Annotated in this window: 123 protein-coding genes (1 of these 123 only partly in view); 56 read left to right on the forward strand and 67 right to left on the reverse strand. The window is 64.0% G+C overall.

The genetic code is table 11. The annotated features are described in order from the left end of the window. Together B4394_RS16285 and B4394_RS16290 are read right to left on the reverse strand one after the other, a co-directional pair. On the reverse strand, positions 1-794 hold a 794-nt coding region (locus B4394_RS16285), incomplete at its 3' end, for a class I SAM-dependent RNA methyltransferase (RefSeq protein WP_078315697.1). Further along, positions 795-2,789 (reverse strand): APC family permease, encoded by a 1,995-nt coding sequence (locus B4394_RS16290; protein ID WP_286142097.1) that lies wholly within the window; start codon positions 2,787-2,789, stop codon positions 795-797. A 131-nt stretch (positions 2,790-2,920) separates the two neighbouring features. Between B4394_RS16290 and B4394_RS16295 the strand changes: the two genes are divergently transcribed. Both B4394_RS16295 and B4394_RS16300 read left to right on the forward strand, forming a co-directional pair. Next, the gene (locus tag B4394_RS16295) at positions 2,921-3,610 is read left to right on the forward strand and encodes a potassium channel family protein (RefSeq protein ID WP_139360249.1); all 690 of its coding nucleotides are present in this window, start codon (positions 2,921-2,923) and stop codon (positions 3,608-3,610) included. Further along, on the forward strand, positions 3,607-4,266 hold the full coding sequence (locus B4394_RS16300) for a potassium channel family protein (RefSeq protein ID WP_078310925.1): 660 nt from the start codon (positions 3,607-3,609) through the stop codon (positions 4,264-4,266). Before B4394_RS16295 ends, B4394_RS16300 begins: the two co-directional genes overlap by 4 nt. Positions 4,267-4,273: 7 nt before the next feature. Here the strand turns inward: B4394_RS16300 and B4394_RS16305 are convergent, their stop codons facing one another. Both B4394_RS16305 and B4394_RS16310 read right to left on the reverse strand, forming a co-directional pair. After that, a complete protein-coding gene (locus B4394_RS16305; protein WP_078310926.1) occupies positions 4,274-5,020 on the reverse strand; it encodes a DUF3159 domain-containing protein in 747 nt (248 codons plus the stop codon). Next, positions 5,021-5,392, reverse strand: a complete 372-nt coding sequence (locus B4394_RS16310) for an OB-fold nucleic acid binding domain-containing protein (RefSeq protein WP_005057265.1) — start codon at positions 5,390-5,392, stop codon at positions 5,021-5,023. Positions 5,393-5,618: 226 nt separating this feature from the next. On the opposite strand from B4394_RS16310, the gene B4394_RS16320 reads away from it, so the two are divergent. Further along, entirely contained in the window at positions 5,619-6,281 is a 663-nt protein-coding gene (locus B4394_RS16320) for an alpha/beta fold hydrolase (RefSeq protein WP_078315698.1), read from the forward strand. A 1-nt stretch (position 6,282) separates the two neighbouring features. Here the strand turns inward: B4394_RS16320 and sigI are convergent, their stop codons facing one another. Further along, complete coding sequence (gene sigI, locus B4394_RS16325) at positions 6,283-7,161, reverse strand: RNA polymerase sigma factor SigI (RefSeq protein WP_078315699.1); 879 nt, start codon at positions 7,159-7,161, stop codon at positions 6,283-6,285. A 130-nt stretch (positions 7,162-7,291) separates the two neighbouring features. Here sigI and B4394_RS16330 point away from each other — a divergent pair, with 130 nt between their 5' ends. Next, positions 7,292-8,152: an NAD(P)H-binding protein gene (locus B4394_RS16330; RefSeq protein ID WP_078310929.1), complete on the forward strand. Its 861-nt coding sequence runs from the start codon at positions 7,292-7,294 to the stop codon at positions 8,150-8,152. 38 nt (positions 8,153-8,190) lie between these two features. Then, on the forward strand, positions 8,191-8,595 hold the full coding sequence (locus B4394_RS16335) for a nitroreductase/quinone reductase family protein (protein WP_078311131.1): 405 nt from the start codon (positions 8,191-8,193) through the stop codon (positions 8,593-8,595). 28 nt (positions 8,596-8,623) lie between these two features. Here the strand turns inward: B4394_RS16335 and B4394_RS16340 are convergent, their stop codons facing one another. Together B4394_RS16340 and dut are read right to left on the reverse strand one after the other, a co-directional pair. Beyond that, positions 8,624-9,373, reverse strand: coding sequence for a DUF3710 domain-containing protein (locus B4394_RS16340; protein WP_078315700.1), 750 nt, complete (start codon positions 9,371-9,373; stop codon positions 8,624-8,626). Further along, on the reverse strand, positions 9,373-9,843 hold the full coding sequence (dut, locus tag B4394_RS16345; protein ID WP_170915004.1) for a dUTP diphosphatase: 471 nt from the start codon (positions 9,841-9,843) through the stop codon (positions 9,373-9,375). Before dut ends, B4394_RS16340 begins: the two co-directional genes overlap by 1 nt. Here dut and B4394_RS16350 point away from each other — a divergent pair. Next, positions 9,836-10,348, forward strand: coding sequence for a DUF3093 domain-containing protein (locus B4394_RS16350; protein WP_078315701.1), 513 nt, complete (start codon positions 9,836-9,838; stop codon positions 10,346-10,348). The two genes, dut and B4394_RS16350, sit on opposite strands and share 8 nt — an antisense overlap. 31 nt (positions 10,349-10,379) lie before the next feature. Here B4394_RS16350 and B4394_RS16355 read toward each other — a convergent pair whose 3' ends face one another. Continuing rightward, on the reverse strand, positions 10,380-10,682 hold the full coding sequence (locus B4394_RS16355; RefSeq protein WP_005057245.1) for a DUF4193 domain-containing protein: 303 nt from the start codon (positions 10,680-10,682) through the stop codon (positions 10,380-10,382). A gap of 202 nt (positions 10,683-10,884) precedes the next feature. Here B4394_RS16355 and cei point away from each other — a divergent pair, with 202 nt between their 5' ends. Continuing rightward, a complete protein-coding gene (gene cei, locus B4394_RS16360) occupies positions 10,885-11,532 on the forward strand; it encodes an envelope integrity protein Cei (protein ID WP_078315702.1) in 648 nt (215 codons plus the stop codon). On the opposite strand, the gene B4394_RS16365 is transcribed toward cei, so the two are convergent. Continuing rightward, a complete protein-coding gene (locus B4394_RS16365) occupies positions 11,529-12,353 on the reverse strand; it encodes an inositol monophosphatase family protein (RefSeq protein ID WP_078315781.1) in 825 nt (274 codons plus the stop codon). The two genes, cei and B4394_RS16365, sit on opposite strands and share 4 nt — an antisense overlap. Before the next feature lie 156 nt (positions 12,354-12,509). Between B4394_RS16365 and ppgK the strand changes: the two genes are divergently transcribed. The 9 genes from ppgK to B4394_RS16410 all read left to right on the forward strand — a co-directional run bounded on the left by ppgK (position 12,510) and on the right by B4394_RS16410 (position 20,537). Further along, entirely contained in the window at positions 12,510-13,313 is an 804-nt protein-coding gene (gene ppgK / locus B4394_RS16370) for a polyphosphate--glucose phosphotransferase (protein WP_078315703.1), read from the forward strand. A 162-nt stretch (positions 13,314-13,475) separates the two neighbouring features. Next, entirely contained in the window at positions 13,476-14,876 is a 1,401-nt protein-coding gene (locus B4394_RS16375; RefSeq protein WP_502688398.1) for an RNA polymerase sigma factor, read from the forward strand. 165 nt (positions 14,877-15,041) lie between these two features. Continuing rightward, positions 15,042-16,007, forward strand: coding sequence for a sulfite exporter TauE/SafE family protein (locus tag B4394_RS16380; protein WP_078315704.1), 966 nt, complete (start codon positions 15,042-15,044; stop codon positions 16,005-16,007). 132 nt (positions 16,008-16,139) lie between these two features. After that, complete coding sequence (locus tag B4394_RS16385; RefSeq protein WP_078315705.1) at positions 16,140-17,078, forward strand: hypothetical protein; 939 nt, start codon at positions 16,140-16,142, stop codon at positions 17,076-17,078. A gap of 20 nt (positions 17,079-17,098) precedes the next feature. After that, positions 17,099-17,308, forward strand: a complete 210-nt coding sequence (locus tag B4394_RS16390) for a hypothetical protein (RefSeq protein WP_078311134.1) — start codon at positions 17,099-17,101, stop codon at positions 17,306-17,308. Between the two features lie 48 nt (positions 17,309-17,356). Then, on the forward strand, positions 17,357-17,914 hold the full coding sequence (locus tag B4394_RS16395; RefSeq protein ID WP_078310937.1) for a methylated-DNA--[protein]-cysteine S-methyltransferase: 558 nt from the start codon (positions 17,357-17,359) through the stop codon (positions 17,912-17,914). Positions 17,915-17,981: 67 nt separating this feature from the next. Beyond that, on the forward strand, positions 17,982-18,464 hold the full coding sequence (locus B4394_RS16400) for a DUF4126 domain-containing protein (protein ID WP_078310938.1): 483 nt from the start codon (positions 17,982-17,984) through the stop codon (positions 18,462-18,464). After that, positions 18,461-19,837 carry an FAD-containing oxidoreductase gene (locus B4394_RS16405; RefSeq protein WP_078310939.1) on the forward strand — a complete coding sequence of 459 codons (1,377 nt, stop codon included), beginning with the start codon at positions 18,461-18,463 and terminating at the stop codon, positions 19,835-19,837. The genes B4394_RS16400 and B4394_RS16405 overlap by 4 nt, the downstream gene beginning before the upstream one ends. Before the next feature lie 34 nt (positions 19,838-19,871). Beyond that, positions 19,872-20,537 (forward strand): VOC family protein, encoded by a 666-nt coding sequence (locus B4394_RS16410; protein ID WP_078315706.1) that lies wholly within the window; start codon positions 19,872-19,874, stop codon positions 20,535-20,537. A gap of 10 nt (positions 20,538-20,547) precedes the next feature. On the opposite strand, the gene B4394_RS16415 is transcribed toward B4394_RS16410, so the two are convergent. After that, positions 20,548-21,378, reverse strand: a complete 831-nt coding sequence (locus B4394_RS16415) for an LLM class F420-dependent oxidoreductase (protein ID WP_078315707.1) — start codon at positions 21,376-21,378, stop codon at positions 20,548-20,550. A 56-nt stretch (positions 21,379-21,434) separates the two neighbouring features. On the opposite strand from B4394_RS16415, the gene B4394_RS16420 reads away from it, so the two are divergent. The 3 genes from B4394_RS16420 to B4394_RS16430 are packed head-to-tail and all read left to right on the forward strand — an operon-like array spanning position 21,435 to position 23,271. Next, positions 21,435-21,821: a RidA family protein gene (locus B4394_RS16420; RefSeq protein WP_078315708.1), complete on the forward strand. Its 387-nt coding sequence runs from the start codon at positions 21,435-21,437 to the stop codon at positions 21,819-21,821. A 50-nt stretch (positions 21,822-21,871) separates the two neighbouring features. Continuing rightward, positions 21,872-22,612 carry a FadR/GntR family transcriptional regulator gene (locus B4394_RS16425; RefSeq protein ID WP_078315709.1) on the forward strand — a complete coding sequence of 247 codons (741 nt, stop codon included), beginning with the start codon at positions 21,872-21,874 and terminating at the stop codon, positions 22,610-22,612. Beyond that, the gene (locus B4394_RS16430; protein ID WP_078310944.1) at positions 22,609-23,271 is read left to right on the forward strand and encodes a sterol desaturase family protein; all 663 of its coding nucleotides are present in this window, start codon (positions 22,609-22,611) and stop codon (positions 23,269-23,271) included. The genes B4394_RS16425 and B4394_RS16430 overlap by 4 nt, the downstream gene beginning before the upstream one ends. 163 nt (positions 23,272-23,434) lie before the next feature. On the opposite strand, the gene B4394_RS16435 is transcribed toward B4394_RS16430, so the two are convergent. The 3 genes from B4394_RS16435 to B4394_RS16445 all read right to left on the reverse strand — a co-directional run bounded on the left by B4394_RS16435 (position 23,435) and on the right by B4394_RS16445 (position 25,183). Continuing rightward, positions 23,435-23,863, reverse strand: a complete 429-nt coding sequence (locus B4394_RS16435) for an SCO6045 C-terminal-like domain-containing protein (RefSeq protein ID WP_078310945.1) — start codon at positions 23,861-23,863, stop codon at positions 23,435-23,437. Beyond that, entirely contained in the window at positions 23,856-24,752 is an 897-nt protein-coding gene (locus tag B4394_RS16440; RefSeq protein WP_078310946.1) for a multinuclear nonheme iron-dependent oxidase, read from the reverse strand. Before B4394_RS16440 ends, B4394_RS16435 begins: the two co-directional genes overlap by 8 nt. Positions 24,753-24,814: 62 nt before the next feature. Continuing rightward, positions 24,815-25,183: a DUF952 domain-containing protein gene (locus B4394_RS16445; RefSeq protein ID WP_502688533.1), complete on the reverse strand. Its 369-nt coding sequence runs from the start codon at positions 25,181-25,183 to the stop codon at positions 24,815-24,817. A gap of 169 nt (positions 25,184-25,352) precedes the next feature. Here B4394_RS16445 and B4394_RS16450 point away from each other — a divergent pair, with 169 nt between their 5' ends. Both B4394_RS16450 and B4394_RS16455 read left to right on the forward strand, forming a co-directional pair. Beyond that, complete coding sequence (locus B4394_RS16450) at positions 25,353-25,547, forward strand: DUF7455 domain-containing protein (protein ID WP_078310948.1); 195 nt, start codon at positions 25,353-25,355, stop codon at positions 25,545-25,547. A 62-nt stretch (positions 25,548-25,609) separates the two neighbouring features. Then, entirely contained in the window at positions 25,610-26,584 is a 975-nt protein-coding gene (locus B4394_RS16455; protein ID WP_078311135.1) for a YihY/virulence factor BrkB family protein, read from the forward strand. On the opposite strand, the gene B4394_RS16460 is transcribed toward B4394_RS16455, so the two are convergent. Next, positions 26,581-26,817: a DUF3039 domain-containing protein gene (locus B4394_RS16460; protein ID WP_078304143.1), complete on the reverse strand. Its 237-nt coding sequence runs from the start codon at positions 26,815-26,817 to the stop codon at positions 26,581-26,583. The genes B4394_RS16455 and B4394_RS16460 overlap by 4 nt on opposite strands. A 25-nt stretch (positions 26,818-26,842) precedes the next feature. Here B4394_RS16460 and B4394_RS16465 point away from each other — a divergent pair, with 25 nt between their 5' ends. The 3 genes from B4394_RS16465 to B4394_RS16475 all read left to right on the forward strand — a co-directional run bounded on the left by B4394_RS16465 (position 26,843) and on the right by B4394_RS16475 (position 29,142). Further along, positions 26,843-27,235 (forward strand): DUF3099 domain-containing protein, encoded by a 393-nt coding sequence (locus B4394_RS16465; RefSeq protein ID WP_078310949.1) that lies wholly within the window; start codon positions 26,843-26,845, stop codon positions 27,233-27,235. Between the two features lie 147 nt (positions 27,236-27,382). Beyond that, a complete protein-coding gene (locus B4394_RS16470) occupies positions 27,383-28,354 on the forward strand; it encodes a sigma-70 family RNA polymerase sigma factor (RefSeq protein WP_078310950.1) in 972 nt (323 codons plus the stop codon). A gap of 101 nt (positions 28,355-28,455) precedes the next feature. Continuing rightward, positions 28,456-29,142 (forward strand): iron-dependent transcriptional repressor DtxR, encoded by a 687-nt coding sequence (locus B4394_RS16475; protein WP_070923741.1) that lies wholly within the window; start codon positions 28,456-28,458, stop codon positions 29,140-29,142. A 14-nt stretch (positions 29,143-29,156) separates the two neighbouring features. Here B4394_RS16475 and B4394_RS16480 read toward each other — a convergent pair whose 3' ends face one another. Beyond that, a complete protein-coding gene (locus B4394_RS16480) occupies positions 29,157-30,197 on the reverse strand; it encodes a DUF4192 domain-containing protein (RefSeq protein WP_078315711.1) in 1,041 nt (346 codons plus the stop codon). Between the two features lie 303 nt (positions 30,198-30,500). On the opposite strand from B4394_RS16480, the gene B4394_RS16485 reads away from it, so the two are divergent. Together B4394_RS16485 and B4394_RS16490 are read left to right on the forward strand one after the other, a co-directional pair. Further along, on the forward strand, positions 30,501-31,688 hold the full coding sequence (locus B4394_RS16485) for an N-acetyltransferase DgcN family protein (RefSeq protein ID WP_139360255.1): 1,188 nt from the start codon (positions 30,501-30,503) through the stop codon (positions 31,686-31,688). Then, positions 31,685-32,818 carry an alanine/ornithine racemase family PLP-dependent enzyme gene (locus tag B4394_RS16490; protein WP_078310953.1) on the forward strand — a complete coding sequence of 378 codons (1,134 nt, stop codon included), beginning with the start codon at positions 31,685-31,687 and terminating at the stop codon, positions 32,816-32,818. The genes B4394_RS16485 and B4394_RS16490 overlap by 4 nt, the downstream gene beginning before the upstream one ends. Here the strand turns inward: B4394_RS16490 and B4394_RS16495 are convergent, their stop codons facing one another. Further along, the gene (locus B4394_RS16495) at positions 32,819-33,553 is read right to left on the reverse strand and encodes a hypothetical protein (RefSeq protein ID WP_078315712.1); all 735 of its coding nucleotides are present in this window, start codon (positions 33,551-33,553) and stop codon (positions 32,819-32,821) included. A 123-nt stretch (positions 33,554-33,676) separates the two neighbouring features. Here B4394_RS16495 and sthA point away from each other — a divergent pair, with 123 nt between their 5' ends. The 4 genes from sthA (at position 33,677) to B4394_RS16515 (ending at position 38,151) form a co-directional block, all read left to right on the forward strand. Further along, positions 33,677-35,125 (forward strand): Si-specific NAD(P)(+) transhydrogenase, encoded by a 1,449-nt coding sequence (sthA, locus tag B4394_RS16500; protein ID WP_078310955.1) that lies wholly within the window; start codon positions 33,677-33,679, stop codon positions 35,123-35,125. Positions 35,126-35,271: 146 nt separating this feature from the next. Continuing rightward, positions 35,272-36,255: a proteasome assembly chaperone family protein gene (locus B4394_RS16505; protein WP_078310956.1), complete on the forward strand. Its 984-nt coding sequence runs from the start codon at positions 35,272-35,274 to the stop codon at positions 36,253-36,255. 156 nt (positions 36,256-36,411) lie between these two features. Beyond that, positions 36,412-37,383, forward strand: coding sequence for an alpha/beta fold hydrolase (locus tag B4394_RS16510; protein ID WP_502688403.1), 972 nt, complete (start codon positions 36,412-36,414; stop codon positions 37,381-37,383). An 84-nt stretch (positions 37,384-37,467) separates the two neighbouring features. Continuing rightward, complete coding sequence (locus B4394_RS16515; RefSeq protein WP_078315713.1) at positions 37,468-38,151, forward strand: PhzF family phenazine biosynthesis protein; 684 nt, start codon at positions 37,468-37,470, stop codon at positions 38,149-38,151. Positions 38,152-38,174: 23 nt separating this feature from the next. Here B4394_RS16515 and nrdR read toward each other — a convergent pair whose 3' ends face one another. Both nrdR and B4394_RS16525 read right to left on the reverse strand, forming a co-directional pair. Then, on the reverse strand, positions 38,175-38,639 hold the full coding sequence (gene nrdR, locus B4394_RS16520; protein WP_078310959.1) for a transcriptional regulator NrdR: 465 nt from the start codon (positions 38,637-38,639) through the stop codon (positions 38,175-38,177). A 130-nt stretch (positions 38,640-38,769) separates the two neighbouring features. Then, positions 38,770-39,279, reverse strand: coding sequence for a LysM peptidoglycan-binding domain-containing protein (locus B4394_RS16525; RefSeq protein WP_078310960.1), 510 nt, complete (start codon positions 39,277-39,279; stop codon positions 38,770-38,772). A 229-nt stretch (positions 39,280-39,508) separates the two neighbouring features. Between B4394_RS16525 and lexA the strand changes: the two genes are divergently transcribed. Further along, a complete protein-coding gene (lexA, locus tag B4394_RS16530; protein ID WP_078310961.1) occupies positions 39,509-40,183 on the forward strand; it encodes a transcriptional repressor LexA in 675 nt (224 codons plus the stop codon). Here the strand turns inward: lexA and B4394_RS16535 are convergent. Beyond that, on the reverse strand, positions 40,180-40,725 hold the full coding sequence (locus B4394_RS16535) for a GNAT family N-acetyltransferase (RefSeq protein WP_078315714.1): 546 nt from the start codon (positions 40,723-40,725) through the stop codon (positions 40,180-40,182). The genes lexA and B4394_RS16535 overlap by 4 nt on opposite strands. A gap of 6 nt (positions 40,726-40,731) precedes the next feature. Then, a complete protein-coding gene (locus B4394_RS16540) occupies positions 40,732-41,886 on the reverse strand; it encodes an acyl-CoA dehydrogenase family protein (protein WP_078310963.1) in 1,155 nt (384 codons plus the stop codon). 110 nt (positions 41,887-41,996) lie between these two features. Here B4394_RS16540 and B4394_RS16545 point away from each other — a divergent pair, with 110 nt between their 5' ends. Further along, positions 41,997-44,288 carry a molybdopterin-dependent oxidoreductase gene (locus B4394_RS16545; RefSeq protein ID WP_078315715.1) on the forward strand — a complete coding sequence of 764 codons (2,292 nt, stop codon included), beginning with the start codon at positions 41,997-41,999 and terminating at the stop codon, positions 44,286-44,288. Here the strand turns inward: B4394_RS16545 and hflX are convergent. The 4 genes from hflX to B4394_RS16565 form a co-directional block, all read right to left on the reverse strand. Then, positions 44,285-45,682 carry a GTPase HflX gene (gene hflX, locus B4394_RS16550; protein WP_078315716.1) on the reverse strand — a complete coding sequence of 466 codons (1,398 nt, stop codon included), beginning with the start codon at positions 45,680-45,682 and terminating at the stop codon, positions 44,285-44,287. The two genes, B4394_RS16545 and hflX, sit on opposite strands and share 4 nt — an antisense overlap. A 79-nt stretch (positions 45,683-45,761) precedes the next feature. Continuing rightward, positions 45,762-46,658: a diaminopimelate epimerase gene (gene dapF, locus B4394_RS16555; protein WP_078315717.1), complete on the reverse strand. Its 897-nt coding sequence runs from the start codon at positions 46,656-46,658 to the stop codon at positions 45,762-45,764. Next, positions 46,655-47,584 carry a tRNA (adenosine(37)-N6)-dimethylallyltransferase MiaA gene (gene miaA / locus B4394_RS16560; RefSeq protein ID WP_078315718.1) on the reverse strand — a complete coding sequence of 310 codons (930 nt, stop codon included), beginning with the start codon at positions 47,582-47,584 and terminating at the stop codon, positions 46,655-46,657. Before miaA ends, dapF begins: the two co-directional genes overlap by 4 nt. Beyond that, on the reverse strand, positions 47,584-48,255 hold the full coding sequence (locus B4394_RS16565) for a class III extradiol ring-cleavage dioxygenase family protein (RefSeq protein ID WP_078315719.1): 672 nt from the start codon (positions 48,253-48,255) through the stop codon (positions 47,584-47,586). Before B4394_RS16565 ends, miaA begins: the two co-directional genes overlap by 1 nt. Before the next feature lie 333 nt (positions 48,256-48,588). Between B4394_RS16565 and B4394_RS16570 the strand changes: the two genes are divergently transcribed. After that, entirely contained in the window at positions 48,589-49,851 is a 1,263-nt protein-coding gene (locus B4394_RS16570) for a DUF349 domain-containing protein (protein WP_217697773.1), read from the forward strand. Here the strand turns inward: B4394_RS16570 and B4394_RS16575 are convergent, their stop codons facing one another. The 3 genes from B4394_RS16575 to B4394_RS16585 all read right to left on the reverse strand — a co-directional run bounded on the left by B4394_RS16575 (position 49,852) and on the right by B4394_RS16585 (position 52,527). Further along, positions 49,852-50,445, reverse strand: a complete 594-nt coding sequence (locus B4394_RS16575; protein ID WP_078310969.1) for an Rv2732c family membrane protein — start codon at positions 50,443-50,445, stop codon at positions 49,852-49,854. Next, positions 50,442-51,968 carry a tRNA (N6-isopentenyl adenosine(37)-C2)-methylthiotransferase MiaB gene (miaB, locus tag B4394_RS16580; RefSeq protein WP_078311137.1) on the reverse strand — a complete coding sequence of 509 codons (1,527 nt, stop codon included), beginning with the start codon at positions 51,966-51,968 and terminating at the stop codon, positions 50,442-50,444. The genes B4394_RS16575 and miaB overlap by 4 nt, the downstream gene beginning before the upstream one ends. Before the next feature lie 70 nt (positions 51,969-52,038). Beyond that, positions 52,039-52,527 (reverse strand): hypothetical protein, encoded by a 489-nt coding sequence (locus B4394_RS16585; protein WP_078315720.1) that lies wholly within the window; start codon positions 52,525-52,527, stop codon positions 52,039-52,041. A gap of 182 nt (positions 52,528-52,709) precedes the next feature. Here B4394_RS16585 and gluA point away from each other — a divergent pair, with 182 nt between their 5' ends. From gluA to B4394_RS16605, 4 genes are read left to right on the forward strand one after another with little or no spacing between them, the layout of a single operon-like run. Next, positions 52,710-53,438: a glutamate ABC transporter ATP-binding protein GluA gene (gene gluA / locus B4394_RS16590; protein WP_170915013.1), complete on the forward strand. Its 729-nt coding sequence runs from the start codon at positions 52,710-52,712 to the stop codon at positions 53,436-53,438. Beyond that, the gene (locus B4394_RS16595) at positions 53,438-54,457 is read left to right on the forward strand and encodes a glutamate ABC transporter substrate-binding protein (RefSeq protein ID WP_078315721.1); all 1,020 of its coding nucleotides are present in this window, start codon (positions 53,438-53,440) and stop codon (positions 54,455-54,457) included. The genes gluA and B4394_RS16595 overlap by 1 nt, the downstream gene beginning before the upstream one ends. Then, positions 54,454-55,137: an amino acid ABC transporter permease gene (locus tag B4394_RS16600; RefSeq protein WP_078310973.1), complete on the forward strand. Its 684-nt coding sequence runs from the start codon at positions 54,454-54,456 to the stop codon at positions 55,135-55,137. Before B4394_RS16595 ends, B4394_RS16600 begins: the two co-directional genes overlap by 4 nt. Next, positions 55,134-56,075 (forward strand): amino acid ABC transporter permease, encoded by a 942-nt coding sequence (locus B4394_RS16605; RefSeq protein WP_078315722.1) that lies wholly within the window; start codon positions 55,134-55,136, stop codon positions 56,073-56,075. Before B4394_RS16600 ends, B4394_RS16605 begins: the two co-directional genes overlap by 4 nt. Here B4394_RS16605 and B4394_RS16610 read toward each other — a convergent pair whose 3' ends face one another. The 3 genes from B4394_RS16610 to B4394_RS16620 are packed head-to-tail and all read right to left on the reverse strand — an operon-like array spanning position 56,076 to position 57,892. Continuing rightward, positions 56,076-56,528, reverse strand: coding sequence for a nuclear transport factor 2 family protein (locus B4394_RS16610; RefSeq protein ID WP_078315783.1), 453 nt, complete (start codon positions 56,526-56,528; stop codon positions 56,076-56,078). 13 nt (positions 56,529-56,541) lie between these two features. Next, the gene (locus B4394_RS16615; protein ID WP_078315723.1) at positions 56,542-57,429 is read right to left on the reverse strand and encodes a pyridoxamine 5'-phosphate oxidase family protein; all 888 of its coding nucleotides are present in this window, start codon (positions 57,427-57,429) and stop codon (positions 56,542-56,544) included. A 1-nt stretch (position 57,430) separates the two neighbouring features. Beyond that, a complete protein-coding gene (locus tag B4394_RS16620; RefSeq protein WP_078315724.1) occupies positions 57,431-57,892 on the reverse strand; it encodes a VOC family protein in 462 nt (153 codons plus the stop codon). 145 nt (positions 57,893-58,037) lie between these two features. On the opposite strand from B4394_RS16620, the gene B4394_RS16625 reads away from it, so the two are divergent. Both B4394_RS16625 and B4394_RS16630 read left to right on the forward strand, forming a co-directional pair. Continuing rightward, complete coding sequence (locus tag B4394_RS16625; protein ID WP_078315725.1) at positions 58,038-58,556, forward strand: CGNR zinc finger domain-containing protein; 519 nt, start codon at positions 58,038-58,040, stop codon at positions 58,554-58,556. A gap of 94 nt (positions 58,557-58,650) precedes the next feature. Next, positions 58,651-59,034 carry a hypothetical protein gene (locus B4394_RS16630; RefSeq protein ID WP_078310978.1) on the forward strand — a complete coding sequence of 128 codons (384 nt, stop codon included), beginning with the start codon at positions 58,651-58,653 and terminating at the stop codon, positions 59,032-59,034. A gap of 11 nt (positions 59,035-59,045) precedes the next feature. On the opposite strand, the gene recX is transcribed toward B4394_RS16630, so the two are convergent. The 4 genes from recX to B4394_RS16650 all read right to left on the reverse strand — a co-directional run bounded on the left by recX (position 59,046) and on the right by B4394_RS16650 (position 62,201). Beyond that, positions 59,046-59,648: a recombination regulator RecX gene (gene recX / locus B4394_RS16635; protein ID WP_078315726.1), complete on the reverse strand. Its 603-nt coding sequence runs from the start codon at positions 59,646-59,648 to the stop codon at positions 59,046-59,048. Continuing rightward, entirely contained in the window at positions 59,614-60,654 is a 1,041-nt protein-coding gene (gene recA / locus B4394_RS16640; protein WP_078311139.1) for a recombinase RecA, read from the reverse strand. Before recA ends, recX begins: the two co-directional genes overlap by 35 nt. A 190-nt stretch (positions 60,655-60,844) precedes the next feature. Beyond that, a complete protein-coding gene (locus B4394_RS16645) occupies positions 60,845-61,039 on the reverse strand; it encodes a DUF3046 domain-containing protein (protein WP_070940115.1) in 195 nt (64 codons plus the stop codon). A gap of 4 nt (positions 61,040-61,043) precedes the next feature. Beyond that, on the reverse strand, positions 61,044-62,201 hold the full coding sequence (locus B4394_RS16650; RefSeq protein ID WP_078315727.1) for a glycosyltransferase: 1,158 nt from the start codon (positions 62,199-62,201) through the stop codon (positions 61,044-61,046). Between the two features lie 41 nt (positions 62,202-62,242). On the opposite strand from B4394_RS16650, the gene B4394_RS16655 reads away from it, so the two are divergent. Both B4394_RS16655 and B4394_RS16660 read left to right on the forward strand, forming a co-directional pair. Continuing rightward, positions 62,243-62,686: a limonene-1,2-epoxide hydrolase family protein gene (locus B4394_RS16655; RefSeq protein ID WP_078310981.1), complete on the forward strand. Its 444-nt coding sequence runs from the start codon at positions 62,243-62,245 to the stop codon at positions 62,684-62,686. A 101-nt stretch (positions 62,687-62,787) separates the two neighbouring features. Then, on the forward strand, positions 62,788-63,222 hold the full coding sequence (locus B4394_RS16660; RefSeq protein WP_078315728.1) for a limonene-1,2-epoxide hydrolase family protein: 435 nt from the start codon (positions 62,788-62,790) through the stop codon (positions 63,220-63,222). Positions 63,223-63,226: 4 nt separating this feature from the next. On the opposite strand, the gene B4394_RS25255 is transcribed toward B4394_RS16660, so the two are convergent. From B4394_RS25255 to clgR, 4 genes are all read right to left on the reverse strand, one after another. After that, on the reverse strand, positions 63,227-63,454 hold the full coding sequence (locus B4394_RS25255) for a hypothetical protein (protein ID WP_212566652.1): 228 nt from the start codon (positions 63,452-63,454) through the stop codon (positions 63,227-63,229). A gap of 42 nt (positions 63,455-63,496) precedes the next feature. Further along, positions 63,497-64,324: a phage shock envelope stress response protein PspM gene (gene pspM, locus B4394_RS16665; RefSeq protein WP_139360258.1), complete on the reverse strand. Its 828-nt coding sequence runs from the start codon at positions 64,322-64,324 to the stop codon at positions 63,497-63,499. 110 nt (positions 64,325-64,434) lie between these two features. Next, on the reverse strand, positions 64,435-65,232 hold the full coding sequence (gene pspA / locus B4394_RS16670) for a phage shock protein PspA (RefSeq protein WP_078315730.1): 798 nt from the start codon (positions 65,230-65,232) through the stop codon (positions 64,435-64,437). Positions 65,233-65,355: 123 nt separating this feature from the next. After that, positions 65,356-65,706: a transcriptional regulator ClgR gene (gene clgR / locus B4394_RS16675; RefSeq protein ID WP_078311140.1), complete on the reverse strand. Its 351-nt coding sequence runs from the start codon at positions 65,704-65,706 to the stop codon at positions 65,356-65,358. 750 nt (positions 65,707-66,456) lie between these two features. On the opposite strand from clgR, the gene B4394_RS16680 reads away from it, so the two are divergent. Further along, the gene (locus tag B4394_RS16680) at positions 66,457-67,482 is read left to right on the forward strand and encodes an alcohol dehydrogenase catalytic domain-containing protein (RefSeq protein WP_078310985.1); all 1,026 of its coding nucleotides are present in this window, start codon (positions 66,457-66,459) and stop codon (positions 67,480-67,482) included. A 212-nt stretch (positions 67,483-67,694) separates the two neighbouring features. Continuing rightward, entirely contained in the window at positions 67,695-68,612 is a 918-nt protein-coding gene (locus tag B4394_RS16685; RefSeq protein WP_078310986.1) for an alpha/beta hydrolase family protein, read from the forward strand. Between the two features lie 124 nt (positions 68,613-68,736). Here B4394_RS16685 and B4394_RS16690 read toward each other — a convergent pair whose 3' ends face one another. From B4394_RS16690 to B4394_RS16730, 9 genes are all read right to left on the reverse strand, one after another. Next, positions 68,737-70,371 carry a cytochrome P450 gene (locus tag B4394_RS16690; protein WP_078310987.1) on the reverse strand — a complete coding sequence of 545 codons (1,635 nt, stop codon included), beginning with the start codon at positions 70,369-70,371 and terminating at the stop codon, positions 68,737-68,739. 128 nt (positions 70,372-70,499) lie between these two features. Further along, entirely contained in the window at positions 70,500-72,119 is a 1,620-nt protein-coding gene (locus tag B4394_RS16695) for a cytochrome P450 (protein WP_078315731.1), read from the reverse strand. A 94-nt stretch (positions 72,120-72,213) separates the two neighbouring features. Continuing rightward, positions 72,214-72,759, reverse strand: a complete 546-nt coding sequence (locus B4394_RS16700) for an acyl-CoA thioesterase (RefSeq protein WP_078310989.1) — start codon at positions 72,757-72,759, stop codon at positions 72,214-72,216. Then, entirely contained in the window at positions 72,756-77,492 is a 4,737-nt protein-coding gene (locus B4394_RS16705; RefSeq protein ID WP_078310990.1) for an SDR family NAD(P)-dependent oxidoreductase, read from the reverse strand. The genes B4394_RS16700 and B4394_RS16705 overlap by 4 nt, the downstream gene beginning before the upstream one ends. Then, positions 77,489-78,823 (reverse strand): acyltransferase domain-containing protein, encoded by a 1,335-nt coding sequence (locus B4394_RS16710; RefSeq protein ID WP_078310991.1) that lies wholly within the window; start codon positions 78,821-78,823, stop codon positions 77,489-77,491. Before B4394_RS16710 ends, B4394_RS16705 begins: the two co-directional genes overlap by 4 nt. A 320-nt stretch (positions 78,824-79,143) precedes the next feature. Further along, positions 79,144-79,944: a hypothetical protein gene (locus tag B4394_RS16715; RefSeq protein WP_286142101.1), complete on the reverse strand. Its 801-nt coding sequence runs from the start codon at positions 79,942-79,944 to the stop codon at positions 79,144-79,146. A 1,395-nt stretch (positions 79,945-81,339) separates the two neighbouring features. Beyond that, complete coding sequence (locus B4394_RS16720) at positions 81,340-82,038, reverse strand: class I SAM-dependent methyltransferase (RefSeq protein ID WP_170915007.1); 699 nt, start codon at positions 82,036-82,038, stop codon at positions 81,340-81,342. Between the two features lie 118 nt (positions 82,039-82,156). Continuing rightward, positions 82,157-82,420 carry a MoaD/ThiS family protein gene (locus tag B4394_RS16725; protein WP_170915008.1) on the reverse strand — a complete coding sequence of 88 codons (264 nt, stop codon included), beginning with the start codon at positions 82,418-82,420 and terminating at the stop codon, positions 82,157-82,159. A 114-nt stretch (positions 82,421-82,534) separates the two neighbouring features. Further along, positions 82,535-83,701, reverse strand: a complete 1,167-nt coding sequence (locus B4394_RS16730) for an acyl-CoA dehydrogenase family protein (protein WP_170915009.1) — start codon at positions 83,699-83,701, stop codon at positions 82,535-82,537. Positions 83,702-84,170: 469 nt separating this feature from the next. Here B4394_RS16730 and moeZ point away from each other — a divergent pair, with 469 nt between their 5' ends. Then, entirely contained in the window at positions 84,171-85,334 is a 1,164-nt protein-coding gene (gene moeZ, locus B4394_RS16735) for an adenylyltransferase/sulfurtransferase MoeZ (protein ID WP_078310996.1), read from the forward strand. A 188-nt stretch (positions 85,335-85,522) separates the two neighbouring features. Here moeZ and pgsA read toward each other — a convergent pair whose 3' ends face one another. Next, positions 85,523-86,122, reverse strand: coding sequence for a CDP-diacylglycerol--glycerol-3-phosphate 3-phosphatidyltransferase (pgsA, locus tag B4394_RS16740; protein WP_078311141.1), 600 nt, complete (start codon positions 86,120-86,122; stop codon positions 85,523-85,525). Positions 86,123-86,164: 42 nt separating this feature from the next. On the opposite strand from pgsA, the gene B4394_RS16745 reads away from it, so the two are divergent. Further along, entirely contained in the window at positions 86,165-86,710 is a 546-nt protein-coding gene (locus tag B4394_RS16745; protein ID WP_139360260.1) for an amino-acid N-acetyltransferase, read from the forward strand. 49 nt (positions 86,711-86,759) lie between these two features. Continuing rightward, on the forward strand, positions 86,760-87,434 hold the full coding sequence (locus tag B4394_RS16750) for a carboxymuconolactone decarboxylase family protein (RefSeq protein ID WP_078310997.1): 675 nt from the start codon (positions 86,760-86,762) through the stop codon (positions 87,432-87,434). Here the strand turns inward: B4394_RS16750 and B4394_RS16755 are convergent. Both B4394_RS16755 and B4394_RS16760 read right to left on the reverse strand, forming a co-directional pair. Further along, entirely contained in the window at positions 87,431-89,926 is a 2,496-nt protein-coding gene (locus B4394_RS16755; protein WP_078310998.1) for an FtsK/SpoIIIE family DNA translocase, read from the reverse strand. The genes B4394_RS16750 and B4394_RS16755 overlap by 4 nt on opposite strands. Before the next feature lie 127 nt (positions 89,927-90,053). Next, positions 90,054-90,596, reverse strand: a complete 543-nt coding sequence (locus B4394_RS16760) for a hypothetical protein (RefSeq protein WP_078310999.1) — start codon at positions 90,594-90,596, stop codon at positions 90,054-90,056. 147 nt (positions 90,597-90,743) lie between these two features. On the opposite strand from B4394_RS16760, the gene B4394_RS16765 reads away from it, so the two are divergent. After that, positions 90,744-92,102 carry an oxygenase MpaB family protein gene (locus B4394_RS16765; protein WP_078315732.1) on the forward strand — a complete coding sequence of 453 codons (1,359 nt, stop codon included), beginning with the start codon at positions 90,744-90,746 and terminating at the stop codon, positions 92,100-92,102. Between the two features lie 3 nt (positions 92,103-92,105). Here the strand turns inward: B4394_RS16765 and B4394_RS16770 are convergent, their stop codons facing one another. Beyond that, on the reverse strand, positions 92,106-92,615 hold the full coding sequence (locus B4394_RS16770; RefSeq protein WP_078315733.1) for a hypothetical protein: 510 nt from the start codon (positions 92,613-92,615) through the stop codon (positions 92,106-92,108). Between the two features lie 166 nt (positions 92,616-92,781). Between B4394_RS16770 and B4394_RS16775 the strand changes: the two genes are divergently transcribed. Then, positions 92,782-93,345 (forward strand): TetR/AcrR family transcriptional regulator, encoded by a 564-nt coding sequence (locus B4394_RS16775; RefSeq protein WP_078315784.1) that lies wholly within the window; start codon positions 92,782-92,784, stop codon positions 93,343-93,345. On the opposite strand, the gene B4394_RS16780 is transcribed toward B4394_RS16775, so the two are convergent. Then, entirely contained in the window at positions 93,308-93,886 is a 579-nt protein-coding gene (locus B4394_RS16780; protein WP_078315734.1) for a hypothetical protein, read from the reverse strand. The two genes, B4394_RS16775 and B4394_RS16780, sit on opposite strands and share 38 nt — an antisense overlap. 100 nt (positions 93,887-93,986) lie before the next feature. Between B4394_RS16780 and B4394_RS16785 the strand changes: the two genes are divergently transcribed. The 3 genes from B4394_RS16785 to B4394_RS16795 are packed head-to-tail and all read left to right on the forward strand — an operon-like array spanning position 93,987 to position 95,996. Next, positions 93,987-94,298 carry a putative quinol monooxygenase gene (locus B4394_RS16785; RefSeq protein WP_078311003.1) on the forward strand — a complete coding sequence of 104 codons (312 nt, stop codon included), beginning with the start codon at positions 93,987-93,989 and terminating at the stop codon, positions 94,296-94,298. Between the two features lies 1 nt (position 94,299). Next, entirely contained in the window at positions 94,300-95,118 is an 819-nt protein-coding gene (locus tag B4394_RS16790) for a mycofactocin-coupled SDR family oxidoreductase (protein WP_078315735.1), read from the forward strand. Positions 95,119-95,120: 2 nt separating this feature from the next. Continuing rightward, entirely contained in the window at positions 95,121-95,996 is an 876-nt protein-coding gene (locus B4394_RS16795) for an SAM-dependent methyltransferase (protein ID WP_078311005.1), read from the forward strand. Here the strand turns inward: B4394_RS16795 and B4394_RS16800 are convergent. From B4394_RS16800 to thyX, 3 genes are all read right to left on the reverse strand, one after another. Next, entirely contained in the window at positions 95,993-97,684 is a 1,692-nt protein-coding gene (locus B4394_RS16800; protein ID WP_078315736.1) for a ribonuclease J, read from the reverse strand. The genes B4394_RS16795 and B4394_RS16800 overlap by 4 nt on opposite strands. Next, positions 97,685-98,560, reverse strand: coding sequence for a 4-hydroxy-tetrahydrodipicolinate synthase (gene dapA, locus B4394_RS16805; protein ID WP_078311007.1), 876 nt, complete (start codon positions 98,558-98,560; stop codon positions 97,685-97,687). Positions 98,561-98,629: 69 nt separating this feature from the next. Next, the gene (thyX, locus tag B4394_RS16810; RefSeq protein ID WP_078311008.1) at positions 98,630-99,382 is read right to left on the reverse strand and encodes an FAD-dependent thymidylate synthase; all 753 of its coding nucleotides are present in this window, start codon (positions 99,380-99,382) and stop codon (positions 98,630-98,632) included. A gap of 100 nt (positions 99,383-99,482) precedes the next feature. Here thyX and B4394_RS16815 point away from each other — a divergent pair, with 100 nt between their 5' ends. Together B4394_RS16815 and B4394_RS16820 are read left to right on the forward strand one after the other, a co-directional pair. Next, positions 99,483-100,175, forward strand: coding sequence for a DUF6891 domain-containing protein (locus tag B4394_RS16815; RefSeq protein ID WP_078315737.1), 693 nt, complete (start codon positions 99,483-99,485; stop codon positions 100,173-100,175). Between the two features lie 22 nt (positions 100,176-100,197). Next, complete coding sequence (locus B4394_RS16820; RefSeq protein WP_078315738.1) at positions 100,198-100,740, forward strand: YceI family protein; 543 nt, start codon at positions 100,198-100,200, stop codon at positions 100,738-100,740. Here B4394_RS16820 and B4394_RS16825 read toward each other — a convergent pair. The 9 genes from B4394_RS16825 to dapB form a co-directional block, all read right to left on the reverse strand. After that, positions 100,703-101,926: a winged helix-turn-helix domain-containing protein gene (locus B4394_RS16825; RefSeq protein ID WP_078315739.1), complete on the reverse strand. Its 1,224-nt coding sequence runs from the start codon at positions 101,924-101,926 to the stop codon at positions 100,703-100,705. The genes B4394_RS16820 and B4394_RS16825 overlap by 38 nt on opposite strands. Then, positions 101,923-102,600: a DsbA family protein gene (locus B4394_RS16830; RefSeq protein WP_078315740.1), complete on the reverse strand. Its 678-nt coding sequence runs from the start codon at positions 102,598-102,600 to the stop codon at positions 101,923-101,925. Before B4394_RS16830 ends, B4394_RS16825 begins: the two co-directional genes overlap by 4 nt. Beyond that, entirely contained in the window at positions 102,597-103,088 is a 492-nt protein-coding gene (locus tag B4394_RS16835) for a dihydrofolate reductase (protein ID WP_078315741.1), read from the reverse strand. Before B4394_RS16835 ends, B4394_RS16830 begins: the two co-directional genes overlap by 4 nt. After that, positions 103,085-103,885 carry a thymidylate synthase gene (locus B4394_RS16840; RefSeq protein WP_078315742.1) on the reverse strand — a complete coding sequence of 267 codons (801 nt, stop codon included), beginning with the start codon at positions 103,883-103,885 and terminating at the stop codon, positions 103,085-103,087. Before B4394_RS16840 ends, B4394_RS16835 begins: the two co-directional genes overlap by 4 nt. 74 nt (positions 103,886-103,959) lie before the next feature. Continuing rightward, positions 103,960-105,255, reverse strand: coding sequence for a phthiocerol/phthiodiolone dimycocerosyl transferase family protein (locus B4394_RS16845; RefSeq protein WP_502688531.1), 1,296 nt, complete (start codon positions 105,253-105,255; stop codon positions 103,960-103,962). Between the two features lie 162 nt (positions 105,256-105,417). Next, positions 105,418-105,888: a hypothetical protein gene (locus tag B4394_RS16850; RefSeq protein WP_078311014.1), complete on the reverse strand. Its 471-nt coding sequence runs from the start codon at positions 105,886-105,888 to the stop codon at positions 105,418-105,420. Positions 105,889-105,898: 10 nt separating this feature from the next. Then, positions 105,899-106,351 (reverse strand): flavodoxin family protein, encoded by a 453-nt coding sequence (locus B4394_RS16855; RefSeq protein WP_078315743.1) that lies wholly within the window; start codon positions 106,349-106,351, stop codon positions 105,899-105,901. Then, positions 106,348-106,809, reverse strand: coding sequence for a hypothetical protein (locus tag B4394_RS16860; RefSeq protein WP_078311016.1), 462 nt, complete (start codon positions 106,807-106,809; stop codon positions 106,348-106,350). Before B4394_RS16860 ends, B4394_RS16855 begins: the two co-directional genes overlap by 4 nt. Further along, a complete protein-coding gene (gene dapB / locus B4394_RS16865; protein WP_176138329.1) occupies positions 106,809-107,537 on the reverse strand; it encodes a 4-hydroxy-tetrahydrodipicolinate reductase in 729 nt (242 codons plus the stop codon). Before dapB ends, B4394_RS16860 begins: the two co-directional genes overlap by 1 nt. Positions 107,538-108,012: 475 nt before the next feature. Here dapB and B4394_RS16870 point away from each other — a divergent pair, with 475 nt between their 5' ends. Then, entirely contained in the window at positions 108,013-108,288 is a 276-nt protein-coding gene (locus tag B4394_RS16870; protein WP_078311147.1) for a hypothetical protein, read from the forward strand. Positions 108,289-108,410: 122 nt separating this feature from the next. Next, positions 108,411-110,660, forward strand: coding sequence for a SulP family inorganic anion transporter (locus tag B4394_RS16875; protein WP_078311017.1), 2,250 nt, complete (start codon positions 108,411-108,413; stop codon positions 110,658-110,660). 9 nt (positions 110,661-110,669) lie between these two features. Here B4394_RS16875 and aldR read toward each other — a convergent pair whose 3' ends face one another. Further along, a complete protein-coding gene (gene aldR / locus B4394_RS16880) occupies positions 110,670-111,185 on the reverse strand; it encodes an HTH-type transcriptional regulator AldR (protein ID WP_078315787.1) in 516 nt (171 codons plus the stop codon). A gap of 97 nt (positions 111,186-111,282) precedes the next feature. Here aldR and ald point away from each other — a divergent pair, with 97 nt between their 5' ends. Beyond that, the gene (gene ald / locus B4394_RS16885; RefSeq protein WP_078311018.1) at positions 111,283-112,398 is read left to right on the forward strand and encodes an alanine dehydrogenase; all 1,116 of its coding nucleotides are present in this window, start codon (positions 111,283-111,285) and stop codon (positions 112,396-112,398) included. A gap of 73 nt (positions 112,399-112,471) precedes the next feature. On the opposite strand, the gene B4394_RS16890 is transcribed toward ald, so the two are convergent. Both B4394_RS16890 and B4394_RS16895 read right to left on the reverse strand, forming a co-directional pair. Further along, positions 112,472-113,497, reverse strand: coding sequence for a hypothetical protein (locus B4394_RS16890; RefSeq protein ID WP_078311019.1), 1,026 nt, complete (start codon positions 113,495-113,497; stop codon positions 112,472-112,474). Further along, positions 113,494-113,739, reverse strand: partial view of a flavin-containing monooxygenase gene (locus B4394_RS16895; RefSeq protein WP_078315744.1) — the 3' portion only. It continues 1,272 nt past the right edge of the window; only the last 246 of its 1,518 coding nucleotides appear in the window; its start codon lies off the right edge, out of view; its stop codon occupies positions 113,494-113,496. The genes B4394_RS16890 and B4394_RS16895 overlap by 4 nt, the downstream gene beginning before the upstream one ends.

The raw sequence follows: 113,739 nt of genomic DNA on the forward strand, positions 1-113,739 counted from the left end.
TCCCCCAGCACCGCCGCGAAAACCCCGACACCGCCGTACAAGTCCCAGGCAGTCATCCCCGGCTCCAGCTCCGCCCATTCGGAGACCAGCCGGCTGTACGTTTGCGCCGCGTCACGATGCGCTTGCCAGAAGGCCGTAACCGGCACCAACCAGTGCCGGTCCCCCACCTTCTGAACCGCGACGTCCTCGCCTTCGACAACCGAACGCCCGCGCAACACGTGCCGGCGCCCCTGATCATCCAGCACGGCGTGCAGCGGACCCTCGGAACCGAGATCGGGTTCGTCCAGCCCATCGAGCAATCCCGGCACCACCTGAGCGCAGCGCAGGTCGGTCACCAGCTCATCGCTGTGATATCGGTGAAAGCCCGGTTGGCCCAGAGCATTCACATCCAAACGCACCCGAGTCCGCCACCCCGTGGAATCTCCGGCTCCGACCTGTTCGGCCACACCCTGCCACTCGTACTTGCCAAGCCGCGCCAACTGCTGGCTCACCACATCACCCTTGAGTTCGCGCAGATACGTGGGGTCGGCGAAAGACAGGTCACAGCAACCAGATTCGCCGCTACCGTGCGCGATGGGACATATCGGATCAATGCGGTGCGGTGACGGGTCGAGGACCTCGATGGCGGCGCCGTGCCAGAAGCTGGCTTGCCGGTCGTCGGTGATCTGCACACGCACCCGCTCGCCCGGTAACGCGTATCTGACGAAAATGACGCGCCCGTCGTGCCGGGCCACCACGCTGCCCCCGTTGGCAGGCCCGCCGGTCTGGACCTCCAGGATTTCGCCGATTGCCATCTAGGAATCGAACCCCCGCCGTGAGTCTCCTGGCGCGGACTGTTCGTCGAGCTCCCGGCGACGTTCGGACGAGTCAAGCTGCCACGGAACGGATGTGACCATGACGTTGGGTACAAACAGCAGACGCCCCTTGAGGCGCAGCGCACTCTGGTTGTGCAGCACCTGTTCCCACCAATGTCCCACCACATACTCGGGAATGAAGATGCAGACGACCGTGCGCGGCGCTTCTTTACTGATGCGCTTGACGTAGTCGAGGATCGGCCGGGTGATTTCGCGATACGGGGAGGCGATCACCTTCAGTGGGGTGCTGAGATCGCTTGTCTCCCAGTCCCTGACGAGCTCCCGAGTGTCCCGATCGTCAACGCTGACGGTGATGGCCTCCAGGACATCGGGACGGGTGGCACGGGCATAGGCAAGGGCGCGCAGTGTGGGCTGATGCACCTTCGACACAAGGACGACGGCATGGGTACGGCTGGGCAGCACCACCTCTCCCTCGTGGTTGTCCAGCTCGCGGGCCACCGTGTTGTAGTGCTTGTGGATCATCTTCATGAGCACGAACAGCAGGCCCATTGCTAAGATCGCGATCCACGCTCCGGCAAGGAATTTGGTGACCAAGACGACGAGCAGCACCGCGCCGGTCATGATGAAGCCGATGGTGTTGATCACGCGAGAACGCATCATCTTGCCGCGCACTGCCGGATCGGTTTCGGTCTTGAGCAACCGAGTCCAGTGCCGCACCATGCCGATCTGGCTGAGCGTGAACGACACGAAGACACCGACGATGTATAGCTGGATAAGCGCGGTCACCTCGGCCTTGAACGCCACCACGAACAGGATCGCGACGGCCGACAAGAAGATGATGCCGTTGGAGAACGCCAGCCGATCGCCGCGCGTATGCAGCTGGCGCGGCAGATAACGGTCCTGCGCCAGAATCGATCCGAGCACCGGGAAACCGTTGAACGCGGTGTTCGCGGCCAGCACCAAGATGAGCGCCGTCACCACGGTGATGAACAGGAAGCCGATCCGGAAGTCACCGAACACCGCCTCGGCCAGCTGCGCGACCAGGGTCTTCTGGTGATAGTTGGCGGGAGCACCCACCAGTTGCGTGGCGGGGTCCTCGGCGATCTTGGCGCCGGTGCGCTCGGCCAGCAGGATGATCCCCATGAAGAGGGTGATGGCGATGCCGCCGAGGAGCAACAATGTAGTGGCCGCGTTGCGTGACTTGGGCTTCCGGAAGGCAGGCACGCCATTGCTGATGGCTTCCACCCCCGTCAACGCCGCGCACCCCGACGAGAAAGCCCGCGCGACAAGGAACACCAGCGCGAAGCCCAGGATGCCGTCGCCCTCACCATGCATCTCAAAGGAGGCCGACTCCGCCTTCAGCGGAGTACCGAGTACGTAGATCTGGAACAGCCCCCAGCCCAGCATGAGGTACATGCTGACCATGAACGCGTATGTGGGAATCGCGAACGCGGCGCCGGATTCGCGGACTCCGCGCAGATTCATCGACATCAGGATCACAATGGCGACCACCGCGAAGGTGACCTTGTGCTGCGCGACAAGCGGAATGGCCGAGCCGATGTTCGACATCGCCGAGGACATGGAAACGGCAACGGTCAACACGTAATCCACCAGCAGGGCACTGCCGACCGTCAGGCCCGCGGTAGGCCCGAGATTGGTGGTGACGACCTCATAGTCGCCGCCACCGGACGGATAGGCGTGCACGTTCTGCCGGTAACTCGCGACCACGACCATCATGACCGCGGCGACCGCAAGACCGATCCACGGCGTCAACGCATAGGCGGACATGCCCGCGACCGAGAGCACCAGGAAGATTTCCTCGGGCGCGTATGCCACCGAGGACAGGGCGTCCGAGGCGAAAACCGGTAGCGCGATGCGCTTCGGCAGCAGGGTATGGCCAAGGCTGTCACTGCGAAACGGGCGGCCGATTACCAGGCGCCGAGCCGCCGTCGACAGCTTGGAAAGCGTAGACACGAACGCCAACATTAGGCCACGCGAGCAATCGCGGTACGGTCTCACTTGACATCGCTGTGTCGGGTGCCGTGACGCGGCGTTCAGTATCGCGGTGAGTACTCAGACGAACGCCTATCCAGAAGGGTCTACCGGTGCGAGTAGTGGTGATGGGCTGCGGGCGCGTGGGGGCCGCACTGGCAGGAGGCCTGGCCAGGATTGGCCATGAGGTGGCGATCATCGACAAGGAGGCCTCCGCGTTCAACCGGCTCAGCCCCGAATTCACTGGCGAACGCATCGTCGGCATGGGTTTTGATCGCGACGTCCTATTACGGGCCGGGATCGAGCGGGCACAGGCATTCGCGGCGGTCTCCTCCGGTGACAACTCCAACATCATCTCGGCCCGGGCGGCCCGCGAGACCTTCGGTGTCGAGCGCGTCGTGGCCCGCATCTACGACGCCAAGCGTGCCGCCGTCTACGAGCGCCTCGGCATTCCGACCGTCGCCACCGTGCCGTGGACGACCGATCGTCTGCTGCATGCCCTCACCAGGGAAAGCGACACCACGAAGTGGCGTGATCCGTCCGGTTCGGTTGTCGTCACCGAACTCGCGCTGCACGAAGAGTGGATAGGCAAGCGCGTCACGGCGCTGGAGACAGCCACCGGTGCGCGGGCGGCCTTCATCATCCGATTCGGCACAGGTGTACTTCCCGACGCCAAGACGGTCATCCAGGACAGTGACGAGGTGTACGTGTCTGCGGTGTCTGGACGGGCCGCCGAGGCCATGGCGATCGCCGCGCAGCCGCCCGGCGAGGATGCCGACGACGACCACGGGGGTGCCCGATGAAGGTTGCCATCGGCGGCGCCGGCGCCGTCGGACGTTCCATCGCACGCGAGCTCATCGAAAGCCGGCACGAAGTCACCCTGCTAGAGCGCAATCCCGATCACATCGATCCAGAGGCCGTACCCGAGGCACATTGGCGGCTTGGGGACGCCTGCGAGATCAGCCTGTTGGAAGCCGAGGAACTGCACACCTTCGATGTGGTGATCGCGGCGACCGGTGATGACAAGGCCAATCTGGTGCTGAGCCTGCTCGCCAAGACCGAGTTCGCCGTGGCGCGTGTCGTGGCCCGGGTAAACGATCCGCGCAACGAGTGGCTGTTCGACGATGCCTGGGGCGTCGACGTCGCGGTGTCGACACCGCGCATGCTGGCATCCCTCGTCGAGGAGGCTGTCGCCGTAGGTGACGTGGTGCGACTCATGGAGTTCCGGCGCGGTCAGGCCAATCTGGTAGAGATCACACTTCCCGACGACACCCCCTGGGGCGGCAAGCCAGTACGGAAGCTCGATCTCCCCCGCGACGCGGTGCTGGTGGCGATTCTGCGCGGATCGCGGGTTATCCCGGTACAGCCCGATGAGCCTCTCGAGGGCGGCGACGAGCTGATCTTGGTGGCCACCGCCGATATCGAGGACGAGCTGCACCGCGCGGTGCTGCCGCAGTAGTCGCCGGCTAGCTGCTCGCCGGGGATTCCTCGGCCGCATTGTCGGTGTGGCGGCGCACGTAGCGAATCACCAGCAGGGTGACCAACGCGCCGACAGCGGTCAACGGCCAGCCCATCGCGATCTTCGTGCCACCCAGCCAGGCCGTGTTGCCTGCGACGTAGAGCCACTGCTGCACGACAAATCTGGTGGCGAACAACGCTATCCAGGCCACCGTCGCGATATCGAAGGCCGTGCGGATACGCCGGTCACCGCGCCACGACATGTCGCCGCCGGTGGCCCAGCTGTATGCGTAACCCACGATGGGTCGGCGGATGATCACCGATACCAAAAACACCGTGCCCCAGAAGAAGTTGGCCCAGATCCCAATGAGGAAGTAGCCCTTGGCCTCTCCCAACAGGTAGGCGATCAGCGCGCTGATGCCGACGCTGATGAACCCGGAGACTGCCGGTTGCAGCGATTCGCGGCGCACCAGGCGCCAGACCAACACGAGGGTCGCCGCCACCAGGGCAGCGACGATCGCCGGCATCAACGAGGAGATGCTGACCGCGACGACGAAAACGATCACCGGAATCGACGAATAGACGATTCCCTGCCATCCCCCGGCCTGATGCCACATCTCGTGCAGCGGAGAACTTCCCGGCTCCTCGGGCTTGGTGCCGGGCACGCTGAACTTCAGCTGCGGGCCCTCCGCGGTATCCGAGCCGACGTGCGCGCCGCCCGAGCCGTCCGGCTCGTGCGATGAGGTCTCTGGCACTTAGCGCTGAATCTCGTAGTACGGGTTGTGAATCACCTTGCCGCCGTTCTCAAGCTTGCCGAGTCGACCGCGCACCAGAAGAGTGCGGCCCGATTCGATACCGGGGATTCGGCGCTGGCCCAGCCAGACCAACATCACCGTGTCGGTGCCGTCGAACAGCTCGGCCTTCACGCCTGCCACGCAACCCTTGGAATTGGTCTCGACGGTGCGCAACGTTCCGCACATGGTGACCTCTTGGCCGCGCTGACAATCGATGACGCGCTGAGCACCGGTGGCGGCGGCGTCGTCACCGATCTTCTCGGCGTCTACTTGCTCCAGGTCCTCTGTCAGCCGACGAGTCAGTCGACGCAGATAACCGCCTGTGGTAGCCACTTCTCGTCCTGGCCTCTCAACATGCCCGATCGTGTGATCGCTCGTGGAGTCACTTGGCGCAAGCGGCTCATCGGTGCAACCGCCACGGTAGACCTTTGCACGCCCTGATGCCAGGCGGCCCCTGGGGGTGTTCCGCACACCGGGCAAGATCAGGTGCGTGACACCCATCAACGGTCGTGCCGCGAGCGGCCTATCCCCCGAACTTGATGGCCACACGGCTGTTCTCATGCCGGGCACCGGCTCCGATGACGACTACATTATGCGGGCCTTCGGCCCCGCTCTCAGCAGCGCGGGGGCCACCCTGGTCGCGGTGTGTCCAGAACCGAATGACCTGGTCAACGGCTACTTACGGGCACTCGACCGGGCCGCTCTAGGTGGCCCGATCGTCGTGGGCGGAATGTCCATCGGCACCGCCGTGGCCCTGACGTGGGCCCTGCGGAATCCCGGGGCGACGGTTGCGGTGCTGGCAGCGATGCCCGCGTGGACCGGAAAGCCGGAGAACTCACCGGCCTCGGTATCCGCGCGGATCACCGCGGAATCGCTGCGCGCCGACGGGTTGGCAGCGGTCACCGCTGCGATGCAGGCCAGCAGCCCCGCCTGGCTTGGAGCAGAGCTCACCCGCTCGTGGGCTGCCCAGTGGCCTGGTCTGCCCAGTGCCATGCAGGAGGTGTCGGCCTTCGTGAATCCGACGGCAGACGATATCCGCGGGCTGACCGTGCCCTTGGCGGTGGCGGCGGCCACCGATGATCCGATACATCCGCTCACAGTCGCCCAGGACTGGGCGTCCTGGGCGCCGCGCGCGGCACTGCGCACCTTCACCCTCGATCAGCTGGGCGCCGACCCGTCCTGCCTGGGCCGGGCATGTGTCGGTGCGCTGAGCGACATCTGAGTCACAGACGGCGGGCCGCGGGGTCGGCGGTGGCTTCGATCGTGAGCACCAGGCCATCGCGCACCGTCAGGGTGACCACCGCGAACAGCCTGCGCTGCGCGAAGGCCAGCAGAACCGGCTGCCCGAACGGCCCACCGACCAACGTGGCGCCGTGACCGAGATAGACGAGCAGGTTGGTCGCGACATCTGTGCGCCCACGATTGACCTGTGGCGGGGGCGCCGGGTCTCCGATGAGGGTGCCAACTCCCCAGACGCGGGGATCCAGAACCGCCATCAACCCGATGAGATCACCGTTGGCGCACGCGGTGACGAACTTTTCGATCAGCTGCCGGTGCTCGGCGCCGGTGACATCACCGGTGCGCGACGCGGACTGCTGGAATCTGGTGCGCGCACGTCGGGCAAGCTGCCGGCACGTGCCCACCGGACGGCCCACTGTCGACGCGATCTCCTCGAACGGGACTCCGAACACGTCATGCAAGACGAACGCGACCCGCTCGCCGGGACTCAAGGTGCGCAACACCTCGAGCAGGGCGCCACGCACCTCGTCGTCCAGAGTGACTCTCTCCGCGGGATCGGCACTCCCGGAAATATGCAGCGGTGCAGCGGATTCCACCGCCGATGCGACGCCGGTCTGCTCGCGGCGCGTCCGTGCCGAACGCAGCTGGTCCAGGCACAGCCTGCCGGTCACCACCGATAGCCAGGCACGCGGCTCGTCGATCTCCGTCTCATCGGCACGCGCCAGCCGCACGAACGCCTCCTGGGCGCAGTCCTCGGCATCCCCGATGTCGCCGAGCATTTGATACGCCAGATTGACCAGGTACGGATAGTGCTCACGCCAGGCCGCCGCCACCAGCGCGTCGTGCGTCGACGAGGAACTCATGTCACTACGACGATTCCGCGGCCCGGAAAGTTACCGCCCGCGCCGGTAACTTTTCGCGCCCGCGCCCCGTCGTACTCATGTGGCCAAAACATGCAAAGCCATCCGAACCTCCCGAATTGGAGTACCCGACATGACAATTCTCGTCACCGGCGCAACAGGCAATGTGGGGCGCCCGCTTGTGGACCTACTCATCGCCGCGGGCGCCGACGTACGCGCGGTCACCCGCCACCCTGAGCACGCGAATTTCTCGCCCCAGGTGAAGACCGTCGAGACGGCCCGAGCCGGTCTCAGCGGCGCCACCGCCGTCTTCCTGAATTCCCGGGCACTCGGCGAAGATCTCTCCGACTTTGTGGATCACGCTGTCCACGAAGGGGTTACCCGCCTGGTCGCACTCTCGGCGATCAACTGCGACGAAGACTTCTCCCGGCAACCATCGCGGTTCCGCGGTGATCGAAACAAGGAGGTCGAACGCTGCGCCGTCGATTCCGGGGTGGAATGGGTAAGCCTGCGTCCGACCGTCTTCGCGTCCAATTTTCTCGGGATGTGGGCGGGCCAACTCAAGGTCGGCGATGCGGTCCGCGGACCTCACGCGGCCGCCTCCGCCGCCCCGATCGCGGACCGCGACATCTCCGGGGTCGCGGCGCATGCCCTGCTCACGGACGACCTCGTCGGTCATCGCATCCCATTGACCGGTCCGCAGGCGTTCACCAACGCCGACCTGGTCGCGGTGCTCGGGGATGTTCTGCGTCGGCCGTTGCAATACCTGCAGGTCTCCGACGATCTCGTCCGTCAGCACTTCGCCGGTCTGGGGTTTGCGGCGGAATTCGCCGACGCGTACCTGGCCATGCAGGCGGCCACGGTGGCCACGCCCGCGGTTGTCACGCACGAGGTGGACCGGATACTCGGGCGTCCTGCGGAGACGTTCGCGGCCTGGGCTCACAGATTCCGGGCCGAATTCGCACGCGCCGAGTTCGCATCGCAGAAGGGATGACTGCCATGGCCAACACCCCACCGCGGTGGCTCACACCGATGAACAAGGTGGTGCGGGCATTTCACCGCCTCGGCATACCCACCGGTCCGGCGATGGTACTCACAGTCCCCGGCAGAAAGACCGGGCATCCCCGCCCCACGCCGATCACACCGTTCGAGATGGACGGTCAGCTCTATGCCGTGGGCGGCTACCCGGGCTCAGATTGGCCACGCAACGCCGCCGCGGCCGGTTTCGGAACTCTCACCCGGCGAAACCATGTCCAGCACGTCAAGATCATCAGCGTGCCGCCCGAGGCGGCGCGGCGGGCACTGCGGGAATTTGCGCTGAAGGTTCCGGTGGGCGTGCGGTTCGCAAAAAACGCCGGTTTGGTCCGTCACGGAACCCCAGATGAGTTCGAAGCCCTGGCCGGAACGCTGTCGGTGTTCCGGTTCGATCCCGACTAAACCCCAGGCCCGTGCTCGTCCGCCGGATCTAGCCGCCGGTGATCGTGGACCGCAGCTGCTGCATCGCTGACCCGGAGACACTGCGGCGGGCGACGGGCGTTGGGTCGTCCTGCGGGGCGGGTTCTTGAGCCACCGCCTCGGCTTCTGCCTGAGCCATCGCCTGCGCCTGAGCCGCCTGCAGCTGCTCCAGCATCGGTTCCGGCAGTGCGACCGGCAGCGGGGTACGCACCGGGTACGGGCTGTCATCGCGGCGAACGACCGTATCGGCCACCGCGTCGCGCGCCTCCTGCGCCAGTGCGTCGAAAGTCTCGGCGGGCCCCTGCAGCACGCACCGGATCATCCACCGGTAGCCGTCAACCCCGATGAAGCGCACTGAGCCCCCGTCGGCGACTCCCACCACCTCGCGGCCCCACGGACCGTCGGTGATGGAGACCTCCGCTGCTTCCTTGCGCAGCGATTCGGCCAGCTCACCCGCGATCTCGCGCCACAGTCCGGCAGATTTCGGCGCGGCGTAGGCAGCTACCGAGTAACGCCCGTTGGGTGTCAGCACGAAGACCGCACCGGGGGCACCCGAGGCGGTCAACTCGACCTGAATCTGTCCGGCCTCTGGCACCGGGATGAGTACCGAACCCAGGTCCAGGCGCCCGATTCCGGCATCTTCGGCACTGTCGAAGTCCTCGACTTCGTATGGGCCGTCGAATGTTTCGCCCGAGCCTGAAGCCGCCGCATCGTCAGCATCGTCCAGGTCGTTAAGACCGCCACTTCGGTGTAAAGCCATCACAAACTCGCATGTCCGCCGCTGGATCCGTGCCCGCCCACACCGCGGGTGGTCACGGCCAGACCGGCCTCGTCAAAGGAATCCACTTCAACCAGCTCAGGCAACTCAACCTGCTGAACCAACAACTGCGCGATCCGGTCACCACGGGCGATGACGATCGGGGTCTCCGGGTCCACATTGATGAGGCTGAGCTTCACCTCGCCACGATACCCGGCGTCGATCGTGCCAGGACTGTTGACGATCGAAAGGCCCACGCGCGCAGCCAGGCCCGAGCGCGGATGCACCAACCCAACCATCCCGGTGGGGATGGCCACGGCGATACCGGTACCCACCAAAGCCCGGCGCCCAGGCTCGATCACGACGTCCTCGGCACTGTAGAGATCGACCCCCGCATCGTCGGCATGTGCGCGCGACGGCAGGGGGAGCTCTCGATCGAGGCGAACGATCGCCAATCTCGTAGGTGTGGGCACGATCGCCCAGACTACCCTTGGCCGCGTGACGGCCTCCCCCAACAACACGACCGATATCCGCTACGCCGAGCGGCTGTGGGTTCCGTGGTGGTGGACCCTGCCCGGCTTGGGTGCGGCAACCCTGCTCGGGCTGGAAATCAATCAGAGCATGCGCCAGCTGCCCAGCTGGGTGCCGTACCCAATCCTGTTCGCGATTGTCGCGGGAGTCCTGTTGTGGTTCAGCAGGATCCGCGTAGAGGTTGTTGCCGGAGCGGACGGCGCCGCCGAACTGCGCGCGGGATCAGCGCATCTGCCGGTCAGTGTGATCGCTAAGTCTGCGGCCATTCCCGCCACCGCGAAGAGCTCGGCGCTCGGCCGTCAGCTCGATCCGGCAGCCTTCGTCGTGCACCGGGCATGGATCGGCCCGCTAGTCCTGGTGGTACTCGACGACCCGGAAGATCCGACGCCGTACTGGCTGGTGAGCAGCCGTCACCCCGATCGGGTGCTGGCTGCCCTACGGAGCTAGTACGCGGCTGTGCCGCGACTAGCTCCGACTCTCAGGCCGCGCAGTCGGTGCAGATCAGCTGGCCATTCTTCTCACTGGCCAGCCGGCTGCGGTGGTGCACCAGGAAGCAACTCGAACAGGTGAACTCGTCAGCCTGCTTCGGGATGACCCGGACCGAAAGTTCCTCGCCGGACAGGTCGGCACCTGGTAGCTCGAACGATTCGGCGGTTTCCGCCTCATCGACATCGACCACCGCCGACTGTGCTTCGTTACGACGAGCCTTGAGCTCCTCTAACGAGTCCTCTGACACATCGTCGGCGTCTGATCGCCTCGGAGCGTCGTAGTCGGTAGCCATGCGTCCATCCCCTTATCACCATCTCGTCTTCAAGCTTCTGCATTAGGCGCAGCAAGGCTTTGTACCAGGCTGAAACGGACACCACAAACTATTAGTGCCCGGATCCCGTCGGTTCTTTGTGTGATTTGCATCACAGGGCAGTGGACACCCCGTCTATTTCGCCGTCTGTCGCCTGGAAGTCAGCTGGCCTAGAGTGCCATCCGTGGTCGCAGACATCACCGAGGGCACCTCGGTAGACAAGTACGGGCGCCCGTTCCGCCGCAGGAACTATTTGCCAGCGCTATGCGTGGGGATAGCGCTCCTGATCGTCACGGTATTCGTCTGGGCGTCGGCGCTCACCCAGGAAGCACCGGTCAAGGAGGCGACGGCATGCAACCCGCCCGCTCAGCAGACCGAGCCCGGGTCCGGGACCATCGGTAAGCCGGTGTCACGCTCCTCGTTGTCGGGAACCACGCCGGCGACGCTCAACAACGTCAAGGCACGTGTCCTCAATGCCAACGGCCAGGCCGGTCAGGCCGGGGATGTATCCACCGCGCTGCGCGATCTGGGATTCCCCTCACCGACCGCCGATAACGACCCCTTCTACCCCAGCGGATCGCGGCTGAACTGCGTCGGACAGATTCGTTTCGGGGAATCCGGATACGCCAACGCCCTGACGCTCTCGCTGGTCGCGCCGTGTGTCGAGTTCGTCGAGGACAAGCGATCCGACGATTCGGTGGATCTGGCGCTGGGCAGCGAGTTCACCGAACTCGCTGCCGGTAACGCGGTGACCTCGGCGCTCAACAGCCTCAAATCCGGTAACCAGGCCAACTCTGATCTCATCCTCAAGGCGCGGCAGAGCACCTGTTAGCCGGGAATCGGCGCCATCGCGCCGATATCGGTCAAGAGCTGCCCGAATTCCTCGGCGATCCCGGGCGCCATGGCCGCGATGAGGGTGCCGGCGGCGCTCCGGGCGTCCGCGTCGGGCAGCACGAGCACCGCACCGGCCTCACGTGCGATGAGAACACCGGCGGCCCAGTCCCACGGCCCCAGTCCGTGCTCGTACTGGGCATCAACGCGCCCCTCCGCCACCGCACACAGATCCAGCGCCGCCGATCCGATCCGGCGCACGTCACGCACCCTGGGCAAGAGCTGCGCGATCAGTTGAGCCTGACGTTCTCGCCGCACCGTCGAATACGCGAAGCCCGTAGCCACCAGGGCCAGCCGCGCCTCCCGCACTGGATTGCACACCAAGGGCCACTGCAGGCCATTGGCCTCACGCACGGTCGCGCCAAGGCCTGAGGCCGCCGAGAAGACGCGGTCGGCCGCGACGTCGGCTACCGCCGCCGCCACCGATATCCCGTCCACCTGAGCGGCCACTGACACGGCATACGCGGGAATGCCGTAGACGAAGTTGACCGTGCCGTCGATCGGATCGATCACCCAGCGCACGTGCGATGAGCCGCTCGCGCCCCCTCCGGTGACTCCGTCCTCCTCGCCCAGGATCGCGTCCCCGGGGCGCAACGCCGACAGCCGACGGCGCAGCAGCCGTTCACATTCGGTATCGACGAGAGTCACCGGGTCTGTCTCGGAAGTCTTGGTCCGCACGGAGGCCGCCCAATCGACGGTCCCGCGACGATGCCGTACGAATTCGGCGGCCTCGGACGCCAGCCTTACCGCTACCGAACGCAACGCTCCCGGATCGATTCCCACGCGTCTATCGCAGCACAGCCATGAGCGTCACGCGCGGCGTCCCCCGGGGCATTAGGGTGTCACTCGCATTCAGTCTGTTCCGGCTGTGTTCGACCGTGTTCGGCAGCCATCTAGACCCAGGGCCAAGGAGCGCCGATGACCGCCACCGAATCCGGACCGTCCGCACCTGCGACGCAAGCAGGCGAGACCGCGCAGCAAGGGTTCGGCATCGATGTCGGCGGCAGCGGCATCAAGGGCGCGATCGTGGATCTGACTACCGGCGAGATGATCGGCGAACGGGTCAAGTACCCCACTCCCCAGCCCGCCACGCCGACGGCCGTCGCCGAGACCATCGCCACAGTCGTGCGTGATTTCTCCTGGACAGGGCCCGTTGGCGTGACCTACCCGGGCGTGATCGTGCATGGCGAGGCGCGTACCGCCGCGAACGTCGACAAATCGTGGTTGGGCGTCAACGTCCACGACATCATCAGCGCCGAATTGAACGGCCAAACCGTCACCGTGCTCAATGACGCCGATGCCGCCGGAATGGCCGAGGACCGGTACGGAGCGGGCAAGGATCAGTCCGGCCTGGTCGTCCTCCTGACGTTCGGAACCGGGATCGGTTCCGCCGTCCTTCATAACGGAATCCTGTTGCCCAACACCGAGTTCGGACATATCGAGGTCGACGGCATGGAGGCCGAGCATCGTGCGGCGTCGTCGGTGAAGGAAAAGAACGATTGGAGCTACAAGCAGTGGGCTCCCGAGGTCACCAAGGTATTGGAGGCGGTGGAGAACGCGCTGTGGCCCGATCTGTTCATCGTGGGCGGAGGCATCAGCCGCAAGGCCGACAAGTGGGTGCCGCTGCTGACGAATAGAACCCCGGTGGTGGCCGCTGCACTGCAGAACACAGCGGGAATCGTCGGCGCGGCGATGGCCGCACACGCTGGCGTTTCACCTTAGCTTTTTCACAGGTTCTGCGCTGTTGTCGTTACAATGGCAAGCAGATAGCCGCACGCAGGGCCACGCAGGTGCTCCCCGGCAGCGACGAACATCAAGCAGACAGCCAAATTCTCGATTTTGCATGCCCATGCGCGTCGAAGAAGTAGCCAGGAAAGGGCGTACGTGGCAGCCACGAAAGCAGCTCCGGTAACGCAGGCCGCCGACGAAGCATCTTCGAAGACGACCGCCGTCAAGGCAGCACCCGCGAAGGCGCCGGCCAAGAAGGCACCCGCGAAGGCCGCCGTCAAGGCAGCACCCGCGAAGAAGGCACCAGCCAAGAAGGCCGCGACCAAGGCCCCTGCCAAGAAGGCGGCCCCCGCCAAGAAGGCACCGGCCAAGAAGGCCGCCGGTAAGGCGATCGATCCCGCTCTCGAACCGCAGGGCAGCCCCGAGGACGCCGATATCGAGCCCGGTGAGGATCTCGAGCCCGACCTCGCCGAGGACCCGGACATCGAGGCAGACCTCGCCGAGGTTGCTGTTGAGCCCGAGGCGGAAGCCGAAAGCGACGAGCCCTCCGAGAAGGACAAGGCATCAGGCGATTTCGTCTGGGACGAAGAGGAATCTGAGGCGCTGCGACAGGCCCGCAAGGATGCCGAGCTCACCGCCTCCGCGGACTCGGTGCGCGCCTACCTCAAGCAGATCGGCAAGGTGGCCCTGCTCAACGCCGAAGAGGAAGTTGAGCTGGCCAAGCGGATCGAGGCCGGTCTGTACGCGACCCAGATCGTCACCGAGCTGACCGAAAAGGGCGAGAAGCTTCCGGCCGCCCAGCGCCGCGACATGTCGTGGATCTGCCGTGACGGCGATCGCGCCAAGAACCACCTGCTGGAGGCCAACCTGCGTCTGGTGGTGTCGCTGGCCAAGCGCTACACCGGTCGCGGCATGGCCTTCCTGGACCTCATCCAGGAAGGCAACCTGGGTCTGATCCGCGCGGTCGAGAAGTTCGACTACACAAAGGGTTACAAGTTCTCGACGTATGCCACCTGGTGGATCCGCCAGGCCATCACCCGCGCGATGGCCGACCAGGCCCGCACCATCCGCATCCCGGTGCACATGGTCGAGGTCATCAACAAGCTCGGCCGCATTCAGCGTGAGCTGCTCCAGGACCTGGGTCGCGAACCCACGCCCGAAGAGCTGGCCAAGGAAATGGACATCACGCCGGAGAAGGTGCTGGAGATCCAGCAGTACGCGCGTGAGCCCATCTCGCTGGACCAGACCATCGGTGACGAGGGCGATTCGCAGCTCGGCGACTTCATCGAGGATTCCGAGGCCGTGGTCGCCGTGGACGCGGTGTCGTTCACCCTGCTGCAGGATCAGCTGCAGTCGGTGCTGGAGACGCTCTCCGAGCGTGAGGCCGGCGTGGTGCGTCTGCGGTTCGGTCTGACCGACGGCCAGCCGCGCACCCTCGACGAGATCGGTCAGGTGTACGGAGTGACCCGTGAGCGCATCCGGCAGATCGAGTCCAAGACCATGTCGAAGCTGCGCCACCCGAGCCGTTCGCAGGTGCTGCGGGACTACCTCGACTAAAGCCCCTTCCGCGCTGGCGGGGATGGGCGTGCGGGTATTCACAGTGGGGTGACAGGCCAGTGACAGGTTTCGATCACGGCAAGAACAACTGGCGAATTCGGAACCTGTCACCTCTACTGTCGAAACTCCTGCTAGACGTACAAATACCCGCCAGGAGCCCCTCCCGTGACCAAACTTCTCATCTTTACCCTTGTGGGTCTTGGCGCCCAGATCGTCGACGGGACGCTCGGTATGGCGTTCGGGGTGACGGCGACGACGCTGCTGGTATTCACCGGTGTCGGTGCCGCCCACGCCAGTGCGGCCGTGCACTTCGCCGAGGTCGCCACCACGCTGGCCTCGGGTGTCTCCCACTGGCGGTTCGGCAATGTCGACAAGCGTGTCCTGCTGCGATTGGGCATACCCGGCGGCATCGGCGCGTTCCTCGGGGCGACCGTGCTGTCACGGCTGTCCACGGAGTCCGCGGCCCCGATCACGGCAGGGATCTTGCTGGCCATCGGCGTGTACCTCATCTACCGATTCAGCACCAACCCGCCGCGTGGGAACTACGCGCCGACGACCCCGTTCTCGGCGAGATTCCTGGCCCCGCTGGGCCTGTTCGGCGGATTCATCGACGCCTCCGGTGGTGGTGGTTGGGGACCCATCACGACCAGCACGTTACTTACGAGCGGAAAGGCCGCTCCCCGCACGGTGATCGGCTCGGTAAGCGCCTCGGAGTTCATCGTCGCCGTCTCGGCGAGCATCGGCTTCCTGTTCGGGCTCGGCTCTGAGTTCTTCAACAATCTGATCGTGATCGCCGGGCTGGCCCTGGGCGGCGTGATCGCCGCGCCGATCGCCGCCTGGCTTGTCTCGCGCGTCAACTCGGTGGTGCTCGGCACCGCAGTCGGCGGCGTACTGGTGCTGACCAACGCCCGCACACTGCTGCGCTACTTCGACACTCCCGACTCGGTGCGTACGCCTATCTACCTGGTGATCGTCATCGCCTGGGCGGCACTGGTCGCGTACACGTGGCGCAAGGCCAAGCTCACCCCGGCCGAAGCCGCGGGAGACCTCAGCGAGATCGCCGGGGGCGCGGAAACCTCACGGGCGCCGGCAGACACGCCCGGCGACGATATCGCCGCCACCCCGAAGTAACGGCCAATAGCCAGACCCGCGGTGATCCGCGCGGGAATGGAGTAGCCCGCTACGCATGTCGAGCGGGTGCGCACGCGCACAGCATGGTGCCAACCCGGTGACCGTCATCGGGCTGGAATCGAAGGACACACCATGACCGCAACACTCGACACCGAGGTCACCGCGCCTCCTCCCCTGGACGGTGAAGTAGCCGATCGACGCAGCAAGTTCCGCAAACTGACCACCGAGACTGCCAAGGATCCGTACGCAGAACGAGCCTTCCTCGCATCGAAGCTGGCTGTGCTGCAATCACATCCGAAGCTCTCAGCGGCCACCCGCCGCGAGGCTGAGGCAACGCTGGCCGAGGCCGCGGGGGTGGCGGACATCGCCGAACTCGCCGCCGGAATAACCCCGCCTCCAGGCGGAGTCGGCTACGGCATGTTCTACACGAACAGCTTTCGCACCCGCTTCGCGCGCGGCACCTCGTTCTACTACGAGATCGTCTGCCCACATCAGCCCGGCGGGAACGTGGCCGACTACCTGTACCTGACCGCCACCAACCGAGCACAAAAGGGTGTCGAGGCGTTCGTGTCGTACCACGCGCAGGACATCGCCCGATTCAAGGTCTTCGACTGGGCGCGCTCAGATCACTGGCAGACCGACATCCCGTTCGCGAATCTGACGTCGTACCTGCGCAGCACCTCGTCACACGGCTGGGGCCTGCAGACACTGCTCGTGTGGAATCAGTCCTTCGAAATCGCGCCGAACCGGTGGCGCAACGAAGTACTGCTCCACAACCGTGCGGCGAACCGTTGGGATCTCGTGTACCGCTTCGACTATCAGTCCACTACCGCCGAACAGACCTCCGGTTGGGTCGGCAGCTGGGGACCGATCGTCGAGACATTCCAGAACAGCTACACGAACACCCGCTGGCTTGGATTCCTCAACACCATGCTGGTCGGCCGCGATGCCGCCGGCACCTGGGGACAATGGGCGCTGCTGCGTGCGGCCGACTCGGCCATACGCAATGACGGACATGGTTTCTCACCACTGTTCCTGGACCCGAATTACTCTTTCGTGGTCAAGAGTTGACCGGTCAGGAGCAGCCGATCATGAGTGATAACGGATCGCCTCCCCCTCCCGGTACCGGCCCCATCGCCGATCGGCGCCAGGAGTTCGAAGAACTCAGCCGCCGGCACCGGGAAGGGGCGGATGACCGCGCGTTCATCGAGCACAAGATCGAGATCGTCGCCAGCGATCCCGATCTCACCGCAGAGGAGAAGGCCGCCGCGATCGCCGAACTGCGGCGTGCGCTGGAATGACGTTCGCGACACCCCACGGCCGGATCCACCGGCAGCAGCAACCTGTCGGTGGGTCCGGCCATACTGGGCAGTGTGAGCACTGTCGGCCACTGCTTCTTCGACACCGCCATCGGCACCTGCGCCATCGCGTGGAGTGACAACGGCATCGTCGCCTTGCAGCTGCCCGAGCACGATGATGCGGCCACCCTGGCCAGGATCCGACGTCCTGCGGGAAGCGAACAGGTACCGCCTCCCTTCGTCGCCGAAGCGATCGACGGCCTGACGCGCGTCCTTGCCGGCAAGGACGACGATCTGCGGTGGGTTCAACTGGATCTGGACGGCATCACCGATTTCGATCGCGAGGTGTACGCCGTAACCAGGGCCATCGGGCCCGGCACGACCCGCAGCTACGGTGAGGTGGCAGCAGCCGTCGGCGCGCCGGGCGCCGCGCAAGCCGTCGGACAGTCGTTGGGCCGCAATCCGATTCCACTGCTCGTCCCCTGCCACCGCGTGCTGGCCGCCGATCACAGCCTGCATGGCTTCTCCGCCTACGGTGGCGTCGTCACCAAGCGCGAACTGCTCAGGCTCGAACACACCCCCGGTTTCGACGACCCCACGCTGTTCTGACGCGAAAGACACAGCGCGGGTCTACGCTCTAGCGCATCAAGATTCGGCCACCGCATCGGGAGAACTCATGACCGGTTTGTATGTAGCTGCACTTCTCATCGGAATCGTCGCGGGTCTGCGCGCGATGACTCCGCTTGCCGTGTTGAGTTGGGCGGCCTTCGCCAAATGCCTTCTGGTGGAAGGTACCTGGGCATCATTTTTGGCCAGTCTGATCGTCGCCATCATCACCACGGTGCTGGCCGTGGGCGAGATCGTCAACGACAAACTGCCCAAGACACCGAGCCGTAAGGCGCCACCCGCGTTCGCGGCACGCGTGGTGCTCGGCGCCTTCTACGGGGCGGTGTTCGGCACTCTGGCCGGCGGGACCTCCCCCGGACTCATTATCGGCCTTCTACTCGGCGCGGTGGGTGCGGTGATCGGCACGCTCGGCGGGGCATGGGCGCGGGGCAAGCTGGCAGGGGCCTTCGGTAAGGATCTGCCCGCCGCGCTCACCGAGGACGTCGTCACCGTCGCGGCGGCCGTGGCGATCACCCTGGTGCTCGCCACGTGAGCACCAACTTTGATGCCGTCGTCGTGGGCGCCGGCCAGGCCGGTCCCTCCCTGGCCGCCCGATTGCGCGGTGCGGGGATGACGGTGGCCATCGTGGAGCGACATCTGTTCGGCGGCACCTGCGTCAACACCGGCTGTCGCCCCACCAAGGCGCTGGTCGCCAGCGCGCACGCCGCCCATATGGCACGCGATGCGGCCCGGTGGGGAGTCGTCCTCGACGGCTCGGTGAGCATGGATATGGCTCGCGTACGGGAACGCAAGGATTCGGTGATCCTCCCGTCGCGCAACGGTGGCCAGAAATGGCTCAAGGACCTTGGCTGCACGATCTACCACGAGCACGCACGCTTCATATCTCCCACGGAGCTCGCCGTGGGAGACGAGATCATCTCTGCCGAGAGAATCTTCCTGAACGTCGGTGGCCGGGCCGTGGTTCCCGATTGGCCCGGCGTCGACGACGTTCCGCTGCTCACCAATAGCTCACTCATCGAGTACGACGAGATCCCAGAACATCTCATCGTCATCGGCGGCAGTTATGTCGGACTGGAATTCGCCCAGATCTACCGCCGGTTCGGCAGCAAGGTAACGGTGGTTCATCGTGGACCACGGCTCGTCGAACGCGAGGACCCCGACGCCTCGGCGATCATTCAGGAAGTCCTGGAGCGTGAGGGAATCTCCTTCCGCCTCAACGCCTCCTGTATCAGCCTGTCCCGCGGACAGGACGGGGTCGGCGTTGGCGTCGACTGCACACACGGTGCGCCCGAGGTCACCGGCTCGCACGTACTCGTCGCCGTAGGGCGCCGTCCGAACACCGACGATTTAGGTCTGGAGCACGCCGGCGTGATCACCGACGACCGCGGGTACATCACGGTCGACGATCAGCTACGCACCAACGTGCCGGGCATCTGGGCCCTGGGCGACTGCAATGGTCGCGGAGCCTTCACCCACACCTCGTACAACGACTTCGAGATCGTCGCCGCGAACTTGCTCGATGACGATCCACGACGGGTTACCGACAGGCTGCCCTGCTACGCCCTGTACACCGATCCGCCGCTGGGCCGGGTCGGTATGACCGAGACGCAGGCGCGCGCTTCGGGACACTCCGTACTGGTCGGCCGCAAACCGATGAGCCAGGTTGGCCGCGCCATCGAAAAGGGCGAAACCGATGGCTACATGCAGGTTCTGGTCGATGCCGACACCGATCTCATTCTGGGAGCGACCATTCTCGGGGTGGGCGGCGACGAAGTCGTGCACTGCCTGCTCGACACGATGCAGTACGGCGTGCCCGCGCGACAACTTCAGCGCACCGTGCACATCCATCCCACCGTGGCGGAGTTCTTGCCCACCGTCTTGGGTGAGCTCCAGCCGCTCGTTTGACCTCAAGCGCACGTGAGCTTCTAGCATCCGGGCTATGAAGATTCACGACGTGCGGATCACTGCTACCGACGTGTCCGGCGCTGCTCGGTTCTATTCCGAAACTCTTGATCTACCAGTGCAACTGGATCACGACCGGGCGACGGTTCATATCGGGGACAGCACGCTCACGTTGGTCCCGGGCCCCGCGTATCACGGTGCGCATCACATCGCCTTCACCATTCCCACCGAAAGTCTCGCAGCGGCCAAGGAGTGGCTGTCGCAGCGCGTCACGCTGCAAACCGATGGTCAATGGCACGATGAGTTCGACTGCGCTCCCCATTGGCAGGCCCGCAGCATCTACTTCACCGGTCCCGACAACGCCGTCCTGGAGCTCATCGAACGCAACATCCTCGACAACCGCATCGATCACCGCTTCGGCATCGGCGACATCCGTTCTCTCAGCGAGGTCGGCTTCGGGGTATCCGACGTGCTGGAGACCCAAAGGCTCCTGCGCGACACGCTGGGCCTGCTGCCGTTCGGTGAGCCCGCGCCGGGGTTCGGTCCCGTGGGCGATCACGACGGACTATTCATCCTGGTGCCCTCGGACATCACATGGCGCCCGGAGAATCGGATCCCACCACCGGCCGCACCCACCGTGGTGACGGCCGATGTATCCACCGCGGTGAAGATCGGCGAGTACTACCTGATTCAGCCGCGATGATCCACGCGCGTTAGGAGCGCGAGTCCCGCCAGGCCAGCGGCGCGTCCAGCACCGACAGGTCGTAATCGTTGTCGGCATCAATCCCCACGGTGAACAACCTCGCGCCCACCTCGGTGTAGGCGTCCGCTTCGGCCGCCGTCAATCCCCGCTCGGGATCAAGCCCCCAACTGGTTGAGCGCTCGATTTCGTTGTGGTCGCGGCCGATTCGTTCGGTCTCGGCGATGAGGATGTCATTTTTGCGGCGGTAGGTGTCGACATCGGCGAACGCATGCCAGATGTGGGCGTGCCGGGCCACCAACGGAATGGTGCGCTTCTCTCCCCCACCACCGATCAGGATCGGTATCGGGCGCACGGGCGCCGGCAGCAACTGAGCCAACCGGTTCTCGATCCGAACCAGGCTGTCTTCGAATAGATCGAATCGCGAACCCGTCGTACCGAACTCGTATCCGTATGTGGTGTAGTCCCTTTCATACCACCCGGCACCCACGCCCAGGATCAGCCTGCCATCGCTGATGTGGTCGACGGTTCGGGCCATATCGGCCAGCAGATCGGGGTTCCGATAACCCACGCCCGTGACAAGCAGTCCGATCTCGGCCCGCGAAGTGACTTCAGCCCACGATCCCAGGGCGGTCCAGGCCTCGAAATTGTTGACATCGGGCTGCACCTCGTCGAGCACCACTCCCTCACTGCTCAGGGTGCCGGCCGGCCAATGGAAGTGGTCGTAGCCGAAGATGACGTCCACTCCCTTGTCCTCGGCGCGGAGCACGGCATCTCGCCACTGCTTGTAGTTCTGCGCCTTGGCGGGCCGCAGCTGGATTCCGATACGAATGCGTCCTGTCACATCGCAGTCCAATTAATCGATCGCCGCAGGTATTCCCCGCCGCCTACGCTGCCGCCATGGAACGCCTGAATATCTCGTCGGACGGCGAATGGGAAGCAGCGGTCGGCTACTCGCGCGCGGTGCGGGTCGGCGGTCACGTCGCCGTCGCCGGAACCACGGCAGCACGCCAGGGCCGATCACCTGTCGGCGACGACGACATCGCCGAACAGACCCGCGAGGCGCTGCGCCGGGTCGAGTCAGCACTTAGCCAGGCAGGGGCCTCGTTGCGTGATGTCATACGAACCCGCATCTTCGTCACGGATATCGGGCGGTGGCGCGAGGTCGGTTTTGCCCACGGCGAGTTTTTTGGCGACATCCGCCCGGCCGCCACCATGGTCGAGGTGTCCGCACTCATCGACCCCGCGCTGCTGGTGGAGATCGAGGCCGACGCCATCATAGAATAGATTGGTCAGACCACTAGACCTCCTACCAATCCCAGTGCTACCGTGACGGCATGGCACTGCAGCCGATCGCCCGTCAGTCGATACCCGACGAGATATTCAGTCAGCTCGCGGCGCAGGTCCTGACCGGTGACCGCACGCCCGGCGACACCCTGCCCAGTGAGCGAGCCCTCGCCGAAGCCCTCGGGGTGTCCCGCACGGCGGTCCGCGAAGCGTTGGGCCGCCTGGAGCGCTCGGGTCTGATTCACATCCGCCAGGGTGGGTCGACGGTGATCCGGGATTACCGCAGCGAGGCCGGTTTCGACGTGCTGCCACTACTGCTCGCCTATGGCGGAGACGTGGACCGCCGCACATTGGCCAGCGTCATCGAGGCCAGGGCCATCATCGGCCCACAGGTGGCCAGGCTCGCCGCACAGCGTGCCCACACAAGCCCTGGTGTCGCCGATCGGCTCCACATCATGGCCGGGGATCTCGAGTCCGAAGGTGATCCGCTGCAGAGGATGTGGCGTGCGCTCGGCTTCTGGGAGTTGGTTATCGACACTGCCGACTCGATTGCCTTCCGACTGGTGTTCAACACCATGCGCGACTCATATGTCCGGGCCCTGGATGTGCTCGTCAACGTCATGTCCGCTGAAGTCGGAGACATCGGCCACTACCGCGCCCTCGCCTACGCCATCGCCGCGCAAGATCCGGACGCCGCACAAGAGGCGGCTGCGGCCATGCTCGCCTTGGGCACCAAGGCCTTTGACAAACTCCTGCGGGAAATCACGGACGAATCGGAGAATCAGCAATGACCCGTGCCACACGTAAGTCGATGACCCTGCGCGATGCACTTGTCGAATTCGTCAAACACCCCACCCCGTGGATGCTTCTCGCATGGTCCGCGGTGCTCCTGGGTGCCCGAATCTCGGTGGGCGGCTGGACCATCGCCGATGCCATCACGCCCATAGCGCTCGTGGCCATCTCCCCTGTCGCCGAATGGCTGATCCATGTCGGGATCCTGCATTGGCGACCGCGCTCGGTGGGGCCGGTGAAAATCGACTCGCGGCTAGCCCGGGATCACCGCCTGCATCATCAGGATCCGCGGGATATCCCGCTGGTGTTCATCCCGTGGCCAAGTCTGGTCGTGGTAATCATCGGATTGACCCTGGCCGCGTTGTTCGCATTCCCGCGCACCGGACTTGGGCTCACCTTCGCGGTCACGGTGGCATTGTTCCTGGTGTTCTACGAGTGGACGCACTACCTCGTCCACACCGATTACAAACCGCGTCATGCGATCTATCGGGCGGTCTGGCGAAACCACCGGTTCCACCATTTCAAGAATGAGAACTACTGGTTCACTGTGACCAGTTCGGGGACCGCTGACCGTCTCCTAGGAACCTATCCGGATCCACAACAGGTGCCGTCGTCACCTACGGTCCGAAATCTGCACGCGCCCAGCATAACTGGCTAGTCTGGGCCGCCAAGCCCACAGCTGGCGCCCGAATAGCCATCCTGTTGATGATCCGGCGCACCATCCTGATTACGCGGTCTGCTGCCCGAATTGGTTGCCACAAAAAAGCCCAACCCAACAACAAGCAGGACAGTCACCGTCGCTATGACGATGACTGCGGTCATCACGCCTCAGCCCGCTCCGGCCGTAATGCGAAGTAGCGGAGCTTCTTCCCGAATGCGATCTGAAGCTCACGACGACCGCCGCGGCGGACCAGAGCGATGCGGCGAAGCCCCTCGGCCACCTCGCGATCCATCATCCAGTCGCGCAAACGAGGCAGCTCATAGGCGTACTGGCGGAATTCCTTGGCGTCGCACTGCACGCAGCACCGCATGGAGTGCAACAGCGCGTACTGCTCAAACTCATACTCCCAGTTGGGCGTTTCCCCGAGCCACGGCACCGCCTTGGCCATATCGAAACGCCGCTTGACCCGCAGTTGCGCACCCGCGGCCAGTGCCGTGTACTCGTCGAATCCCGACGGGGCATTACCGGCAAGCAGGTCCGAGAGCACCGACAACTGGCGGCGCCGCAGAACCTCGCGGTTGTCAAGCATGCACAACACCCGCCTTGATCGCCTGTCGGACCACGGAAAGGTCGGCGCTCACACTGGCCTCGTCGATCGATCCGTCACGCTCGATCAGCACGCCCAGAGCGCGCCCGGAGGTGAGCACCACGAGCTCGGTCAGCAGATCAGCCACCGGATCGATGATGGTGTCGGAGTGGGTGTCCCAGTACAGGTCGCCCTCGAACCGGCCACCCGCGATGTGCACGTACGCGACGCGCTCGACGGGGAAACGGCGTAGTAGCGCGAGGGGGTCGGTGCGCGAAGCCACCGCCGTCGCGTACAGGTTGGCGACATCGAGCACCAGCCAGCAGCCGGTGCGCCGAGAGAGCTCACGCAGATAGTCGGGCTCGCTGAGTTCATTTTCGGGCCACTGCAGGGTGGTGGCCACGTTCTCCAGCGCCAAGGGCACCCCGAGGTCATCCTGAACCCGGGACACGTTGTCCACCAGGACATCCAAAGCCAACGTGGTGCGCGGCGGAGCCACCAGGTGACCCGCCTCGAGCACGCCACTGTGCCGCCCGTTCTCAAAGCCGGCCCGCACAAACGCCACGTGCTCGCTGACCATCGGCGCGTTGAGCTCCGCGGCCAGAGCGGCCAGGTGCTTGACGCGCTTGGCGTCGGGCAGATCGGCCCCGGCGAGACCCAGAGAAACACCATGCGGCACGACTACGGTGCCCGCCTCACGAAGGCGCATCAGTTCGACGGGCAGTTCTCCAGGGCGGAAGTTCTCGGCGACGATCTCAGTGAAGGCAACGCTGAGGGCGTCGTCGGTGACGGCACCCTGATTGAACATGGCAGCAAGCTCGGGACGCCATGAGGCACCGACCGCGGGCTCGTCGGCCAGCACGGTCGTAAGCGGGTGATTTGAAGAGGCCACCGCGGTTACCCCCTTATCTCAAGACCGACGAGTTAAGCCAGTCTAGCTACCACGTTGATAGCTTAGGAAGTGCTAGGTGCCAGCGGGTTAAAAAAGCCATCCGGTCCCGGCCGGAAACTCGCCACAGAAGTAACTGCGGCGATCGGCAGCGGTCCGTACAAGTGAGGGAACAGCATCGATTCAGGGTCGCTGGGCACGCCTGGTTCCCAACGTACCGGAGAGTCAAGCAGATTCGGGGCAACAGACAATACGACCAGATCACACCTTCCGCGATACAAGCGGTTGGCCGGAAGGTGAACCTGGTGCGGCGCGGAAAGATGAATGAATCCCGTTTCGGCCAGTGACGTGGGCCGATGCTCGCCCTGTTCACGTGCTAACGCCCACTCCTCGACCGAACAGATGTGAACAAGTTCGGCTTCGTTCGGTGCCATCGACTGCATCACACCAGCCTGCCTCACCCTGTAACAGCCCGGACGTGAGGCGCGACACACCGGACACACATGGGGAACAACCGAAACCCCCCAAACGTCTGACAAAGTACATACATAGGCGCCGAGCGGTTCACCGGACCGCAAAGCTCAGGAGAGATACGGAGGAGCCATGTACGCAACTCTGACCAGTCCAGAGCTGACGAAGGCTGACCGCTGCGATCGTTGCGGAGCGGCTGCCCGGGTCCGCGCCACACTCCCGTCCGGGGCCGAGCTGCTTTTTTGCCAGCATCACGCCAATGAGCACTCAGAGAAGCTGAGCGCCATGTCGGCAGTGCTGTACATCAGCGCTCCCGTCGAGGGTTAGTCGCCGCAGTTTCACCCCCGGTAACGACCGCTGACCATCCCATCAGGAATGCTGGTGTGGCCATGAGTGAGAAGCCGCGCCATGTCTCGATAGGTCGAGACGTCTTGCACGTGATGCGTCGCACCGCCGTAAAGAGTTGGGACGACTCGATTTTCGCGCAGTCAGCCCAAGCCGCTTTTTGGCAGGTGTTATCGCTACCACCGCTGCTGTTGGGCATCCTGGGGAGCTTGACGTTCGTTGGGCCGCTGTTCGGACCGGACACGCTGCCCGAGATCCAAGAGCGACTCCTGCGGGTGGCCAACAGCGTTTTCAGCAAGAGCGTGGTCGCCGAGATCATCGAGCCCACAATCATCGACATCATGCGTGACGGGCGTGGTGAGGTGGTGTCCATCGGATTCGTCATCTCGCTATGGGCAGGCTCCTCGGCGATATCGAGCTTTGTGGACTCCGTCGTCGAGGCACACGATCAGACACCGCTGCGACACCCCGTTCGTCAGCGGTTCTTTGCGCTGGGCCTATACGTCGCGGCGCTGGCGATGGCGGTGGTGACATTGCCGGTGATCGCCCTCGGACCGAAACGGATCGCCGAGGTCGTACCCGACTCGTGGAACGCGCTGTTGCGGTATGGCTACTTCCCACTGCTGGGTATCGCGCTGGTCGCCCTGGTGACGCTGCTATACCGGGTATCCCTACCCAAACCGCTTCCATCGCACCGTTTGTTGATCGGTGCGCTGTTGGCGGTGACGTTCTTTGTGATCGCCAGCCTGGGGCTGCGGTTCTACCTGAACTGGATCACGCAGACCGGATACACCTACGGCGCCTTGGCCACCCCCATCGCGTTCCTGCTGTTCGCGTTCATGCTCGGATTCGCGATCGTGCTGGGCGCCGAACTCAACGCCGCTATCGAGGAACACTGGCCGGCCGGGGCCACACACGCCCGTCAGCTGCGGGAATGGCTGAGCCCACAAAATGGCCAGAATGGTGCCGAGAGCGGCTCTGACGAGGCGACTCCGGACAGCACCGCCGAAGGCCGCTAGTCGCCCTTCTTCATCATTTCGTAGATGCGCTTGCAGTCCGGGCACACCGGAGAGCCAGGCTTGGCCGACCGCGTAACCGGGAAAACCTCACCGCACAGGGCGACCACATGGTTTCCCATGACGGCGCTCTCCACGATCTTGTCTTTCTTGACGTAGTGGAAGACCTTCGGAGTATCACTGTCGGTGCTCTCGTCGACGGTGGTGTCCGGACGCTCGATCGTCTGCGTGTCCATCCCTACATTGTGACATTGTGGAGATATGAGAAAAGAGCTGTCGTTCGATGACGACGGCCATCCGGTACTCATCACAGCGGCCGCGGTCTCGGTCGAAGAACAGCACCGCGCCCGGGTACGCCGCTATTTGTCACTGATGGCGTTCCGGATACCGGCCCTGCTGGGCGCCGCCTGGGCCTACAGCGTGTGGCACAACGGGTGGATCTCGCTGGCCATCCTGGCCGCCTCGATCCCGCTGCCATGGATGGCGGTGCTCATCGCGAACGACCGTCCTGCCCGCAAGGCCGAGGAGCCACGCCGATACGGGCCTCAGGAACATCGCCACTCGCTGTTTCCCACCGCTGAGCGCAGAGCGATTGATCCCGCTCCTCCGCCGCAACCGCGCACCCCGCCGGAAGGGTCAGCTGACCCGTCTTAGGGACAGCTATGTCAATTCTCAGGACATTCTCAGCTGCCGACGGCGAATCCGCAGGTCAGTGACGGCGCCGTCTGGGAACCTCAGGAACTTTCTGGGCCAACCAAGCGTTGCAACACATGAGACCTACGGATCAACTAGGAGGCAGCGATGGCAAACGCCACCACCCGTCCGGCTCGTACCATCGAGTCCGAGGATCTGGACGCCCAGAGTCCAGCCGCGGACCTTGTACGGGTGTACTTGAACGGCATCGGCAAGACTGCGCTGCTGACAGCGGAGGACGAAGTCGAGCTCGCCAAACGGATCGAGGCGGGGTTGTACGCCCAGCACCTTCTGGACACCAAGAAACGCTTGGGCGAAGCCCGCAAGAAGGATCTGGCTGTCATCGTGCGTGAGGGCAGCGCGGCACGCAGCCACCTGCTGGAGGCCAACCTGCGCCTGGTCGTTTCGCTCGCCAAGCGCTACACCGGTCGCGGTATGCCGCTACTCGACCTCATCCAGGAGGGCAACCTGGGCTTGATCCGCGCCATGGAGAAGTTCGATTACGCCAAGGGATTCAAGTTCTCGACATACGCCACCTGGTGGATTCGTCAGGCCATCACCCGTGGCATGGCTGATCAGAGCCGAACCATCCGCCTCCCCGTGCACCTCGTGGAGCAGGTGAACAAGCTGGCTCGCATCAAGCGCGAACTACACCAGCGACTCGGCCGTGAGGCCAGCGACGAGGAATTGTCGGAGGAGTCCGGCATTCCCGTGGAGAAGATCGGGGATCTGCTGGACCACAGCAGGGATCCGGTGAGCCTGGACATGCCGGTCGGCACCGACGAGGAAGCACCGCTGGGTGACTTCATCGAGGACACCGAGGCGATGTCCGCCGAGAACGCCGTGATCGCAGAGCTGCTGCACTCGGATGTGCGCAGCGTGCTGGGCACTCTCGACGAACGCGAGCAGCAGGTCATCCGGCTCCGGTATGGACTCGATGACGGCCAGGCCCGCACGCTGGATCAGATCGGCAAGCTGTTCGGGCTGTCTCGCGAGCGGGTGCGTCAGATCGAGCGTGAGGTCATGACGAAACTGCGCCACGGCGATCGCGCGGAGCGCCTGCGTTCGTACGCGAGCTAGTTGACCTACTACCCTGCCCTCGGGGCGCTGCGTTCTGGAAGCGCAGCGCCCCGATTTGCGTTGTAGATCGGTAGACTGAGCACGACCGTAAGGGGCGAGTAGTGAACGATCTTGTCGATACGACAGAAATGTATCTGCGGACGATCTACGACCTTGAAGAAGAGGGCGTCGTGCCGCTGCGGGCGCGCATCGCCGAACGGCTTGAGCAGAGCGGCCCGACTGTCAGTCAGACCGTGGCGCGGATGGAGCGCGACGGTCTGTTGAACGTCGCCGGTGACCGCCACCTCGAACTCACCGATAAGGGCCGCGCACTCGCGGTTTCGGTGATGCGCAAGCACCGGCTGGCCGAGTGCCTGCTGGTCGACATCATCGGGTTGCCCTGGGAGGACGTACACGCCGAGGCGTGCCGCTGGGAGCACGTCATGAGCGAGGACGTCGAGCGCCGACTGCTCACGGTGCTCAACAATCCGACCACCTCACCGTTCGGCAACCCCATTCCCGGCCTGTCCGAACTGGGTGTTGCCCCCGACCGGTCCGAGAATGCCAGCGCGGTGCGGCTCACCGAGATTGCCGGCGGCTCGCAGGTTGCCGTGGTGGTGCGCCGCCTGGCCGAGCACGTCCAGGCCGATACCGATCTGCTCACGCGTCTCAAGGACGCCGGCATCGTGCCCAATGCGCGCGTCACCGTGGAGTCCTCCCCCGAGGGCGTCATCATCGTCATTCCCGGTCACGAAAGTGTCGAGTTGCCGCATGAGATGGCCCATGCCGTGATGGTCGAGAAGGTCTAGCACCCCCGTCCGGATCACTGGATGTTCCTGGGCGGCAAGCTGATCTGTAATTCATGGGCGAGCCGGAAGCCGGTGTCGGCCAGGGTGCGAATCTCATCGGGGCGCATACCCGCACGCAGCGCAGATATCAGCAGCTGCCCCAGACGATGGCCCGGGTCGACCGTGAGCGCCGTCTCCAAAGCGACACCCGCTAGCGGGCCGTCGCCGCGCACGTAAGCGCTGAAGCCAAACAAGACCAAGGCTTCGGCACGCCATGGGGCGGGCAGCAGTCGGCTCAGCGCCAACCACAGCCGCTCCACATCATCGGCCAGCACGCCGACAGCCAAGGCACACACCGTGTCTCGAACGCGTACGACCGTCAACGAGCGAGCGATGCCCAGCAGCTCACGGTCGGACAGTGGACGGAGTTCTGCCGTCCGGCACGCCGCCCGCATCACTCGATTCACGGCGCGCCGGTCCGCCACGGCGTCGTCAGCCTGCCCCCGCACCCCCCGCCGCAAGGAAGTGGCCAGCGCGCTGGTGCGGTGAGTGTCGGTGGGAGCGATCAGCGCCACGAGGTCCTCTCGGCGGCGATGCACGGTCCTGCCCGCCAGTACCGCGGCCGCGGTCAGCGGTGAGCAGTCCGGGTCGTCGACGGGCCCGCCGGCACCACATCCGTCGTAGCAGCGCCACCATCCCTCAGGAGATACCCGGTCCACCGTGTGGCCGGCGATCAACGAAATACCTTGATGTTCAAGATGTCTGGCCAGCCGACGGATGATGTCGCCAGACTCCCGTTCATCCAGGTCCGCACTGATGACCACCGCGATCACCGCGTCGGCCGGCCCGGAACTCAACACCTCGGCCAATGTCTCGAGCGCCGCGTTATCGGGGTCGTCCAGGTCGTCCAGATCCCTGCGCAGTACCGCCTCGACCAGCCCCTTGGCGAGCGTGACGGCGACGAGGGAGTCTTCGGGAATGAACCCCAGCATTGCCGGCAGTGCCGCGATCAGGGCGGAGGGCCGGTTCAATCGAAAGTCGGGGCGACCGGGGGTCCCGGGAATCAGTGATGTCATGCCCGCACCGTGACAACGAGGACCGTCATCGCGCCGACGGCGACCTCACGTTGTGACAGCGCGTGCGGGGATCTGTGGATACCACCGCAATTGTGGACAACACGCCCATCGCCACCGCGCGTCCCTGAAAAGCCAGGTGATGGCCGGGCTCTGAGACGCCGGAAGCAGGACAGTCATCGCCGATCGGGTATCATTAACATGTCGGTAATCTTGCCGACCCTCAGGGCAGACCACTCGCTGGACGTTGGGCTCACCGCCCCGCCTCGATCCCGTCGCCTTCTCTGAGACTTCTCAGAGGATCCCATGTCTTCACTCTCAAGCGGTACTCCCTTTCTCGATGCGTCCGAACGGAGCGAAGGAACCCGTCCGGCAGCTCCCTTCCCGATGCCTGTTGGTTCCACCGCGATCGTCTACTGCGAGGGCCAATTCGGCGAGCAGGACGGCAAGACCGCCAACGGCCTGGTCCGGCACTCGGAGAAGTACGAGATCCTCAGCGTCATCGACAGCCTCCGGGCCGGAGTAGATGCCGGGAAATTCCTCGACGGCACCGCGAACGGCATCCCGGTGCTGGCGTCGCTGGCACAGTCCATCGCTCACGCCGGCCGCGTACCCGACTACCTGATTTGCGGGCTGGCGCCTGCCGACGGCCTACTGTCGAATGAGCAGCGGCTCGTACTGCTCGACGGCATCGCCCGCGGGATGCACATCATCAACGGCCTGCACGAGTTCCTCAACGACGACGCCGAGTTCGTGGCGGCAGCCGTCATCGCGGGCGTCACCATCACCGATGTGCGCCAACCGAAGGCCAAGCGCGACCTGCACCTGTTCTCCGGCCGGATCTTCGACGTCACCTGCCCCAGGATCGCGATCCTGGGTACGGACGGAGCCATCGGTAAACGCACCACCGCCACGTTGCTGGTCCAGGCGCTCAATGCGCGCGGCATCAAGGCGGTCATGGTCGGCACCGGCCAGACCACCTTGATCCAGGGCGGGAAGTACGGCGTCGCGCTGGACGCGCTGGTCCCCCAGTTCTGTTCGGGCGAGGTCGAGCACCAAGTCGTCGCCGCGTTCGAAGGTGAGGACCCCGACGTGATCGTGGTCGAGGGTCAGGGCGCACTCAGCCACCCCGCCTACATCACGTCGGCTCATATCCTGCGCGGCAGCCGCCCGGCCGGCGTGATCGTGCAGCACGCGCCAAAGCGCAAGGTGCTCGGCGACTTCCCGATGGTGCAGATGCCCACCGCGGCCAGCGAGGTCGCACTGATCGAGGCGTTCGCCGACACCCGCGTCATCGGGGTCACGATCAACCACGAGGAAATGACCGATGACGAGCTGAATGACGCTATCTCCGAACACCATTCGGAGCTCGGCCTCCCGGTTACCGACCCGCTGACACGCCCCTCGTCGGATCTGGTCGACATGGTGCTGGCGGCCTTCCCCGTGCTCGCGGCGAAGCTCGCAGGGAGAGCCGACACGACAACCCCGGTGTGACGCTTCGGCTCGAGACCGATCTCGACAAGGTCGAGCAGAACACGCGGATCCTGGTCGACCGGCTTGCCCGGGCGGGCATCCGGGTCACCGGCATCACCAAAGCCGTGTTGGGGTCGCCGGGCATCGGCGCGGCGATGCTGCGCGGCGGCGCTTACGGCCTCGGCGATTCCCGGATACCGAACCTCGCTCGGCTCGCCGATCTCGACCGATTACCGCTGCGCACGCTGATCCGCTCACCCATGCTCAGCCAGGTAGCACGGATCGTTGACGTCGCCGATATCAGTCTGAACACCGAGGCCGTCGTGCTGGCAGCGCTCGATCAGGCCGCGTCCCAACAGAAACGACTGCACGCCGTCGTGCTCATGGTCGAGCTGGGTGACCTGCGCGAGGGCATCGCGGTGGACGACACCGCCGAGGCCGTGCGGGCCGTTCTCGGGCACAGCTCACTGCGGCTCGCCGGGCTCGGCGCCAACCTCGCGTGCCAGAACGGTGTCGTGCCCGATGACCGGAACATGGGCATCCTCACCGGGCTCGCGGACGACATCGAGTCACTGCACGGGATCTCGCTCGAGGTCGTCTCAGGTGGCAACTCGGCGAACCTGAGCTGGGCGCTGCACACCCACGACGTCGGCCGGATCGACGAACTCCGGCTCGGCGAAGCCATCCTTCTCGGCGTCGACCCGCTGTATCGGACACCGATCCCCGGCCTACACACGGACACCTTCGTCTTGAGCGCCGAGGTCATCGAGGTCGCGATGAAACCGGCTCAACCCTGGGGAGATCGTGCTCAGGCAGCCTTCGGCGCGGCGCCGGTCCGCACGGGTAACTCGACTGTGCACCAAGCAATCCTGGCCCTCGGCCGTCAGGACGTGGACCCGGACGGCCTGCGGCCGCCTGAGGGCATCACGATCCTCGGGATGAGCAGCGACCACCTGGTGGTCGACCTCGGCGATCACTCCGTCACGGTCGGCGACGAGATTGACTTCGGTGTCGGCTACGGCGCGCTCGTGCGGGCGATGACGTCGCCCTTCGTCGCCAAGATCGAGCACCGCGGCCGTTCCCTCGCGACCGGGGTGACCCAGGGGCCAGCGCCGATCCAGGGCGGATACGGGCGCATCGCCAGTCGCTGATCAGCGGAAGTTGTCGTGCACCTTGAGTACAGCGGCGGTGAAGGCCTGATCCAGGAGCACCGCGTCGGGCTCGGTGCCCTGAAAAGTCATGTAGGTGGCCTGGATTCGAATATCGGCGATCTGCGCGATAAGCGACAAGGTCGTTTGTGTGCCGCTACCCGTCGCGGCGGGTGCCACCGTTTGATTGACCGCAACCGAATCATCGGCGTTGATGGGTGGAGCCACTGCCTGAGAAGCCGTTACCGTGCTCGGGATCTGATCCGGACCGGTGAAGGCAAACGAGGTGCAGCGCTCCAGCTGAGTCTTGTAGGTGGCCAGTGGCCGCGGCACACGAAACACCGCCACCGTGATGGTCGAATTGTCGGAGTCGTTGGTGCCCACCGCCACCGCCGCATCCTGCGGCCCGGCCGGGAGGGGTTCGGGTGCGCAGGTACTCGGGGCGACCGTCGCCGCGTCGGGAACACCCCGAATATCGCGGAGAGCGTGTCCGGCCGCAGTGGGGTCGAGCGTGGTGGCGGGATACTGGTGCGGGAAATCCGCCGGGGCCAGCAGCAGCGGGCCCACGGGGCCCGTCGGCGCCTGAAGGGCCGTTGTGGTGGTAGTCAGCGGGGACTGCGCACCACCCGATGCCTCGACGGCCGATCCGTCGATCGCCCGTGTGCAGGCGGGCGCCGTCACGGCGCAGCATCCAGCCACAACCATCGTCGCTACCAGCCGCGATGCCGCCACAGTCACATGCTGCCATCGGCACACCCGGGGCCCGAGGAGGCGCGCGCGAGATTCGGCAGGGACAACTGTTCATGTGACCGTGACGCGCACGGCATGCGCGATTCGGGGAATCGGCGTATGAGTACAACCATGACCAACGGTCTTCGCCCCCGCGGCTCCTCCGTGGCCGACACCCCCACCTACGACCTCGTCGTCATCGGCTCCGGCCCCGGGGGCCAGAAGGCCGCCATCGCCGCGGCCAAGCTGGGTAAATCGGTCGCGGTGATCGAGCGTGACAACATGCTCGGCGGTGTCTGCACCAACACCGGAACCATCCCGTCCAAGACGTTGCGCGAGGCCGTGCTCTACCTGACCGGCATGAATCAGCGCGAGCTGTACGGCGCGAGCTATCGGGTGAAGGCCAATATCACCCCCGAGGACCTGCTGGCCCGCACTGAGCACGTCATCCGCAAGGAGATCGAGGTGGTCCGCGCCCAGCTGCTGCGCAACCGCATCGATTTGATCACCGGCATCGGGCGGTTCGCCGATGAGCACACCGTCATCGTGGAGGAACCTTCCCGCGGCGAGCGCACCACCCTGCACGCTCACTACGTCGTCATCGCCACCGGCACGAAACCCGCCCGACCGTCGGGTGTGGCCTTCGACGAGCGACGAGTCCTCGACTCGGACGGCATCTTGGACCTGCGCTTCATCCCGGGATCGATGGTCGTGGTCGGTGCGGGCGTCATCGGAATCGAGTACGCCTCGATGTTCGCCGCCCTGGGCACCAAGGTGACCGTGGTGGAGAAACGCGACACGATGCTCGACTTCTGCGATCCCGAAGTCGTTGAGGCCCTTCGCTTTCACCTGCGGGACTTGGCAGTGACGTTCCGCTTCGGCGAGGAGGTCACCACCGTCGACGTCAATGACACCGGCACCATGACCACATTGGCCAGCGGCAAGCAGATCCCCGCCGATACCGTGATGTACTCCGCGGGGCGGCAGGGTCAGACCGATCAGCTCGACCTCGCCCAGGCGGGGCTCGAGGCCGACAACCGCGGCCGGATCTGGGTCGACGCGAATTTTCAGACCAAGGTCGATCACATCTATGCGGTGGGCGATGTGATCGGTTTCCCGGCGCTGGCAGCCACCTCGATGGACCAGGGCCGCCTGGCGGCGTACCACGCGTTCGGCGAACCTTCCAAGGGCATGACCGATCTGCAGCCCATCGGCATCTACTCGATCCCCGAGGTGTCCTATGTGGGCGCCACCGAGGTTGAACTCACCAAGAACGCGATTCCTTACGAGGTGGGCGTCTCGCGTTACCGCGAGCTGGCGCGCGGCCAGATCGCCGGGGATTCCTACGGCATGCTCAAGCTGCTGGTGTCCACCGAGGATCTCAAGCTGCTCGGGGTGCACATCTTCGGCTCCGATGCCACCGACCTGGTCCACATCGGACAGGCCGTCATGGGCTGCGGCGGCACCGTCGAGTACCTGGTCGACGCGGTTTTCAACTACCCCACATTCTCCGAGGCGTACAAAGTCGCCGCGCTCGATGTGATGAACAAGATTCGCGCACTCAACCAGTTCAAAGCCTGAGGGATTTCGCGTTGGGCGAATACCGCCCACCCTCCTGAGGAAACAGGAATTCGCATCCCGCCTGGGCCGTTGAGGCAGTAGGTACATTCGCCGTTTGCCTGCCGGTAAGGGACACTGGTGGGACGAGGGCGCGAAGGGAGGCGAACATGGCAAGCAGTAGTGACGGACAGCAGCAGCCGTACAGACCGGATCAGAGCGGCATGTACGAGTTGGAATTCCCGGGGCCCCAGCTGGCATCTGCCGATGGGCGCGGCCCTGTTCTGGTGCACGCGTTGCAGGGGTTCTCCGACTCCGGGCACGCCGTGAAGCTGGCCGCGGCACATCTGCGCGACACACTGCAGAGCGAGCTGGTGGCGTCGTTCGCCATCGACGATCTGCTGGACTACCGATCGCGTCGGCCGGTGATGACGTTCAAGAGCGATCACTTCACCGAGTACGCCACCCCTGAGCTCAACCTGTACGCACTCAAGGACACCAAGGGCACGCCGTTCCTGTTGCTGGCCGGCCTAGAACCAGATCTGAAGTGGGAGCGGTTCGTCACCGCGATCCGGCTGTTGGCCGAGCAACTCGGTGTGCGCAAGACCATCGGCCTGGGCGCCATTCCGATGGCGGTTCCGCACACTCGCCCCATCACGCTTACCGCTCATGGCAACGACCGCAAGACACTTGATGAGCATCCCGGCTGGATCGATGAGGTTCAGGTGCCGGGCAGTGCATCGAACTTGTTGGAATTCCGGCTGGCCCAGCATGGTCACGATGTCATCGGCTTCGCCGTCCACGTCCCGCATTACCTGGCGCAGACCGACTACCCGGAGGCATCACAACGCCTGCTGGAAGAAGTGGCCAGGACCGGCGAGCTGGATCTTCCGCTGCAGCAGCTCACCGAGGCCGCCGGCAAGGTGCGCAATCAGATCAACGAGCAGGTAGAAGGCAGCGAGGAAGTGGCTCAGGTGGTCCACGCGCTGGAACGCCAGTACGACGCCTTTGTTTCCGCACAGGAGAACCGCTCGTTGCTGGCACGAGACGAGGAGTTGCCGAGCGGCGACGAGCTGGCCGGAGAATTCGAGAGATTCCTCGCCGAACAGGCCAAGTTCGGTGAGGATCCGTCCCCCGACGGCCCGATTCTCTAGTCCGGTTATGCGCTCGCCGCGCCAAATTTGCCGCGACGGGTGAAAATACTCCACATGAATCCACCACCGAGGCTCCTGCGTCCGGTGCCGGATACCGAGCACGCCGACGGTGACGACACGGTACAACCCGCTAGCAATACGACCACGCAACCTCGGATGGCGTTCCGCACCATCCACGGTTACCGCCGCGCCTTCAGGATTGCGGGATCGGGACCTGCGCTGTTGCTGATCCACGGGATCGGCGACAACTCGGCCACCTGGGACAGCGTGCACGCGCAGCTCGCTGAGCATTTCACGGTGATCGCCCCGGACCTGCTGGGCCACGGACAGTCCGACAAACCACGCGCCGACTACTCGGTGGCGGCCTACGCCAACGGGATGCGGGACCTGCTGGCGGTATTGGACATCGACAAGGTCACTGTCGTCGGGCATTCGCTGGGCGGCGGCGTCGCGATGCAATTCACCTACCAGTTCCCCCATCTGGTCGAGCGGCTCATTCTGGTCTCGCCAGGCGGGGTGACCAAGGACGTCAACATCGTATTGCGTTGCGCGTCATTGCCCTTCGTCGGAGACGCGCTGGGGCTGCTGAGGCTACCGCTGGCGATGCCCATGATCCGGCTCGGCGGAGCGGTGGCCCGCGCGACGCTGGGGCGAGCCGGTATGGCCCGCGACATCCCCGATGTTCTGCGGGTTCTCGCTGATCTGCCCGAACCTCGGGCCTCGGCCGCCTTCACCCGGACTCTGCGCGCCGTGGTTGACTGGCGCGGCCAGGTGGTGACCATGCTGGACCGATGTTATTTGACCGAATCTGTTCCTGTGCAGCTTATTTGGGGTAGCGATGATCTGGTGATCCCCGTTAGCCATGGCCATCTGGCGCACGCCGCGATGCCCGGGGCGACATTGGAAATCTTCGACCGCTCCGGACATTTCCCGTTCCATGACGACCCCGAGCGATTCATCGCCGTCGTTCGCCAATTCATCGCCTCCACTGAGCCCGCTCAATACGACGAGGATGAATTGCGCCGATTGTTGCGCACTGGCGTCACCGAAGGCACGATCAGCGGGGCCGCGCGCACCCGGATGGCAGTGCTCGACGCCATGGGCACAGACGAGCGCAGCGCCACCTAGCCACGAGAGCTCAAGCGCTACCAGAGGTTTGCACAATTCGTGGGTACCTGAGTGCACAGCGCGCGGGAGACGTAGAGTCGAAGAATGAGCGTCGATGTCGCGGTTGTGCGCGTATTCACCGACCAGACAGGCAACTTCGGAAATCCCCTGGGGATCGTCAATGGCGCTGACGTCGCCGCGGCGGACCGCCAGGAAATCGCTACCCGGTTGGGTTTCAGCGAAACGGTTTTCGTCGATCTTCCTGCCGAAGGGTCCAACACCGCACATCTGCGGATCTTCACCCCGGCAGCCGAACTGCCCTTCGCCGGACATCCGACGGTGGGATTGGCGTGGTGGCTGCGCGAGCGCGGAACACCGGTCAACACCTTGCAAGTTCCCGCGGGTGTGCTCCAGGTCAACTATGACGACCGCACGTGGATCCGAGCCCGGTCCGAATGGGCCCCGGAAACCGATTTTCACGAGCTGGACTCCCCCCGCGATGTGGATGCCGCCGACCCCGCCGACTATGCGGACGAACTGCTGCATTGCGTGTGGTCGTGGCAGGACCGCGACGCGAATTTGGTGCGATCACGGGTGTTCGCCTTCGACCTGGGCGTCAACGAGGATGAGGCGACCGGATCTGTCGCGGCGCGGATGACCGATCTATTAAGCCGCGACCTGATCGTCAACCAGGGCAAGGGGTCGCAGATTCTCACGCAGTGGAGCCCAGAGGGCTGGGTGACGATCGGTGGCCATGTCGTCGCCGATCAATCGTTGGTATTGAACTAACAGCGCGTCGACCCAGCCGAAGATCAGGATCCGGTCGGTGCGTCCCGATGGGCGCGCAACGCGGCGATCTCACGTTCGAAGTCGTCGGCGGAGCTAAATCCGCGATACACCGAGGCGAAGCGCAGATAGGCGACCTCGTCCAGGTCACGTAGCGGGCCGAGGATGGCCAGGCCCACCTCGTTACTGGGAATCTCTGGAGACCCGGCGGCCCGGACCGCATCTTCGACCTGCTGGGCAAGCAGATTCAGCGCATCGTCATCGACATCGCGGCCCTGACAGGCCCGGCGCACGCCCTTGATGACCTTGTCGCGACTGAACGGCTCGGTGACACCGCTGCGCTTCACAACGGCCAGCACAGCGGTCTCGACAGTGGTGAAACGACGGCCGCACTCCGGGCACGATCGCCGTCGACGTATCGCCTGACCTTCATCCGCTTCACGGGAATCGACAACGCGCGAGTCTGGATGACGGCAGAACGGACAGTGCATTACTGCTCCTTCGCCGGTTCTGGACTCCAAGTCACTGGGCTGGGTGGGCTGACACACAGCGCAGCGCGCCCAGACCGGTCTCGAGGATACCCGTGCTCCCACACGTTCGAAGGTCACGCCCGTTCGCCGATCAGCCGACCGGAGAAACCAGCGTCTGACCGGCTTGTACTGTCGCCGAGTCGAGTTCATTGAGTTCACGGATCTTGGACACCACCGCCGAGCGCGGGGCATCCGGCGCGACACGCGAGGCCACGTCGGCCAGGGTCTCGCCGGGCGCGACCTGGACGACCGCCACACGCTCCGGCACACCAACTCCCCCGACTCCGGCAGCACTGACCTGGCCGAGCATCAGCAGCCACATCGTCGCCACCGCGGCACCCACCGAAACAACAATGGTCGCCTTCAGGCTCACCGGACGACGACCATGCACCCGATGCGGCACCGCCGATACCCGGACACCGGTGCCCCGGTACGCGGCCGGCCGGCCGGCGGGCCTCCGATAGGCGACGGTGCGCACCGGCAGCGCCCGACGCTGAGTCAGCGGGTACTCCGCGCTGTAGGCACGTGCCTGCGGGGCGTAATCGCGTGACGCGTACTCGGCAGCGCGAGACCGCGGTGTGGTGAGAACGTTTGTGCTCATCTGTGTGCCCTTCCTGTCCTGTCGATCGGTAGGCCCGTTCGCTCTTATGTTCGAATGTACTCGATCATGTGTTCGATGTCCGAACATGTGATCGATTTGTAGCATCCGCCACCGACAAGTGGTCTTGAGCTGCACGAATGCCGCCTACGCGCGGCCCCCCGGGCTCTATTCGCGACACGCATCGAACACATGTTTGATAAATACCGCCGACAGGTCTAGATTCGGGCCCATGAGCGATACACCCAGCAAGGGACCCGCCACCGGTTCACTGACCGAGCGCCAGCGGACCATCCTGGAGGTCATCCGCGCATCGGTGAATGAGCGGGGTTACCCCCCGAGCATCCGCGAAATCGGCGATGCCGTCGGGCTTACCTCGACATCGTCGGTCGCCCATCAACTACGCACCCTCGAACAGAAGGGCTTCCTGCGGCGCGATCCAAATCGTCCACGCGCCGTTGATGTTCGAGGAATCGATGATTCCCGCGGCCCGTCCGCGACCACCGATGTGGCCGGTTCCGGCGACCTGCCCGAGCCAACATTCGTGCCCGTCCTAGGCCGTATCGCCGCCGGTGGTCCCATCCTGGCCGAGGAGGCCGTAGAGGATGTGTTCCCGCTCCCCCGCGAGCTGGTTGGCGAGGGATCGCTGTTCTTGCTCAAGGTGGTCGGCGAATCGATGATCGACGCCGCGATATGCGATGGCGACTGGGTAGTGGTCCGCCAGCAGAATGTCGCCGACAACGGCGATATCGTGGCGGCGATGATCGACGGCGAGGCGACCGTCAAGACATTCAAGCGGACAACGGGTCAGGTGTGGCTGATGCCGCACAACCCACTGTTCGAGCCGATCCCCGGAAATGACGCCGCCATCCTCGGCAAGGTCGTCACCGTCCTGCGCAAGATCTAGCCGTCACCAGGCGGCGGTCCGGGTGCGGAATCGTCGCCTGCACGGCCGTCGAGGGACGGCAGGAACAGCTGGAAATGCGCCACGTCGTGCCAGCTGCCCAACTTGTAGCCGATGCGTCGGTAGCATGCGACTTTCTCGAATCCCATTGCCCGGTGCAGCTTTTCACTCGCCTGATTGGGAACCACGACAACGGCGAGCACCGTGCGATAACCGCGAGAGCGCAGCCGGTCGAGCAGCGCCGTGTACAACTGGCGGCCCGTCCCGCGCTGTTGCCGGGTGCCGTCCACGTACACACTGACCTCACACGCCCACTGATAGGCGGTCCGTGATTTCCACGGCACCGCGTAGGCATACCCGAAGATCTCACCGCCATCCTCGGCAACAAGCCAGGCATGCCGGTGGGCCGCCGTGCGGATGCGTTCGGCAAGAACAGCATCCGACGGCGGCACCTCCTCGAACGAGATGGCCGTATCCGTTACATACGGCGCGTAGATCGCCGCGCAGGCGACCGCGTCATCGGCGGTCGCGTCACGAATGATCATGAGGCGCTAGAGCGAACGCCCGATGATCTCCTTCATGATCTCGGTGGTTCCGCCGTAGATCGTCTGGATACGAGAATCCATGTATGCCCGGGCAACCGGGTACTCGCGCATGAAGCCATACCCACCGTGCAGCTGCAGGCAGCGATCGATCAGGTGAACCTGCTTCTCGGTGCTGTACCACTTGGCCATCGCGGCCTGCTCGACGCTCAGTTCCTTCTTGTTGAGCAGCGTGATGAACTCGTCGACCATAATCCGGATCATCGTGGCATCGGTAGCGAGCTCGGCCAGCACAAAGCGGCTGTTCTGGAAGCTCTTGATGGGCTTGCCAAACGCCTTGCGCTCGGATGTGTACTGGATGGTCGCCTCAAGCATGGTTTCCATCGCCGCGGCCGCCACGACGGCGATCGACATGCGCTCCTGCGGCAGGTTCTGCATGAGGTAGATGAAGCCCTGGCCCTCTTCACCCAGCAGGTTGGCGGCGGGCACCCGGACATCGGTAAAGGACAGCTCGGCGGTGTCCTGCGCGTCCAGGCCCATCTTGTCGAGCTTGCGGCCGCGCTCAAAGCCCTCCATGCCGCGTTCCACGACAATGAGGCTGAAGCCCAGCGCACCCTTCTCGGGGTCGGTCTGTGCGACCACGATCACCAGGTCGGCGTTAATGCCGTTGGTGATGAAGGTCTTCGAGCCGTTGAGAATGTAATGATCGCCGTCCTTGACCGCGCGGGTCTTGATGCCCTGCAGGTCGCTTCCGGTGCCCGGCTCGGTCATGGCGATGGCGGTGATCAGCTCACCGGAACAGAAACCGGGGAACCAGCGGGCCTTCTGCTCGTCGTTGGCCAGATCCCGGAAGTACGGACCCGCGACATCGTTGTGCAAAGTGAAACCGATACCCGACTGGCGAGCCTTGGTGATCTCTTCGCCGATGATGGCGTTGTAGCGGAAATCGACGAGTCCGCCGCCGCCGAACTCCTCAGGCATGTCAGTGCCCAGGAAGCCCTGTTTGCCCGCCTCGACCCAGAGAGAGCGGTCGACGATCTTGTTCTCGTCCCACTCCTCCCGGTACGGCTCGGCATGCCGTTCCAGGAAGGTCTTGAACGACTCGCGGAACAGTTCGTGCTCGGGTTCGAAAATGGTGCGTTTGAACTTAACAGCGCCGGCCATGATCACCTTCCGGTTTGGGTTTACGTACTCGGCAGAATGTATACCAACCCACTGGTCGGTTGGTACTCGCCTACCTGGTTTCGACGGACAGAAAGCCTAGGCTGACTGAGGTGACCAAGCTGGCACTTTCACACACGCACTGGGGTGCATTTACCCCCGAGATCCGCGACGGCGAAGTGATCGGCGTCACGCCTATCCCGACCGATCTGGACCCGTCACCGCTGCTGCAGAACATTCCCGGTTCGATCCGCCACCAGGCCCGAGTAACCGCGCCATCCGTACGCCGCGGCTGGCTGCGGGACGGACCCGGTCCCAGCACAGCACGCGGCTCCGACGAGTACGTCGAGGTGTCCTGGCACGAGCTCACCGAACTACTGGCCGATGAACTACGGCGGATCGTCGACACTCATGGCAACGAAGCCATTTACGGCGGCTCGTACGGCTGGGCCAGCGCGGGACGGTTCCATCATGCCCAGAGTCAGGTACACCGGTTCCTGAAACTGCTCGGCGGGTACACCTTTTCACGTCATTCGTACAGCCTGGGGGCAACCGGCGTCATCATGCCGCACGTCGTCGGCACCCACGACGGGCTGTTCAAGAGGTCGACGTCATGGGATGTCATCGTCGAGAACACCGACCTCCTGGTCTCATTCGGCGGTATGGCCCTGAAGAACACCGGTGTCAACCATGGCGGCACCACCGCGCATCCGGCTCGTGATGCCCTCGACAGGTTCCGCGCCCGCGGCGGGCGCATCGTCTCCTTCAGTCCGCTGCGCGATGACATCGACGGCGAATGCGAATGGCACGCACCTGTTCCCGGGACCGACGTCACGGTCATGCTCGCGCTGGCCCATGTGCTGGCCGTGGAAGGTCTGGCCAACCTGGCCTTCCTACGCTCCTACTGCACCGGCTATGAACGGTTTGAGCACTATCTCCTGGGGATCGACGACGGTGTACCCAAGACCCCGGAATGGGCTGCGAGTATCAGTGCTCTGGACGCTGACGAGCTGCGCACACTGGCGCGGCGAATGGCGGCCGGGCGCACCCTGGTGACGGTCAGCTGGTCGCTGCAGCGGGTGCGCCACGGCGAACAGGCCCCGTGGATGGGGCTCACCCTGGCCGCGATGCTCGGTCAGATCGGGCTTCCCGGAGGTGGTTTCGGCCACGGTTATGGCTCGATGAACGAGGCGGGACTGGCCCCGGTCAGCTGCCCGCTGCCGACCTTCCCCCAGGGGCCCAACCCGGTTGCGACGTTCATCCCGGTGGCGGCCATCAGTGAGCTGCTGCTGCGGCCCGGCCAGACACTGGCCTACAACGGTCAGACACTCACACTGCCGGACATCCGATGCGTCTACTGGGCGGGCGGAAATCCGTTCCACCACCATCAGAACCTGCCGCGACTGCGCCGTGCGCTGGCGCGCGTCGACACCGTCGTGGTGCACGATCCGGTGTGGACGGCCATGGCCAAGCACGCCGATATCGTGGTGCCGTCTACCACCAGCCTGGAACGCGACGACTTCTCCGGAAGCCGCAACGACCCCCTGCTGGTGGCGATGAAGGCCGCGACATCGCCCTATGCCAACTCGCGCGATGACTACACGACATTCTCGGCGCTCGCCGAAAGGCTCGGGTTCGGCGACGAGTTCTCCGAGGGACGCACCGCCGCGCAGTGGCTACGTCACATTTACACCGATTGGGCCGCGGCCCGCGATTTCGCGGTGCCAACCTTCGACGAGTTCTGGGAGCAGGGCTACCTGCAGTTGCCGACCGATCCCGGCCTGACTCTGCTCTCGGACTTCCGTGACAACCCAGACGCGCACCCGCTGCACACCCCGAGCGGGCGCATCGAGATCTTCTCGGAGACCATCGACAGTTTCGGATACGCCGACTGCGGCGGCCACCCGCAGTGGTACGAGCCCACAGAATGGCTGAACGGTGAACGCGCCCAAAGCTTCCCACTGCACCTGATTGCCAATCAGCCGCGGACCCGGCTGCACAGCCAGCTCGATTTCGGCGGCACCAGCCAGGCCTCAAAAGTTCAGGGACGCGAACCCATCCGCATACATCCGGCCGACGCCGCCGAGCGCGGGATCGGTGACGGCGACGTGGTGCGGGTCTTCAACGACCGCGGTGCGTGCCTGGCCGGGGCGGTTCTGGACGAAGGCCTACGGCACCGGGTGGTGCAGCTGTCCACCGGCGCGTGGTACGACCCGATCGATCCGTCCGATCCAGATTCGCTCTGCGCACACGGCAATCCCAATGTCCTGACCGACGATTCAGGAACCTCGTCCTTGGCACAGGGGTGCACCGGTCAGCACGTGCTGGTGCAGATCGAGCGGTTCGAGGAATCACTGCCGCCGGTTCGGGCACACATCCCGCCGCAGCTCGTTCCGCGCGACTAGAGCCCGGCGAGAAGCGCGGCCAGCGCCCGAGGCACCCTGCCCACCACGCGCGTGCCCTCCGCCAGATGTTCGGTGGAATGCACCTGACCCTCGGTATGGATTCGGGCCACCAAGTCACCGCGTTCGTACGGGATGACCACGTCGACGGGCACATCCGCGCGGGGCACCGTCTCGGCGATGGCCGCTCGGAGCCTGGCGACCCCGTCGCCGGTGTGCGCCGAGACGAACAGCGCCTGGGGCAGTGCGCGACGCAGCTGCGCCAAGGCAAGATCACCCGCAGCATCGATCTTGTTGATCACCAGCAGCTCCGGTGCCGCCGATGAATCATGGTCGGCGACAACCTCACTGATCACCGCGCGCACCGCCTCGATCTGGGCCAGCGGCGCCAGATCGGAGCCGTCCACCACGTGGACGAGCAGGTCCGCGTCGGCCACCTCTTCCAGAGTGGACCGAAACGCCTCCACCAATTGGGTGGGCAGGTGCCGTACGAAACCGACGGTGTCCGTGATGACGAATTCGCGTCCGTCATCAAATGTTCCGCGCCGCGTTGTCGGTTCGAGGGTGGCGAACAACGCATCCTGGACCAGCACCCCGGCACCGGTGATCGCGTTCAGCAGGCTCGACTTACCGGCATTGGTGTAGCCGACGATGGCAATCGACGGAGCATCACTCTCGAGGCGACGGCTGCGCTTGGTGTCACGAACCGTCTTCATTTCGCGGATCTCGCGACGCAGCTTGGACATGCGTTCGCGGATCCGGCGCCGGTCGGTCTCGATCTTCGTCTCACCGGGGCCACGGGTACCCACACCGCCACCTGCGCCGCCGGCGCGGCCACCGGCCTGGCGGGACATGGATTCACCCCAGCCACGCAGCCGCGGCAGCATGTACTCCATCTGCGCCAGCGACACCTGCGCTTTGCCCTCGCGGCTGGTGGCGTGCTGGGCGAAGATATCCAGAATCAGCGCGGTGCGGTCGATGACCTTGACCTTCACTGCCTTCTCCAGCGCTACCAGCTGCGCCGGGCTGAGCTCACCGTCGCAGATCACGGTGTCGGCACCAGTGGCCAACACGATCTCGCGCAGCTCGATCGCCTTGCCGGATCCGATATATGTTGCCGGATCTGGCTTTTGACGACGCTGAATCAACGCTTCGAGCACCTCGGACCCGGCGGTCTCGGCGAGCGCCGCGAGTTCGGCCATGCTGACATCGGCCTCATGGGAGGTCCCGTCGGTCCAGACACCCACCAGCACAACCCGTTCCAGGCGCAGCTGCCGGTACTCGACCTCGGTGACATCGGCAAGTTCGGTGGAGAGCCCCGCCACACGCTTGAGCGCGGCGCGGTCTTCCAGCGCCAGTTCGCCATCGGTGGGTGTCTGATAGGACGTCGAATTCATATCTCGGCTGTCTGCTCTTCGCGCGGTTCGCTCATCGCGCACCGATGCTCCCACCTGTGGCTCATCGATCGCATCCCAATTATCCGCAGGCGCCAATGCCGCCCCACCATTCGTCGGAGATTTCGCCGTCGGCCAGCAGCATCGACGGCCCACGCAGGAAGCTGGAATCGGCGGTTACTGTCACCCGGACCTGTCCACCGGGGATGTCGACCACAATCTCACCGGCCGACAGTCCGAGGTGCCGCAGTGCGGCATAGGCGGCCGCCACGGTTCCTGTTCCACAGGAACGCGTCTCGCCGACGCCCCGTTCGTGGACCCGCATCTGCACCGCGCCTGCGGCACCGTCGGTGCCGTCGACGGGGGCCGTCAGCACCTCGATATTGACCCCGTCGGGAAACAGCTCTTCGCCGAACTCCACCGGAGCACCCACGTCGAGCATGCGCAGATCCTCAGCGGACAGATCAGCGTCCACGCAGGCCAAGTGCGGATTGCCCACATCGATGGCCAGACCGGAGAACCGCCGGCCGCCGACAGTCGCCTCACCAGCGCCGAACTCCTTAACCGGCCCCATGTCGACGGTCACGTCGGCGGCGAGCTGGCTCCAGGAGTTGATAGTCACTGGCCGGGGCCCGGCCAGTGACGCGACAACGAACTCGTCGCGGTGCTCCAGCCCCACCGACCGCAGATAGTGCGCGAACACCCGGACACCGTTCCCGCACATTTCGGCGATCGAACCGTCGGCATTGCGGTAGTCCATGAACCAGTCTTCGCTGCTGACCCCGGCCGGCTTCTCGGCCAGCACCCCGCCCTCGAGGGCCGCGCCCACAGTGGTCACGCGCAGCACGCCGTCGGCGCCAAGACCGCGTTGCCGATCACACAGCGCCTGTACAGCGGGCACCGACAGATCCCGCTTGATGTGGACGTCCGGCAGCACCACGAAGTCGTTCTGGGTGCCGTGGCCCTTGGTGAACTTCACGTATCCGAGGATAGGCGCCACCGCGACTCAATTTCGCCGCAGAGTCCGGCTGCGTCACCGTCGCTGCCTGCCAGCCACATGATGCGATGGTCGCGGCCAAACCACGATCGCTGCCGACGCACATAGCGCCGGGTGCCCATGAATGTCAGTTCACGCGCCTGTGCCAGGTCGCCGGCGCCTCCCCCGGTATCCAGCGCCGCGATCACCTGGGCATATCCGATCGCCCTCGATGCCGTGACACCCTCACGCAGGCCGACACCCAACAGCTGCTCGACCTCCGCGACAAATCCCTGCTCGAACATCAGATCCGTGCGCCGCGCGATCCGCTCGTCGAGTTTGTCCGTCTCCCAGTCCAATCCCACGATCAACGTGTCCCACCGTGGCGAGCCGATAGTTGGCGCCGACGCGGCGAATGGCTGCCCGGTGAGTTCGATTACCTCCAGTGCCCGCACCGTGCGACGCCCGTCGGTGGGCAGGATGACCGCTGCCGCTGCCGGGTCCCGGGTGGCGAGTTCGGCGTGCAACGCGGCGACTCCAATCTCCGCCAGCCGCTGCTCCCAGCGCGCCCGCACCTGCGCATCCGTCGCGGGAAACGTCCAATCATCAAGTAAGGCCTGGATATACATCATCGATCCGCCGACGATCACGGGCACATGTCCTCGTGCCTGGATGTCATCGATGGCCGCAACGGCGTCCTGTTGATAGGTCGCGACGGTGGCGGTCTCTGCCACATCGAGCACATCGAGCATGTGGTGTGGAATGCCCCGGCGCTCTGCCTCAGGCACCTTGGCGGTACCGATATCCATACCGCGATACAGCTGCATCGCGTCGGCGTTGACGATCTCGCCGCCCAGCCGCTCGGCGAGCTCTAGCGCGAGGGCCGACTTGCCGGTGGCGGTGGGGCCGATGACCGCGATAGGTCGCATCACGACACCTGCCAGGTGCCCGCGAAGTAGCCAACCCCGTACGGGGAACCTTGGTACAGGCACCGGGCCTGAACGGCGTCCGAACCCACCAATCCGGCAAGTGCCCGGTAGACAGCGCCCCCGGTGATCACATCCGAGAGACCGCACAGTGCGGCCACGTCCCCATGAGCAAGCGCGCCGACAAGTCCCTGCTGCGCGGCCCCGGCGTCGGGCCGATAACCCCCGGGCGCCTTGTCGGTGAGGGTGTTGGCACCGTCGGCGATGACGAGTACCCCCGGGGGCGTCGGCAATGCCTCGATCTCATCACGCAAGGCCCGTCCGCAAGCGGCCCCGTCCGCACCGGAGACACCGACAAGTCGCACCTGCACCTCGGCGGCCTCCACTCGGGCCCGCAACCACCCGGCGATGAGCACGGGCAGCGGCAGTTCGACAGAGGCGGCGGGCCTCGATGAGAGCGAAACACGCACGTCAACCCCGTATCCGGCGAAGGTGCCCGACACGTCGCCGCCATATCGGCCGTCCCCCGCCCCGATCGCGATCCATCGTGTGGGCAGGCTTCGCACCGCCGCAATCGCGGCCTCACGCAGGTCAGCGGTCTCGTGGGCGGCCGCACCGCCCAGCTCGGGCACCAGCAGCGGGGTCGACGGGCAGATCGCTATCGAAAGATCCACGATGCTAGGTCACCCCCTGGCTGGGGTTCGCGGTCTTTGGGTGGATGACATCGCCAAACGCGATGCACGCGGCAGCTCCGACAGCGAGTGCCGACGCGATATCCGCCTCGGACATCGCGGCCTCCTCGCGGAATCATCTGGCATATGTTCGCCCGTGCGGCGATGACACCTGTTTGAATGAACGGTGTAGTGAGCTTAGGGCGCCGTGTTGCGCGGCAACAATTGCAGGAAGAGGTTTCGATGCCGGATCAGTCACCACAACAAGAGAACGTTGCTCCCGCCCACCAGCCCGGAGCTGCCCCCGTCCCCCGGCCGGGGCCGAAACCTCATCCGATGCCGCGGCGTCCCGCAGCATCGGCGCCCGCTCCTGCGGCCCATCATGTCGATCCACACAAGTTCGGCCGTGTGGATGACGACGGCAGCGTCTGGCTGATCACGTCAGCCGGTGAACGCCAGATCGGATCGTGGCAGGCCGGAGATGCCGACGCGGCGTATACCCATTTCGGCCGTCGGTTCGAAGACCTGGAGACCGAAATCCAGCTACTGGAATTGCGGCTCGGCTCGGGTTCCGGCGACGCGCGCAAGATCAAGACCGCCGCCGAGCACCTCGCAGAGACGCTGCCCACCGCGGCCGTCCTCGGCGATGTGGACTCGCTGTCCGCACGCCTGTCGGCGCTCGTGGAGTCCGCGGACGCCCAGGCCGCCGCGGCACGCGTGCAACGCGATGAGGCTCGTTCAGCGAGCATCTCCCGCAAGGAGGAACTCGCCGCCGAAGCCGAGGAGCTCGCGAACAATTCCACACAGTGGAAGGCCGCCGGTGATCGGATCCGGGTCATTCTCGACGAGTGGAAATCCATCCATGGTGTCGATCGCAAGACCGACGATGCCCTGTGGAAGCGGTACTCAACCGCACGCGAGACGTTTAACCGCAGGCGCGGCGCGCATTTCGCCGAACTGGACCGCGAACGCGCCGGGGCACGGGAGAAGAAGGAAGACCTGTGCAAGCAGGCTGAGGCACTCTCGGATTCCACCGACTGGGGCGCAACCTCCGCGGCATTCCGGAATCTGCTGAACGACTGGAAGGCCGCTGGTCGGGCTCCCCGGGAGACCGATGACAACCTGTGGCACCGCTTCAAAGCGGCTCAGGACAAGTTCTTCGCTGCCCGCAACGCCGAATCTGCTTCCCGCGATGCCGAATTCGTGGCCAACGCGGACGCCAAGCGCGCATTGCTGGTCGAGGCCGAGAAGATCGATCCGGAGGCCGATGTAGATGGCGCCCGGGCGGCACTGCGGGCCATCGGTGACAAGTGGGATGCCATCGGAAAGGTGCCGCGTGAGCAGCAGACGGATCTGGAACGGCGGCTGCGCGCGGTAGAGAAGAAGGTGCGCGACGCTGGTGAATCCGGCTGGGGCGATCCCGAGGCGGAGGCACGCGCCGAGCAATTCCGCGTTCGCGCACGCCAGTTCGAGGAGCAGGCCGCCAAGGCGGAAGCCGCGGGCAAGGCCAAGGATGCCGAGAAGGCCCGTGCCAGTGCCAAGCAGTGGCAGGAATGGGCCGATGCGGCGGTGGCCGCGGTCAAGAGCCGGTCGCGCTAGTTACCGCTCGTCCCCGTCGTCCTCGAAGGCGTCGTCGAGGAAGGTGCGCTGATCTCGCTTGGCCGCCTCGCGCCGCTGCTGCTCGGCCGCCAGCTGCACCGCAGTACGCGACCACACCACACGCGCCCAGTGGAAAGTCAACAGAATGACGGCGATCCAGGCGACCACCAAACCGATCCCCGGGCCGGGATGTCCGGCTCCAGCGGTCTGACGGGTCCAAATCGCAAGCATGCCAATCACACTGGCAACGAACGAGCCCGCCAGCGCGATCCAGGACAGCACCCAGCGGCGGGTCAGTAAGGCCAGCATGGAAAACCCGACACCGAAGACCATCGCGAGCCACACGAAGATCCGGGACGGCACCCGCACAGATTCCTGGTCCGCTATCGCTCCATTGAGCAGAACGTCGAATCCTCTGGCATGTCCGGTGTGCGGCAGCACAAACGTGAGAAGTAGCGCGAAGACCAGGACGGCCACCACGAGGGCGCGCGCGCCCGGATCGATCTCTCCGGCGACCTTCTTCTCGGCCGCGTCGATGTCTCTGCGGAACTCCTCGAACTCGGCGTCTTCTTTTCCGGATTCCGCGTCACTCATAGCCCGCACCCTGCAACCTCAATCTGCTCTGTCGCCTTCGGGGCTCCAATTGCCGGCATGCCCAAGCCGATTCCCGATGTAGACGGTTTTTTGCCGGTTTCGTGTGCATCACCGGCCCGGGTGCGCCGATGGCTGAGCACTCCCCCGTCGGCGATCAGGTGATGCGGCGCCGCGCCGGTGACGTCGACGGTGATGACATCGCCGGGACGCAACTCACCGTCCAGCTGTCCTTGCGGCCGGAAGTGCACCAACCGGCCGTCGCGGGCACGTCCGCTCATGCGCGCGGTCTCGCCGTCTTTACGGCCTTCGCCGGTGGCGATCAGCACCTCGATCTGCCGACCGATCTGCTTCTGATTCTCTTCCAGCGTGATGGATTCCTGCAGCACGATGAGCCGGTCATAGCGTTCCTGCACAACGGCTTTCGGCAGCTGATCAGGAAGCTCGGCCGCCGGTGTCCCCGGCCGGATTGAGTACTGGAAGGTGAACGCGCTGCAGAAGCGTGCGCGACGCACAACCTCAAGTGTCTGCTCGAAGTCCTCTTCGGTCTCGCCGGGGAATCCGACAATGATGTCGGTGGTGATGGCGGCGTCCGGCATGACCGCACGTACCTTGTCGATGATCGATAGGAAGCGCTCGGAGCGGTAAGACCGGCGCATCGCCTTGAGGACGCGATCAGAACCGGATTGCAGCGGCATATGCAGCTGGGGGCACACGTTCGGGGTCTGTGCCATGGCCTCGATGACGTCATCGGTGAATTCAGCGGGGTGTGGAGAGGTGAATCGCACCCGCTCCAGCCCCTCGATGCGGCCGCAGGCGCGCAGCAGATCGGCGAAAGCGCCGCGATCGCGGGCAATGTCGGGATCGGCGAAGTTGATGCCGTAGGCGTTGACGTTCTGACCGAGCAGCGTCACCTCCAGCACACCCTGGTCCACCAGCGCCTGCACCTCGGCGAGGATGTCGCCGGGACGCCGATCGATCTCTTTGCCCCGCAAAGAGGGAACGATACAAAAGGTGCAGGTGTTGTTGCAGCCCACCGAGATCGACACCCACGCCGCGTAGGCCGATTCGCGGGTGGCGGGCAGCGCCGACGGAAAGTGTTCGAGGGCCTCGACGATCTCGACCTGGGCCTCGTTGTTGTGACGTGCCCGCTCCAGCAGCGTGGGCAGCGATCCGATGTTGTGAGTGCCGAAGACGACGTCGACCCACGGCGCCTTCTTGAGCATGCCCTCGCGGTCCTTCTGGGCGAGGCAACCACCGACGGCGATCTGCATGTTCGGGTTGGCGGCCTTACGCGGTGCGAGATGGCTGATGTTTCCGTACAGCTTGTTATCGGCGTTCTCACGCACCGCGCAGGTGTTGAAGATGACGATGTCGGCGTCGGTGCCGTCGGGGGCCTTGACGTATCCGGCCGCATCCAGGAGGCCCGACACCCGCTCGGAGTCGTGCACATTCATCTGGCAGCCGTAGGTGCGGACCTGGTACGTCCGGACCGCCGATTGATCGGAAGTCACGGTACTGGTCACGGACTTATGGTACGTGCCCGAGTTCAGGCCGTTTCTCGCGCCGAGGGGCGCCGGTTCCGCCACCGTGCCTTCATCGCACTCCACGCTCCGGGACATGCCAGCCCTGCCACCAATCGTCGATGCTGCAGACGGCATTCACGCCCATCCACATCCACCAGCCGGCCCACATCCACGATTCGGGGAGCCCGGGCGCGGCGAATGCTTCGAGAACACCGAGCACGACGACGACCGCGATCAGCACGATGACGACCGCGAACGAGATATCTCGCCGTGGCCGGGGCCGGGGCCGGGGCCGGGGCCGCTCGAGAATCTCGCTGTCGCGCAAATGCCGCCCCGCATCGACGGTCACCTGCCCCGATGGCGTGACTAAACGCATTAGCGAGCTGGGCAGCAGAAACAACCCGCAAACCAGCCCAAAACTCGCGGCGATCCAGCCCCAGGTAGTTGCCCCGTTGATCACCGCAACCGGAAATGACCCGATGAACAGAACAGATGCTAGAACTCTTGCGAGCGCCTTGATTCGCGGGCCCTCGACGGAAGGCCGCCGTCGCGTCCGCATGAGCTCAGTATTACAGATGTTTGCTGACGCCGGTCAGGCGAGGTGCCGGATCACAGGCCGTCCGATTCGCGGACCCCTGCGTTCCGCGCTGCAAAAGTGTGGGGAACCCGTATTGTCTGACCATGCCGGTGAGCACCGACACCTCAACGAGCGGGGAAAACGCCCCCGCAACAAGCATCCCGATGATCTCCCTTGAGCATGTCGACAAGCACTTCGGCGACTTGCACGTCCTCAAGGACATCACCCTGGAAATCCCACGCGGTCAGGTCGTTGTCATCCTCGGGCCCTCCGGCTCGGGCAAGTCGACCTTGTGTCGCACCATCAATCGTCTCGAGCCCATCGACACCGGCACCATCCGAATCGACGGCCAGGCGCTTCCCGAAGAGGGACGCGCGCTGGCCAACCTGCGCGCGGAGGTGGGGATGGTCTTCCAGTCCTTCAACCTCTTCTCACACAAGACAATTCTCGACAACGTGACGCTCGCGCCGATGAAGGTGCGCAAGAAGGACAAGGAATCCGCGCGCAAGCACGCCATCGAGCTGCTGGAACGCGTGGGAATCGCGAGCCAGAAGGACAAGTACCCGGCGCAACTATCCGGCGGGCAGCAGCAACGCGTCGCGATCGCCAGATCGTTGGCCATGGGCCCCAAGGTCATGCTGTTCGATGAACCCACCTCTGCACTGGACCCCGAGATGGTCAACGAGGTTCTCGATGTCATGGTGTCGCTGGCCAAAGAGGGCATGACCATGCTGGTGGTCACCCATGAGATGGGATTCGCCCGCAAGGCCGCGGACCGGATCATCTTCATGGCCGACGGTGCCATCATCGAGGACACGGACCCGGAGAGCTTCTTTACCAACCCCAAGTCCGAACGCGCCAAGGACTTCCTCGGAAAGATCCTCGGGCATTGATGAGTCGCTTGCGCGAAGAAGCTCAAGCACTGATGCGGCGGCACACCGCACTGGTGGCGGTCGTGGCCCTGGTTGCCACGCTGATCAGTTCCTGCGGCAGTACCGAGCCACGCCAACTACTCGAATCGATCCGGGGCGGCACCGTCGTCCTCGGCACCAAGTTCGATCAGCCCGGGGTGGGCCTGCAGCACCCCGACAAGAAGATGAGCGGATTCGACGTCAAGATTTCCGAGTACGTCGTCAACGCCATCGCCGACGAACTTGGTGTCGCACATCCGACCATCCGCTGGTATGAGACGCCGTCGGCACAGCGCGAACAACTCATCGACAACGGTACCGTGGACATGATCGCCGGGAGCTACTCGGTCAACTACAGCCGAGCCCAGAAGGTGTCCTTCGCCGGCCCTTATCTCATTACCTACCAAGGGCTTCTGGTTCGCAAGGCGGATGACTCACTGACAACGCTGGATGATCTGAACCGGGGCAAGAAGCTGTGTTCGGTATCCGGCTCGACGCCCGCACAGAACGTGAAGAACCTACTGGCCGGCACCCAGCTGCAGGAGTTCGACTCATATTCCTCCTGCGTGGAGGCGCTGCGGCGGGGCAAGGTCGACGCCCTCACCACCGACGAGACGATCCTGGCCGGGTACGCCAAGCGCTACGAGGGTGAGTTCAAGCTGATTCAGATGAACTACGAGCTGAGCAAGCCGTTGTGCATCGGTAAACCCAAGAAGCAGAAGAAGAACGGCGACCCGTTCTCCAGGGAGGTCTACGGGATCGGCCTCGCGAAGGGTGACACCGCCGCCATCGAGGCCATCGACCGCGCACTCGACAAGATGATCGCCAGCGGAGCCTGGGATACCGATCTGCGGGATGCACTGGGCAACAGCACGATCGATGATTGGGAGAAGCGCGCCAAGAGCGGCACCTACGGTCTGCTGCCCGACCCCTCACTGGCCGCGATCGAGAAGATCACCGGCGTCAAGCCCGTCGCCGACAAGGCTTGTGAGGCCGCATGAACGCGCTGTGGGCGAACATGGGACCGCAGCTGTGGCCGGCGTTCTGGACCACCCTCAAGCTGACATTCTTCTCGGCCGTGGGCGCACTGGTGTGGGGCACGATCCTGGCGGAATGCCGGGTCTCGCCTGTGCCGATCATGCGGATCTTCGGTACCTGGTACGTCAACCTGGTCCGGAACACCCCGCTGACCCTGATCATTTTGTTCTGTTCGGTGGGGCTCTATCAGAATCTCGGTATCGCACTGGCGCCCGAGAACTCCAACTTCATCAGAAACAACAACTTCTGGCTATCGGTTCTCGGATTCTCTTTGTACACAGCAACTTTCGTGTGCGAAACATTGCGATCCGGGTTCAACACGGTCCCCCTGGGCCAGGCCGAGGCAGCGCGGTCCCTCGGAATGCCGTTCTGGAGGGTCTTGACGCTCATCGTGTTACCGCAAGCCATGCGGTCGGTCCTGGCCCCCATGGGCAGCGTGCTGATCGCCCTGGTCAAGAACACCTCGATCGCCTCGGCGATCGGGGTCGCCGAGGCAGCCCTGCTGATGCGATCGGAGATCGAGCTGTTCGCCGACCAGATTGTCTGGATCTTTCTCATCATCGCGGCGGGCTACATGGTGATCACGCTGACAATCGGATTGACCTTCGGATACTTCGCGAAGCGGCTGGCGGTGAAGCGATGACCGGCAGCGCCACCGTCATGTATGACGCGCCCGGCCCAAAGGCCCGCGCGGTCAATCGGATTATCGCCGTGGCGTTCACGGCCTTCGTGGGCGCGGCTGCGGCCTGGGTGATCTGGACCCTCGTCGCCAATGAACAGCTCACCGCCGAAAAGTGGTCGCCCTTCCTGCGTCTGGACACGTGGACGACATACATCCTGCCCGGACTGTTGGGCACCATCACCGCGGCGGCGTTGTCGATTGTCTTCGCGCTGGTTCTCGGCGCCATGCTCGGCATTGGCCGGCTCTCCGATCATCGCGCCGTGCGCTGGATTTCGAGTGCCCTTGTCGAATTCTTCCGCGCGATCCCCGTATTGATCTTGATGGTGTTCTCGTACTACTTGTACGGGCAGCAGGCCATTTTCCCGTCCGAGTATCTGGCTTTCGCCGCGGTGGTGACAGGGCTGTCGCTGTATAACGGCTCAGTCATCGCCGAGATCCTGCGTTCGGGCATCCAGTCACTCCCCACGGGGCAGTCCGAGGCTGCGGTAGCGCTGGGCATGCGCAAGTCGCAGATGATGCGGCTGATCCTGCTCCCCCAATCGATTGCGGCGATGCTGCCCGCGCTCATCTCTCAGATGGTCATCGCCCTGAAGGACTCTGCGCTGGGGTACGCATTCGGCTACATCGAGGTGGTGCGTTCGGGCATCCGCTCGGCGTCGTACTACGGAAACTATCTGCCTGCGCTCGTCGTGGTCGCGGTCATCATGATCCTCATCAACTTCGCGCTCTCGTCGCTGGCCACCAATATCGAGCGTCAGCTGCGGGAAGGCCGCAAGAAGAAGAGCCTCTTAGAAGTTCCGCACGCACAGCCCGAACCAGGCTTGGTCACCAAGGATCTCCTGGAGACACGCGGCGTGGATCCCGCACACAAAGACTTACGCCAGGACTACGGCGAGTAGTCAGCGGATGGGCAGCGGCGACTCATCGCCGGCCGGGCGGGGACCGAAGATCCGGCGCTCTTCCTCGGCGATCTGAGTGTCGTTGATGCTGGCTTCGCGACGTGACATCAGCCCTTCCACGGTGAACTCCCACAGCTCGTTGCCATAGCTGCGCCACCACTGACCGGCCTCGTCGTGCCACTCGTATTGAAAGCGCACCGCCATCCGGTTCTCCCGGAACCCCCACAGCTCCTTGCGTAGCGCGTAGCCGTTCTCCTTGGCCCACTTTCGGGTCAGGAAGGCAACGATGTCCGCGCGCCCGGTAATGAACTCGTCGCGGTTTCGCCACATCGAATCTTCGGTGTAGGCGGCGGCGACCTTCTCGGGATCGCGCGTATTCCAGGCATTCTCGGCGGCCCGCACCTTTTCACGGGCGGAATCGATGTCGAACGGCGGTAGCGGTGGGCGCATGATGTGCCTTTCCTTGTCAGAGATGCGGATTGGCGGGCGAAGGTTCAGCTTCGCCCCACCGTAGAGGGCTGGCATTGACGGTCTCGATGACCTCGCCGATGGTGAAGTCGACGGAACATTGCGCACCCGGGGCGAAGGTACCCTCGTCCCAATTGAGGCGCGCGGTCCCCGAGAGCTGCAGAGTCGATCCGGTCTGCCAATTCGGGATCAGCAGGCCACACCGGGGATCGACATGCAGGTTCCCCAGCGTCATGAACATCGAGTTGCCCAGGTAGTCGGGCCACCGTAGTTCGTTCGGTGAAAGCACCCGCAGGAAACCGGGATTCCCGCCGCGATGCGACGCATCGGCATTGCCTTCGCCATCGGCGGTGCCGATGATGAAGGTGTCCGTCGTCGCGACCGTCTGCTGCTGTTCCTCGTTCAGAGCGGTCGCGTGGCGCGGCGTCCCGGGCAGTCCGGGCCCGATCCCGGACACGTCGCGCCGTGCAATGTACTTGGGGCAGTTGGAATACACCTGATCGGTGGAGACAATCAGACCCTGTCCCGATGGCACCGCAGTGCCGTTGACACGCATCCGGCGCCGCCGCTGCGGCTGCAACGCGATCATGCCGATCTTCTGCTCCGATTGCAGTGGCGCGGACAGCGGATCGCCCGGGACCGGCAGACCGTCTATCGCGATGGTGCGGGCGTCGGTGGCATGCGCGAACCCCGGCGGACCGATGATCTGGCTCGCCCACATCCGGCCATCGCCATCCCCAGCCGACACGAAGACCAACGGTTGGGCGGCAAGAAAGGCCGCCGCGACTTCCGGTATCTGCGCCGAGATAATCCGCCCAACGCGAACAGCACTGTCCGACTGTCCCATTCGATGCTGAACGGCCAGCTCGCCGGAGTGATAGATCATCTCAGAAAAACCCGCACGTCGGCGCGTCGCCCGCCGGCGCCTCATACTGCTCGACGCCCGTCGCCGCGAACACCTCAAGACGGATCCCGTCGGGATCGGTGAAGAAGATCCCGCCCGATGACGCGCCTTCCCGGTGCGGCACAACTCCGTCGTGCGCGAACACCGTTGACAGCTCCTTCAGGACCGCCTCCACTGCCTGCACCTCCTGTACGGAATCCACTTGGAAGGACAAATGGTGCAAGCCCGGCGTGGCCGCCGAGAATTCCCCACTGCTCTGTTCCCAGAGGGTCAGCACGGGGCTGCCACCGAATCCGAGAAACGCGAAGCGCTGCGCCCCGTCGAGGCTCGCCACAAGCTGCTCGAATCCGAATGCCCGCCGGTAAAACGCGACCGATCGCTCCAGATCGCTGACGTTGAGTCCGATATGGCCGGTGATGATGCGGGGTGCGATGGCTGTGCCCATGAACAATCCTTCCTAACCAATAAATTCTTCTTACCGGTTAGATCGTAGTCAGGGCGAGCACTCCCGGTCAACCATCTATACCGATTTTATCGGTTAGAATTCATGTGACACTTTGCCCCGGAAAGGAGGCGGCTAGCCTCAGGCCATGTCCGATCCACGCCCTCATCTCGGCGAACCGCTCGCACTGGATCTGCTGAACACCCGGTGGATGAGTGGCAATGGACCGCAGGATCTGCTCACCACTTCCGATGGCTTGCGAATCTGGTTGCACACCAACAACCTTGAGGATCGATGTGCCGCAGACGACAAGACCAGGGAGGCGTTGCTGCTCGCACGTGACGCCATCTACCGTGCGGTCAAGGATTCCGATATCGACGACATCAACGCGGTGCTGTCCCACGGTGCGATTCGCCGCGCCCTGACCGCCGACGGGCCGGCCGACATCGCCGAAGTTCCCGAATCACACTGGCTTCCCGGCTGGCTCGCCGCCGACAATCTGCTCACCCTGCTGGCCGACTCGCCGGATCGGATCAAACAGTGCGCGCACCCGCAGTGCGTGTTGTTCTTCTACGACACGTCCAAGAACGGGGCTCGCCGGTGGCACTCCATGGCTACCTGCGGAAACAGGGCAAAGGCCGCACGGCATTACGCCAAGAACACGTGATCAACCTTCACAGCTGCATCACAGGGCCGATTCTTACTCAACTATCACAATCGAAGTATTACGTAACAGGTATCACTTCGTTACCATAACTCCCATGCGAAACATCGTATTGGCCGTTGGCGTGTCCGCCGTTTTCGGAGCGGCGTGCGCGGGGGCAGCGCTGACGGGTGCACCGGTGGCCTACGGAGCTCCGTTGAACTTCGACTGCCTACAGGTCGCGACCCCGGTCGGAATGAACCTCACCTGCGTGAACCCGACTCCGTTCACCATGGACGCACACTTCAAGGGGAACTGCGGTCCGCTCCCCATGCTCAACGAAGACACCGAGATTGGGCCATTCAAGACAATCTCCCGCCAGGTACCGTGCCTGCCCGGTGTGCAGTCGCCGTCGGCCGAAGCGTCGATGAGCATGAGATCCAACGCGCCGGACGAGGGTGACCCGCCGCCCAATCCCCCGGCTCGCCCATTCGGCCTCTAGAACCGCTTCACTCACCCGACGTTGCGCCGGTCCTGTTCGGAAGCAAGGGCGTTTTTCACCACGTCATAGGCCATGGACTGGCCGTATCCGCGACGCGCAAGCATGGCCACCAATCGCCGCGCCGCCTTGATCCCACCGTCATCGAGATTTTCTGACCGGAGTTTCTTGGCGACAAGCTCTGCCGCGCGCGATCGCTCGGCATCTCCGTCGATCTGTGCGAGCGCCGCGGCCGCATTCTCCGCCGATACGCCCTTGGTCCGAAGCTCTGCGGCCAAGGCACGCTTGCCTTTACCGGCGTAGGTATGCCGGGATTGCACCCATTGAGCCGCAAAATCGGCATCGTTGATCAGTCCTGCGGCTGCCAACCGTTGCATGATTCGATCAGAGACCTCATCGGGGTACCCGCGCCGAGCCAGCCTTTCGGTCAGCTCGGCGCGGGTACGCGCCCGACTTGTCAACAGGCGGAGGCAATATGACCACGCCTGCTCGTCCCGCGAATCAACCGGTTCACGCGTCGGGGCTTCGGGTACCGACGCGACCCGGGATCGCAGTTCGTCTAGAGATTCCCTGGAAGGGGAATCAGAAATCGACTGGGGCCGGGACAACTTCTTCATCGGTCAGCACCGCTCCGATACCGAGCTTTTCCTTGATCTTCTTCTCGATCTCGTTGGCGACATCGGCGTTCTCCAACAGGAAGTTGCGGGCGTTCTCCTTGCCCTGACCCAATTGCTCACCCTCATAGGTGAACCAGGAACCGGACTTGCGGATGAAGCCCTGCTCCACGCCCATATCGATGAGCGACCCCTCCTTGGAGATGCCCTTGCCGTAGAGAATGTCGAACTCAGCCTGCTTGAACGGCGGCGATACTTTGTTCTTGACCACCTTGACGCGAGTGCGGTTACCCACCGCATCGGTACCGTCCTTGAGAGTCTCGATACGGCGCACATCAAGGCGAACCGATGAGTAGAACTTCAAAGCCTTACCACCCGTGGTGGTTTCGGGCGAACCGAACATCACGCCGATCTTCTCGCGGAGCTGGTTGATGAAGATCGCGGTGGTGCCCGAGTTGCTGAGCGCACCGGTCATCTTGCGCAGGGCCTGACTCATCAGGCGAGCCTGTAGACCGACATGGCTGTCGCCCATCTCGCCCTCAATTTCGGCGCGAGGCACCAGCGCGGCCACCGAGTCGATGACGATGAGCGAGATGGCGCCCGAGCGCACCAGCATGTCCGCGATTTCCAGAGCCTGCTCACCGGTATCCGGCTGGGACACGAGCAGCGAGTCGGTATCGACACCGAGGTTCTTCGCGTATTCCGGGTCGAGCGCATGCTCGGCATCGATGAACGCGGCGATACCGCCGGCGGCTTGCGCGTTGGCCACCGCGTGCAGCGCGACGGTGGTCTTACCCGAGGATTCCGGCCCGTAGATCTCGACCACACGACCACGGGGCAAGCCGCCAATACCGAGCGCCACGTCCAGCGCGATGGATCCGGTCGGGATCACGGAGATGGGCTGACGCACCTCGTCGCCAAGCCGCATGACCGAGCCCTTACCGAAGCTCTTGTCGATTTGTGCGAGCGCGAGCTCGAGAGCCTTCTCGCGATCCGGTGCCTGCGCCATGGTGTTCTCCATTTCGTCTTGGTGTTCGAAGATCGGTCCGATTCGGGTTGCCGATCGGTTGAGATGGACGCTAATCGACCCCACCGACAAGCGATCTACCTGCGCGGACCGTTCGTTCGACTGAAATTAGAGTAAGGCGAACACCTGTTCGAATCAAGCAGGCGCGCCGGTGCGGCGTGTCACCGCACCATCACCACTGATCGCGTGGCACGTCGAAATCGGCACATAGAGCCCGCCACACGTCGCGGGGTTCCGCCCCGTCTTCGACGGCTTGCGCCGCGGTGCGTCCGCCCATCGCGGTCAGAACGTGGTCGACCAGCACGGACGAGCCGTAGACCGCACCGAATCGACCGGTGACAAGCTCATGAAATTCCGTCAGACGCACACGGTCACTTTAGGGCCGACAGAACGTCCTGGCACACCTGTACCGGATCCTGGACATCGACGGCGCCGGCAGCAGCCCGGCGAGCAGCCTCCGTATAACGCTGATCCCCCAGGACCCGACCAATGGCGCCGGCCAGCGAGTCCCGGTTGAGTGGACGGACCAACTCGGCACTACCTTGCCGCACAACACGATTCGCCAGCTCCCACTGATCCCCGCCGCCGGGAACTACCACCACCGGCACCCCCGCCAATAGAGCCTTACTTAAAAACCCGTGTCCCCCACCACAAATGGCGAGATCCGCCCCGGCCAGCAACAAGTCCTGACGCGCCAGCCCGGCAACCGCCCACGATGGCAACCCAGATGCGGCCGGATCCAGCGCAGAGACAACCACTCGCGCGCCCGCCGATTCCAAGGCTCGCAGCGCCAGTTCGGTCATCCCCTCCGCCCCAGTGAAGGCCGTCGACGGTGCGATCACGACCACCGGTCCTGAACCCGAGGGTGGCTGCAGCACAACGTCTGTGGGCTCCCAGTGCAACGGCCCTACCAGTACCGCCTCTTCCGGCCAGTCCGGACGCGGCACCTCCAGTGCGGGCAGTGTCGCGATTAACCGTCGGACAGGCCCGGGATCTATGGCGGACAATCCGATGCTTACCCGCGCTCGGGAACGCTGATTCAGCCCCTCGTTGATCGATTTCTGGGTCAGCTTACGCATCAGCACATCACGCAGCCGTCCCCGCAACCCGACCCCGGGAGCCAATCCACTTCCCAATGGCGGCAAAGCTTTTGACGGGAGATACAGCGGATGTGGATTAAGCTCAACCCACGGCACACCGAGCAGTTCACCGGCCATGCCACCGCAGGCTGTGATGACATCGGAGACGATCAGGTCCGGCGATAGTTCACGCAACTGATCGACGTTGGCCGCCGCCATGTATGCGGCACGCTGATGGATCTTGGTGCCGGAGTCCAAGTCGTCGTCCTCTGCACGCGGCTGCAACCCGAGAAGCTCGACCGATTCCACACCGGCCGAACGAGCCTGGTCGAGCCAGCGCGTTCCCGTCAGCAGTACCGGATCGTGGCCGGCGGCGGCGAATTTGAGGGATAACGCGATCGCGGGAAAGGCGTGCCCGGGATCAGGACCAGCGACCACGGCGACACGCACCGCCCTACCCTGCCACAGCGATTCGGACTACCGTGAAACGCATGACCTACAGCACGCTGGAACTGGCCGCCCTCACGCCGGCACAGACCGTCACCCGCTTCCTGGAAGCCGCTCAAAACGGTGACACCGAGTTCGCAGAAAGTGTCCTGGACGAAAATCTCGTCTATCAGAACGTGGGCCTGCCGACCATCCACGGACGTCGCGCAGCGCTGAAGGTGTTCGAGCCGCTCAAGCGCCCGGGTTTCGCTTTCGAGGTGCAGATCCATCGCACCACCACCAATGGAAACACCGTGATGAACGAGCGCCACGACGCCATCGTTCTGGGGCCGCTGCGCCTGCAGTTCTGGGTCTGCGGGGTCTTCGAGATCTCCGACCAAGGCACCATCACCCTGTGGCGCGACTATTTCGACATGTTCGACATGTTCAAGGCCACGCTGCGCGGATTGGTGGGCATCCCGTTCCCCGCACTGCGGCCACGTTTCTGACCGCTAGTCGACCTACGAATCGGTCCAACCCGGCTTGGGCTGCACCCCTATATCTGGCCGCACCCCTTCTCTGATTCGCCGTGCGTGACTACCGTTGCCCCATGACGGACACGCTCGCCACCACCGCCCCCATCGAGATCGTCGAGGGATTCTGGGACGCTATGCGCCGCAGCGACCTCGCGGCCCTTGATGCACTGCTCGACGATGCCGTGCGCTGGGAAAATGTGGGCCTGCCCACCGTCCGCGGACGCACCGCGGTGATGCGGGCGTTGTCCTCGCTGAATCTGCCGGGCGCCGGTTTCGACGTCAAGATCCACCGGATCACCGCCACGGGCAACACCGTGATGACCGAGCGCACCGATGTCATCATCGTGGGCCCGCTGCATATCGCCTTCTGGGTGTGCGGTGTCACCGAGCTCTCCGACGACGGCAAGGTCACGCTCTGGCGTGACTACGCCGACGTCTGGAACCTCACCAAGGGCCTCGCGCGCGGCATCCTCGGGACCGTGGTCCCCGCCCTGCGCCCGAAACTCTGAACCCTCATGGCAGCGTCGTCTTGTCCGCATCCGTCACCGCGCGGTACAGCATCACGCCGCCGAGAATCAGCACACCGGCCACCAGAATCGGGACCAAGAGCTTGAAGATGGCGCCCACCACCAGGAACGCCAGCCATACGACCAGCAGCACGCCAATGATCTTCCACAACACAGGTACCCACCGTTCTCTCGACTTGCTGCGATAGAGCAAGCCTGGCAGGGCGTTGAGCACCTGAGGAACCCCGGAACTCGAAGATCAGGGAAAGATCGGGGATTACCCTGACAGCTGGCCGAGTTCGTCGAGCGCGCCCGCCCATCCGGTGAGACGATCGGTGGCCGATACCAAATCGTCGAAGAGTGGCCCGCGCGACATTGGCGAGGCAGCCACCGCTCCCCCATTTCCTGCCGACACCAATTGCGCTGCCGCGGTGACCAACTCGTTGTACTGCCGCACACCCGTGTCAAGCTGCGCGGTGAACGCCTTGATGGTCGGTTGCAGATACTCTCGAGTGTGCGGCGCCTCGACCGCGGCCCGCTCCATCGACACCACCTCTTTGGCGGTCGCGGCCATCACATACGCAGCCTGATTGGCCGCGGCAAGGATCTGCCGCCCCTCGCTGTCCGGAATCATGTTGCCGCGCTCCACCACTCCGAGTAGAGAGAACAGGCCCCGCTCGGCGGCATCCAGGGCAGCCATGGGCGGGCGAGCGGCCGATCCCAACGGCGGCAGCCGCCGCTCCACCCCGGGGCGCGGCGGCGGCAACGGCTCAGCCTTGAGGAAGCGGTACCGCACCAGCAGATACGTCGCCGGAATGGCACAGCCTGCCGTGAGCAGCGCCGGAATGATCAGCAGCCAGGGCGGTGCGCCGGTAGTCGCCAGCACCGTGGTGACAAGCAGGCCAGCCGCACAGGCCAGCGCCCAGCGGATACTCCAGCGCTTGGCCCGCAGCCGTTTCCGCAGCAGCTTCTCGCGTTTGTCCGACATCGCGCGCATGCGGTGGGCGAGTTCCTCACCAAGATCATTGACGTTGGTGAGCACGCGGCGCAGCAGCTGGTCCCAGCCTCCTTGCACCGCGGTGCGGCGGGGCGGCTGAGGTGTCATGTTCACATTGTGCCCGAAAATTTCGCGGTCGCCGAGTACGAATGTCGGTGCAACAAATCCGCCGAGTGCGAGCGACAGCGCTCACACTCGGCGGATTGAAGAGAAGAAAGCTACTGCTGGCCCAGCGGATTGGCCGGGTTGGCCTGCTCGGGCGCCGGTGTCGCGGTGCCGCCGGCGGGCAGGGCCTCACCCTTCATGGAGGCGCGGATCTGCTCCAGGCGCGAATGCCCGGCCATCTGCACGCTGGCCTGCTGTACCTCGATCATGCGGCCCTGCACCGAGTTCTGCGCCAGCTCCGCCGAGCCCAGGGCGTTGGCGTAGCGGCGCTCGATCTTGTCGCGCACCTCGTCCAGGCTCGGGGTGTTACCGGGGGCGGCCAGCTCGCTCATCGACCGCAGTGAGGCGGACACCTGCTCCTGCATCTTGGCCTGCTCCAGTTGGCTCAGCAGCTTGGTCCGCTCGGCGATGCGCTGCTGCAGCATCATCGCGTTCTGCTCGACGGCCTTCTTGGCCTGCGCCGCGGCGGCGAGAGCCTGGTCGTGCAGCGCCTTGAGGTCCTCGACGCTCTGCTCGGCGGTGACCAGCTGGGCGGCGAACGCCTCGGCGGCGTTGTTGTATTCGGTCGCCTTCGCGGCATCGCCCGAGCCGGTGGCCTGGTCGGCAAGGGTCAGCGCCTGACGAACGTTGACCTGAAGTTTCTCGACGTCAGCGAGCTGACGGTTGAGTCGCATCTCAAGCTGGCGCTGATTCCCGATCACCGAGGCGGCCTGCTGCGAGAGCGCCTGGTGGTTCCGCTGGGCCTCCTCGATGGCCTGCTGAATCTGCACCTTCGGGTCTGCGTTTTCGTCGATCTTCGCGTTGAACAGTGCCATGAGGTACTTCCACGCTTTGACGAACGGGTTAGCCATGAGATCGATCCGCTTTCTGTCGCAGTCGTCACTATCTAGGAGTGCGTGGGTCCCAACTTATCGGTTGCACGCCGATCCACACACCCCCTACCGGGGCGCAAAACAATGCGACCGCCACAGTAGTTAGGCGGCCGCCATTGCGCGAACCTGCGGAATGACCACCTTGGTGGCCACATCGATCCCGCTGAGTGAGCGCGATGCCGAGGTCACGGCGGGCTGCGACGCGGCGGCAGGCGCCTCACGACGGGCCATCCGCTCGCTGACCTCGGATAACACCGCCGAGAGCGGGACCTCGAGCGCGCCGCAGATCGCGGCCAACAGCTCGCTGGAGGCTTCCTTGCGACCGCGTTCCACCTCGGACAGGTATCCGAGGCTGACGCGTGCGGAGTCCGACACCTCACGCAAGGTTCTCCCCTGCCCGGATCGAGCGCTCCGCAGAGTGTCGCCGATGGCCTCTCGAAGCAACAGCGCCATGTCCTTCTCCTTTGCGTCCTGAACGTCGGCGTCCATACCGCGTAGTAGTTGAGTCTGCCTTGCTCAACGTTGCCGCGCACGCGGAGGTTCCCGGAAGTTTGGGTGACAGACACCTCACTGCCTGACTTGCCCAACAAACACTTCTCCATCAACGCCGTCATGCCATGTTCGCCGGACTCATAGTCCGAGAGCAGCCGTTGGTGTTGACCTACGTGCCTGAAGTCGCACATTTGGTTTTCGCCGGATCTGTGAATGGGCAAGTAACGCCGCCACACCTGGCCACCACCCTGACGCGCCTGATGGATGTCACCAATGCCCTTGATAGACGCGGAAAGCCGACAACAGCCGCAGCATTGCCGATCATTTCAGTTAGCCAGAACTCCCCGCCTCAAGCACGAATTCGATGGACTCAATCGATGGGTAGCCAAATATTTAACACGTACGCTGATAGACGATAATTGTCATGTAGAGACGCATTTGACGATTCGCTCATCTTTTTCGAAAGCCGGTCATATTTCGAAGGTTTCCGACGCATCAATGTGTACATTGATTAGGTTGCTGTCCTGGATGCCGATCGATTCTGAAATGACACGTTGATCGCCATGCCTAATGCGAACGCCCACGAGCATGCGGCGATCGGGCTTTCGCTGACGCATCAGGTTCTGCCGGGGAGGCCAAAGTCGGCTGACCCACCAAACCGCCGCCGGGCGGCTTGGTGATTGTTGATGACGAGTTGAGGAGAAGATCTCTATGAAGGCAATCGTGATGACGGGCGCTAACCGGCCCTGGGAGGTTCAGGAAGTACCGACGCCCACGGCGGAGCCGGGGCAGGTGCTGGTCAAGGTGCACGCCTCTGGCATGTGTTACACCGACGCGTGGGCCACGCAAGGCTTCGGCGGCGATATCTACCCCCAGACTCCGGGCCATGAGATTGTTGGCGAGGTCGTCGAGGTCGGTGCCGGTGTGCATACCCGCGAGGTGGGCGACCGGGTTGGAGCCACCTGGGTGCAGTCGGCCTGCGGGCGGTGCGCCTATTGCCGCCAGAACCGTCCGTTGACCGGCCAGACTGCGGTGCAGTGTGTCAATCCGCGGACCTCGGGTTTTGCCGCCCAGGGTGGGCATGCCGAATACATCGCACTATCCGCTGAAGGCACGGTTCTGCTGCCCGACGGGCTGCCCTATGAGCTGGCCGCACCGATCATGTGTGCCGGTTACACCACCTGGAGCAGCTTCCGGGACGCCGCGCCACAGCCCCATGAGCGAGTGGCGGTCGTCGGTATCGGCGGTCTTGGCCATGTGGCACTGCAGATTTCGAAGGCCAGCGGATTCGAGACGATCGCGATCACCCATTCCCCGGACAAACGCGACCTCGCCCTGCAGCTGGGCGCCGATCACGTGGTGGCCAACGGCCAAGAACTGCTCGATATCGGCGGGGCCGATGTACTCATGGTGACCACGAACGCGTTCGCCGCAGCAGCGGACGCGATGGCCGGCGTGCGTGTGGATGGCCGGGTCGCTTTGAGCGGCCTGGACTTCAACCACCCGTTCGAGATCGCGTCGGGGGCTGTGCCTTTCCACATGATGCGCCAGAAAGTCATCGGGTCCACGCACGGCGGCCAGCAGCGACTCGGCGAAATACTGGACTATGCCGCCAAGGGCCAGGTCAAACCCATCATCGAGACCTTCTCCCTGGATCAGGCCACCGAAGCATACGACAGGCTCGTCTCCGGGAAAGTCCGCTTCCGCGGCGTCTTCACCCCCTCCAAGTTCAGCTAACTACCAAGGGCGGGTGCTGAGGCGCCCGCCACCACAGCACGCCGTCAAAGGCACAGCGAGCGGTGGCGGGCCCGGGAACCCTTCGTGATGGCGGTGCCTTCACAGTGGAAGGCACCGCTTACAGAGGTTCTGCGTATGCCCTGCACAGGAAGCTTCCATCAGCTAGGTCCGGTTGGAGACCATTTGATTCTCAACGTGTAAGGAGACCACCCATGCCAAACGATGACCAAGCCCAGGCAGCTTTCGACAGCTTCCTTGATATGTGGACCAGTGGAACTACCGCCGGTCGCCGTGCACCGGTGCTTCGGCGCCCGGACGAGGTTGGCCTGGCGTACGAGGACGTGTCCTTCCCCGCGATGGACGGTGTCCCGCTTGAGGGCTGGTTCATCCCGGCCGACTCGGACCGGCTGATCATCCACAACCACTTCCTGCCGGGGAACCGGTACGGCTTTCCGGGGCATTTGCCCGAGTTCAACATCCAGGGCGGGTTCGAGGTAAACCACCTGCCGGAATACAAGGCGTTGCACGACGCGGGCTACAACATCCTGGCCTACGACATCCGCAACCACGGTATGAGCGGCCAGGGCAGCGGCGGAATCTCGGGTGTCGGGCTGATGGAGTACCGCGATGTCATCGGCTCGCTGCGGTACGCCGCCGCCCGCCCGGACACCAAGACCATGAAGAAGGCGCTGTTGTCGGTGTGCATGGGGGCTGACTCGACCGCCATCGCCTGGTCCAAGCACCCCGATGAGTTTTCTGAGGTTCAGGCCATGGTGATGTTGCAACCGTTCTCCGCGCGCTACCTCGTGGAGGAATTCGTCAAGGCCATCGGCATGGAGAACGGCTACGAGAAGTTCGAGAAGGCGGCGCACGAGCGCACGGGGTTCCACCTGTCCGAACAGTCGCCGCTGGAGCATGTGAAGGCCGTGACGGTTCCCACGCTGGTTGCCCAGGTGCACGATGACACGCAGACTCGCCCCCAGGACGTTCAGGACATCTACGACGCGATCCCCGTCGCCGAGAAGAGCCTGTACTGGATCGAGGGCACCAACCGCCGCTTCGATGGATACAACTTCTTCGGTGTGCACCCCGAAATCCCGATCGACTGGTTCAACAAACACATCAACTGATGTAAAGACACCGGACGCAGTCCCGCTCGCAGGCCCACTACGACCACCCCTGCGAGTGGGCCGAGTTTTAAGCGGGCACACGTGGTCCGTTCCAGGCACTCAAGAATGGTCCGCTGCATCTCTGTCACCGGAATGGTCCAGCACCGGGAGAAGATTCCCTGTGCTGGCTCACTTCCGAGTAGGGGCAGCCGGTCGCCGCCTGGTGGTACTCGTCGTCTAGGGGTAACAACCCCTCGTTCAACGGAGTTGACGGTTCGTCGTGGCTCGGGCGGTACCAGGGCACTTCGTTCGCGGCACGCCGCGAACGAATGATCACCTTGGTATCGCTACGAGGGCGGCTGACCGTACCGAAGATGAAGAGAGCCTTGTCGACGTCCTTTCGGCATGGCTCCAATTCGAGTCGACCGAACATCCGGTGCAACACGATGCCCGCCTCCACCAGATAGAACGGGCTGCCTGGGCAACGATGCGGGCCCGCACCAAACCCGAGGAACCCATACCGGTCCGGTCGGTTCTCCAGCCACCTTTCCGGCCGGAACTCCGTGGGCTCCGGATACAGCTCCTCGTCTTGATGGACGGCGGACATCATGAGGAAGAGCAGAGTTCCCTGTGGAATTCGATACCCAGCGAGTTCAATGTCGTGGTCGAGGGGCGAGGGTAGCGCGGCGATCACCGGCGCATTCATGCGCAGCGCCTCGGTGTTGGCAGCCTGCGCATACCGGTCGGAGCGGCCCTCCAGCGCTTCGGCAATCAGCTTCTGACGCGGCCCCGTGTTGTGCATCAGATGCTGTGTTGCCCAGGCGTACGCGAGCACGGAGGTGTCGTGACCGGCCACCAGGAGGGTGACGATGATGTCGCGTAGCTGCCGCTCAGTCCAGGCCGGATCTTCCCGAGTGCCGTACTCGATGAGCCGCGACGCGATGCTGTCGTTTGGATGCTCGCGCAGCTCGGCGATCTTTCGGTAGAGCAAATCGTCAGCCTGTTTCCTCAGTCGGTAACTCCTGCGGAGAATCCGCAGCGGCACGTCATCTCGCCCGGGGATGCCCTCGTTACCCTTGGGCCGCAGTTTGATTCGGGCGTTCAGCTGGTAGGTCAACATGCCAACTAGTCTCCGCGTGGCGTAGTGCTGACTGGCCCGGTACAGGCAGTCACGCATCGCTTCGAGATCGTTATTGCCATCCCAGCCGAAGACCACTCGCAGGATTATGTCCTGGGTAAAACGGGTATAAAAGTCGTGCAAGGCAACTGGGATCCCCAACGGGAGTTGGTCGATCATCTCGTCGAGTCGTCTCACACTGCGTTCCCGGTAGCGTTCGACACGCGCTGGGGTGAGTTCGACGGCCAGCGCGCGGCGAACCCTGGAGTGGTCACGTCCTGTCCGATAAAAGGGGCTGTACGAACCAAGAACCAGGACGAATGCCTTTTTCCACTGCTCGTGGTTAAGGTCACCGGTCGGCAGGTTGTACATCTCCCGAACCACTCGTGGTGAGTTCACATAGACAGCCTCGCCTGTCCAACCATCCGTGTACGGATCGGGGAAAAGGAGTCTTAGTTGTTTGGGCGGCTTGGGGTAATGAGCGCGCCAAATCTCGCCGGTCTTACGAAGTGTGGCACCCGGGTCACCTACCCACCCGCTCAGCGCGAACGAGACCAACTGGGCCGCCCAAGCCGAGCGCCAGGTCAGAGGTGGCAGCGGCAATTCGTCAAGGGTCGGGGCGCTCTGCTCAGGGAGCATGGCCGGTCGTTTGACGGTTGTCATCGAAACTCCTTTTCTTCTGCGGTATCTCGATATTCACTGGCCTCGGCGCGGCTGAGAGCAGCACCGAGACCTGCTGCACAGTCGGCAAGCTCATGTGGCCACGGGCAGAGTTCGCAATCGGGCAGCGCCTAGAAGGCTCGTACGTTGCCGACGGACCGAACCGGACATTGCGGCTTGTGCTCATCATCCGGTTGTGATGGGAGTAGCGACTCTTTCAGCGGTGTCAGCGGGTCACTATCGCCCGGGCGATACCACGGCACCTCTTGGGCGGCGAGCCGTTTGTGAATGATGACCTCGGTGTCGCCTTTCGGCCGACAGAGGGTTCCATAGAGAAAGTGCGGTGCATCGACGTTCGCCGGAACCGGTTCGAGGTCAAGGCGGCCGAACAGCCGATGCAGCAGGACGACAGCATCGGTCAGGTAAAAGGTGCTGCCCGGACATCGGTGCGGATTGCGTCCTGTTACCCCGAATGCCAGGAATCCGTAGGGATCCGGCCGATTCTCCAGCCACCGTTCCGGGCGGAATTGCTCTGGTTCGGGATATAGCTCCGCGTTCATGTGGACTGGGCTGCTCAGCGCGAAAACAAATGTGTTCTTGCGGATCCGGTAACCGCCGACGGCGATGTCCTGCGTGGCCGGGTACGGGATAACCCCGGTGAGCGGAGATGCCATCCTCAGCGCTTCGATGTTGGCGGCCTGGGCATAGCGATCGGTGACTGCGGCCCGGGCCTCGGCGACGACTTTGGCTCGGGGACCGGGGTTGTGCAGCAAGTATTGGACGGCCCAGTCATAAGCGAGAACCGACGTATCGTGGCCGGCCACAATGAAGGTTCTGATTGTGTCCCTCAGTTGTTTGTTGGTCCACGTGGGGTTTTCGGCGTCGCCGTAGGCGATGAGCCGTGCAGCTGCGCTGTCGTTCGGTTGCGCGCGCAGTTCGGCAATCTTTCGGTCGATGAGTGCGTCGGTACGAGTGCGCAACCGATGAGCCTCGCGCGCAAGCAATCGCGGCGGGATATCTGGACGGCCGGTGAAGTCCCGTGGGCCACCGCGTCGGCGCAAGGTGAGCGCACCGGCGAGCATATAGGGGAGCAATCGTCCGCCGAAGGGCTTGGCGTAGTACTGCTGGGCCTCGTACAGGGCCGCTTTAAGTTCGTCGAGATCGTCACAGTCCCAGCCGAATACAACGCGCAGGATGACTTCCTGGGTGAAGCGGGTATGAAAGTCGTGCAGGCCGACCGCAGTGCCGAGCGGGAGCTCGTCGATCATTTCGTCGAGTACGGTGCCCATGCCGTGCCGGTAGCCTTCGACACGGGTCGGGGTTAACTCGGCCGCGACGGCGCGTCGAGCGCGCACATGGGATCGCCCACTGAGGAGAAACGGGCTCTGCCCGCCGAGCACATAGATCAGCGCCTTCTTCCACGCCTCATGGTCCAGCGCTCCCGGTGGCTGGTGGTACAGCTCGCGAACTAGTTGGGGGTCGGTAATGATGACGGTTTCACCGGCAAAATCATCCATGAAGGATTCAGCGAAGTACCCTTTCAGCGGTTGCGGCAGCTGAGGAAAGGGCATTCGGTAAATTGGCCCGGCATCACGCAGAGCCAGTACCGGTATAGCCGTCTGCCCCGCGAAGGCCTTCAAGAAATTGATCAACAGCGGAATGTCGCGCAGCCTCCTGGGCGCCAGCGGGAGTTCGTTGACCGGCCTCGAGGCATGTGCGGTATCCGTGGGTGTACGCATGGACGTCGTCATAGGAGTATCCCTTGATAGACAAAGGGCTCTGAATTTTCCTGTGGAACTGGCACTTTAATATTCCTCTTATCCACTCTGTCGCCAATGAGTATGTTCACCAAGAGATTCCGTCCGCAGCTCCGCGTTTCGCTGAATCTTCGATCTGGGCGCGGCTGATGTCCGCGCCGAGCGGCACCACGCAATCCACGAGTTCACGTGGCCACGGGCAGGGCTCCATGCGGCCGTCGACGTGGCGGGCGCTCGCCCATATCTGCTCTCCCTTGGCCACGAGCTCACCGCCCTTTTCACCAGGAACGCCAATCCGCTCAAAGCGGTACTCCCCCTTCATCAGATGCATCCGAACCCAAGGCACGGTCAATCTGATGGCGACGAGGTCACCGAAGTGCAACTCCGCGATGAACTCGCAGCTGCAAGACTGGGTGAGCATCACGTAGTCACCGGAGATATCCGAGCTGAAAACCGGGGCGCCGAGCTGTCCACATTGCTCGCGGCATTGGCCTTGCCAATCGATCAGACGCGCGTAGTAGACCGGCCCCACGGCACTTGTGTCCCCCGCAGTGACACGGTGTTCGATGGTGAACCACGACTGCTGTGGCCGCGACCGCCCCTGTACCGGTATTTGAAGCAATGCCGAACTCATGAGTACCACTCCTGATAGGGGATTTCGGATGGGAGGTAGTCAATCGGGTGGATAGTCAAGTTGGTGACCGTGAGCAGCGTGCGCCCATCGGCCGACGCCACGGCGCGGCCACACGCGGCGTCGTACGACAGGTCGACGCCTGCCGGATACCGTTCAGCGAGTGTCACATCGGTGCACGCAGCGTAGAAGTCGATACGTTCGGCGGCGGTGGGCACGGCCATGATCTGAGTGCCGTCGGGCTGCGGCGGGTAGCCGAAGAGCCGAAGTGTCGAGTCGAGAACCAACGCCGGGAATCGCAACCGTGCAAAGATACTGTTCGCCTGAGCATGTGGGCGGCAGATGGCGGATGCACCGGCCGAATCACTCGCAGAGCGATGGAGTGTGCGCCAGACACCGGATAGTTGCGCCGAAACATCCGGCCGAACCGCCGGGTCGTCCTCCAATAGCGGCGCGCTCCGGACGGCCTGCGCCGGTGGAGACGTGGAGAACCGACCAAGATGTACCCGAACCCTGCAGTGCAACCGATCGGGTACCAGTACCCGACCATCCCGCGTAACGACATCGGAACGAAGTTCAATCCAGACATCCTCCGGGCCAATGGTTTCAGCGGTAACCCGGCACATGGCGGCGGGCACGTCGGCATAGACCGGTGCAGCGATCTGCAGGTCACTGAAGCCAGTGACCTCTAGCTCTGGATTCAGTGACGATGCGGCTTCGGCCGCCATGGCCAGCATCATCACGGCGGGCAGCACGGGCCTGCCGTCAAAGAGATGCTCTGCCAGGTAGCCGTCGCGCGTCGAGCTCGGGCACCAAACCCACTCGGCGGCAGCCCTTGTAGTCGGTTCAACAGGATCCAGGAGCGGTCCGGACTGCTCACGTTCGCATCCCCCGTCCGGGACGGCGTCGGCGAACGCCGGTGAGATTCCGTAGAAGGGAACCGGATCCAACGGATGCGGCACCGCCAGTTCCGAGAGCATTAACGCCGCGCCATGGTCGTTGGTGATACCCGTGAATTTGTACTGCCGACTCAGCTGCTCGGCGATATCACGCACCATTCCCGTTTCGGTCCACAACCCCCATGCGGGAGTGAACTCGTTCCCATCTTCGTACCTTGCTGCCGCACAGAGATATTCGTTCGCCGACACATAGTCGGTATCGCCACCACAGCCCAGCAGGGCACTGCCCGAGCCAAAGTTGCACCACAGGGCCGGCGGCGGGTCGCTGAACGCCTCTTTGAGGTGGTGGTAGCCCGCCACCTTGATATCGCGGACGGCGCGGAATTCGTCTATCGGCTTGTGAGAAACACTGGCAGAGTGGATTCGTCCGGCACCGTGAATGAGAAAGTCGACACGGTCATGCCGGGTGCGCACGGTCTTGGCCGCGCGCTGCACCTGCTCGCGGTCGCGCACATCGCACACCAGATAGTGGACATTCTCGACACCGCACAGATGCTCGAGCAGACGCAGTGTTCGCCGGATCTCGCGTGCGCGCAGTAATGCCTCGAACCTGGCGTTCAGGGAAATTATCGTTGCGGTGGAATCGATCTCCCGTTCACGTGCCAGGAACTCGGCGCGCCTTGCGGCGAGCTCCCCTTCGCCGGCGGTCAGGATGTCAGCGGGCACCGCATCGTCGGGCGTCGTACCTAATAGCCACACCACCGGCCGCGCCCGTGACGCCAACGCGGTCACGACCGCGGCTGTCGCGCCCCGCGCCCCTCCGGTAGCCACGATCACCGGCTGGCGCTCCCACGGGAGACGACCGCCACGGCGCGATTCAGGAAGAGGTGCGGCACATAGTTTTTCGATATAGCGCAGTCCCTGGCGGTAGTACACGACTGCCCGGTCACGCGCGCTCGCGGATTCGGCGGCAACCTGCTCCAGTGCCGTCCTGAGCGCTGCATCCGTCACGACGGCGAACACCGGGTTTGGTATCTCGTGTGCGAGGGCACGCACGAAGCCGGTGATAAGGGTCATGTATGGATGAATACTCTCGCGGCGCAGCGGGTCCAGGAGCAGCGCCGTCACCGTGCTATCTGCTGGTGGTTTCTCCCCCAGCGCGGCAGCGGCCACCAGCGCACACTCCTGCAGAGCCAACAGCTCTGGTGCCGGCGGTGCAGGCCACACGGATCCGGGTACCCGCACCGACGCCACAATCAGCAGCCGCCGGAAGCGAGTACCCATTGCCGCCATCGCAGCGTCAATAGCTGCCTGTGGCCCGTCATCCGCCAGTATCAGTACATCATCGCTACCAACGCCCGCCGCAGCGGTGCACACTATCGGCGCGCCAGCAGCACACGCGAATTGCGCAAGCTGTTGCGCGATTTCAGCGCTATGGGTGAGCACCAGTGTGCCGGGCTCGATTGCTGGCAGGCGTTCGTGGACCGGCTGCGCGTCGGCGCGCCGTAAAACCATCACCGAACGCTCAGGGAGCGATACGGCCGGGCCGGTTTCAGCACCGGCCGGTTCGACCCGAACCAGCGGTGCAGGGTCCAGGTTGTGCACGGTGATCGGATCCCGGTGCCCCATGCCGACGGCCCGCAGCACCGCAAGAGCGCCATCCGCACCCAAGTAACACCGCTGCACAGCTCCTGGTACACCGATATGACGTCCTGTGCGCGCAGCATCCGTGCGGAGGATCGCCCGAATAGGCCAACCACTCTTCTCGGCGACCGAGCGACGTGTAAGTGCCAGCATTACCGCACCTTCGGCGAGTTCATCGGGCGCGAGCCCACTGAGGCCGGCCATGAACTCGGTGCTATGCCCGTTCAGCCCAATAACTATGGCGAAATCTAGTTCCCCCGATGACAGATACCGCTCGGCGGCGTGCAGGGCTCCCTGCGTGGATGATCGTCCGCAATCGACGTTCATCGCCATGCCGCCCAGCCGATACCGATTCACCACCATCGAGGAGATGATGTTGGTGAGCTGACCTGTCATGCTCCTTTCATTCGCTTCGGGCAGCTTGGTGTTCAACGTGGCCAGCTCGGCTTCCAACTGCGACATGTCTTCCGGCGTGTCCGCCAGCGCGGCACGTAGATCGTCGGCGCCCACCCGCACGGAGTACTCGACCATGGCCCGGGTGGGGCCGGTGTGGCCAGTGAAAACACCAGTACGCTCACATGTTTCGCTCCACAGCTCGCCGTGTTGGCCGACGAAGTCGCGAACGACCGCGAGCCCCATCAGATGAGTCCGGTCGATACTGCGCGCATTGACCGGCGGCATACGCAACTCCGAAATCGGCGGCAGCGGGTAGTCGGGACCGAATGACCGGGATGGTGCGACCCCGTCGCCACACAGCCAGTGGGTGATCTCATCCTGCGATACGGAGCCAGGGAAATGCACCGAACTACCGACCAACACCATGGGGTCGTCCAGGACAGCACCCGCACCGCGCCTCGGCGCGGACAGCGGTGGCTCGCTTTCTGAGTCCGGTGCCTGTACCAACAGATGAGCGTTGGTGCCGCCGAAACCGTACGCACATACGCCAGCAATACGGCGCGCCGCTGGTGACGCGGACCAGGACACAGACTCAGTCGGAACCACGATCCGGTCGGTACGGGCGGTTGACGGAAACTCAGTGAAATAGCGTTCGCCGGGAATTTCGCCGTGTCGCATTGCCAGCACCGCATGAATCACGTTGAAAGCCCCGGCAGCCCAGGCGCCGTGCCCAATGAGTGGCTTGTTCGAGGTGCACCACGTTTGGCCGGAGCCGGCTGCACCTGTCAGTGTTTCCAGCTCCACATCATCGCCCACCCTGGTACCGGTACCGTGCGCGACGAACCACGTAACGGCCTCGGGCTCGACCGCGTTCACCGATCGCGCCCGGTCCACTGCTCGGCGCTGCCCCTTCGGCGACGAGGCCATGACGCTGCCCTCACCGTCCGCAGATCCGCCGAATCCAGCCAGCAGCCCCAGGATTTCATCGCCGTCGGCCAACGCGCATTCGCGCCGCTTGAGAGCGACTACCGCGGCGGCGTCGGAGAACAGCACTCCGGCGGCGTCGGTGTCGAATGCCCTGATCTCGCCTGTGGTCGATAGGCCCCGTAGCTTCGCGAACAGCACCATGTCACGACGCGAACCGATGTTGGCACCGCCGCACAACACGACGTCACGCTCGCCTGCCAGCAGGCTCTTGACGCCGAGATCGACGGCATACAACGAGGACGAACACGCCGTGTCTACCACGAGCACATCGCTGTCCTCCGGCAATAGATCCCGGCAGGCCGCACGCACCATGCGGTCCGGGAAGGCATCCACCGCCCGCCCGGGTGCGTGCCGGTACCTCCCTCGCAGGGCTTCCGATGAGGACCGCTGAGCGGCCCGGGCAGTGGCCATCAGAATGGCGTCTTCCAGTGCGAGTCCACCTGGCTGAGCACCGATGTAGGCGCCCAGCCGATCGCCCTGGTTGATCGTGAGCGAGTCCATCGCCTGCAGCAGGCTATGGCGCAGGAGGACAGCGGTACGGTCTGCCCCGCCCCAATAGCCCAGGGCTTGTTCCTTTGCCAAGTCTGGGTGAGGATCGAAGTCACCCAGGAAACCTCCGACGCGGACGTAGGTTTTGTCTGGCGTTGACGGGTCCGGGTGGAACCAGTGGTCGAGGTCTATGTGGCTGGGTTCGCGCAGAGTGTTCCGCGAACCGCAGAGCACTCGCCAGAAGTCCTGCGGGCTGCTGACACCGGGCGCGACCAAACCCATACCAACCACCGCGACGCTGCCCTGCGAGGTTGTGGTCACACTGATGCTCCGTTTCTCCCAAGGGTCTCCATCAGCCCTGCCAGGTCCGGAATCGTGTTGTAGTCCCGCATACGCATCTCGGCCGGTGGGGTCGGCAAGTTGAACTCGTCCAGCAGGCGTACCAGCAGTTCGGTCTTCTTCACCGAGGCGATGCCGAGGTCGGCCTCCAGATGCGCGTCGTCGGTGAACACGTCTTCGGGATATCCGAGCGAGGCGGCAAACAAGGCTCGGAGCCGAGCCAGCAGTGCCTCCCGGCCGGGTAATGCTGATGTTCCAACACCATTTGCCGGCATCACTGCCGGTGCCGCACCGTTCGTCGCCCCCGCAATTTCCGTGGACGGCCGCACTAGGTGAAGGTCGCGAGGAGACGCCGGCGCTGTCACGCCCGAGAGAACGTCCAGAATCTCGACGGCACTGCGCGCCACCGGAGGCGGTCCCAGCAATGTGACGCCGGCCGGAAGACTCTCACGGGCCGAATCTGTCAGCACCGAACGCACCCCCACTTCGATGAATGTCCGCACCCCGCAGTCGTCGTACAACGTCCTGATTGCGTGGAGATAGTTCACCGGGTCGGTCAGATGCCGTTCGACAATTCGACGAGCGTCGGCTGCGTGGTCCACGAACCGCCCGAGTATGGGCGAATACACCCTAATCTTGGGGTCGGCGATCCGGTATGTCGCCGCGGCTTCCGCCACCAGATCGGCAGCACGCCGAAGGATTTGGTTGTGATGCGGGTAGCGCACCAGTAAGCGGGTTGCTTGCACACCGGCCGCGCGCGCCACCGCCTCGAGCCTCGGCAGTTCTTGATCAGATCCCGAAATAACGGTCTGTACTGGGGAATTCGATAGAGACACCGTTAGCGATAATCCACCCGCCGCACCACAAAGATGACGAGCACGAGCGCTACCGGTCGCCAGCGCAACCAACCCGCCCGAGACGTTAAGCTCGGCCAGTGCGACTTCTCGTTCGCAAAGCACGCGCGCACCGTCTGCCACCGACAGCGCGCCAGCGGCTGCTAGCGCGGTAATCTCGCCGGTACTGTGCCCAAGCAACACGTCGCCTTCGGTTCCCCTGGCACACATCGCCTGGTACATCACATAACCGGAGACATAGGACGCCAGGTGCAAGAGCGTTGGCGTCTCGGCAAGCTTCTCGATTGACGCACCGTTTGGGTCCGTCAACGGCCCCGACACGGACCCAAGCCCGTAGTCGGCAGCAACCTTATCGACCTCGGCCAGGATCCCTACGGCACGGGGTGCATCCAGTGCCAACTGAGCGAACATGCCTGGCGCATAACCACCCAATCCTGGAAATTGAACAAGCGTTGTCATCACATACCTCCCGAAGATCAATCCGTCTCGAGCAGCCACCGTATGCGGCGGCTACACCCACTCGGCCAAAACACCTGGCGTGCAATGGAAGATTCGGCCTTGGGTAGACCGCAATTGGCAATCTCTGCCTGATAAGCCCGGACCCGCCAGGCCCAAGATCGGCGTACGCAAGCTCCAAATTTCTCTTGAGAACCGACGGCCAAGGGAGTTGGACGGTGTATACGCACTCATCGAGCAGACACGCCGGGTTCACAGGCGATAGATCAAACCACCGAAATGGAACGCGTCCACACGTACCGCCGGGGAACTTTTGGTTCCGACTATCGCACTTCGCTCATTGCGTAACCGTTGAAACCCGCGAGGTGCGAGAGCCTTACGAGATCTCGTCTCAGCAGCTGATTGTCACGCCGCAGCAGCGATCGCAGGGTTCGATGGGCGTCGGTGTCGTAGCGCAGATCCTCATCGGAACTATCCGCGGCCTTCGTGAGCTCGAAGGCCGCACCCATTTCGTCGTGAAGACCCGCGAAGGCCCTCGCTGTCATAATGTGAAAGCGAGCCCGCTGCCCCGCGGCGCACTTTTCGGACAGCACAGTAGACGACGCTGCCTGAATGACTCCGTCAAAGTCACTGCAGGCCAAGGCGGCCTCCATTCGAGTGAGCCCCACCTCGTCGCGGCCAAAACCGACCCCATGCACCTGGCGATGCTCACCGAGTCTTACTGCGGTGTGTTCCGCGGCGGCCAGCAGGCGCTTAGCCTCCGCCGGATCCGGCACGGTGGCGGCAGTCTGCGCGGCGAGCAGCTGCAAAGCCCCACGTAAGGCAGCATCATCATCGGCGCCACCCGTCTCGTCAGATGAAAGACCTGCGGCAGCGGCCAGTGCGTACCAGTGACCGTCGCCCGCTCGTCCCCACTGAATCAGGGCGTCGGCGACATGCCACGCGCTGGCAGCCACCACTATCGGCTGATTGCTCGACCCTGCCAGCAACATAGCGCGATCGGCCGCAATGAGAGCGAGGTCATGGGCACCCGCGCGGCTGCATAGCTCCCGACACAAACGGTAGAGCCGGATCAGATCTGCAGGCCCGTCGGCGCCATCCGAGTACCAGTAATGCTGTCGCATCTGAGCGAGAGCGATAGGCAGCTGCTGTGCCAATTGAGAATAACGTCCCCTGGGTCCACTCCAAATGCTCTCATAGAGATCCAGTGCGGTCGAAATATCAACCGCGGGCGCGGCCTGACTACGCCGGCTATTGCCCTCCCGGAGAACCGCTGCGTTGATAGCGGGATGATCGAGAATCGCTGATCTCATTGGACGCAACAAGTCTGTGACCGTCCGGCACTGCGGCATCACTTGGCCCGCCGGCCAATCGATCAAGTCCCGAAAGTCTTCGATGCGCAAGGCTCTGGCCAACCGCATGATCACTTCAACGCTGTCCAGACGTAACCGTCCGGTTTCCACGAGCCTCAACCACTCTTCACTGCGCCCTACGAGATTGGCCACGAGTCTGCGCGAAAGCCTAAGCTCCAAGCGCCGCAACTCAATTCGTTCACCCACCGCAAGGTCTGACGAACTAGCGCCACCGGCAGCGCTCATCGGCCTGCCGAATGGGTCATTCCCGGCCGCCTTCGCCCTGATCGACGCCAACGCCCGCCGTATCGCACCGATGTCTCTAACAGCCCACCATTGAAGTGGTATTGCACTGTCACTAAATGAAATACAGCGCGCATACCACATCCCCGATAATGTTGCATATACGCGCTCCCCTCATGGAAATTACGGCTGCTATTTACACCCGTAACCGTTCCGTAGACCCGCCGATTCCCTGATTCTGCCACCAAGATCACATTTGTGCGGTGACGGTCTCCGAAATGTGCGCATCCCGAAACACGACGGGCACCAGTTGGGCCCCAAAGATATTCGACAATCGCACCGCCAGTCGGCCCGACCGCTATCTGGGTTACAGCTAGCCCCAGATAGCCCACGGTGAGCCGATTCGCCCATGTGCAGTCTCAGATTCAACTACCGCACTTCGCGGCTCATCGAGCGCCTTCACGGCAGCTAACCTCACGAGACCCGAGAGTTACTGCAATCAGGCTTATCTAACGATCAATGCACTGTTTTCTCGATGAGACATAGAGGCTTGTTTGTCTAAGCCTTCACACCGGACGATGCCGTCGGGTTCATATGCTCGACCATTGTGACAGCGCAAGCGCACAGCCCTCGACACACAGCCACGCACGGTGTTGGACCGAACATCGCCCCCGGGGTCGGTACTGCCCCACGGCAGATCCGACGCGCGTCCTGCGCTCGCATATACCGCACGCCGCTGCCAAAATATGCTGATGCGCAGTAACTTCGGACATTCCGCCGGCTACAAATGGGCGGATGTATCCTACTGCCGCCCAAGTGATTTCATGCCCCCCGCCGCGGGACAGAGGCCATCCTTGTCTGTGGGAGCCTTTCCCACAGGGACGACGGGGCAATTCCAACTACATGTGTGACACTGGTCGGCGGTTAGTGTCGTGCCACAAGGTAGTGGCAGGTGTTTTCCAGGACATAGGAGCCGTCGTTGCGGCGGTATGGCGCAATCGATTCGGCTATTGTGGTGGCGACGCGATCCCGTCCGGCATGGTTGATTGCTAGTGCTGCCGGGCCGGTTGATAGCAGACCGCGCAGCGCGGTACCCAGGTCGGTGTACTCCCAAGGGCAGGACACCACGCGATGCCCGGTCAGAGCTAATCCGGCCCTGGTCACAAGAACATCCAGCGCATGGGGATCGGATGCGTCCAGTGGCGTTGATGCTGTGGATATTTCGGGCGGCAACAGGCCGCCGAGGTCGAGCAGGTACGTGATGGCGTCACATTCGTTTGGCGGGCCCCATGTCGCCAGCACCAGGTAACCATCGGGCCGCATGACCCGGATGGCTTCATCGATCGCGCATGCGGGTTCGCTGGCGAAGTGCAGGCAATTGAAGGCAGTAACCACGGTAAAAGCACCGTCCGGAAATGGAAGGTCCTCCATATCGCCGACTTCGAAACTCCCCGAAGGTGTCTTCTTTTGTGCGACCTCCACCAACGCCGGACAGGCGTCCAACCCGGTGACTGTCGCGCCCCGGCAACTGGCCAGGTTGGTGAAGTCGCCGTCACCGCAGCCGATGTCCAGCAGCGAGCGGCCTCGCCATGGGTCCAACTCGTCGAGGACCGCAAGAGACACCGGTCTGATGGTTCGCTGTTGGACATCAACCCAATCCGAGGCGCCAACTCCCCAAAGCTCACCCTGAAGTTCTGCTGACCGCATTTCGCCTCCGGTTGGGGTCAATGGAGGGTGGACGCTATCCGCCGGCGACGGCGGTATAGAACGCGATTCGATCGTCTGCGGATAGCGCCATGGCGCCGTCTGGTTGCTGGATGAGTTCGTCGTTGAGTACCACCCGGTGGGCCTGACGAAGTTGCCCAGTGTTGTCCAGCAGCACTCGTTTGATCTCTGGAATTTGGGCCGTCAGTTCTGCGAGTGCACCGCCGAATGTGGTCGCTGGTACCGACACTGAACGGCTATCGGCCGCGCGTTGCAATATTCCACTGAACTCGAAGATCATGGCATGTTCTCCGTTCGTCTCATTCTTTACCCGGCTCCCGCTGAGTCGGGACATTTCGGTGATCAGCCAATGCGCCCTGTGCCGGTACCGGTTACGCGCGCATGCTGGCCGTGATCAGACGTGGACAAGGTTCGACGGGCGACTTGCGCGTGCCACCACTCCTGCACCGAGATTGATTTCCAAGATGTCCTGCGTGCCGGCGGCAAGTGCCAACCCTGAGAAATCGCGCATGTACCGGCCCAGATGCGGGTTTCCGTAAAAGCCGTATCCACCCAGCACGTTCAACGCCCGCTCCAGTACGAACCGGATCTGTTCAACGGCAAAGCACTTGGCCGCGGAAACCACGGGATCGAACACCGGCTCAGTCCTGCCCTCCGCGACGCGGGTCAACGCGTGATACAGCATGGCCCGCGCCGATTCGACTGCCACATACATGCGCCCGAGCGAGGCCTGCACGTTTTTCAGCTCGGCTACGGTTTCCCCGTAACGGACGGTGCCGGCCAACTGCGCTGCGCAGTCATCTAAGACTGCTTGGGCGCGTCCCAGTGGGGCGCACGCGATCCACAGCCGCTGGTTGCTGAGGAATCGTTGAGCGTGCGTAAGTCCGTCAGTCGCCTCGAGTATCCGGCCGGCGGGCAACGGAACGTTGTCGAAGGTGACTGATGCGGCGCCCGCCGTCTTCATACCTAAGGGTTCCGATGGCGTCACCGTGACTCCGGGGTCGTCACTATGCACCAGGCACGCCTGCATATCGCCGGTCTCGTCCAGTGCATAGGTGAGGAAGAAGTCGCTCATTTGACCACCGGTTATATAAGACTTATACCCGTTCAACACATAGTTATTTTCTTGCCGCAGGAGCACTGTGCGGAATGAGAACGCATCAGCGTCTTCGGTGTATGCGATGCCTGCGCCGCAGCGACCCTGGGCGACTGGTATCGCATACTTTTCGATCAAATCGGAACGACCAGATTCGCAAATAAGCCGGGCAATATCCACCTGGTGATTCATGATCAAAGGCAAGGCTGAATCTCGGCAGAGGTAGCCGATTTGTTCTAACACCATTCCCCATGTCAGTGCATCGGCTTCTTCACCCCCCGCCTCACGTGGCAGGGAAAAGGCCTGAAGACCCGTCACCCCAGTGGCAAACATTAGCTCAGATGGCGGTGGAAGTCTCGCATCATCTCGTTCAACTACAGTCGCCCCTATCTCTGCCAAGAGATCCCCCCAGCGGGTTTTGACCAGGTCAGCGACCTCGGCCCGGCGAGCGTCCCTATCTAACACAGCCCTCAGCTCCAATCATCAACAACCAGGACACGAACGGCAAGCAGAATCGCGCACTGGCAGCCAGTTAAATTGACCAGTGCTAAACCACAAGATCAATCATTAAAATTGGTTAACGACAGCCCCCTAAGAGTCACCGCGCCATCCCCAGAATGTACTTCCAGCCTGGGGCTGAATTTACGATCATTATGAGTATAATAAATAGTGTGACCCACCGATGGGCAAGAATCAATACTCTTCGAACACGTCCATTAGGTCACGACAATTTCCACATTAGCTCGATGCCGAGCATGCACCGATAATGCCGGAAATAGGCTTTGCAGAGGAATCTATTGGTACGAAATTCCGAAAATCTTGGGGGCATCGGCTTCGTCATCGGGCACTGAACGGACCCCCACCCGGAGGTGCTATCGCTGCGCTGGGATCACCAGTTGATTAGAGGAGTCCGTACGTGTCATCACCGAAATTGATGCCGCTGGTCGAACCAGCCGCTGAGCTGACCAAGGACGAAATCGCCCGCTACAGCCGACATTTGATTATCCCGAACCTGGGGGTGGACGGGCAGAAGCGGCTCAAGAACGCCAAGGTGCTGGTGATCGGCGCGGGCGGGCTAGGCTCGCCGGCACTCCTCTATCTTGCGGCCGCGGGTGTCGGCACGCTCGGGATCGTCGACTTTGACGAAGTGGACGCCTCGAACCTGCAGCGCCAGATCATCCACGGAGAGTCCGACATCGGCCGCTCGAAGGCCGAAAGCGCGCGTGACGCAATCGTCGAGCTCAACTCCGGCATCGTCGTCCGGCTTCACAAGATCCGGCTTGAGCCGGAGAACGCGATCGAGCTGTTCGCCGAGTACAACCTGATCGTCGACGGGACCGACAACTTCGCTACCCGATACCTGGTCAACGACGCCGCGGTGTTGGCGCGCAAGCCCTACGTATGGGGCTCGATCTATCGCTTTCAAGGACAGGTATCGGTGTTCTGGGAGGACGCACCTGAGGGGCGCGGCCTTAACTATCGCGATCTGTACCCGGAGGCCCCACCGCCGGGCATGGTGCCTTCGTGCGCTGAGGGCGGCGTGCTCGGCGTGCTGTGCGCCATGATCGGTTCGGTCATGGTGACCGAGGCGATCAAGCTGATCACCGGTATGGGTGAATCATTACTTGGCCGTCTGATGGTGTATGACGCGCTGGAAATGAGTTACCGCACCATTGCGTTGCATCGTGACCCCGAGCGTCAGCCGATCACCGAATTGATTGACTACGAGGCGTTCTGCGGTGCGGTGTCCGAAGAAGGACAGGCCGCAGCGGTGGGGTCTACCATCACTGCGCCCGAGCTGAAGGAGCTGATCGACACGGGCGACGACATCGAGCTGATCGACGTGCGTGAGCCCGCCGAATGGGACATCATGCACATTGCGGGCGCCAAGCTGATACCGAAGGACCGTTTCCTCTCCGGTGAAGCGCTCGCGGATTTACCGCAGGACCGGCCGATCGTGCTGCACTGCAAGACCGGTATCCGATCCGCGGAAGTCCTCGCCCTTCTCAAAAAAGCGGGCTTCTCGGATGCCACGCATCTGCACGGCGGCATAGTCGCGTGGGCGAACCAAGTCGACAAATCACTACCCGTTTACTGACCTCAACGCGTACGCGGACGCCGGTGCGGACACCCTGATGGGTATCCCAGCGGCGTACAGCACCGAGGACCGCTTGACGCAGCTGCGCCTGCTCGCCGAAGCAGCGGAACGCTCCGGAGCAGGCCAAGACCGCCAGTAAACCGCGCGCCTCAAGGATCAGGACGTCGCGGCAGGGATCTAGCCCCGGGTTATGCGGATTTAGGCCGGGGACGCAGTGCCTGCACCAGGTAGTCGATGCCGGTGAGGACCGTGAGGACCACCGCCAGCCCCATGAGGACCATCGCAGCGGTGTGCCAATTCCCCGTCAACGGCAGCAGATAGCCGGCGATCGCCAACGACTGGACCATGGTCTTGAGCTTGCCGCCCCGATTTGCCGGGATCACACCATGGCGGAGCACCGAGAAGCGCAGCACCGTGATTCCGACCTCACGTACCAGGATGACCGCGGTCACCCACCACGGGAGATCTCCGAGCATACTGAGCCCGATCAGCGCCGCGCCGATGAGCGCCTTATCGGCGATCGGGTCGGCGAGCTGGCCGAATGGGGTGACCAGCCCATAGCGGCGGGCGAGTACGCCGTCGTATCGGTCGGTGGCGATGGCCAGCGCGAACACCCCGAAAGCGGCAATGCGCCAGGAAGATTGGTGCCCGCCCTCGGTGAACAAGACGACGATGAACACCGGTATCAGCACGATGCGCAGCACCGTGAGAATGTTGGCAATGTTCAGCAGCGGCACCGGCGCAGCCGAAGCCTCGGAATCAGGCTGGGTTTCCGGTGGCATCGGCACGTCAAACACCCTATCTGTTCTGGGGCTGGCTACTGTTCACGCATGAGCGCTGAAGGTACATCCGGCATCTCAGGGAATCTGGGGCACACGACTCCCACGGTGACCGTTCGCCGGTCCCGTACCTCCGATGTGCCCGCCATCAAGGCGCTTGTCGACGTCTACGCCGGACGCATCCTGCTGGAGAAGAACCTGGTGACGCTGTACGAGGCGGTCCAGGAGTTCTGGGTGGCCGAACTCGACGGGGAAATCGTCGGCTGTGGCGCCCTGCACGTGCTGTGGTCGGACCTCGGTGAGGTGCGCACCATCGCGGTGCACCCCAGGCTCAAGGGAGCCGGAGTCGGGCACGCGATTGTCAGCCGCCTGCTCGATGTCGCCAGGGATCTGGAACTCCAAAGAGTGTTCGTGCTGACTTTCGAGGTCGACTTCTTCACCAAACACGGATTCCGCGAGATCGAGGGCACCCCGGTGACCGCCGAGGTGTACGAGGAGATGTGCCGGTCCTATGACACGGGCGTGGCCGAGTTCCTCGACCTGAGCTACGTGAAGCCCAACACGCTGGGCAATACCCGGATGCTCGTCCACCTCTGATTCCGCGCATCAGGGCCCTCGCGGCGCCATCGTCGGCCATGATCGGGGCATGCCACGACTGCGCCAAGTGTCCCGCGCCGAAACCGACGACCGACTTGTCCATCGCATGTACGACCAGATCTTCGGCGATCGCGATCCGGTCACCGCTCCGGGGACCACTACCGGCACACCCGGTGACTGGTGGACGGTTTTTGCGCTCGTGCCCGACGCCCTGAAGCACTCGGTCCAGGGTTTCGCGTTCTACCGCAGCCCCGATCGCAAGCTGGATCCGGTTTTGCGTGAGCTCGGACAGACCCGGGCCGGCTGGGCACGTCGCAGCCAGTTCGTCTTCTCCCAGCACTGCAAATCGTGCCGCATTGTCGGCATCTCCGAGGAGATGATCTCCGCGATCCCGTCGTGGAGTACCGCCGAGTGCTTCACCCCCGCACAACGGGCAGTACTGGCCTACACCGACTGCCTGGTACTGGACGGCGGACGAGTACCCGACGGGGTGTTCACCGCGCTGAAAGCCCACCTGTCCGATGAGGAGATCCTGGAGCTCACCTACATCACGGCCATGTACGAGATGCACGCGGTGATGAGCACGGCGCTGCGTTTGGAGTGGGACAACCGCGAGGAGCCGATCGTGGAAATCGCCGCTCCCGAAGGGTTCACGTCCTTCGATGTGGGCGACGCCATCGCATTGCGGCGCGACGACGACACCGAGAAGTCTTCGGGGACTTAGAAGTCTTCCGGCACTCCGCCGTCGTCTTCGTCTTCCTCGTCGGCTCCCCCGCCGCCACGGATCGAGGCCATCACACTGCCCAGATCCTCGGGTTTCACCATGACCTCGCGCGCCTTGGATCCCTCACTGGGGCCCACGATTCCGCGTGTCTCCATCAGATCCATGAGGCGGCCCGCCTTGGCGAAGCCGACCCGCAGCTTGCGCTGCAGCATCGAGGTCGAGCCGAATTGACTCGACACCACGAGCTCGACGGCCTGCAAGAAGGCGTCCATATCGTCACCGATGTCAGGATCGACATCGTCCTTACCGGGACCGCCGCCGACCTTGGCGGCGGTGACGCCCTCGGTGTAGTCGGGCTCGGCCTGTTCCTTGGCGGCTGACACCACGGCGCTGATCTCTTCATCGGTGATGAAGGCGCCCTGCATGCGAATGGGCCGCCCGGCCCCCATCGGCAGGAACAGTCCGTCACCCATACCGATGAGCTTCTCGGCGCCTGGCTGGTCCAGGATGACGCGGCTGTCGGTAAGCGATGACGTCGCAAAGGCAAGGCGCGATGGCACATTCGTCTTGATGAGGCCGGTGACGACGTCCACCGACGGGCGCTGAGTGGCCAGCACCAGGTGGATACCGGCCGCACGTGCCTTCTGGGTGATGCGCACGATGGCGTCCTCGACATCACGGGGCGCGGTCATCATGAGGTCGGCAAGCTCGTCGACGACGGCGAGAATGAAGGGGTACGGGCGATATTCACGCTGGCTGCCCAGCGGTGTGGTGATCTCGCCAGAGCGCACCTTCGCGTTGAAGTCGTTGATGTGCCGGACCCGGCTGGCCTGCATGTCCTGGTAGCGCTGCTCCATCTCCTCCACCAGCCACGCCAGAGCGGCCGCGGCCTTCTTCGGCGAGGTGATGATCGGGGTGATCAGGTGCGGAATACCTTCGTAGGGCGTCAGTTCCACCATCTTGGGGTCGATCAGGATCATCCTGACCTCCTCCGGCGTGGCGCGTGCCAGCAGTGAGACGAGCATCGAGTTGACGAAGCTCGACTTACCCGAACCGGTAGATCCGGCCACCAGCAAGTGCGGCATCTTGGCCAGGTTGGCGGAGATGAAGTCGCCCTCGATGTCCTTGCCCAGGCCGATCAACAGCGGATGGTGATCCCTGCGGGTCTCGGGCGCGGTCAGCACATCGGCCAGCCGCACCATCTCCCGGTCGGTATTCGGCACCTCGATGCCCACCGCGGACTTGCCGGGGATCGGCGCGAGTAGGCGCACGCTATCGGTGGCCACCGCATAGGCAATATTGCGTTGCAGCGCGGTGATTTTCTCCACCTTGACGCCAGGGCCGAGTTCCACCTCGTAGCGGGTGACGGTGGGGCCGCGGTTGAAGCCGGTGACGGCCGCATCGACCTTGAACTGCTCCAGTACCCCGGTGATCGCCGCGATCATGTCGTCGTTCGCCGCGCTGCTCTCTTTCGGCGGGTCTCCCGCGATGAGCAGATCCAGCGAGGGCAGCACATACGGGCCCTCGACCACCCGATCGACAACGGGCATCTGTGCTTTGGGCTTGGCCTTCTTGGTCGGTTTGACCACCGGTACTGGCTTGGGCGCGGGTGCGGCGGGAGGCTCGGGGGCCGCGGCTCCCTCTTCCTCGAGCGGGTAGTTCTCCATCGGCGTTGTCCCGCGCTTGAATTCGCGAGTCGCCTCATAGTCGTCTTCCGGCTCGAGATCCTCTTCATCCCACTCCGGGTCCAGGTCCTCGTCGTCCCACTCGTCATACTCCTGGGGCGAGAACATGTTCCGCAGGGTGTCGGGGATGTCGCGGATCGTGGTGCCGGTCAGCAGTAGTACACCGAAAACGATCGCCATCACGAGCAGCGGCGCGGCGATCCAGGCGGTGAGGCCCTGCGCGAGCGGTCCGCCGATCACAAAACCGACGAATCCTCCTGCGGCCGAGCGCCCCTCCGGGGAATCGGGCGAACCCGCGAACAGGTGCCACAGGCCGAGGATCGGCAGCGCGACCATGGCGAAGCCGAGCAGCAGGCGCGGACGCTCCTCCGGGTTCGGCTCGGTGCGCATCAAGAACACGGCGATGACGAGTGCGATGACCGGAACCAGCGCCACACCGGAGCCCACCACCGCACGGAAGACATCGTCAATCCAGCCGCCCACCGGCTTGGCGGCGTGGAACCACGAGCTCGCGCCCACCACGAACGCCAGGCCCAGCAACGCCAGCGCGATGCCGTCGCGCCGATGGCCATGCTCGATGTCGTGAGCGCGGCCCACCGACCGGAACAACGACCCGACGCCATGGGCGCAGGCATGCCACCCGGTGCGCGCCCCGCGGCCCAACGCCACCAATGGCGTCGTCCAGTGCTGGCTACGACGCTGATTGCGGCGACGGGGCGCCGGACGACGGGTCGGCGCAGTGTTGCGCGACCGGGGTCCCGGCTTGGTGTTGCGGCCGCGCGAACGGCTGACAGTCTTACTCGCCATGGCGACAGCCTAGTCGCAACAGTCACATCCGCACCATCTGCAACACGGGTAAAACCGCTAGTAAGCAAATGTTTTGTCACCTACGCGAGGCCGCCCCGAGACAGTCCCGTGACCTGAGAAACCCGGCTTAGCGGTCGGGGCGCGGCTTAGTCTCGCCCAGCCAGGACTGATTCGCGGCGATGTAGAACTGGTCGCCGTTGAAACTGCTGGCCGAATGTCCCCGGAAGCAATAGACGCCCTCGTCTTTGGTGACGGCACATTTGACGGCGCGGTAATTGAAGTAGTTACCCGGCGCGAGCACCGGCGGCCGCGTCGCGGGAGTGAACAGTGACTCGCCCGTCGCGTCGAAATGAGCACGCCAATCGCCCGGGAACCAGGCCACCTGGTTCGTGCCGGCGGGCGCCCCGGGGAACGAACCGTTGCAGCCGAAGCTCCCGTCGATCCAGATCGCACAGGTCAATCCGCGAGGCGTCGCGAACCAGGCCCCGTCGGTGTCATCACGCAGGAACTGCTCGAAGTCGGCCTGTTTGAACTTGGTGATGTTGTTGACGTCGGGATATGGATTCGGGTCCCCCGAGATGTCGGGATCCGCCGCCGCGGAGGCCACCGATCCGACAATAAGCCCCAGTGTCAGCGCGATGATGCCCGCCAACTGAGTCAGCAGCCGCATTCCAACCCCTCCCGATATTCGTGGTTACCGAGTCAGCAAAATAGCGAGGCCGATTCTATTGACCCCGTCGCCCCTGCGAGGGAAAACCGGCCAGACACTTGACAATGAGTGTTGCCAACATGCCCTGGCGCTCGCTAGCCTGTCCCCATGAGTGGCAACGGCGCCCTATCGACAGTCAGCACGCATCCCAACGACTACTACTGGCGGGCAGGGATGGCTCTGCGCCCCGCACCAGCTCGGTTGCGATTCGACGCGATGTGGACTCAGTCCCGCAGGGACATCCTGACTCCGTGGATGGACTTCCATGAGGTCCCCAGAGAGACGCCGCGCACCCGACTGCTCGCCGATCATCTCTGGCAGGGCGACGAACTGATGGATGCGGTCGTGGACCGCATCCGCAAGATGCCCGCTCGCCAGGGTCGGGCGATGCTCACCCGGGCCCTCGACCACGGCATCGAATCGATTGAGAATCCGCCGGCGGAGTTCGTCGCGTTGTTCGAGCAGCTCGACAATCCACCCGCGTGGTACGACCCCGCGCTCTGGGAACGCGGGCGGCAGCTGTGGAACAACTCGTCATTGGCGGCCAAGTTCGGTATGGGCTTCGGCGATACCTTCGGCACGTTTGTGGGCGACGAGGTTGCCTACGCCACCGGCGCGACCGGCAGATTCGTCAACGACACCCTGCGCCGCAACCTGGAAACCACCGCATGGTTTCGCAAGATGACCTATCGCGGTGCTCTGGAACGCTTTTCGCAGCCTTTCAAGGACACCGTCCTGGTGCGTCTGATGCACGCACAGGTGCGTGCCGGACTCCGGCGCTCCTGGGGAGACGAACAGTTCGCCCACCACGGCAACCCGATTTCCAATTCCATGATGATGGGTGCCGCGATGACCTTCGGGCTCATCCCGCCGCTGATCGACCATCAGCACGGGCGCACCCGCAGCATCGCCGATCTTGAAGCCGCCGTGATGTATTGGGCGTACATCGCCTACGTATTCGGTGTGGCCGACGAACTGATCCCCAAGTCCGTGGCGGAGGGGATGGAGACCATGGACTACATGGTCGCCTACGCCGGTGGCCCCTCGGAATGGACCGACGTCATGATGACTGCGGCATTCGGCTTTGTCGACAAGGGAATTGCGGGACGCATTGGCCGGCTCGTGTTCACTCCGGTTCTCGGTGTCGCCGCGTACTACGGCGGTGAGGATCTGGTGCGGGCACTCGTGCGCGCCACTCCCCTGCGCGACGCCCGGCTGCAACCGTGGACGTGGCTGACGGGTATCGCGGTACACGCCAACGTCCAGTTGCGCCGCCTGACCGACAGCCTGCCAGGCGCCAAACGCCGTGCACAACAACGCAATGGCGAGCTGCTGTGGTGGTCGGCGACGGTCATCAATCAGGCGCTGGCCAAGCTCGGCGGCATGCACGACACCTCATACACCCACCATGACGCGACGGCGGCGACACCGGCAGGCTGCCCGGTGCCGCACGCCCCACGCAATTAGCGGCTACTGCTCGTTGCCCAACCAGGTCTTGCCTGGCGTAATGAGGAACCGGGCACCCGAATAGCCGCCCTTACCGGAACCCGCTCCGCCGCAGTACAGATGATTCTCGGGCGTTGTCGCGCAACGAACATTGCGATACTCGATGTAGTTATTGGCCGGCAGTACCCTCTGCGCTTCTCCGGACGTGAATCGAATCTGCTCGGTGTTATCAAAATGCGCGGACCCTTCACCGGAGAACCAGCCCACCTGATTGGTGCCAGCTGGAGCTCCTGGGATAACGCCATTGCAGCCGAAGCTGCCGTCGTCCCAAATGCCGCAGCTCAGTCCGGAGGTGGATGAAAACCACACGCCAGGCTTGTCGGCGATCCGGAACCCCTCGAAGTCGAACTTCGCGTACTTGCTGGTATCCGGGTACGGGTCCTTCGGCGGGTCTGCCGCAGCGGGCAACGCCGTTCCCACCGACATCGCCAAACTTGCTACCGCGCCCACCATCGCAAACCATTTTTGCGACATCGCTAGTACCTCCCCTGTTTCCCAGTATCACTGCACTACGTATTTCGCGTGCAGTACCACGTGATAAATCATACACAAATTGTTAACTGAAACATCTACCAAAATAGACACAGCTACCTTTCAGATTCGCCTTCCCTCGCACGTAGATTCATCTATGGTCGGATACATGACCGAGAAGGTCGCCCGCCATGACTACTTCACTGCCGCGTTCGAACTACTGGCCGCGGGCGGCAAGCCCGCGCTCACCACAACGGCGGTATGCCGAAGGATCGGCGTGACAACGGGCTCGCTGTACCACCACTTCGGCAGCGGCGCCGGTTTCTACCGGGCAGTCATCGACTACTGGGAGAACGACGTCACTACCGCACAGCGCCAGCGCGTGGACGAGGTCGACAACCCGCGGGAACGGCTGGTCGTACTGGAACAGGCCGCTCGCGAGGCAGATCACGAGGTGGAGAAGGCCATTCGCGCCTGGGCGATGGCCGACCGCTACGTCGCCGCGGCGCAGCACCGCGTGGACCAGGTACGGCACAAACACCTCACCAAGCACTACATCGACGCCGGGTTCGAACCGGGCCGGGCGGACACCCTGGCGCGCATCGGATTCAGCATCCTGGTGGGGGCCCAACAGATCGGCACGCGCGTTGATCGCGCGCGTCTCAATGCCGCACTCGACGAGTACTCCGTCTGGGTCAATTCGTCCGTGCCGGCGGCACCCACTTCCCGGTGACCTTGGTGTATCGGGACATCAGCGCGAGCGCATGGTCGGGGAAGAGTTCACGAGGGAAGGCCTCACGCGTTCCCGGCCGAGCCGAGAACAGGATTCCCACGGCGTTGTCGTTCACCACCACGTTCTTGATCTCGGTGTAGTCGCGCAGGATCATGAGCCGAGTAGTCAGAAAAGATTGCCCCAGTAGAGCATTCGCCGTCGGACGCAGTACCCAGAACGTGAACTCCGACGCTCCGAACTCGGCGCGCTGTACCGTCCCGACAGGTATCGCCTGCATGGACAGCCGAGTACGAGATCGAATTCTCGACGCGATCAGGGCTGCCGCCGCGACCACGACGATCAGGATCACTACACCGGCGGGAGCCTCAACAAACACGAAGAAGAACGCGACGTACAGCACGGCGCCAACGAGCAAAATCCAGACGGCCCGTGATCGTGCGACGGTACGAAGCGCGCCATTCGTAAGCTTGCCTCGTCCATCCTCGGTGAGGACAACCTCGGTGCGGATCGGTAGCCCGGCCACAGGGTGTTGATCGGTCATATCCCTCCCTCGATACCCGCACAGCCTATCGACCGACGGCCCCTCGAGACTGTTTCGGTACGGTGGAATTCGATCGACTCCCAACGACGAGAGGTGTTCCATGCCCACTGTGGTGGCGTTCTTGTATCCCCAGCCGGATAAGCGCGACGAGGTCCGTGCCGCGCTTCTCGAAACCATCCCCCAGGTGCACGACGAGCCGGGCTGCAATCTCTACTCCCTGCATGAGGCACATGATCGCTTCGTCTTCGTAGAGTCCTGGGCGAGCAACGAGGCACTGGCGGAACACGGGAAGGCGCCTGCCGTCACCGCGATGTTCGGTAAGGTGGGCCCGCTGCTGAGTCAAGCTCCGGAAATCGTTGTTGCCGAATCACTTCCAGCAGGCGATCCCGCCAAGGGTGATCTGACGCACTGATATGGGCAAGCTAGACGGCAAGGTCGCCTTTATCACCGGCGCGGCCCGCGGGCAGGGCCGTGCCCACGCGATCAAGCTGGCTTCGGAGGGAGCCAACATCATCGCGGTCGATATCTGCGCACAGATCCCCTCGGTCGAGTATCCGATGGCCACCACCGAGGATCTGGACCTCACTGTCAAGGAGGTCGACGCCCTGGGGCGCACCATCTCGGCACATGAGACCGATGTGCGTGACCGGGCAGCACTGCGGGCAGCCTTCGATGCCGGCGTCGAGGCCCTCGGGCCCGTCGACATCGTGGTCGCCAACGCCGGTATCGCCACCCTCACTCCCGAAAGTGGCGAGGAGGGCTGGACCGATGTACTCGATGTCAACCTCACCGGCGTGTATCACACGATCGAGGTGGCCCGGCCGTCGATGGTGGAGCGGGGCGCCGGTGGTTCGATCGTGCTGACCAGCTCGGTAGCCGGACTGACCGGCATGGTGATGAACACCCCGGGCGGGCTGGCGTACACCGCCGCCAAACACGGGCTGGTCGGGCTCATGCGGTCCTATGCCAACATGCTTGCGCCACATAATATTCGAGTGAATACGATCCACCCGGGTGGTGTCGCGACGCCCATGCTGGTGAATCCGGTGACGGAAGAACTGTTCGCCAACGGCGCTCCCGAAGGCATGTCTGATACCGGCCATGCCTTGCCGGTAGTTCTCATGCCTCCCGAGGACATGGCCAACGCGGTGGCATGGCTGGTGTCGGAGGACGCCCGCTATGTCACCGGTGTCGCGCTTCCGGTCGACGCCGGGTTCACCAACAGGCGCTAGACATGGCACGGACAAACCCCGCAGCGCAGACCGCGTACGGCCCCATGGCCATCGCGGCGATCGAGCAGCACGAGCCGCGCGGGTCCCGGATCGTCGATGACGGTCTAGCCGCCCGAATCCTGCCCGCGGGACTGCGATGGTGTGTCCGCGTCACCGCCTGGACCACGCTGCGGAACCTGCTGATCAGGCTCGCGGAGCGAAGCGGTCAGGGCGCCTGGTCTATTTTCGTGTGCCGTAAGCGCTACATCGATGACCAGCTGGCCTCGTCCGCGGGCACATGGGAATCGGTCGTCAATATGGGTGCCGGAATGGACACCCGCGGATGCCGACTGGCGCGAAGCTCCCCGGTACCGGTATTCGAGGTCGATCAGCCGGTCAACATCGCGGCCAAGCGGCGCGCGATCCAGAAGGCGGTCGGCGCACTACCGCCGTCTGTCCACCTTGTTCCTGTCGAGTTCCAGCACGACGATCTGGGCGACGCGTTACGCCGGGCCGGGCACGACGTCACCGCGCGCACCTTCTTCATCTGGGAGGGCGTCACGCAGTACATTCCCGAGCCGGCGGTCCGGTCGACACTGGACTACCTGAGCACCGCCGCACCGGGCAGCCGTCTGGCCTTCACCTACGTGCAACGCGATTTCATCGATGGCTCGAACCTGTACGGGAACACGATCCTGTACAAAAGGTTTCGGCTACGCAGCCAGGTATGGATGTTCGGCCTCGCACCCGGGGCGGTGGCACCCCTGCTCGCCGAGTACGGCTGGCGGGTCATCGAGGATGTCAGCGGTCCCGAGTTCCAGGAGCGCTATCTGGCACCCGCTGGACGCAGCCTTTCGACCACAGAACTGGAACGGACCGTGCTCGCCCAAAAGACCTAGCCCACGGTCAACACGGTCGGCACGATCATCGGCTGGCGACGGTACTTCTCGCCAACCCACTTGCCCACCACGCGCCGCACAGCCTGCGCGATGCGGCCGGTATCGGTAACCGATTGTTCGGCAAGCGAATTCAGCTCCGCTATGACGAGCTCGGTCACCGGGTCGAGCGCCTTGGCATCATCGGAGAAGCCGCGCGAGAACAGCTGCGGCCTGCCGACGGCACGCCCATCACTGCGCACCGCGACGGTGATCGCAATGAATCCCCCGCCACCCAGGGCCAGGCGCTCGCCCACAGTGACATCGGATACGTCGCCGTCGACCAGACCGTCAACGAACATCTTGCCCACCGGCACGCGGCCGGAGATACGAACACGCTCGTTATGCAGATCGACGCTCACACCGTTCTCGGCCAACACGATTCGGTCATCATCCACACCGGTCTTGACGGCTAGCCCCGCATTGGCGCGCAGATGCCGCCAGGTGCCGTGCACCGGCATCACATTACGTGGCCGCACCGCGTTGTACAGGTAGAGCAGCTCTCCCGCGTAGGCGTGACCTGAAACATGGACCCGCGCATGGGTATTCGTTACCACCCGGGTGCCCACCTTCGCGAGAGAGTCGATGATGCCGTAGACCGCCTCTTCGTTTCCAGGCACCAACGACGAGGACAGGATGACCAAATCATCGGTGGTGAGTGTGATCTGGCGGTGGTCGCCACGCGCCATCCGTGACAGCGCGGCCATCGGCTCGCCCTGCGTACCGGTGGTGATCATCACAACGCGTTGCGGTGCAAGCTCGTTCGCGACTTCCACGTTGATGAGATTGCGGTCGTCGATGTCGAGGAAGCCCAGATCTCGGGCGATGCCCATATTGCGCACCATCGATCTGCCTACCAGTGCGACGCGACGACCGTGCGCCACTGATGCATCGATAATCTGTTGCACCCGAGCCACGTTGCTGGCAAAACACGCGATGATCACCCGGCCGCGGGCGGTCTCGATGAGCCGGTTGAGCGTCGGGGCGATCTCGCTCTCCGACGGGCCCACACCCGGAATTTCGGAGTTAGTGGAGTCGACGAGGAACAGGTCGACTCCCCGGTCACCCAGCCCGGAAAGTCCGGGCAAGTCGGTCGGGCGGCGGTCCGGGGGCAGCGGATCAAGCTTGATATCGCCGGTGTGCAGGACGGTCCCGGCCTCGGTGTGCACGGCGATGGCGAGAGCATCCGGAATGGAATGGTTGACCGCGAAGTACTCGCATTCAAAGGCGCCGTGGGTGGACCGCTCGCCCTCGGCGACCTTGACGAACCGCGGGGTGATGCGGTGTTCGCGGCACTTGGCTTCCACCAGCGCCAGCGTGAACGCCGAGCCGACGACGGGGATATCGGGGCGCATCTTGAGCAGGTATGGGATGGCGCCGATGTGATCCTCGTGCGCATGCGTGAGGACCAGCGCCTCGACATCGTCGAGACGATCTTCGATAAGGCGGATATCCGGGAGGATCAGGTCCACGCCAGGCTCTTCATGGCCCGGGAAGAGCACGCCGCAGTCGATGATGAGCAGACGGCCGCGTAGCTCGAAAACCGTCATGTTGCGGCCGATTTCGCTGATGCCGCCCAGGGCCGTGACACGCAGCGCGCCCTCGGCGAGCGGTCCGGGCGCACGCAGGTTATCGGGTGGGGTGAGAGCCACCTACAGCACCCCGGCAGCGCGCATATCCGCAGCCAATCCCTCGATCTGCTCCGGGCTCGGCGGGACATTCGGCAGGCGGGGATCGCCAACCTCGATGCCCTGCAACCGAAGCCCGGCCTTGATGGCCCCCACGGCACCCAGACGTCTGCAAGCCTCCGTCACCGGCGCGATCTGCGCATTAATCTTGCGAGCTGTCTCCACATCACCGGCGTTGTAGGCGGCCAACAACTCGCGCAGCGGGCCGGCCACGAAATGCGATATGACGCTGACGAATCCGACCGCTCCCACCGACAGCCAGGGCAGGTTCAGCGGGTCGTCACCCGAGTAGTAGACGAGGTCGGTACCGGCGATGACCTGGGCACCACCGTGCAAATCGCCCTTGGCATCCTTGACCGCCACGATGTTCGGGTGTGCGGCGAGCTCGCGGATGATGTGGAAGTCGATGGGGATGACCGAGCGCGGCGGAATGTCGTACAAGATGACGGGCACATTCACCGCGTCGGCGACTGCGGTGAAATGCGCCAGCAGCCCAGCCTGCGAGGGCCGCGAGTAGTAAGGGGTGACGACCAGCAACCCGTCGGCCCCGGCGGCCTCGCACTCCCGGGAAAGCTTGATGCTGTGCGCGGTGTCGTAGGTGCCAGACCCGGCGATGATGCGTGCGCGGTCGCCCACGGCGGCCACCACCTCGCGCAGCAGGGTCAGCTTCTCGGCATCGGAGGTAACGGGAGACTCACCGGTGGTGCCAGAGAGCACGAGCCCATCGCACCCGGCGTCGACCAGATGCGCGGCCAACCGGACCGCGGTGTCGACGTCAAGGGCGCCATCGGCATCGAAAGGAGTCACCATCGCGGTGAGCACGGTGCCGAGCCGCGCCACTGTTTCGCCTGCTGTCACGGCATGAGAATACCCGCCGCGACCAAGTGAATATGCCGTGCCCCGTGTGTCTTATCCCTCGTAAACCAGCGGGGAGATCGCGACCTCGGTGCCGTCGGCCAGGGTTGCGATGTCGAAGTCTCCAAAGATCGACGGCGCCAGGTCGGCGAGCTGGCGCAGGCAGGCGATCGCCAGACGCCGAATCTCCACGTCTGCATGCTCGCTGGCGCGCATCGCGATGAAGTGCCGCCAGGCCCTGTAGTTCCCGGTCACGACGATGCGGGTCTCGGTGGCGTTGGGCAGCACCGACCGGGCCGCCTGTCGCGCCTGCTTGCGCCGCAACACGGCATTGGGGACGTCGCCGAGCTTGGATTCCAGCTTCTCCAGGAGCTCGACGTAGGCCGCACGGCTGGCATCGGTGGCCTTGCGCAGCAGCTCCACCAGCTCCGGATCGTCCTCGACGGCAGGTGGTAGCACGACGTTGGAGTCCGCTTCGGGGACAAATCGCTGCGACAGCTGCGAGTAGGAGAAGTGGCGGTGGCGGATCAGCTCGTGGGTGCACGACCGGGAGATTCCGGTGATGTAGAAGGTGACCGAGGCGTGCTCGAGCAGCGAGAGATGGCCCACCTCGATGACGTGGCGCAGGTAGCTCTCGTTGGTGGCAGTGCGCGGGTTGGGCTTGGACCAGCTTTGGTAGCAGGCCCGCCCGGCGAATTCGACGAGTGCCGGGCCGCCATCGGCATCGGTACTCCAGTCGATGTCCGGAGGTGCGATGAAGTCGGTCTTCGCTATCAGCTGCACACGCAGCGGCACGATCTCTGCCACGCGCCACACCCTATCGGCGGCCGTGGCCCACCGATCACCAGTACAAGCCCGCCGGTGTTCTCGACATGCAGCCCGCAACTCCCCGAGCTACCTTTGACATGTGCGCATCCTCGAATGGCAAACTGGTGATCGCGATGAGCTACGGCACTTCATCCGCGAGTACCTCGTCGCCGGTTTCTGGTCACGGGACGAGGTAGAAGATTCCGTCGCCGAGTGGGTGGACGATTCCGGCCAGATCGATCCCGATGAGGCCGTGGCACTAGTGCAGGAGATGTGGAGTGAGCGTCTCGCCGAACAGGCGACATGGGCCGACACCGGCGACTACGGCCGGCTCCAGTACACGTTCGCCCACCTGGAATCCGAGGGCATCCTCGCGCGCATGTGCTTCGCCTGCTGCACGACCTGTGCCACCTCCGAGATCGACGGCGAGCGCACCGTCAATCCGGATCCGCCCGATGGGTACCGCTACCACCAGTGGGCATACACGTATTTCCACGAGCAAGATGCGCTGCGCCTTGCCGACGATCATCCAGTTCTTTACTTGGGGTACAGCGCGTTTCGCGCCCACCCTGGGTTGCCGACAGCCCTGCTGGAGGCGTATCAGCGCGGCGATCCGGGCGCCGAGGCCCAGGTTCACGAACGTACCGACGCCATCGTCGGGCGCAGAATCGTGCAGCTGGCGCAGCACTTCGGACTGAACACGTCGTGGTCCGGTTCCGGGAAGTCCAGGATCGAACTGCACACCGATCAATGGCGCAAACCGCTGCCGGTCGGCTCCCCGCAGGCGCGATAGGCCCCACCTTTACGATCGGCCGGTGAGCTCCTGGACGCTCGGACCCGAGCACGGCACGCTGACCCTGCGCACCGGCGTCACCGGACGCGCGGCCCGTATGGGCCACCGTCTCACGATCGTCATGGACTCCTGGACCATCTCCGTCGACGAAACCGACGGACAACCAACGTCGGCTGCCCTCGTTGTCGATGTGAACTCGCTGCGAGTCGACAGTGGCGAGGGCGGCTTGACGCCCCTCACGACACCGGAGAAGGCGGTCGTGCGGGGCAACGCGCTGAAGACATTGGATGCCAGGCGATTTCCCACTATCGAATTCCGCGCCGAGAAGATCACCGCGGCGGCCGGCGGTTATCGCATGCATGGTTCCCTGACCATTCACGGGATAACCCAGGTTGTGGATATCGACCTTGCCGTTGTCGAAGACGGTGACAGTCAGCAGTTGAGCCTCACCACAGAGGTGTCACAGCGGACCTACCAGGTGAAGCCGTTTTCCATGGCGATGGGATCACTGAAGGTCACCGACCTGGTCAGCGTGTCGTTCGAAGGGCGACGCCCAGGGGTTTGACCACGTCACCGCGCTTCCCGACGGCGACTCTCTCAAGACCGAGCCAGGACGCCATGGTGCGAAGCTGTTCGGCCAACGGCCCGGCGATGCGCGACGCGTCCTGCCCCTGCTCCGCGAACGCCCCGACGACGTTGAGGGTCCCAGCCGCACGATCAGCCTTGAGGTCGACCCTGCCGACGAGATGCCCGTCGAGCAGAAACGGCCAGACGTAATAGCCGTACTGCCGCTTGGGTGCCGGGGTGTAGATCTCGATGCGATAGTGAAAGTCGAAGAGGCGCTCGACCCTGGGACGGAAGAAGATCAGCGGATCAAAGGGACATAGCAGCGCCGTACCACGATCCACGCGTGGAATCGTCTGCCCGGGGTCCAGATAAGCCGGCGCGTTCCACCCGTCGACGGCCACCTTCTCCACTTCGCCCGCATCGGCGAGCGCGGCCAGTGCCGGTTTGATCTGTCCCGCCGCGAGCCGGAAATAGTCGCGGATGTCAGCCTCGGTTCCCAGGCCCAGCGCACGCACCGCACGACGCGTGAGTTCCAGCACTGCCTCCTCATCGGAGACCTCGCGTTGGTAGATCTCAGCGGGAATCACCTTGTGCGCCAGCTGGTAATGCCGCGAGAACCCGACGCGTTTATCGGTGGTCAGCTCACCCGAAGAGAACAGGGCTTCGGCAATCCACTTGGTCTCGCTGCGGTCCCACCACGGGCCCTTGCGGCCCGGTGCTTCCCGCTCCAGGTACGCCTCAATCTGTCCGGCCGTGCACGGCCCGAGCTCGGCGACGGCGGCGAGAACCTCCTCGACCAGGCGCGGATTCTCCTCGACGAACTTCCGTGCCCACCGCCCATGTTGGTACTCGCGCATACGCCATCGCATCAGCGGCCAGTCCTGGATGGACATCAACGCCGCCTCGTGCGCCCAGTACTCGATGAGCAGCCGTGGCGTGCGCGCGCTATGACTCCAGGCCGCATCGTCGAGGAGTGCGCGATCGTAGGGCCCGAGCCTGCTGAACACCGGCGCATAGTGGGCGCGCACCGCGACCGACACCGAATCCAGTTGCAGCACCTGGATTCTGGAAATAAGCTTACGCAGGTGCGCCCGGGTCACCGACGTCGCGGGCGGACCGGCGAAGCCCTGCGCCGCAATCGCGATGCGGCGCGCCTGCCCGGCGTTCAAAGCCGAGCGGCTCACCGGGCTCCCACAACGCGGGCCAGCCAGTCGGCGTCGGACGGATCAATCATCTCCCCCGAGCCGTCGATGACAGCCGGGACGCCGCCCAGGCCGTGATCTGTCAGCTGCTGCTCATTGCCCGCCGTCCGTTGGTGGTCGGCATCGGTGACCTGAAGAGATGAAATCTCATGCAGCACATCGCCCGTCACTCCGGCACCGGCGGCAATGTCGCTGATCTGCAAATTGGTGAGGTTCCCCATGCCTTCGGCCGGTTGCCGTCGGAACATCTCGCCGATGAAACCCAGGATCACCGGGTCCGCGGCACCCGACTTGTCGATCAGGAACAGAGCGGCAGCGGCCCGCGACGAGTAGTCACCGCTGACCGAGATCGGGTCCAGAAAACTCACCGGCCGATAGGTCACCTGCAGTCGCCCCTCGGTGACGTACTTGGTGATCTCTTCGCCGTACTCAGCTTCGAATCGCTGGCAGAACGGGCATTGAAAATCGACGAACACGGTGATCCCGGCGGCGACATCACCGGCGCCGCCGACCGTCACACCCGCGCCCTGACTGCTCCCCCAGCCCGCGGCTTCCGCGGGTGCGGACGCGGTGCCGTCAACGACGCGGCTGCAACCGGTGAGCACCAGCACCGCGGTGGCCGTCAGGATGGCCGCCCGGCGTAGCGCGTGCCTCACACGTCGGCCTTCCGATAGCTCAGGAATTGGTATCGCAATCCGGATGCGCTTGTCTGCCAATCACTTCCCTCGACCACCCAACTCTCATCGAGATGCGGCGCGAGGGCATCGCCCGCCACATCGGCGTCTATTACCGTCACCTCGCATCGCTGCGCCAAGGGCAGGAACAGCCGGTAGATCTCCCCGCCTCCGATGACCCAGGGGGCCTCGTCGGAGGCGGCCAACGCGGCGTCCACGCATCCGACAGCCAACGCGCCATCTGGTTCGAACAGCGCATCACGGGTCAGCACGATATTGGGGCGCCCCGGCAGCGGCCGCACACTGCTGGGTAGCGACTCCCACGTCTTGCGCCCCATGATCACCGTGTGCCCCATGGTGATTGCCTTAAAACGCGCCTGGTCTTCCGGTAGCCGCCACGGTATGGCGCCATCCGCACCGATGACGCCGTCGCGGGATTGTGCCCAGATCAGCCCGATGGTTCCCGTCATACCGCGACAGGCGCCTTGATGGCCGGATGATGCTGATAGTTCTCGACAGTGATGTCCTCGTACTGGTAATCAAAAATCGAATCACGCTGCGCCAGAACCAACCTGGGATACGGATAGGGATCGCGGCTGAGCTGCTCGGTGACCTGCTCGATGTGATTGTCGTAGATATGGCAGTCGCCACCGGTCCACACGAAGTCGCCCACTTCGAGCCCCGCCTGCGCCGCCATCATGTGGGTGAGCAGCGCATAGCTCGCGATGTTGAAGGGAACCCCCAGGAACAGGTCGGCACTGCGCTGATACAGCTGGCAGCTCAGCTTGCCGTCGGCGACATAGAACTGAAAGAAGGCATGACAGGGCGGCAGCGCCATCTGCGGGATCTCGCCAACGTTCCAGGCCGAGACGATGTTGCGGCGCGAATCGGGGTCGGAACGCAACAGCTCGAGCGCCGCGCTGATCTGGTCGATGTGCTCACCCGACGGGGTGGGCCAGGACCTCCATTGCACCCCGTACACCGGCCCCAGCTCGCCTGCCTCCGATGCCCACTCGTCCCAGATGGTGACCCCGCGCTCTTGGAGCCAGCGGACATTGGATTCGCCGCGCAGGAACCACAGCAGCTCGTAGATCACCGACTTCAGATGAACCCTCTTGGTGGTGATCAGCGGGAAGCCGTCGTCCAGGCGGTAGCGCAGCTGGTGACCGAAGACGCTGCGCGTACCGGTGCCGGTGCGATCCGACTTCGGCGTGCCCTGGTCGAGCACGAGACGCAGCAGATCCTCGTAAGGAGTGGGAACGGGCACGCAGCTAGCTTACTTCGCGGCTCCGACGGTCCCCGGGCCCCGACGCACCGAGAGCGCCCAGCACAGAACACCTTCTACCGTGTCGCGAGTGCGTCAACCCGCGCCACGATGTCCGCGCGCAGCGCGCCCACCTGTGCATCGGTGAGCGATTCGGCGGGAAATTTGCAGACGATGGTGAACTCGTCCCCGATGGAATAGACCTCGTAGCGGGATGCCTGCGGCACGGGAGCATCCCCAGTGATCGCGGGTGGTGGTGTGGTGAGCTGAGCGTCGAAGTCCTCCAGGATCAGGTTCGCCGGCAAAGGCGGGATGGGCAGAATTCCAGGATTGGTGATCCGGATGAACGGCCCGAAATCACCTGCCAAGAAACCGTCACCCAGGTGGCGCACACTCTGCACAAGGAATCCGCTGTCGATGTCCTCGGTGATTTGACGCGCCACTTCGGCGCCGACATGCATAGGGTCATCGTTTACGCGGACCGTCACTTGACTTCGCGCGATCATGATTCCGTTGGCGATCTCGCCGAGTTCGGCGGGCGGTGTCAGGTGCTTGCGATAGTCCACAAGCGATTCGAAGCCCAGGTTCACCGGCACGCCATCCTCGACAGGGATCAATGCACGTTCCGCCAGTGCGATGACACCGGTGATGAGCGTGTTGACGGTCGTGTGGCGTTGCCGTGCCGCCGCACGCAACGCCGCCGATACCTCGGGGTCGAAGCGTTGCTTCCATCCCAACACGGTCCGCGGCGCGGAGGGGCCTTCCTGCTGGCGACCGCCCCAGGTCGTAGCGCCGAACCAGTGTTTGTCCGGAAGTGCGGTTCGCAGCAGGCCCCGGCTCTCCATCGCGGACTCCGGAGCCACAGGAATCGGCTGGCGCTGTGCCTGGGGAGCTTCGCCCGTCGTCACAATCCCGGTGTAGATCTCCCACAATTCAGAGAAGTAGACGTAACTTAGCCGTGCGTCCGCGATCGAATGATCCACTCCTACCGCGACGGCGCTACCGGCTTCCCGCGGATGGACCAGGACCGCAAACGTTCCATCATCGAGCGAGAGCACGGGCAGCGTTGCGACGTCCTCGAGCGGCTCAGCCCGCAGGGACACCACCGAGGCTCGCACGGGCTCGGTGGTGACCCGAAAACGGCGGCCGACGGGATCGACCCGTGCGGCCAGGAAAGGGTGCTTGCGTTGCAGAACCGTCGCCGCCGCACGCAATGCGGCTACATCCACGGCACCGCGCAGCCAGGCCACGTACCAGATCGTTGTGTACTTGCGCAGATGGTTCAATTCCGACTCTGCCACCGAGAGCATCCGCTGAACATCAACGGTTTTGGCCGTATGTAGTGTCGCGTTCAAGGCAAATTCCGATTCCATATGGACTGAATAGATAAGCGACAGTCTATGTCCATCATATGAATGCTCCGCATATCCAGATATTCAGCTGAATTAATATTGCGTAATACCCGGAGTCCGATTTAACAGACTATATCGGAGATGACAGATTCGAATTCGCAACGGAATTGCCGCTCCTCGCGGCTACGGCGATCCCGGGGATCGATGTCGCAATCTTCCGCCGAGGCTTTGTAGCCCACGCAGCGTCGTGCGCAACGCATAGAACCCCGCGATCAAGGTCAACGCCAGCATCACCAGGAACATCACCAGCCAGTTGGTCCGGGTGTGCTCGACGTTCCACCAGATCACGGTGAACAGAACAGCCCCGACGAACACCAAGACATCGCGCCAGCTGCCGCCGTAGGAAAAAGCGGCCTCACGCAGCGAACGGCCCCGATCGGTGCTCGCGATCAGGTCATCGATCCGCTGATCGATGGTGCGCTGAAACGCGGCGCGACGTTCGGCCTGCTCCTCGGGGATGCGATCGAGCAGATCGAGGTCTTTGGCGATCAGCGCCCGGAAGTCAGGGGGTTTGAGATTGCCCGCTACCGCTCCCAGCAGGGCACCCCCGGCGATGGGCGCAGCCCCCAGGGCAAGTTCGGCAAGTCCGGGCATGCCAGTCTCCTCAATGCATCAAGATCGCGGCGAGCGTGCCGCCAAGGTTATAGGCCTGCTCGCGCGCGGATGCGTCGATCGGCCCGACCACCTCGAGTACATCGGCAGCCTTCTCCAGCGCAAGCCCGGTCGCGATCTTGTCCACCGCGGACGCCGCGCCCACCGTGTCGTTGTTGCCGTGCACCCACAGGCCGTACGGGCGTGCGGCGACATGGTCCAGGCTCGGGTAGTAGACGGTATCGAAGAAGTGCTTGAGCGCCCCCGACATGTACCCGAAATTCGCGGTGGTGCCAAACAGGTACCCGTCGGCATCCAGCATGTCGGGGATGGTCGCGGCGAGAGCCGGCCTGGCGACCACCTCGACTCCGGAGATGTCGGGGTCCTTCGCACCCGCCAGCACCGCCTCCAACAATTCCCGGGTGGCCGGTGACGGGGTGTGATGCACCACCAGTAGACGGCTCATCCCGCCGCGTCCTGCTGCATCTGCACAGCGGTGCGCATGGTCTCGCGTGCGCGGCCCCGGTCCCCCGCGTAGTCATACGCGCGTGCCAGCCGGTACCAGCCCACCCAATCGCCGGGTTCTGCCTCGACCTCCGCCTTCACGGTCGCGAAGAGCGCATCGGCATCGTCGCGATTGACACGCCCCGACGGCGTCTTGCGCAGGGCGCTCACATCGAGATCACGGCCCAATTCGGTGGCCAGACCGGCGAGTCGCTGATGCGCGAAACCCGCACGCAGGGTGGCGATCATCGCCCACACACCAATGAACGGAAGGATCAGCACGCCGACACCCATGCCGATCGCCGCGGGCTTCCCGCTGTCGATCAACGCGACACCCATCCGACCCAGGATCAGGAAGTAGACGACCATCGCCGCACACATGAACGCGATGAGGATCTTGATCCGGGCTGCGGCCGACACTACAGCTCCAGCAGGGGCTCGATGCCGATCGTGAGTCCGGGCCGGGCCGCGACGTTACGCACCGCCAGCAGCACGCCCGGCGCGAAGGACGACCGGTCGATGCTGTCGTGGCGGATGGTCAAGGTCTCGCCGGTGGTCCCGAACAGCACCTCTTGACGGGCGACGAGTCCGGCGACACGCACCGCGTGCACACGCACCCCGTCGACATCGGCGCCACGGGCTCCCTCGATCCCGGTGCTGGTGGCATCGGGGCTTGGCGGCAATCCCTTACGTGCCTCGGCGATCAAACGTGCGGTTCGCGTCGCCGTCCCGGAAGGAGCGTCCGCCTTGTTGGGGTGGTGCAGCTCAATGACCTCAACCGACTCGAAGAATCGGGCGGCCTGCTGCGCGAACTTCATCGACAACACCGCGCCGATCGCGAAGTTCGGGGCGATCAGCACCGCCGTGCCCGGGCTGTCCGCCAACCAGGCCCGCACCTGATCCAACCGCTCGTCGGTGAAGCCGGTCGTACCGACAACCGCATGAATGCCGTGACCTATCAAGAACTTCAAATTGTCCATGACGACGTCTGGATGGGTGAAGTCGATGACAACGCGGGCGGCGGTGAGCGCCTCCAGCGAGTCGTCCTTGTCCACAGCGGCCACCAGGTCAAGATCGTCCGCCGCCTCAACGGCCTGACACATGGCCTGGCCAACCTTGCCCTGCGCTCCGAGTACTCCGGTCGCGATGTTAGTCACGCCGGTCACCCTAATCCTCGGCGCCGAGACGGCGGATCCGGCGCCCGACTACAAGCGCCAAAAACGCGCGCATCAGGAGGACAGCGTTGCCGCACCGGCGGAAGTTCACCAGGGCGCCACACGGCATTCACTCGAGCTACGAAATGTCTATCACCCGATCGATTTGCCAGGCGATGATGTCAACTCCTGGTTGAGCCTTTTTTTGGTCGCGCAATCGCGTGTAATCCCGACCGGCCGAGCAACCAGCTGTGACGGTAGTCACGACTCTGGCAACCATTTGCCGGGGTCGCGCCCGGCTCTCAGGTTCCTCTCAGAAACATATCCCTAGCTGCGATACGACCCGTTTGAGGCCCGCACTGGTACTCTGGAACCCATGTCGGGCCGCAAGCGATACGCGCGTGTGGGTGGCGTCGCGATTGCCCTCCTTGCGACCCTGTGTTTCCTCGGACCGGCCACACATGGGCAGATGTTTGGCTGGCGAACAGCCATCATCGGAACTTCGCCAGCATCGAACCTGCTGCCCGAAGAGGCCCATGAGCACGTCAAGAGCCCGCTGAGCGCGACCGCCACGCGTATCCGCCAGCAACCCACCTCGATACCGGTTCCGGCCGCGATCGTGATGACAGCGCTCTTGGGCGCCACCCTGTTGGCGCTGCTGGCCTCGCGGGGTTTCGTATTCTCGCGAGCCCCCGACAACTTGGGACGACAACGCCTTATCACCCTCGGGATAGATCGACGCTGAGCCGTCGCCGTGACGGCAATGACGCCGTCCTACGCGTCTCATCCACCGATCTATCCATTTCGTCGCGCATGGGTGTGTAACCGCTGCTGCCGCGACCCTTCCTCCCGATAGGGCTTACTGTCATGACGACTTCCGTCACCGAGCAGGCTTCGAAGCCGTCGTTACTGCAGAATCTGCGGCACGACCTCCCGGCCTCCCTCGTCGTATTCCTCGTCGCGCTGCCGCTTTCGCTCGGTATCGCGATCGCCTCCGGTGCACCGCTGATGGCGGGTCTCATCGCGGCCGTGGTCGGTGGCATCGTCGCCGGCGCCATCGGCGGTTCACCGCTGCAGGTCAGCGGCCCGGCCGCCGGCCTGACCGTCGTGGTGGCCGAGCTCATCAACAAGTTCGGCTGGCAGATGACCTGCCTGATCACCATCGGTGCGGGCCTGCTGCAAATCCTGTTCGGACTGAGCCGTATCGCCCGCGCGGCGCTCGCCATCGCGCCGGTCGTGGTGCACGCCATGCTCGGCGGTATCGGTGTGACCATCGCGCTGCAGCAGATACACGTCCTCATGGGTGGCTCATCACAGAGCTCCGCGTGGCAGAACCTCAAGGCGCTGCCCCAGGGCGTCCTCAATCACCATCTGCCCGACGTCATCATCGGCGTGATGGTGATCGCGATCCTGCTGCTGTGGCCCAAGCTGCCGCCCAAGATTCGCATGATCCCGGGGGCCCTGATTGCGATCGTCACCGCGACCGCCTTCGCGGTCCTCACCAACTCCCCGGCGGAGCGGATCTCCCTGTCGGGCGACTTCTTTGACGCACTGAGCCTGCCGACCCTGACCGGACCTGCCGATGGCGACTGGGCCGGGGTGCTCCTGGGTGTGCTGACCATCGCCCTCATCGCGAGTGTCGAGTCGCTGCTGTCCGCGGTCGCCGTCGACAAGCTACACACCGGTCCCCGGACCAATTTCGATCGCGAGATGATCGGCCAGGGCAGCGCCAACATGGTGTCCGGCTTCCTCGGCGGCCTGCCCATCACGGGCGTGATCGTCCGCAGCTCGACCAACGTGGCCGCGGGCGCGAAGACCCGTGCTTCGGCGATCCTGCACGGCGCCTGGGTGCTGCTATTCGCCTCGCTGTTCAGCAGCGTGGTGCAGCTCATCCCCAAGGCCGCGCTGGCCGGTCTGCTGATCGTCATCGGTGTCCAGCTGGTCAAGTTGGCTCACATGAAACTCGCTTGGCGCACAGGCGATTTGGCTGTTTACGCCATTACCATGATCAGCGTCGTGTTCCTCAACCTGCTCGAAGGTGTCGGCATCGGACTCGTGGTGGCCATCGGCATCCTGGTGGGCCGCGTCATGCGGGCGCACATGGACGCCAGGCCGTTCGGCACCGAGGGATCGCGGCAGTGGCATGTCGAGCTCGACGGCACGCTGAGCTTCCTGTCGCTCCCCCGGCTGACCAAGACGCTCAGCACGGTTCCCCCGGGCGCACATGTCACGCTGGCGATCAACGCCGACTATGTCGACCACGCCATCTCGGAGGCCATCTCCGACTGGAAGCGCGCCCACGAAGCCGCGGGCGGCACCGTGATGATCGTCGAGTCCTCACACGCCAAGCTGCACCACGCCCACACCACCCGGCCACAGCGGCATTTCGTTTCGCGCGCTGTTGGTTTGGTGCCGTGGCGGTCGTGGCGCCGCAGCGAGAACGACGGCGCGGGCGCGTCGATCATCGACGGCATCAACGAGTACAACAGCCGCGGTTCGGGCGCTCTGCGACCCCATGTCAGCGAGCTGGCGGACTATCAGGATCCCGATGCGCTGTTCCTCACCTGCGGCGACTCGCGCATCTTGCCCAACGTCATCACGGCCAGTGGCCCGGGCGACCTGTTCACGATCCGCAATGTGGGCAATGTGGTGCCCACCGATCCGGCCGATGGCTCGGTGGACGCATCACTCGACTTCGCGATCAACCAGTTGAACGTGAGTTCGGTTGTCGTGTGCGGGCATTCCTCATGCGGAGCGATGAAGGCACTGCTGACCGAATCGACCGATACGCCCACCACTCCGGTGGGACGCTGGCTCGACTACGCCCGCGACAGCCTCATCGCATTCCAGGAACACCACCCAGCACGATCCAGCGCGGAGGCACACGGGTTCAACGAAGTCGATCAGCTCGGCGTCGTGAATGTGGCAATCCAGGTGGAACGTCTTATTCACCATCCGATCCTGGCCGGGGCCGTGGTATCCGGACGGGTGCGCGTGGTCGGCACGTTCTTCAACATCGCCGAGGCGCACGTGTACGAGGTGGATGAGAACGGGATCGTGGGCCAGGACGGCACCGCCAATGACGTCGTGGAGGACCCGGCCCCGGCTACCAGCTGATCCGCGACTCTACAGGGGCGCTCCCCCGCGTAGATGCTCGAAGATCAATGACGTCTGCGTGCCCGCGACATCGGGCTGTGCGTTGAGTTTCTCAACCACGAAGGACCTCAGGTCCTCGGTGTCGCGGGCCGCAACGTGCAGGATGTAGTCGTCGGCACCCGCCAGGAAGTACACGTCGATGACCTGAGGCAGCTCACGGATGTCCCGGATAAACGTGCGAATCTTCCCTCGTGCGTTGGCCTGCAGACTGACCGAAATCATCGCTTGCAACGGCCGGCCGATGGCGGCCGGATCGACGTCGGTGAAGAATCCACGGATCACCCCGGTTTCCTGGAGACGCCGGACCCGCCCATGACAGGTGGACGCCGCGATCCCCACCGCGTCAGCGAGTGCGCTGTTGGGTATTCGTGCGTCATCGTGCAGTTCCATCAGAATGCGGCGGTCCACGTCATCGAGTTCCGCGCGCCGAACATCATTCGGCGTGGGTGGCATGTCGAACCGGGATTCCGGTGATTTTGCGGCCATTTTTGCAATGTACCGAATCTTCCACATAAATATTGCGCCTTTATCGACGCTTCTTCACACTTGAACATGAGACTTAGTTCTGAACAGGAGAAGATTGATGCGCGTAGGGATCCCGACCGAGATCAAGAACAACGAGTACCGCGTGGCCACCACCCCGGCTGGTGTGGCCGAGCTGACCCGCCGCGGCCACGAGGTGATCATTCAGTCCGGTGCGGGCGAAGGCTCCTCGATATCCGATGTGGACTTCAAAGCCGCTGGCGCACAGGTCATCAACGGCGCCCAACAGATCTGGGCCGAGGCCGATCTCCTGCTCAAGGTCAAGGAACCGATCGAGCCCGAGTACGCGCTGATGCGTCGCGGCCAGACGCTCTTCACCTATCTGCACCTGGCCGCGTCGCTGCCCTGCACGGAAGCACTACTGACGTCGGAAACCACCGCGATCGCCTACGAGACCGTGCAGACCGCCGACGGCGCACTCCCCCTGCTGGCCCCGATGAGCGAAGTGGCCGGGCGGCTCGCCGCACAGGTAGGCGCCTACCACCTGATGGCTCCGGTGGGCGGCCGCGGCCTGGTGATGGGCGGCGTCCCGGGTGTCGGACCCGCCGACGTGGTCGTCATCGGCGGAGGTGTCGCCGGATACAACGCAGCACGGATCGCCGCCGGAATGGGTGCGCACGTCACGGTTTTCGACGTCAACCTCAACAAGTTGCGTGAACTGGACGCCGAATTCGGGGGCACCATCCGCACCCGGTACTCGTCCACGCTGGAACTGGAGGGTGCCGTCAAGCGGGCCGACCTGGTGATCGGCGCCGTGCTCATCCCGGGCGCCAAGGCGCCCACACTCGTATCGAATTCACTAGTGGCCCAGATGAAACCGGGCTCGGTACTGGTGGACATCGCGATCGATCAGGGCGGCTGCTTCGCCGACTCGCGCCCCACCACCCACGACGAGCCGACCTACTCGGTGCACGACAGCGTGTTCTACTGCGTGGCCAACATGCCCGGCGCCGTGCCCCGGACATCCACCTTCGCCTTGACCAACGCCACCATGCCGTACGTGCTGGCACTGGCCGACAAGGGCTGGCGGCAGGCCTGCCGTGACGACGCCGCACTGGCCAAGGGACTCTCGACACATGAGGGTGCGCTGCTGAATGCGCATGTCGCCGAGGACCTCGCGCTGCCCTTCACCGATCCCGCGGGGCTGCTGGCCTAGAGAACATGTTGCGAGGTGCCCGCCTCTGAGCGACACGTCGGTCCGGGGACTGTCGCTCGAAGGCGGACACTACCTACACCGCGGTCTCGGCGGTGAGGTCGTTGGTCCACGTCGGCGTCTTGATCTTCTTGCGATACGGCACTTTGTCGTTGAACTTGTTCACCGCGCGACCCACCTTGTGCAGCGGATGATCGAAGTCAGTGAAGTAGGTGCTGTTGACGATCGGGTACCTCAGCACCCGGAAGATCGGCAACCGGCTGGCATTGCTGCTCTTGCGGCCGCCTGATTCCGCATAGCGATCGAACGCACGCTGAATCAGAATCGTGTCGATACCCATGTTCCGCATGGCATCACCCACCCGAGTCAGGAAGCCCGCGAACCGGATGACGTGAGGATTCGCCAACCCCACGGCACGAACAATCGTCACCGGCTTGAGTAGCGGCGCCACATCCTCCACCAGCATCCTGGAGAACTTGCGAGTACCCAGCATGTCCATGACCGCGAAACCGATTGCCAGGTGCCGTGATTCGTCCGAGTTGATCTTGGCGAACACCTCGTGGAACAGCGGATCCTCAACCTCGCCGGACAAGAACTTCAGCACCGCGCCATCGAGCCCCACCTCGAAGAACGGGATGACGGTGGCCATATAGACGAACGGGAGACGCCGGTCACCGAGATTGTCGAACCCGCGCAACGCCTGCAGCAGGGCCTTGATGTCCCCAGACTGCGGCGGAACTTCGCCCTCCTCCAACATGCCCCACCGGCGCATCAGTGCGATCTCGGCATTGGCGTGCCGCTGTTCCTCGGCGTGGAAGTAGCTGTAGATCTCCCGCAGTGTGTCGTTCGGGGCTGTGATCCCCAGCGTGCCCATCATCCGGCCGCCGATGTGCTCAATCCACACCAGATCCGACATGAACTGCTTGAGATCGTCAAACTGGTCAGGGTTGATGGTCTCGGCCCCGGGCTTGCCCCAGTCGAAGTCCGCCAGTGTCCACTGCCTGGCCTTGATCTTGACGAGGACATTCTCAAAGAACTCGTCGTTCTTCGAGATGTCCTTGGTGTTCTCTCTGGTCAGCTCGTCTGGCAGTACGGCGGTCATTGGGCTACCCCTAACTTCGCGGAATTGACGGAATCAAGTTCCTGCTGGGTGAGAATCTTGTAGTCGGCGGCATCGACATCGGCCAACGCACGCCGGAATTCACTTGTCGTGCCTGGGAAGAGCTCGCTGGCGACAGTTTCAGGCTTGTACCAGCGGAACGCGCCATCACGCCAGGTTGTTCGATCGAATCGTCGAACGGCACGCGCCTGCTCACGTTCGAGCGCCTCTCGGCGTACCTCGAT

It is taken from the genome of Mycobacterium sp. D16Q16 (assembly GCF_002013745.1).
Lineage (GTDB): Bacteria > Actinomycetota > Actinomycetes > Mycobacteriales > Mycobacteriaceae > Mycobacterium.

Coding starts and splice junctions, on each gene's coding strand:
- B4394_RS16780 (WP_078315734.1), bottom strand. CDS start 93,886: ATGACCGATCAACACCCTGTGGCCGGGCTACCGATCCGCACCGAGGTT.
- B4394_RS16605 (WP_078315722.1), top strand. CDS start 55,134: ATGACCGGCAGCGCCACCGTCATGTATGACGCGCCCGGCCCAAAGGCC.
- B4394_RS16710 (WP_078310991.1), bottom strand. CDS start 78,823: ATGACAACGCTTGTTCAATTTCCAGGATTGGGTGGTTATGCGCCAGGC.
- B4394_RS16845 (WP_502688531.1), bottom strand. CDS start 105,255: ATGGAATCGGAATTTGCCTTGAACGCGACACTACATACGGCCAAAACC.
- B4394_RS16600 (WP_078310973.1), top strand. CDS start 54,454: ATGAACGCGCTGTGGGCGAACATGGGACCGCAGCTGTGGCCGGCGTTC.
- sigI (WP_078315699.1), bottom strand. CDS start 7,161: ATGAGTTCCTCGTCGACGCACGACGCGCTGGTGGCGGCGGCCTGGCGT.
- lexA (WP_078310961.1), top strand. CDS start 39,509: ATGAGCGATACACCCAGCAAGGGACCCGCCACCGGTTCACTGACCGAG.
- B4394_RS16760 (WP_078310999.1), bottom strand. CDS start 90,596: ATGCGGCTGCTGACTCAGTTGGCGGGCATCATCGCGCTGACACTGGGG.
- B4394_RS16425 (WP_078315709.1), top strand. CDS start 21,872: ATGGCACTGCAGCCGATCGCCCGTCAGTCGATACCCGACGAGATATTC.
- B4394_RS16890 (WP_078311019.1), bottom strand. CDS start 113,497: ATGACCGCCGTACTGCCAGACGAGCTGACCAGAGAGAACACCAAGGAC.
- B4394_RS16750 (WP_078310997.1), top strand. CDS start 86,760: ATGCCACGACTGCGCCAAGTGTCCCGCGCCGAAACCGACGACCGACTT.
- B4394_RS16745 (WP_139360260.1), top strand. CDS start 86,165: ATGAGCGCTGAAGGTACATCCGGCATCTCAGGGAATCTGGGGCACACG.
- B4394_RS16795 (WP_078311005.1), top strand. CDS start 95,121: ATGGCACGGACAAACCCCGCAGCGCAGACCGCGTACGGCCCCATGGCC.
- B4394_RS16625 (WP_078315725.1), top strand. CDS start 58,038: ATGTCCGATCCACGCCCTCATCTCGGCGAACCGCTCGCACTGGATCTG.
- B4394_RS16435 (WP_078310945.1), bottom strand. CDS start 23,863: ATGCTTGACAACCGCGAGGTTCTGCGGCGCCGCCAGTTGTCGGTGCTC.
- B4394_RS16450 (WP_078310948.1), top strand. CDS start 25,353: ATGTACGCAACTCTGACCAGTCCAGAGCTGACGAAGGCTGACCGCTGC.
- B4394_RS16770 (WP_078315733.1), bottom strand. CDS start 92,615: ATGTCGCAAAAATGGTTTGCGATGGTGGGCGCGGTAGCAAGTTTGGCG.
- B4394_RS16855 (WP_078315743.1), bottom strand. CDS start 106,351: ATGAGCCGTCTACTGGTGGTGCATCACACCCCGTCACCGGCCACCCGG.
- B4394_RS16700 (WP_078310989.1), bottom strand. CDS start 72,759: ATGAGTTCGGCATTGCTTCAAATACCGGTACAGGGGCGGTCGCGGCCA.
- B4394_RS16685 (WP_078310986.1), top strand. CDS start 67,695: ATGCCAAACGATGACCAAGCCCAGGCAGCTTTCGACAGCTTCCTTGAT.
- B4394_RS16570 (WP_217697773.1), top strand. CDS start 48,589: ATGCCGCGGCGTCCCGCAGCATCGGCGCCCGCTCCTGCGGCCCATCAT.
- B4394_RS16455 (WP_078311135.1), top strand. CDS start 25,610: ATGAGTGAGAAGCCGCGCCATGTCTCGATAGGTCGAGACGTCTTGCAC.
- B4394_RS16430 (WP_078310944.1), top strand. CDS start 22,609: ATGACCCGTGCCACACGTAAGTCGATGACCCTGCGCGATGCACTTGTC.
- B4394_RS16535 (WP_078315714.1), bottom strand. CDS start 40,725: ATGATCATTCGTGACGCGACCGCCGATGACGCGGTCGCCTGCGCGGCG.
- B4394_RS16330 (WP_078310929.1), top strand. CDS start 7,292: ATGACAATTCTCGTCACCGGCGCAACAGGCAATGTGGGGCGCCCGCTT.
- ppgK (WP_078315703.1), top strand. CDS start 12,510: ATGACCGCCACCGAATCCGGACCGTCCGCACCTGCGACGCAAGCAGGC.
- B4394_RS16595 (WP_078315721.1), top strand. CDS start 53,438: ATGAGTCGCTTGCGCGAAGAAGCTCAAGCACTGATGCGGCGGCACACC.
- B4394_RS16695 (WP_078315731.1), bottom strand. CDS start 72,119: ATGACGACGTCCATGCGTACACCCACGGATACCGCACATGCCTCGAGG.
- B4394_RS16470 (WP_078310950.1), top strand. CDS start 27,383: ATGGCAAACGCCACCACCCGTCCGGCTCGTACCATCGAGTCCGAGGAT.
- B4394_RS16300 (WP_078310925.1), top strand. CDS start 3,607: ATGAAGGTTGCCATCGGCGGCGCCGGCGCCGTCGGACGTTCCATCGCA.
- B4394_RS16790 (WP_078315735.1), top strand. CDS start 94,300: ATGGGCAAGCTAGACGGCAAGGTCGCCTTTATCACCGGCGCGGCCCGC.
- B4394_RS16680 (WP_078310985.1), top strand. CDS start 66,457: ATGAAGGCAATCGTGATGACGGGCGCTAACCGGCCCTGGGAGGTTCAG.
- B4394_RS16875 (WP_078311017.1), top strand. CDS start 108,411: ATGACGACTTCCGTCACCGAGCAGGCTTCGAAGCCGTCGTTACTGCAG.
- B4394_RS16615 (WP_078315723.1), bottom strand. CDS start 57,429: ATGATCTATCACTCCGGCGAGCTGGCCGTTCAGCATCGAATGGGACAG.
- sthA (WP_078310955.1), top strand. CDS start 33,677: ATGACCAACGGTCTTCGCCCCCGCGGCTCCTCCGTGGCCGACACCCCC.
- B4394_RS16480 (WP_078315711.1), bottom strand. CDS start 30,197: ATGACATCACTGATTCCCGGGACCCCCGGTCGCCCCGACTTTCGATTG.
- B4394_RS16355 (WP_005057245.1), bottom strand. CDS start 10,682: ATGGCTACCGACTACGACGCTCCGAGGCGATCAGACGCCGACGATGTG.
- B4394_RS16775 (WP_078315784.1), top strand. CDS start 92,782: ATGACCGAGAAGGTCGCCCGCCATGACTACTTCACTGCCGCGTTCGAA.
- B4394_RS16320 (WP_078315698.1), top strand. CDS start 5,619: ATGCCGGGCACCGGCTCCGATGACGACTACATTATGCGGGCCTTCGGC.
- B4394_RS16510 (WP_502688403.1), top strand. CDS start 36,412: ATGGCGTTCCGCACCATCCACGGTTACCGCCGCGCCTTCAGGATTGCG.
- B4394_RS16655 (WP_078310981.1), top strand. CDS start 62,243: ATGACCTACAGCACGCTGGAACTGGCCGCCCTCACGCCGGCACAGACC.
- B4394_RS16410 (WP_078315706.1), top strand. CDS start 19,872: ATGAAGATTCACGACGTGCGGATCACTGCTACCGACGTGTCCGGCGCT.
- moeZ (WP_078310996.1), top strand. CDS start 84,171: ATGCCGCTGGTCGAACCAGCCGCTGAGCTGACCAAGGACGAAATCGCC.
- gluA (WP_170915013.1), top strand. CDS start 52,710: ATGATCTCCCTTGAGCATGTCGACAAGCACTTCGGCGACTTGCACGTC.
- B4394_RS16575 (WP_078310969.1), bottom strand. CDS start 50,445: ATGAGTGACGCGGAATCCGGAAAAGAAGACGCCGAGTTCGAGGAGTTC.
- B4394_RS16835 (WP_078315741.1), bottom strand. CDS start 103,088: ATGACGGGAACCATCGGGCTGATCTGGGCACAATCCCGCGACGGCGTC.
- pspA (WP_078315730.1), bottom strand. CDS start 65,232: ATGGCTAACCCGTTCGTCAAAGCGTGGAAGTACCTCATGGCACTGTTC.
- B4394_RS16505 (WP_078310956.1), top strand. CDS start 35,272: ATGGCAAGCAGTAGTGACGGACAGCAGCAGCCGTACAGACCGGATCAG.
- B4394_RS16660 (WP_078315728.1), top strand. CDS start 62,788: ATGACGGACACGCTCGCCACCACCGCCCCCATCGAGATCGTCGAGGGA.
- B4394_RS16340 (WP_078315700.1), bottom strand. CDS start 9,373: ATGGCTTTACACCGAAGTGGCGGTCTTAACGACCTGGACGATGCTGAC.
- B4394_RS16445 (WP_502688533.1), bottom strand. CDS start 25,183: ATGGCACCGAACGAAGCCGAACTTGTTCACATCTGTTCGGTCGAGGAG.
- B4394_RS16690 (WP_078310987.1), bottom strand. CDS start 70,371: ATGACAACCGTCAAACGACCGGCCATGCTCCCTGAGCAGAGCGCCCCG.
- B4394_RS16630 (WP_078310978.1), top strand. CDS start 58,651: ATGCGAAACATCGTATTGGCCGTTGGCGTGTCCGCCGTTTTCGGAGCG.
- B4394_RS16335 (WP_078311131.1), top strand. CDS start 8,191: ATGAACAAGGTGGTGCGGGCATTTCACCGCCTCGGCATACCCACCGGT.
- B4394_RS16755 (WP_078310998.1), bottom strand. CDS start 89,926: ATGGCGAGTAAGACTGTCAGCCGTTCGCGCGGCCGCAACACCAAGCCG.
- B4394_RS16620 (WP_078315724.1), bottom strand. CDS start 57,892: ATGGGCACAGCCATCGCACCCCGCATCATCACCGGCCATATCGGACTC.
- aldR (WP_078315787.1), bottom strand. CDS start 111,185: ATGGCCGCAAAATCACCGGAATCCCGGTTCGACATGCCACCCACGCCG.
- B4394_RS16765 (WP_078315732.1), top strand. CDS start 90,744: ATGAGTGGCAACGGCGCCCTATCGACAGTCAGCACGCATCCCAACGAC.
- B4394_RS16400 (WP_078310938.1), top strand. CDS start 17,982: ATGACCGGTTTGTATGTAGCTGCACTTCTCATCGGAATCGTCGCGGGT.
- B4394_RS16850 (WP_078311014.1), bottom strand. CDS start 105,888: ATGCCCGGACTTGCCGAACTTGCCCTGGGGGCTGCGCCCATCGCCGGG.
- B4394_RS16465 (WP_078310949.1), top strand. CDS start 26,843: ATGAGAAAAGAGCTGTCGTTCGATGACGACGGCCATCCGGTACTCATC.
- B4394_RS16460 (WP_078304143.1), bottom strand. CDS start 26,817: ATGGACACGCAGACGATCGAGCGTCCGGACACCACCGTCGACGAGAGC.
- pspM (WP_139360258.1), bottom strand. CDS start 64,324: ATGACACCTCAGCCGCCCCGCCGCACCGCGGTGCAAGGAGGCTGGGAC.
- recX (WP_078315726.1), bottom strand. CDS start 59,648: ATGAAGAAGTTGTCCCGGCCCCAGTCGATTTCTGATTCCCCTTCCAGG.
- B4394_RS16525 (WP_078310960.1), bottom strand. CDS start 39,279: ATGAGCACAAACGTTCTCACCACACCGCGGTCTCGCGCTGCCGAGTAC.
- B4394_RS16420 (WP_078315708.1), top strand. CDS start 21,435: ATGGAACGCCTGAATATCTCGTCGGACGGCGAATGGGAAGCAGCGGTC.
- B4394_RS16390 (WP_078311134.1), top strand. CDS start 17,099: ATGAGTGATAACGGATCGCCTCCCCCTCCCGGTACCGGCCCCATCGCC.
- B4394_RS16585 (WP_078315720.1), bottom strand. CDS start 52,527: ATGCGGACGCGACGGCGGCCTTCCGTCGAGGGCCCGCGAATCAAGGCG.
- recA (WP_078311139.1), bottom strand. CDS start 60,654: ATGGCGCAGGCACCGGATCGCGAGAAGGCTCTCGAGCTCGCGCTCGCA.
- miaA (WP_078315718.1), bottom strand. CDS start 47,584: ATGCGACCTATCGCGGTCATCGGCCCCACCGCCACCGGCAAGTCGGCC.
- B4394_RS16725 (WP_170915008.1), bottom strand. CDS start 82,420: ATGATCTTCGAGTTCAGTGGAATATTGCAACGCGCGGCCGATAGCCGT.
- B4394_RS16870 (WP_078311147.1), top strand. CDS start 108,013: ATGTTTGGCTGGCGAACAGCCATCATCGGAACTTCGCCAGCATCGAAC.
- B4394_RS16715 (WP_286142101.1), bottom strand. CDS start 79,944: ATGCGACAGCATTACTGGTACTCGGATGGCGCCGACGGGCCTGCAGAT.
- B4394_RS16785 (WP_078311003.1), top strand. CDS start 93,987: ATGCCCACTGTGGTGGCGTTCTTGTATCCCCAGCCGGATAAGCGCGAC.
- hflX (WP_078315716.1), bottom strand. CDS start 45,682: ATGAATTCGACGTCCTATCAGACACCCACCGATGGCGAACTGGCGCTG.
- B4394_RS16515 (WP_078315713.1), top strand. CDS start 37,468: ATGAGCGTCGATGTCGCGGTTGTGCGCGTATTCACCGACCAGACAGGC.
- B4394_RS16485 (WP_139360255.1), top strand. CDS start 30,501: ATGTCTTCACTCTCAAGCGGTACTCCCTTTCTCGATGCGTCCGAACGG.
- B4394_RS16385 (WP_078315705.1), top strand. CDS start 16,140: ATGACCGCAACACTCGACACCGAGGTCACCGCGCCTCCTCCCCTGGAC.
- ald (WP_078311018.1), top strand. CDS start 111,283: ATGCGCGTAGGGATCCCGACCGAGATCAAGAACAACGAGTACCGCGTG.
- clgR (WP_078311140.1), bottom strand. CDS start 65,706: ATGGCGCTGTTGCTTCGAGAGGCCATCGGCGACACTCTGCGGAGCGCT.
- B4394_RS16540 (WP_078310963.1), bottom strand. CDS start 41,886: ATGGCCGGCGCTGTTAAGTTCAAACGCACCATTTTCGAACCCGAGCAC.
- nrdR (WP_078310959.1), bottom strand. CDS start 38,639: ATGCACTGTCCGTTCTGCCGTCATCCAGACTCGCGCGTTGTCGATTCC.